The following is a 115,343-nucleotide window of genomic DNA, read 5'->3' on the forward strand; positions in this document are numbered from 1 at the left end:
AGATTAATGGCCTGCGTGTTGCATTTTTTGCCCTTTGGACTACAGGAAAGCTCTCGCAAATGAAAAATGGCAAACAGGCTAATAGTGAGCTAGTGTCATTTGTTCATCTCCAAGGCTTTGATGCAGCCGGAAAGAAAAAATCTCAAAACTTAGGTTAATAGCGCTGCATAAATCGAATGCCCAAAGTATTATAAAGGCTGCGAAGCAAGAGCCAAGGAATTTTTCTGACAACAGAAAGATGCTTGTGATAAACGGCCATATACTCGATGGAATCGTTAGCCTTACGAATTTTTTTATACATAGAAGCCCCTGAGCTTTGATGAAAAAGCGCCTGATGCTCTTTAGCCTCCAGCATCAAAACCGTAGAAAGCATGCGATACAGCCCGATTTGCTTTGGCTTAGCCCGGTCATAGCCAAAAAAAGGAGCCATGGCAAAGCCATTGCGTAGAATATATCCTACCACTCCATCTATTTCCCCATCTTTTTTTAAGACTTTGAAATTCAGCAATTTTTGATCAATAGCCAATTTAACAAATTGTAAATTTAAATTAGGATTAAGCGTTGAATACTTTTTAATATATAAATCTTTGTAGAGGTCGAGCAGCCGTTGCTGTTCTTCTTGGCTTAATTGGCTAGCGCAAGAGACTTCGTATCCGCTTGCTTTTAATAGCCGTAGATCGCTTTTAAATAAACGCGTCTCGAATATAGCAGGCTTAGTTGTATCTGTTAAAAAAATCTGGCGGCAAGCGACCATGGAAAAGCGCGTTTTTTTAAGTGCAGCAAATAATTCGGGATTAGTTTGGTTATCGATCGATTTAAATACAATGGCATGGTCGGGAAAATGCTTGGAGAGGAAGGCCTTAATACAGGAAACGCTCTCGGAATCCAAAGAGGGATAGAGATTTGTTGAGAACAACCAATTATTGACAATGACCACTTTATTGATCTTGCAAAGTTGAAAAACTTTAGCAATCGAGGCTAACACCCCTTTGATAACTTTCCTGCCCAGGGGTATTTTAATGACGCCCAGAGATTGCATGGCATAAGAGATGTAATAGCTATACGGAGAGCAGACATAGGAATTCTCGTATTGCGCATCATTGATTGTAATCGGCAGAATAATATCTCCATATTTGAGAATACGCATATCTGTTTGGATATTATCGATATAGGTATGGACTCCCCTTTTTATTAAAGGCAAGAGAAACCGTTTAGCATAGTCTCCCTCTTCTCCTTGCGGCCAAGATAAATGGTCTATTGTCTTCTCATCATAAAGTTGAATTTCTTTTTGGCCTTTAGGGAGAATGGGTTGTGCAATTATTTCATCGACCGGCCTGATTGCATGAGATAGAAAGCCCATTGGCTGTCTGCTCTTCGCTAAACTTGGCTTGTGAAGGTAAGGTACATTGGGCATACAGATCCTATCTCTAACGAGTCCTAATTATCGCTATTGTAAAAAGGCTATCTTTTTTTTTAAATGAGCTTTAAGCGAGGCACTTGAAATATGAATTTCAAATACCATCCGAAAAAAGACTTTTTACTGTCTTAAGCTCCCTTCAAGCAGATAGGATTTTTTTTAATTAAAGCAAAGATTTTTTTTATCCAATCACCTAAAATAGCAAAGATTTTTTGAAACGAAAGAGCCGATCTTGGTATGGTAGGAATGATGACTCGCTATCATTACATAAAAGGCCTCATTCCATTCTTTTTGCGCAAGCCTGATCCCTTCTCTCAAATAGGTCTTGGCCAGCTTTAAAGGAGAATGACATAAAGGAGGAAATGCCATGCGTTGCTGCCGTCACGACCAACGTTATATGTTGTTGCTCCAATCAAGCCGCTCAAGCTGCGGCGATTGGCAGAGAGAGAAATTTAGTTTCATGATGGGGCAAGCCTATTGGCACCCTGCCGGTGATGTATATGAAACGGATTCCAAAATTTATCTCACTTTAGAACTCGCAGGCATTGATGCGGAGAAGCTAGAAATTTCTCTTTATACAGATGCCTTGGTGATTAAAGGCCAGCGCTCTATTCCCCTTCCCGAGAAAAAAGGAAACTACCATCAGGCAGAAATTAGACAGGGCCCCTTTTGCTTTGAGCTTCCTTTGAATAGTCCTGTAGACTCAGAAACTGTCGATTTATTTTATGAAAAAGGTTTTCTTTCTATTGTGCTGAGAAAGCAGGAGGTTAAATCATGACATTAGACTCGCAAACTACCGTTAATCCTCCTCAACAATTCCCCGAATCCCTGCCCGTTCTTCCGCTAAGAGGAGCTGTAGTTTTCCCTCAAGTTTTGCTGCCCTTAGTTGTCGGACAAACGGCTTCTATTCAACTTGTCGACGAGGCCATGCGCAATAATCGTCTGATCTTTCTTGTCGCACAGCAAAACGAAAAAGCAGATTTGGCCCAACAAAAAGACCTCTACAAAGTAGGCACCATTTCCATCATTCATCGTTTAATGCGCACCTCTGACGGAAGCTTACGCTTGATGGTTCAAGGGCTAGAGCGCGCGCGCTTGGTAGAGATGACAGCAAGCGATCCTTATTTTGTGGGGCGAATCGAGGTGCTTCCGGAAAAGCATTCACCGGCTGAAAATTTGGAAGGATTAAGGATTGCGATCATTAACCTTCTCAAACATTTGATTGGACTCATTGAAGAGCTGTCAGATGAAGTCATTGATACCTTTGAGAATATTTCAGATCCCGTTCAATTGACCTATCTTGTTTCTTTGACCATCCCCTTTTCAATAAATGTACGCCAGGCGATTCTTGAGCTCGATCCAGTCGAGGCTAAATTACAAAGGCTTATCCAGGCCTTGCAGCATGAAGTGGCGGTCCGCGAAATAGGCCGCAAGATTGTTTCTGAAACGCAAGAGCGCATGTCAAAAGCGCAGCGCGATTATTTTTTGCGCGAACAAGTTCGATCTATTCAACAAGAGCTGGGAGAAGGAGGCGAACAAGCAGAAGTCAGCGAACTGAGCAGGCGCCTTGAGGAGGCACAGCTTCCTGAAGAAGCTAAAAAGGAAGCCGATCGCGAACTTTCGCGCTTGTCGACCATGCCGGCGGCATCGGCTGAATATGGCATGATCAGATCCTATTTGGATTGGATAGCCGGCTTGCCTTGGAACAAAATGACGGGAAATATCATCGATGTCCGCCATGCCCACCAAGTGTTGAATGAAGATCACTATGACCTTGAAAAAATTAAGGACCGCATTTTGGAATATCTGGCCGTCAAACGCCTAAGACAGGAGCGCAGCCCTCCATCGGCAGCTTCTCCCCCCCCTACTTCCACGCCCAACGGCAATCCTATCCCCGCCTCTAGCCTAGAAGATGCCCTTATTCGCGAGCCCATCCTTTGCTTTGTCGGACCGCCCGGAGTCGGAAAAACCAGCCTAGGCCAATCCATCGCCCGTGCGCTTGGTCGCAAATTTGTGCGCATTTCCCTAGGAGGCGTGCACGATGAAGCGGAAATACGGGGGCATCGCCGCACATATATCGGCGCCATGCCCGGCCGCATCATCCAAGCCGTCAGGCGTGCAGGAACGCGCGATGCAGTTATCATGCTCGATGAGATCGACAAAGTAGGCTCCGATTGGAGGGGCGATCCTTCTTCAGCTTTATTGGAAGTATTAGATCCCGCCCAAAATCAAGCCTTTGTCGACAATTATTTAGGAGTCGCTTTTGACCTCTCTCAAATCCTCTTTATTACGACTGCCAATACGCTGGATACCATCTCCGGGCCTTTGTTGGATCGCATGGAAGTCCTGCGCTTATCCGGCTATACCGATGAGGAAAAAATTCATATCGCCCAGCAATATTTAATTCCCAAGCAAATTCGAGCGCATGGTTTAAGAAAAGAAGAAATCTCTTTTGACCCCGAAGCCATCCGTTTGATTGCCAGAGGATATACACGGGAAGCCGGCGTGCGCAACCTCGATCGCGAAATAGCCGCCATCTGCCGCAAAGTCGCCCGTGAGCTGGCAGAAGGACGTCAAGGGTCCGTCCACATCACTCCTGAACTTGTTAAAGTCTATCTGCGCCAGCCGATCTTCTTCGACGAAGTCGCCGAGCGTACAAGCCGTCCAGGCGTTGCCACAGGCCTTGCCTGGACTCCCACAGGAGGGGATGTCTTATTTGTAGAAGCTACCATGATGGCCAGCCATCACGAACAGTTGATTCTAACAGGCATGCTGGGTGATGTCATGCGCGAAAGCGCTCAAGCCGCCCTTTCCTTTGTCCGCTCTAATCCTCAGCTGCTCGCTGTCCAGCCTTCTATTTTCGAAGGCAAAACCTTTCACTTGCATGTTCCTGCAGGTGCCGTCCCCAAAGACGGCCCTTCGGCCGGCGTAACAATGGCCACAGCGCTGGCTTCCTTGATCAGTAACCGGCTCATCAAAAATGACGTCGCCATGACAGGCGAAATTACCTTGAGGGGAAAAGTCTTACCAGTCGGAGGGATCAAGGAAAAAGTCTTAGCCGCCCACCGCGCAGGGATTAAAACCATTATTCTTCCCCGCCATAACGAACGCGATCTGGAGGAAGTTCCCAAAGAGCTGCGGCGCTCTCTGCAATTCGTCTTTGCTGATACCATTGAAGACGTATGGACGCATGCCCTAGAGCTTTTGCCTACATTGGATCCCAAAACCATTTTAAAGGCAGATCTCTAAGACCTATCCCAGGAGCAAAGAAAAAACTGATAAATAAGCTAAGAGATAAATAGAAAGAAGGAGCCGAAAAAACCCCTTCTCAAAGAATGAATTATGGGAAAATGAAGTGTGTACGATTTGGAAGACGCAATTGATCAAAAACCGCAACAAATATGGCATGAACAGCAAGCGAGCTAGCCAACAATCTGAGGGCATTGCCATAACCAGCAGCAGCGGCAACTAAGCTTGTTCCAACTAACGCAATCGATGTTCTCAGCATCTCTTCTGTCCAAGTCAACGGACGGTCTTGCCCGAGGCAGCGTTGAAATAAAGGAGACACCGCCCCATGCACAGTCGTTGCAACAAAAGCCAGCGTTCCCTCGATCGCTCCAACACCGGGATTTCCACTGAAAATTGTGCCGACTACAAATCCAACAGTGAAAGCTTTTACCGCTTCTCCTAATGTATTCTCTGGAATTTGATTATAATAGTCTTGAACTTGGTGACGAAAAGAATTAAATGAAACTGAAAGAGTCATAATATATTTCCCTCTATTAATAATTAATTAACAAAACAACAGGTTATCAAACCAACAAATTAATAACAAATTAATTTTACATAAATATTTCTTAACCAAAATCTTAATAAAAATTTAAATTAATAAAACGTTTGATAATGAAATAAAAAAAAGGAAAGCATGAAGATGAGCCCTAAGGTAGGTCGTCAATTAAGCCATGCCCATATGCATTCTTTTCTCTAGCAAAAAACAACTTCATATCCGGGCCATTGATTAATTGAGGATAGGCCTTAAAGATTAGCTTCTTTAACTGAAGAGGGTCCATTAAACAAAAGTTAAATGGTCTAGAACGAATTGCCGAATAGCAAGAAGCCTATCTGCATCAATGCCTGTTTCATATCCCAATCCATGCAAGAAAGGGACGAGCTCTTCTGTGGGAATATTTCCTTGAGCTTGTTTGACAATAGGGCATCCCCCCAAATATCCTAAAGACGAATCAAAGAGACGCACACCGGATTCCAATGCTTCTTCTATATTTTTGAAGACTCGTTCCCCTTTTCCATGCACGTGCAATCCTATGCGTTCGATAGGCACTCCCCTCTCCTTAATCGCGGTCAGCATATCTCTTATCTGCTTAGGAGAGGCTTTGCCCACAGTATCACTTGGAATAATTTCGTCAACGTTCATCTCGAATAAGCGATAGGCAAGATCGGCAATTTTTGCAATAGGCATTTCTCCTTCTTCAGGACAAATGGGACAGCATGAGAGATAAACGCGAAAGCGCATTCCCCCTGTTTCCTTTCTTTGCTGAACCATCAAGCTCATTTGCTGCAAAGATTCCTCGACAGAAGAATGGATGTTTTTCCGATTAAAAGTCTCAGAGACCGAGGTGGGCATGGAGATATGCCGAACTCCCAAATTAAGCGCTATTTCCAATCCCTTGCTATTCGGCGTCAACACCCATTTCTTTATTCCTTCTATGTGTTTAAGCCCTTTAATTACTTCAGGGGTATTCTTCATATTAGGAACTTGTTTTGGATTGACCAAGCTCCCAATTTCTAAGCTGGATACCCCGGCTTCCACTAATTGGCCGATAGCCTTAATCTTAATAGCTGTAGGCATAGAATGAGAGGATTGCAGCCCATCCCGCATCGTTGTATCTAAAACTTCTACTTTCCCCTTGCTTGATTGGAGGAAATTGATTTGCCTATAAATCTGATTCAAAAAGGTCATGCCCGGATAAGCATAACTAGGTTCCATTGACATTAAACGCAGTGAATTCATAGCCGTTCTCCTATAAGAAGGTGTATTTAACTGAAATGGATGTATTTACTCAAATACTAATGGCAGCCCTTTCTTTTGATAAATCTTCTTTGCATAGGTTGATCTATTAAAAGCAATCTTAAACAAATACAAGCAGCAATTAATAAAAACTATTATTTAGTTTATAAATACCAATTCAACTTAGTTTGGATTTTAATTGAAACACAGTTAAAATAAACCGCATTCATAACCCAAAAAAATCAATAAAACAATGTTTTCTTTTATTACACACAACAAATCAATTGATGAAATCTGTTCTTCTTTGTTTTCAGAATCAGAAATAAAAAATCAAAAAGAAGAATTATTTTATGACAAAATGATGGAGATTTTTAGCCACGCTTCTTTAAAACATTTTTCTTCAGAGCAAGAAGTGGTTCTTTCCGGACTTGTTCATGTAGATGGAAAAGGGGACTATTTTCATATTCGCAAATTAGCCAAGGTCGTCAAGCAACTTTTGCCTGCCAATCCTGTCTCTATGGTGGTATTAAGCGACTCAATCCACAAGGATACTTTATTTCCTCCAAAAAACATTTCTCAATCTATTGTTTATGAAGAATATGGATGCCATGGATATGCCTTCGCAGAATTTCCAGAAGACACCTTAGAAAAAATTGAACAGGCAGCCCTTTTTTTGGAAGTCTCTTGGCCCATTAGCCTCTATTCCTTCAATCTAGCGAGAGAAAATGTAAAAAATAAAATTCAAATTCACGAGTACAATCATGTCAATCAATTCCACTCATCTAGCCACCAAGTCAAAATGGGAATAGATCTGGAGGGCTGCCACAAAGGCATCTTTCTCAAAGATTATGCAAGTCGGCAAGTGACGTTGGCTCATTTAAAGAAAACAGCTTTGAAGGCATTTCTTTTCGGAACGGCTTATCCGACTGCAAAAGAAACAGATAACTATACAGATACCCACCATCTTCATTTAGCTTATTTGCATGATCCTGAAACCTTCTATATTAAAGTTTTTATTTATACATTAATTACCGCTCAACAAGATAATAAGTCCATTGACGTCTGCCTGCCCATTGAGAAGTTAGAAGAGCTTGAATTGGACCAAGAATTTTTAAAAAAGCAGGGAATTGGAAAAATTCAATTTATTCTCTTAAAAGACGAGGAGAGTCAAATTGAGGAAATCACCATTCAGGAAGGCAAAACGCTGCGCCTGATCAATCCTTTTCCTCTCAAGCATTCGGATATGATAACTCTCATGCATGCGAGTTCAGTTTTGGTCGGCTGCACCGGTGATCATTCCATTAGTGAAGTCATGGGTTGCAACAAGTGTCCTTTTTATGAAATCGCGTCTCACAAATGGGAATTTTGGAAAAACTTTATGGCGGTTGGCCAAGCCAAACTAGGCCCAGACTCCCCTTTGATAAAATACTTTCAAATTTTATGGAACATAGGGACGGATAGATCCTCTCTGCAAGAGTCGGAAGCATTTGAGCAAATTTGTCAAAGCCAGGCTCTAGAATTGGCCCATTGTATTCAAGATCCCTTATTCGCTAAGCATATGAAGGAATTCTATTCCTGCATCCGAGAGAACCATGTCTTTAATGACAAATTTATTGGAATTGTCAAATTTTATTTACTACAAAGCCAAGATCCCTGCCTGCAAGCTTTATTGGAGCGGTTAAGAATAGAATTTATTGAGGGAAAGCTTGCTTTAGAAGATACCGAGGAAAGCATCAAAGAGTGGCTCAGATCTTTTAGCTACCTACCAGAGAATGGTTTTAACTAATAACCCGAGTTTGGAGTGTTTTTACTCTTTCGACCGCGTCAAAGCCTTGGAGATGAACTAATGGCAAGCGCTTTCATCTCAATCTAAGGGCAAAAAAACTCCTAACTCAAGTTAATAAGAATTTTTTAGACATGCCTTAAACATCTATTGTGAAAATAGAGTCCCGGCATTCTTCATCACATACGATCAGAAGCATTAAGATAGGCAATTTAATAGATAGCTTCGTTCACTCCCTTCAGGCAGGTGATAAACGGCATCCACTAGTTTAAGGTATGCCCCCGCCGCAGTGAAATCATTCAATAATCTAGGAAGTTGCCGTTTTTGTTCCTGATGTAAATCAGCATATACAGCCCATTTCAGCAAGTTTTGAATATCGGTCTCGTCTAATTTATCATAAACGAGAGCCTCTCGAATTAAGGCTGGCCAATGACCTTCTTCCACAATTTTGATAAAGACATCTAAGATCTCTTCATGGGTCTTTTCTATTTTATTCTGATCTATGCAGCATAAAGCCAACAGATGCAAAAGATAAATTCTTTTCTCTCTTTCAGGCGTTTCTTTAATCATATCGAGAATGGGATCGAAGAGACCAGCTGCAAGAAAACCATTGAAGACCTGACGAAGCTTCCATTCGTCATCTAAAACCGGATTGGAATTTGGATTAAAGGATGGCAGCTTGCCTTCTCTAGGACAGCAAAAGTAATGGTCCCTTGCCTCTGTTAGAATTCGCTGCATCTCTTGCTCGCTTGTTTGGTCAATTTGCAGCTCTTGTCCAATTTGTTTGGAAAGCAATCTTTTCATCGGTTCATCGCTTTGGATACATTCCAGAAGCTTCTTAATGTGTTTCTCGCTTATCTTGCTCGTTTGTAAAGCGGATTGAAGATTGACTAACAGATCTTCTGTTCTCAAGCCGTTGACCAATAAATGAAGGCTTTCCAATCGACCCGCTTGATTTAAGGCGAAGCAATAGTGAATAATATAATTGAAAAAGTAAGCTTGATAGGGGCTAGAAGAGCGGCTTAGGATATCAAGTATGGGATTTAAATGGCAGGGACGAAAAAAGATATCTGCGATAGCATCCCAATAAGACTCATGTTTTTCTGTCCAGGTCAATAGCTGTTGAAGCTGCTTTTCGCTTAGCTGCTCAATCTCACCTATTTGCTCTATAAAATCATCTGTTGATTCAAATTGATCGGCGTTTTTATCAAATTCCAAAGCAAAGCCTAGAGCCTCTTCAATTTTGCCTTGCCGCAAACATAAGTTAATCAAGGTACAAATCATGTAGTGTTTGAGATCTTTCTCGTCATATTCAGATTCAAATTCAAGCGCTGCGCGATAAATGCCAAGAGCCTGATCAATCTGCGATAGGCCTAAACAAAGGTAGAATAATCTATAAACAAGCGCTATGTCCTCTTCTTCTAAATATTCCTCAGCACCTACTGCCTGAATTTCCGCAAATTTTTTATCGATCAATCGCTTGACTATCGGCAAATTCCTTTCGGTTTTTAGAGTCTGTTGGCATAAACTTTTTAATGGTTCATCCAATTCTTGAGAAGTTCGAAAACACTGTACAGGCACGCCAGACTCGGGAATCTTTAAACATTCATTCCATAATAAACGTAGGTGCAAAAGCTCCCGCAAAAAAGCACAGGGAAAGCCATCGGTTAACTTTTGAACAACTTCAAGAGGCATATTCGATAAAATCTCAGCTAATTGGGAAAGATAGGCTTCTTTAATCTGCTGATAGGCAGGATGAGGAACGTTTTGAACAACCCTCTTAGAAAAATCAAGGGAAACCCTATCAATTTTTTCTTTTAGCTGCGTTTGCATGGCCTTGAGTTTCCCGCTTACTGAATTTGCATCTTCTGATTCATATTCTGGCCAATAAGACGATAAGCGGGATCGCAAATGGGAAAGAAAAGACCGTAAAGTCTGTGGGGTGCCTAACAGATAAAAGCGCTTATTTACTAACGCAATTTGCGCGGATTGTTGTACGGCAAAATATGATAACGCGTATTTTAATACATCCATTGGAAGAGATTCAAATTTTCCTGCACCGGTAGATTCAGGGATAATTAAGGAATTAAACTTGTTACCTTCTACAGGCTGCATTTTCTTTCTCCCATTAAAATTTATTAAATAAATAATAAATAACAACAACCTAAAATTAAATAAAAAAACTAAATCAATTTAAAAAAAGAAATGTTTTATTAACAATAATTTAAATTTTATTAACAAAAAAAAAGGCGATTTAGGTCGGGTAGAGCTATGAAGCAGATAGCTAATCCCTATCCGAATAAAACGAAAGTAAACGAGATAATAAAACGGAAATTTAAAATTCTTTTATTTGGGTTACTCGATCACCAAACGAATCGCTGCATGGACTGGTTGGTAGCGTTCATCTACATAGCTACAATTGACGAACAGCGTATCGTTTATGCCAATCATTTTGCCTCCCTCTTCATGAATATGGCCAAAAGAATGGATGCGCGGCCGGACTCTTTCCAGAACAACTGCTCTCAGATCCTTGCATCCCACATGCACATGTTCATCGATTTCATCCAAGATGCTGTAAGGAGGACCATGCGTGACAAGCACATCTGTGTCGCTGGGGATCAAATCCCAATGCTTCCGAATGTCTTGCCCCCGATTTTTCATAAAATACCAATGTCCAAACGTTGGTGTGTAAGGCGACCCCCAAATCTTTAAACCTTCAAACTCAAGACCGGAATCGCACAGGTAATGAATATTTCCATTCCCAATCGTCGCTTGCTTTCTCTCAAGCAAGCCATCGTGATTGCCGCCAATGACGACTTTGCATCTATAAGGCAGCTGGCTAAGCCATAACGTGAACTGATCGTATTCAACTCTTTTATTTTCCCTAGTCAAATCCCCGCATACGATCAATAAATCGCCACCTGGCAATTCGGGCTTGAATCCATGAAGGTCCGAGAGGCAATCGATCAACATGTTATTACTTACCGTCCCCTTATCTATTGGCAGGATTTAGTAGCCATTATTTAATTAGATAAAGATTGAAGTTGATCTTCTCTCATCAGCGTACGCCAATAGTTCTGCATGTCCGGTGAGAGATAAGGCAAGATTTTTTCAAAAGGCACGGGTTTTCGATCATATTCTTCCGTATCGACAAAAGCAATTCTGCCGTCATAACTAAAAGGATTATTATCAATATAAACGGAATCGTATAAATGCCCCTCTTTTAAAACGGTATAAAAGGCTTTTAAAAGAGCAGGCGTCATGTCTTCTCGGTATTTCCGGATATTTTCTTGATTATCCACGATATGCATATCCTCTTCGACCAGAATAAAATATTTGGGAAAAGGCCCGGTTGCCTCTGGCTTTAGAGGAAGCGGATAAATCCATTCCTTGGGAACTTTCATGATTGCATTGTAATGGTGGGCATCTAAAATTTTTTGAATGCGCTTTGCCCCTTCAATTCTCAATAGCCAAAGACGCACTTCTGAAATGTAGGGATCGGATAATTTCAGCTTCGCAAAGCGCGGTTGATTGTCATGATCATCCAAGTAAAATTTTATCACATAATTAGGCAAGTCAGGATGAAAGGCTACGTCCAGCTCACTCTCCGCTTCGATAATTCTAAAACCCGCTTGCCGCATTGTGTCCAAAGAATTGAGTAAGCGGGCGTGTCCAAACAAAAGATCTAAACGCTTTTTTATCGGATGGTCTTCCGGCAAAAAATAAGGCTTGGCCTCATTCCACACATTTTCCGGAACATGAGGAGGCTTTTGATAACTTTCCTTTTCTTGCGCAAATCCAAAAAAATTACAGGCAGCGAAAAGAATGACAAGCGGATAGACCAAAATAGGACAGCGGAAAAGCCATCTGAAAATTGCCATATATTTCATAAAGAGTGAATTTATTGTTTTTTGATAGGTCCTAATATAATTTTAAATTATAAGCCGAATAATAAAATTGAACAAGATAAAGCTGAGCCTTTAAATGGCTTGAAAGGGGCTATGAGAGGCTTGCTATGCCTTAGCCAATAGTTTTTCCTTCCCTAGCTTGTTATAGCTAGAGATTTGATTGCAAACGCGATTGTTTAACTTCTATTATACAATAAGCCACATGCGTGACGCATGGACAATAGCCATAAATAGAAGTACGGCTGGACTCCATGGACAAGTACTCTAGAGCATCCTCAAGCCATATAAGTAGCGCTGCCCTTCGTAGCTATCGCATATAATAAATTTTAAAGCCAATAGAAGTTTGTTTTTTTAGACAATCCTGTAATAATTACTCATTTTTTCCATTCAAATAATATCGCATAATTAAAAGGAATGTTGATGAGTAATATAAATTGGAGCTCTTTACCCCAAGACATGTGGACTTCCATTATTGAATTTTTAGAACCAAAAGAGCGACCTAAACTGGAATCTGTCAGCAAAAATTTTCAAGCAGCTCTTATTGATAATTTATGGGAAGCGATTTGTAAGGACTATCTAGAAGATCCTTCTCCTTTTAAATCACGAGCTTCTCTTTCTGAAGGAACTTGGAAAAAACGATTTAAACTTATCGGCAATTGGATGAAACCGGCAGCAGAGGTAATAGAATATCCCCCCTCATGCGGCCATAGATATAGCTTTTACGATTTTACACTTTTAGAAGCCCATACACCTATAGAAATCTGCCATCAGCAAGACTTGATTTATTTGATTCGAGATTGCATGACCAATACCATCAAAACGATTGATCTCAAGGATCATGGGTGCAATTCTATTCTTTGCACTGCAATCGATGAAAAGAAATGGGTCGTTCTGGATAGCAGCGGCAAAATCCTTTGTTTCGATATTCAGACAAGTTCCTGTTTCAAGACGTATGCTCCCTCTCTTCATTTAGGCCTCATCCGCGGAAAGATCTATTGTCGCGGTCAAGAAATTTTGACCGGTTTTGAAGGCGAAGTGAACATGTGGGATCTCGATTCAGACCGGCCTATGCAAAGCATTGATGTATCAACCAGTGGAATAAATATCATAACCGATCTGATTTCGACTCCCCACTTTATCATTTGTACAGGATATCCAGGCATACATGATCTTGTCGATAAGACAATTAAGATTCGCAAGAGCGATCATACTATTACAGAACTCGATCTCAGCCTTAATTTCGGCCTTAATGCTTGTTACGACATGGCCAGTGCAGGTCCTTATCTGGCCATCCAAAAAGCTAACGGTGAAATCCAAATCTTCAAAGATGAGGAAGATGAATTAAAAGAGGGAAAGCTGACTTGCATTCATACCCTATCCATATCCCTAATTGGAAAGAAGTGCATGGGTTTTTATAAAAATTGGTTATTCATTCGCAATAATGAAGAATTGCTGCTAGTAGATATCAAGAAGCGCCGCCTTCTCTCAACGATCAAAATAAACACAAATGCTAATTTTGTGACGAACGGTGCGCAGTTATTTATTCAAACAGAATTCCTCAAGAGGGAAAATTCTCACATTACGCGAAGGAACTTTTATACTCTTTATAATTTCGAACACGCTGTTCAGCCATTAAATGTAACAAAACGCGTTTCTCAGGTGAATTTCGAGCCTTATTGCTGCCAAATTCTTTAAATCAAATTTCCAGAGTGGGTATCCTATCCCACTCTATCCTTCATTTCCAAGGCTTTGCCTTCAAGACTAGGCTTTAGGTTCTTATAGCCTATATTTAAAATCCTAAAAAAGTGTATTAACCTGAATTTGAAGTTTTTTGCTCTTTGTTAAGTTGATTAGAAATAAGATCATCTATCAGAAATAACGTTGCCCCGGGATTTTGGCGCGCTCAAATGCAACATTATTTCTGATAGATGGGATAAGCTGAGATGACTATCCAGGAGAAAGACAATGGCCATGAGAGCAATTAATCCTGCCACAGGCGAGATCATTAAAGACTATCCGGAATTATCATTAGAACAAGCAGAGACAATCATTGAAGAGCTGCATCGGGCTTTTTTGCATTGGAAAGAAACCGATTTTGCCCTGCGTGCGAGGCACTTGAAAAACGCGGCCGCCATTTTGCGAAAAAAAGCCCCCGATTACGGGCGATTAATGTCAGTGGAAATGGGAAAACCGATCAGAGAAGGACAAGCAGAAGCGGAAAAATGCGCCTTGGCCTGCGATTTTTACGCGGATCATGCTGAAAAATTCTTGCAAAAAGAAGCGATAGAAACAGAGGCTAAAAAGAGTTTGATCTGTTACGAGCCTTTAGGCGTGGTGCTGGCCATTATGCCGTGGAATTTTCCATTCTGGCAGGTATTCCGTTTTGCTGCGCCCGCCCTGATGGCAGGAAATGTCGGCGCATTAAAGCATGCATCAAATGTTCCTGGCTGCGCTCTAGCAATTGAAGAGATTTTCCACGAAGCGGGATTTCCGGACAATGTCTTTCGGACCCTATTGATTAAGGGATCCCTTGCAGAACAACTCATTGAAAACCCAACAATCAGGGCAGTGACGCTGACAGGCAGCACAGAAGCAGGCAAAATGATCGCAGCAAGAGCCGGAAAGTGCATCAAAAAAACAGTCCTTGAGCTTGGAGGCAGCGATGCCTATGTAATTTTAGAAGATGCCGACGTAGAGCAAGCAGCTACAATATGTGCCAAAGCAAGATTAATTAACTCAGGCCAAAGTTGCATTGCCGCAAAGCGTTTTATTGTCGTAGAAGCTATCCGCAAGCAATTTGAAGACTTATTTGTGAAAAAAATGCGAGCATTCAAAATGGGAGATCCCTTGTCCGAAGATGTACAGATCGGCCCCTTAGCACGGATAGATTTGCGCGATCAATTACACGGGCAAGTGCAAAAAAGTCTAGCAAAGGGAGCGATCTGTTTATTAGGAGGCCGGATTCCGGAAGGAAAAGGAAATTATTATCCACCGACGGTTTTGACCCATGTCACAAAAGGCATGCCTGCCTATGAAGAAGAACTGTTTGGCCCCGTAGCTGCCATTATTTCTGCTCGCGATGAAACAGAGGCCATTCAAATAGCGAACGACTCGCCCTACGGTTTAGGCGCCGCCGTATTTACAAGAGACCTTAAAAAAGGAGAAGACATCGCCATTAGAAAAATTGAGGCAGGATCTTGCTTTGTGAATGCGCAAGTGTATTCGGATCCCCGTTTGCCTTTTGGCGGAATTAAAGAAAGCGGCTATGGCCGTGAATTGTCTTATGTCGGCATTAAAGAATTCGTCAACATTAAAACAATTGTCATAAATCCATAAAATTATCTCAATAAACTGTTAATGCTTACCAAACTGAGTTTGGAGTTTTGGCTCTTTCGACTGCGTCAAAGCTGCGGAGATGAACAAATGGCAAGACGGTCCCTATTTTTAATATTGATTGCCTTGCCATTTATTCATTTGCAAGAGCTTTCCCGTCAGTCCAAAGGGCAAAAAACTCCAAATTTAGGTTTTAAGCCTTATCTCTTCAAATACCTTCCAAAGAAAAGAATCGAGAAGGCCTGACTGAAGCATTTGATGCCCAAAAGCAAAAACAGTACAAGGCAAACTATGTATTTGACCTTAAAAAGACTTTAGATCAAATTGGAGCACGCGTTGAAAAAGTAGAAACTTTGAAACCTGTTTGAGAAAAGGCATACCCCGTCTTCATGCAGGTTCTAACTTAATTTTTAACCTTGGTTTAGAGTTTTTTTGCCCTTTGGACTGACGTAAAAAGAGCAAAAAAAACTCCACACTCAGGTTTTGAAGCCATCTTAAGGATTATTATGCAAACACGAACAATGGAATGGGAAATCGATCAGGTTCTTTTTTCAATAGACAATCCTCAATTGATCTCTTTTTTGGTTAGCTCAGAAGAATCTTATCTTCCAAAATCCGTTCAGTTAGAGTTAAAAGACGACGATTTAGAATTGAGCAAGCAATTTTGTGACATGCTCCAGAAAAGACTATTGGAGAATCTTAAATAAAAAGTTAGATTTGGATCAAAAAGCATTCAATAACTTTTTCCAGTCATATAAGTTAAATGCTTTTGCAGCTCTTCGTCATTCATTTTTTTCATTTTAACGCATAGAAGGAGCTATTTGAGTAACTCATGAGAAATAACTATAGATAGTTACAAGCTTGATACTCTATTGCAAACCTTTTCCTTGAAGATCTTAGCATGCCTTTTCTGCTCATTGCCTGGCTTCAGAAAGGATTAAAAGATTACCATTGTATCGACTATTTTTCTTAAAGGGATGCGCATGCAGGACAACGGCTATTAAGCATAAGAAACAGCCTTGTGAAGATCTATCACGCCAATCGCTTTCCTATTATTGAAATGGATTAGGTGGATGATTTTAATAATTAAAGAAAAAAGCTGTTGATTGGGATAAGGCCTTGAAAAAAGATGCTCGGAAAAGGACTCGACCCTTCACGCCCATAAAGAGCAAGGGATTGTAAGTCCTGAAAGCATTCCTAACTAACATTCCGCGCCATTTCGAGACAAAATCTACCAATTAGTAATATTTAAGAATATTGATTTGTTGGGAGAAATTATGAGAAATCGCACCGTATAATGGACCACCTGTGGACCAGGAGTTTTGACATCACTCTTAAATTGATCTATGGATAAGAAAACTACATTTAAGAAATTAATGTAGTCTACATGTTTATTTTTAACATTGCATTGAAAGTGAATAACTTACAATCTAATATGTATATTCCAAATATTATACCTTTAAATTATCATACAAAAAAAAGGGAAACCAGATATAATTAGAAGTGAACCCTGATTTGGTTGAAGGCTGACGTTATGCGTCAGAGTTTGTGTAGACCAGTTGGGGTTTTTTACTTTCTCCTTTTCGTAATCCTTCTCGAAAAATGCTATTATAAGGCACAAAACTCCAATGTAGATAAGGCTCTTTCCATCTTGTAGAAGGTATATTTGATGTTGTCATCCCAATATTGAAATTCCTAAGCTCATATTTAATTGATCTTATTTCGTCTAATATTGATTTATAAAGCTTCTCCTTGGCAATCGTTCTTTTTCCTCGGCGTCGCTTTCCTGGTAAAAGTTCTTTATGCTTGTCATTTAAACGAAAATGCATGGCTCCCAAAACTATATCTAAACATTGTAAAAGGACATGTTCATGCGAACGAACTTCTGCTATGTCTTCTTCTTGAAAGTAAATCCCTACCGATCTAATTTTAGCATTTCTGTTCAGACCAAGAAGATAGCCTTTAAATTTAGAAGCAGCTTCTCGATTTTCAGGAAATATGTCGAAATACAACCTTACTTTCGTAGGTTTAATCGCCAATTGAGCATATTCAAGTCCATATGCATGTTTAATGAATTGGTAATAAAGCTTAAAATAAGAATTTTTTTGATCATCCTCTGAAAGAATAGGCTCATTGGCATTATGACGAAACATCAATCTAACTTTTAAATGTCCAACCTTAATAAAAGAGAAAAATACTTTTATTAATTCCTTATATTTTTCTAAATATTGCTCTGTCACCTTAGACCATTTTACTTCACCTAAAAGATTAAGATTTTTCTTGGCATCTTCTAATGATTTCACAATATGCTCATATTGTGATGCTCCTACCATTACTCCGCCATAGAAGTTAGAATAAAAAAGACCTAACTTTTCAGATTCATCACAATAGAGGATATATTCCTTATCCATTTCTACCACTTGTGTAATTACAGATGGCAACTTTATCATTTTGATCACTTTTTCTTCATCTCTTAATGGCTACTTAATTTAATGAAATGAAGCTATTAAAGATACGTAAAATCAATTCGAGAATCGCTATGCTATAAGATTAACTGATAACTCAATAATGTTCATAGACCAATCCAAAGGCAATTTTTAACATTTTTAGAATTTGGAATTGCTTGATACCAACCAAAAAAATAAATTTCAAAATCTTGAGTAGGACATATCTTGGAAAAATCCTGTCTTATGGTAGCTTTTCTAGCTTTCGGTAAGAGAACGTTATCGAAATTTAAACCACCAAATTGGAGATTTATGGATCCTACAGGTCAACTTACCAAGATATTAGTCTCTGAAACTTCAAATCTTTTGTGGCTGGAGCCATATTCCTAACATTTAGTTTATTTATTGCTTATCTAAAAATTTAAAGCTTAATATGAAAAAGAAAGAAATATTATATGAGAGCTAATTGAAGTTAAGAAGATGAAAAAGCTTCTTGGAAATTATTCAAATATTGAAAGAACACTTTCTTATTCCAATTCCTCTACACCCTATGAAAAGGCTACAGCCACATTAGATGCATATTTTTCAGATTGGGAAGATTTTTGGGAACAGACGACTCTTAATTCTGCTATCATAGATGAACTGATATAGCATAAAAAATATTTACCTAAATGCTTCTTCCACCAAGCTAACTGCTGACTTTGCTTTTGATAACTCTTAGGCTTTTTTATTAGTTCTTTTCCGATATAACGATCGACAAGGTCACTAAAGGTCTTTTCCTTATCATCTTGTTTAGGAAAGTCTCTTCCTTCACGGATTGCAGCTTCTTTTCTCTGTGCCCAGATTTTAGCTTCTTTATACGTTGGAAAAGTTCTTGTTAGAAGAGGCATACCTGCCATGAGGATGCGCACGCGATAACCAATAGAATCATCAGAATTTTTTCTTGTTTGAATGTTTGCCACTTTAACCTCCATCTTATCTGCCCTGGACCAATAGTGGACCATGGCATATTTGTTTCAATGGTTTGGAGGCTATGTAGTAACCACTCAGATAATAAAGAGGCTTAAGTTAATTAAAACTTAAGCCCTTTAAAGAGAAGGTAACTAGGTCAAAGACCTACCTTCTAACGGTTTGGCATGCTCGGAAAAGGACTCGAACCTTCACGCCCGTAAAGAGCAAGGGATTTTAAGTCCCTTGTGTCTACCATTCCACCATCCGAGCGAAATTGAATAAGCAATCTAATTGTTATTGTATTAAAGAGTCAAGCATTTTTCAGCAAGGGATATAAAATTTCTGATCCCGGTTTACACTTCCCACCCTAAGCCATTTAAATTAATCAACTTCTGATAATTCAATAGGCTGAATCTTTATCCCACAATGCCTCTTAAATATCTTATAATGGCTTGAATGCGCGTTCTTTGAAAGAAAATAATCTTACATATAGATGCGAATGAATTTTAGGGCAGCTTCTAAGAAATTTTCTTAAACTCAACATTGAATGGCATAGAGAAGAACAGGCCTGCTGACTAAACAAGCCGTGCGAGTGGCGCAACCTAACTCTTCTTTTCAAGACCTACTCTTAAAGTAGGTTAATACACTTTTAAAAAGAAAGTATTAAATTTTTAAAAGTAATCAACAAATTAATTATTAAAAAATAATTTACTCTTATTTAAAAAATATTTTAATATAAATATTAGTTCAAGACAAGGAAAGATATCAACTAAAGTTAAATTAAATAGATTAACATCTCATTTAACACTTTGGCACTTTTATTTATTTTAAACTTTTGAATTTCTGAGCAAAAAACTTTTCTGCTCGACACTCACAAAAAATTAAATTAGTTAGCCTTTATCCTTAATTTTAAATAATACAGATCGCTCGGATTACTCTTCGCCTAGGCGTATATTTTTTAGAGCTTGTTATAGCACTTATGACTATTTAACTGTTTAATAGCAAATACTAATTTATTTTAAATAATCAAAAAAAATAAATAATTTAATAAACAATTTTAAATAAGGTAATATGCAAATACAAAACCTGTCCAATCAGTTTCAATTACAAATGGGATCGACGATTAATCAATTAATCCAAGATTCACGTTTAGATCAAAATCAAGCCGCTCAGATGAATAAAATCGTACAGACGGCTTGCGAGAAGCTCCGACATTTAAATGATATGGCCGCTGCCCGCTATCTCGAAAAAAATCTTCCCAAGAAATTTAGCCGACACGGAATTGATGTTTTAAATTTTCCGGTTCTTAAGAATGTCATTCTTAAGACAGTCAACCAAATAATTCAAGAGCAATTAAAAACAGATCCGCAAAATTTGAACACGCTATCTAGACAAGAAGCAGAAGCCATTCTTCGCGTTGCTCCGGATGGCTCTTGGCTCATCCGCTACAGTGAAAATGTAGAAGCTTATGTGGTGAGCAGGAAAGTAAAGGGACAGTTCGAGCACATTTCCATTTCTAATAAAGAGATGTATGATGCCTGCTGCCTTGTTCCTGGACAATTAACCAAAACCGTTGCCGAAGAGTATAAACGCTTAGGAACGCTATTAGATGCAGATCCCGACAAAATCACAGACTTATCTGTAGAAGAGATTGAACACATTCTTAAAAAGGCTCCAGCAGGCTCCTGGATGCTGCTTGATCAGCAACAATATGGAGAGCACATCATTAGTTTGAACTTGGATAACCGGATTACGCATTTTGCTGTCCGAGAACAAAAGACTTATGATTTACTATGCCAAAATGGAAAGAGAATAAATCAAGCCCAAGCGTTGGCATATAAAAGCAAGTCTCTCCCTCAGCAACCTCAGCCTTTGCATCATAAAGACATTTCACAAGTCAAAACAAGCCAAAATGAGAAAGCGAGGATAAAAAAGGAGAAAACAGAAAAAACAGCTAGAAAAAAGCTGTCTTCTAAGCCGGCAGGTAAAACAAAAGAATTAAAAAAATCTAAGGCGTCTCCTTCGTCCAAAGAGATGCAGTCTAGAAAAGTGTCTAAAGAAAAGCCAAGCCGGAATAACAAGGCAGAAAAAATTTCTAAAAAAGAACTTCAACCTGCGCCACGCGCAAAAGAAAGGGTAAAGGTCTCGTCAAGGCCCGCAGGTCCCTGGTCTCCCGTTCAAAGAGATCCTGTCGAGTTAATGGCTAGAATGACCAAAAATACCATAAAAGCAATGGAAGAGCATATCAGCAAAGCTAAGGACAAATCGTGCTATGCGCCTTTAGCTAAAGTGCCTTTAACCATCCATTCCTCTTTAAATCAAGCTCCCCTTCAGTTATCGGATCTAAGCATTATCTCAGAAAAAGGTCCCAGGCCGACTATGGAAGATGCGCACTTGCATCTGGCACATGAAAAATGGGATGCTTTAGCAGTATTTGACGGGCATGGAGGAGCTGAAGTTTCAAATCATGCCAAATTCATCTTTGAAAGAGATTTCGAGAAAATCTTAAAAGAATCGGATGGCAATGTTCACCTTGCTTTAGAAATGATCTTCCAAAAAATCGAGGAAGAAGTAATAGCCAATAGCAGTTGGGATTATCAAGGATCAACTGCCGTTATCTGCTATATCGATAAGGTAAACAATCTTGTCTACACAGCTACACTAGGGGACAGCGAAGCCAATATTTATAGATTAGTCGATGGAAAGATGAAATCGATTCCTTTATCTTGCGTACGCGATTGGCTAAGCGTGCAAGACAGCCTTCGCAGAAAGGATGCCTTGGGACCTCATTATCATCCGTCTGAAACAACAAATCCTAAGTCCGTTCGATTTTACGGCACAAATGTCAGCCGGGCATTTGGCGACAGTTATATCAAAAAATCCGGAAAATCATCCACTCCGGCTATCACGCATAAGCCCAAAATTAGTTGTCTACCTATTTTTGAGGGAGATTATTTTGTCTTAGCCTGCGATGGCTTGAAGGATTTCTTGCCTGAAGATGCCATTGTGGAAACAATAAGCCAACAAGAGCCCTTATCTCGCATGACTCAACAGCTTAAAGAAAAGGCTTTAAGGAACATGTCTACGCGCAATGGAGATAATCTTACAATTTTAGCGACTCAAATTAAATCTTAAAAAAAAAGCTTGCCATAAGTAAATTATGGCAAGCCTCTGTCCCGACTCATTTGTTCGGAATTCTTAAAAAGCCTCATCTCCATGCTTATGGTTATTTGATGCCTTTTCTTTCTCCGGAGCAATAAACTCATTTTGCTCAAATTTCTCTTCTTTAAATGTTTGCTCAGCTACTTTCTCATCCTCTTCCGCATACAAAGGCAAGCTAGCTTCAGAGTCTTCTTCCGGCTGCTCAAACGGGACATTTTCAGACAGTTCTTTATCTGCTTCCTTTATGTCTTCCTCTGCCTCTTCTCTTTCTATAGGGAACTCCTCTTGACCTGAAAGAAAATGAGCGTCTGTTTGCTCTGAATCAGAAGCTTCCTCTTGGATTGCCGACTGCTCTTGCTCTTGAGACTCTATAGCAGATTTAGAGGGCTCTTCCGATTTAACAGCTTCTTCTGACACATATGTCGGCTCTTGCAAAGAAGGAGCAAAATCTTCATCATCATTTTCATTTAATAGCTCCTGCACCTTGTCATGAGGCTTATAATGCTCTTCTTCAGTCAAGAAAAAGGCATTTTTAAAGAGCGCATTTTCACGATAGCGGTTAATCGTTTCCGAAATCAATGTGGGCGGCGGCTGCAGCAAAGAAGATAATAGACTGGAAGACAAGGCTGACGATCCTTCAGCAGCGGCCTCTGCTCCGGCTTCCGGTGCAGGAATATTGACCTTTTCATCTTCTAAAGGAGGCAGATTGGGAACCGCGGTCTCCTCTTCTTTGGGAGCCTCTTCCCGTTCTTCACGCCCCCCTCTTCGCTTGCGATAATGGCGGCGACGATCGCGCTTCTTATCTAATCGGACTTCAGGACGCGCTTCGGCAGTAGCAGGCTCTGCCACTTGAGGCGACGCTTCTTCCTGCTCAGAGGCGGCTTCCCCCTCTTCTGTTAAGATGGCTTCGCTTTTTTCCACTTCCTTAGTCGCCTTTAAAGTTCCTTCTCGCCCACCTCCTATCTTAATGGAGCGATCAATTCCCACATTTTTCAAGACCATGCGGGCTTCTCTCACTTCTACGACTTCGTAATCGACAACGGGGACAAGAAAAGATTTAGGCCTTTCTAAAGAACGAAAAAAAAGGGCATGGCCAAAAGCGACAATTTCAACGGCATCTACAAAGTATTCTTCTTGACCGATACTTTTGCTGCTTCTAATAACGAGCTTATAACCTTCTTTTGGGGTGATAATGGTTTCTATGATGGGTTCTCGAGTAAAATCCACGGTAATTCATCCATTGTTAAGCGTTTAAGTCTACTTATAGACGACTCTCGTTTATTTCAACTTAACAAGGTGAGTGAATATGCTTGCATGAGGCTTGGACGGATTAACGCTTAAAGGCATAAATTTTGATAGATTTTGCCTATCTTGAGCAAAAAACATGCTTGCCAGCAACCGGCTTTAACATTCACCTAAAGACCTATCTAAATTCAAATCGGACACAATCCATAGTGTAAGGTGTCTTGAAATACACTTTTTCAAACATCTTTAGATAAAAGTTAAGGCGCAATCAACCGCTTTTTCAAACGATTTGCTGGATTTCTAAGCTTTGCCTCGTTCATAAACATTCTAGTCAATGGTTGTCTTTTTGCCGGCAAAATTCGATTTTCCTCTTGATTTCCATAGGAATGCCAAGCGGCTGCCTATGCAAGCAAATTCAACAGCCTAAACTGACTTATGAACGCTGCTCTTCGTTTAAAAGATTTTAGAATCTTATTGTCCTTGATTGAGTTGCCTTTTGCTCTCAAACGGGATGGATTTTAAACCTTTTCCATACGAAGATAGGCCTCTAACAAAATTTACTTTCAAGCATCTGCTTAGATTTTTTCTTTCACATGGGAAGAAATGACTCATTATTCCGTCTAAGCGTGAAGCAAACACCTTATTAAATTGGTTCAACATATATGCTGAGAACATCTCAGCGAAAATATTTACAGTCAAAGCCGAGTGAAGCGGCAATTAATCAATAGATTGGATCGTTCGATTGCTTTTTCTGTAAACTCCTAAAACTCACTATTAGTTTACTAGTCTTTCTATTTGATGGCAAATGTCCTTTCACGAGAAACCATATAAACCAGAAGATCAACAACACGGGCCGCATATCCCATTTCATTGTCATACCAAGCAATGACTTTATAAAAAGTCGAATTAAGGGCAATACCCGCATCCTTATCAAAAATGGCCGAATAGGTACTTCCGATAAAATCTGTCGAAACGACTTGTTCATCGCAATAGGCTAAAATTCCCTTCATCGATCCCTCTGCCGCCTCTTTCATTGCTTGGCATATTTCCTCATAGCTAGCGGGACGGCTTAGACGCACCGTTAAATCCACGGCTGAGACGTCCGCTGTTGGAACGCGAAAAGCCATTCCCGTCAGCTTTCCCTTGATTTGAGGGAGACAAAGAGCGACGGCTTTAGCAGCTCCCGTAGACGCCGGAATAATATTTTGGCTCGCGCTTCTGCCTCCTCTCCAATCTTTCTTGGAAGGGCCATCAACTGTTGGCTGAGAAGCCGTTACGGCATGAATGGTTGTCATTAAGCCTTCTTCTATTCCAAAACGATCCAGCAATACCTTAGTAATAGGCGCCAAGCAATTAGTTGTACAAGAGGCGTTCGATACAATGCGATCTTTTTCAGGATTGTATTGTTCTTCATTCACGCCCATGACAAAGGTTGGCACTTCTCCTTTTGCGGGAGCGGAAATGATTACTCGCTGAGCACCTGCCGTCAGATGTTTGCCTGCCCCTTCGAGCGTGGTAAATAATCCGGTCGATTCAACCACATAATCAATTTTCAGATCCTTCCAAGGTAAATTTTGAGGATCTTTCTCGGAAAAAACCAAAATGCGATGCCCATTGACGACAATTGCCTTGTCTTCTGCATACACGTCTTTCTCATACCGACCATGCGTAGAGTCATATTTCAATAAATAAGCTAAGTTATCAGCAGGGACAATATCATTGATGGCAACAATACGAAGATCTTCCCTCTCACAAGCTAAACGACAGACTAACCTTCCTATTCTTCCAAATCCATTGATAGCTACGTTAATTGTCATAAAGTCTCCCTTTCAAGATTTGATATGAAAATAAAAGATTTAATAGGGATTGTAAAGAAAAACTCCCCATTAGCTAGACTTTTCTTCTAGTCTAAAGGATTCCTTAAAAGATTCGATTAAGTCTTTCAGAAAAACATTTTTATAACAGCCTTATCTAAATAAATTCTGCTTTTTCCCCTCTCTTATTTTAACAAAAAAAACTGATTCTTTAGTAAAAAATTAATTAATTTAAAATTAATTTTATTAATTGTATAATTAAATAGGATAGTATTAATATCATTATTTTACTAATCGTAATACCATGAATGTTTCAAATGATAATTTACCCATTTTTAATCATTCTTCTATTGAAGAATTAGCTCATTCATCTTCCCCTCTTTCTGCCAGCAAAGAAGTCAGTATTGGTCAACAAGCGCTTCAATCTGTCAGTGATTCTTTTCAAAAGGAGGAGCATCAGAAAGGGACCAAAATTCTCAAAAAAATGGCCTTGGAAAATATTGGAAATAATCAAGCTTTATCCAGCCTGGCTGATGCTTATTTAGCGCATATTGAGGATCCTAAGCGAGAAAAACACTTGAAGCAAGCAGCGATTATTTATGCGATTCTTAGCCTTCGTGAGGAGAAAAATACCGCTTATAAAGGCAAGCAAGTGGAAATAGCGGCTTATCGAAATGAGTTCGATGATTTAGAAGCCTATGCAAGAGAACTCCAGGAAATGCCGGAAGGACAGGAAGAATTAAAGCGTCTAGCTGATTCCTTTATTCTATTAGGAGAAAAAGAAGAGGGCCATTTAAAAGCCTATTTTCTCTATAGAATTTTAGGCCAAGATTTTCCCGATTCCTCTATTGTAGAGGAAAATCCTTTCTTAAAGAGCTTGGAAAAGCGCGATACAAGAGAGTTACTCGATGAAATTAAAAATTTTAAAGGAGAACTCTTTGCCGATCTGTCTTCTTCTTCGCTTCACCGTACAAAAGGGAAAATGACAGAGTCCTTAACTGTGCTGCAGCAAGCAGTTGACCTGAAAGACTATCAAATTAAATTAACTGTTAATCCTTTCATTCCGGCGCGAAGCAATGCTCCGAATTCCCTTAAAGCCGAACTATGGATTAAAGAGCATCCCATTGATTGCCAGCCAGCAGCAAAGGAGATAGTGGCGCATACCAACCATGTATCTTTTGAGACTTTTCAGACGCATTTAAGAGAAAGCATTGACGATTTAAATCAACGCATGCAAAACGGAGAAAAGTATGTCGTTGCTGTCCGCGAGAATAAAAGCAATAAATGGATTCTAGAACTTTCTTTGCCGCATTTAAAGCAATTGCCCCATGAGGTCGTTGATATTCAAAACATTCATTCTTATCTGAGCAAGCATTCAGACATTGATAGGGTTGTTTTTATGGATGATGCCTCTTATTCAGGTGAACAGATGAGTCTGTTTATTCAAGATAATGTTCCTCCTTCTTTTAAATCCGAAGTCAGTGTGGTTGTCCCTTATTTGACGCATTTTGCTGAAAATAATATTCTAAAAGCTGCACCAAATGTGCAGATTATGAAGCATGAGACCATGAACACGATTGAGGAGGAAATTAAAGATCCAGGCGTTCTTAAAACGATCTCGGATATGTATTTTAGAGTTCCTCGCCATGAGACGAAAGACCGAGGAGTAGCCAGCCATACGTTGACCATTTTTGATCATAAAGTGGCCGATTACCTCTCTACCCTAGAAGATGTTTATAAATTCGATGCAATCAAAGATAGCGAGGGAAGAAATGTGGCCAGAAGTGACAGAAGATTAATTTTTCCCAATGCCACGCGTTTTGTCAAGCCGACAGAAGAATGCTATAAAAATGCTTAAAAAATGTCTTAAAGCTGCGAATGATCTAGATTCGAGTGCTTTTCTTAGAGAAAAATTTAGCTCAAATATAGGCTATTATGAGTTTTAATCCACCTTCTTAAAAATTTAAGGAAATTTATGAGTTTTAATATTATTCCAGCCAATAACATTGTCACCATTCATTCGGGAGATAGACTCACTTGCTCGCTCCCTAGGAATCAAATAAAAATAGAAATGATACCGGAACAACTAAGCGAAGATCAATGGAAAATTGTATTGAACATTTTTTCTCAAAAAGGCAGTACCCATCAAAAAATGACGCAAGAATTTGAATGTAAAGCGGGAGATTCCAACCGCTACTTTATTGGCTACTATACATCGCCTGAGGAAAAGAAAAGATATCACGTCATAGACCTCTCTTCTCAGCTGACGACTGACCGAATCGATTCCGCTTCTAAAGCAGAACTGCACTTAAATCAAGGGTTGATATGGTTTCAAAGAACGGGAGACCTGCTTGAAATCGGTACAACAATTGAGGGAACCCTTAGACGGAGCAAGAGAGCAGACAGAACCTGAAATGAAATAAAAAAGCTTAAACTGATTCTATATCAGTTTAAGCTTTAAATTCTTAAGCTAGAATTTTATTTAGTCGGCTAAATACTCGATAATGCAAGTTTGAGCATTATCGCCTACGCGGTGGCCTTGCTTAACGATACGTGTATAGCCGCCTTGGCGTTGAGAGAAACGAGTCGCGAGTTCATCGAATAATTTACCAATGACAAGACGATCATCGTTATAAGCTTCTGTATTTCCTTCTTTAGCTGCTCTTTGCTCTTTAGGAGTCAAAGGGTTAAAGCGGATCATTAGCTCTGCAATCGCTTGGCGTCGCGCAGCAAGCGTGTTTTTCTTAGCTAACGTAATCATGCGGTCGGCATAACGGCGCAGCGCTTTAGCTTTAGGCACTGTTGTTTGAATACGCTCATTTGTAATTAGCGACTTCAACATGTTGGCGAACATGCAACGTCTGTGAGACGTGGTTCGATTAAGCTTACATGTTTGATTGAGGTGTCTCATAACTGTCTACCTATTTGGCATCTCTTCGTGTTTTACTAATTCTTTCTTTTTCTTTTTCTCTTCACGGTATTGCTTGATCTTTTCCTTGACATTGTCAGGTGTAATGCCAAACCGGCTTAAGTCCATGCCAAGATGCAATCCCATTTCGTTTAATTTTGCCTTAATTTCATTAAGGGATTTTTTACCAAAGTTCCTAAATTCTAACATTCTACGTTCTGGAATGCAAACCAATTCTGCCAGTGTTTCAATATTTGCACCTGTGAGGCAGTTAGCTGAACGCACGGACAATTCGATTTCGTCAATACCCAACGAAAGCTTGTCCATTAATTCATCTTGATCTCCATCGCGATCCCCACCTTTTTCGTCAAAAGAAAGGGCGTAATTGTTAAATTGGTTAAATACCTCAAAATGCTTGAGGCCAATTTGAACAGCAAAACTTAAGGCTTCGGCGGGAGTAATACGGCCATCTGTCGTGACGTCCATAATCAAGCGATCAAAATCGGTATCTTGACCAACCCGTGTATTCTCGACAAAATAATTGACCAATCGAACAGGAGAAAAAGCTGAATCGATTAAGATCTCATCCGAGGTTTTATCGCGAACGACGTGGCGCTCGGAAGGAACATAGCCGCGACCAAAAGCAATGCGCAGGTCGATTTGACGACGCATTGGCTTTGTAACCGTAAACAAAGGAAGATCTGGATTGACAACTTCAAAGTTGCCTTCCTGTACAACATCACCCAGTGTAACCACATATTGACCATGGTTGCTATCTAGGTCATCTTGCGTAACTTCGACAATCTTCGTCAGAATGCGAGTTTCCCTTGAATTAGGAGTATCGTCCATAGGAAGTTTACGCAATAATGCCCCTTTGAAATTGAGGATAATATTGGTCATATCTTCAACAATTCCCTCAATGGACATATACTCGTGAGGAATTCCTTCGATACGAACGGAAATAATAGCTGGTGCTTCTAAAGACGACAACATCATACGTCGCAGTGCATTTCCAATCGTATGTCCAAATCCTCTTTCAAAAGGCTCAGCAATATAACGGGCAAAGTTAGACTCAGGCGATTCTTGATCGACTGAAATCCTTTGAGGCATTTCAAATTTGCCGTATTTAACTGACATGAAGTGACTCCTAATAGTAATAGTTGAAGATTATGAGTGTTTTGGCAACGAATTGAATGAGGCAATATCGGTTAAATCAAATCCCATAGCTCCTGCTGATTATTCATCAACAGCAATGTAAAGGCAAGCCAAACCACTCACAATAGTTTATCTTTATACTCGACGACGCTTGCGCGGGCGGCATCCGTTGTGCGGAACAGGCGTTGTATCTTTAATGGCTGTAATCATTAAGCCTGCACTTTGTAATCCACGCACAGCCGACTCACGGCCAGCTCCAGGACCTTTTAAGTTCACTTCTACTTCTTTCATGCCTAAAGACATAGCAGTCTTAGCAGCATCTTGGGCTGCAACAGTAGCAGCAAAAGCAGATGATTTTCTAGACCCCGAAAAATTGACTTTCCCTGCAGACGCCCAAGAAATAACTCTTCCTGATGGATCTGTGATAGCAATTATCGTGTTGTTAAAGGTTGCTTTAACGTGTGCAATTCCCGATGGAACATTTTGAATGACTTTCTTTTTCGTCTTAACAGTTTTTTTAGTACTTGCAGGTTGCTTACTCAAAGCTAAGAACTCCTCTTCTTATTTTTTCTTATTAGCGACAGTTTTGCGTCGACCTTTACGTGTTCTTGAATTTGTCTTTGTGCGTTGACCGCGAACAGGCAAACCAAGGCGGTGGCGCATACCGCGATAAGAGTGAATACTAATCAGACGCTTAATGTTGTTTTGAACTTGGCGTCGTAAATCTCCTTCTACAACATATTCAGATTGAAGCAGGCCGTTCAAACGTGCAATGTCATCTTGTGTAAGCTTATTCGCACGCATATTGGGGTCTAAACCCAACTTAGCAATAATTTCATTAGACAAGTGACGACCTATTCCAAAGAGATATGTCAAGCTAATTTCTAATCTTTTGTTATCTGGTATATCGATACCTATTACCCTAGGCATTGAACTCTCCTAATTTTTCCAAAAACGAACTGTAAATTGTATAGAACTTTTCTTTTTATTGCAACTCTAATTAATCTGCAACTAACTCTCTAAAAGCTTGAGAGCCTATTTTTTAAATCATTTTACCTATTAACGCCCTCTCACGCGGCCTTTTTTCATAAATCCATCGTAGCGCTTCATGAGAAGGTGCGATTCAATCTGCTTCATTGTATCCAACACGACACCAACCAAGATAAGCAGGGCGGTTCCACCAAAGAAATAGCTAATCGTCTGGGAAACGCCCAGCAAACGGCTAACCATCGTCGGCAGAATGGCAATAAGCGCGAGGAATACAGCACCCAATAAGGTGATTCGATTCATTGTGCTTTCCAAATAATCTTGTGTAGGCTTGCCTTGCCTAATTCCTGGAATGAATGCCCCATTTTTCTTCATGTCCGATGCAATTTGGTCGGGACGGAATTGCGTAGCGGTCCAAAAGTAGGTAAAGAAGATAATCAAAGCCACAAACAGGATAAGATGCAACGCACTTCCAGGTGACATCCAATTAGCAATCTCTCCAAGCCAATTGCCTCGCCCAATAAATGTTCCTAACGTCGCAGGAAACATGAGAAGAGAAGAGGCAAAAATAACAGGGATAACGCCTGCATAGTTAATCTTTAAAGGAATATACGAACTTCCCCCTTGAACTTCACGTCGCCCTACTACACGCCGGGCATGCTGCAGAGGAATACGACGATGTCCTTGAATAACTAGAATCGTGGCTATCGTGACGAGGACAAAAACGCTTGCCAAGACCAAAATCGAAGAAAAATTCATTTGGCCGGGCTCTTGAGAGTCCAAGTTCAACTGCTGTAAAACCAATCCCATTGCCGTTGGAATCTGCGATAAAATACCTAAACAGATAATCAAGCTGATTCCATTGCCGATTCCTCGTTCAGTAATCTGTTCCCCGACCCACATTAAAAACATGGTTCCAGTCGTCATGGTGAAAATTGTAATAATGTAAAAGAGCCAAGGCACACCGAACATTGTCAAATCTAGTAGCTCTCCTGCCACAATACCCGGGCGAGATAGATTCATCTGCAAGGCATATTTGGCAAATAGCGCTGATTGAAGGAAGGATAAAATAATCGTTAAAAAGCGTGTCCATCGATTGATTTTTCGCTTTCCTACTTCACCATTTTCTCGCAAGTCCCTTTGCAGGCTCGGCACTAAAGCAACCAAGAGCTGCATAATAATGGAGGCAGAAATGTAAGGGGTGACGCCTAAGGCAATCACGGTCATTTGAGAAAAAGCACCGCCAGAAAAAATATCGACCATTTGAAAGAGGTTTTGACTTCCTCCTGTTGCATGGCGAAAAAAGCTAACAGCCACTTCTCCATTGATTCCAGGAACTGGAATAAAGCTCCCTATGCGACAAACAGCCAGCAATAAAAGAGTCAAAAGAATTTTCGACTTTAGCTCAGGTATTTGAAAAACGCGTTTTAATCCGTTCAGCATCTCTATCTTGGGGTTATAGGTTGCTTTCTTTACCTCAAAAGAGAAAACTCTTTTGCGTGATTTGATTATTCTTTCGATGAATGATAACCACAGAAAATACGAAAGCTCAGATTAAATTACCGTTCTGTATTTTTTTGTGGCCTAGGGCGTGTTCCCAAATTTACAATTACCAATCTTTAAGTCCCTACAAATTGGTTATAATGGAAATTCGTGAGCCATAATCCTTATAGCTCACGAATATCCATTGCAACCAAACGAAGGATAAACTTCAATAGGCATTATAAATTTGGGAACACGCCCTAGTCTGTCAGATAAAAACTAATCGAGCGCTATTAAGCTAAATTCTCGCTTATTTTGCAATTTCAAAAGCAATTTTTGCTCTAGTGAGCTTCTCGCGCGCACCGTCAGAAATTGCCTGAACTTGAATCTTAAGCTTCTTCTTGAGTTCCCCGTTGCCTAAGAGCTTCACTCCATGAGATTTACCGCTAATGATTCCACGATCTCTCAACGTTTGCTCATTTACTGTCTCGCCATCTTGAAAAACAGCCTCAATTTGATCTAAATTGATGACATCAAATTCGCGACGGAATTGAACGTTGCTAAAACCACGGATAGGCAATTTCATGAACAGAGGCATGTTACCACCCTCTTTTCCATAACGTCTTTTGTAACCAGCACGAGAACCGGCGCCTTTTTCACCGCGTCCGCATGTCTTACCGTGCTTGGAACCGATACCACGGCCGACGCGCTTTCTAGCTTTGCGCGTACGTGTTGTATCTTTAAGTGTATGTAAACTAATCATAATTCCTATAACCCTCTTCTCTGCTTAATCTCTTCGCGGGTTGACAATTTTTCAATTGCTTGAAAGGTGGCTTTGACTTGGTTGATCGGATTGCTTGAACCTAAGTTCTTCGCCATCACATCTCTAATTCCGGCCAATTCGAGAACTGCTCGGACTTTAGAACCAGCAATTACGCCTGTTCCTGCCGGAGCAGGTTTAAGCAGAATGGTTGCTCCGTCCCAATGCACGATCACTTCGTGAGGAATCGTTGTTCCTTCAACAGGGCAGTTGACCATATTCTTACGGGCAGCTTCTCCACCTTTGCGAATGGCATCTGTCAATTCATTTGCCTTTGCAAAGCCATACCCAACGCGTCCTTTTCCATCTCCGACCAGGATAAGGGCTGAGAAGCTAAATTTACGGCCCCCTTTAACAACTTTAGCGCAGCGGTTAATGTACAAGACTTTTTCGTTTAGCTCGGTCTCTGCTTTTTCCTTTTTTGGAGACTCACTGTGTTTTGCCATGACTCTTCCTTATTCCTTTTTCTTCCTTATCCCTTTAGAACTGTAAGCCTCCAGCACGAGCGCCATCAGCAAGCTCGGCCAAGATCCCATGATACTTAAAGGGTCCTCGGTCAAAGACTACCTCTTTAATATTTTTGCTTTTCGCAATCTCAGCAATCTGTTCGCCAAGTTTCCGAGCAGATGCTTTATTTTTTCTACTGAACTCTGTGTTACGGAACTCTTTAGCAAATGTCGCTGTTCCGCCTAATGTAGTGCCTGTTTCATCGTCAATGAGCTGGGCTTGAATATGATTATTGCTCTTCACTACACACAGGCGTGGCTTTGTGCTTGTTCCACGGAGATGCTTACGTACTCTAACAGCACGCTTGCAGCGTAGTTTTTGATTTTTATTAGCTTGATTGATCATAGTATTCCTTCAGCGATTACTTCTTAGCAGCAGCCTTACCTGCTTTCTTACGTACATATTCACCTACATAGCGAATCCCCTTGCCTTGATATGGCTCAGGTGGACGCTTGCTACGTACTGTTGCGGCAAATTGTCCTACGAGATGCTTATCAAATCCAGAAATAACAATCAGGGTGTTCTTATCGACTTTAACGGTCAACCCTTTTGGAATTTGAAGCTTTGTAGGGTGAGAAAAGCCTAATTGCAAGTCCAAGAGATCTCCTTGAACAGCTGCACGGTATCCGACTCCGATCATTTCAAGCTTTTTCTCGAATCCTTCGGTTGTTCCCTGCACCATATTTTGAATAAGGGTGCGGTAAAGGCCATGGTAATGAGCGATTTCATCATTTTCCAAAGAAACAACGATTTGATCGCCTTCAACTTTAACCTGAACGCCCGGAACAAGCTTTTGCGTCAAAGATCCCTTTGGACCTTTAACGGCTACTTCTGTGTCAGATACCTTAACATCTACTCCTTTAGGAATAGAAACGGGAAGTTTACCTTTACGAGACATTGTCACTTACTCCTTCGTCTTTACCAAATCAAACACAGAAGTTCACCACCAATTCCACGCTGGCTAGCTTCGTTGCCTGCCATCACACCTTGAGAGGTAGAGACAATCGATAAGCCCATATTGCCGTAAAAGCGAGGAATATCTTGGTGTCCAACATATTTGCGCAAACCGGGTTTTGAAATTCTTTTTAAACCTTGAATAACAGGCCGACGACCATTTGTATATTTTAAAAATAAACGGATCGTTCCCCGCTGACCTTCATCAACTTTAACCAGATAATTTTCGATAAATCCTTGATTTTTGAGAATCTCAGCAAGGGTCTGCTTCATTTTGCTCCAATTGACATCTACATACCGATGCTGAGCTTTAGTGGCGTTGCGAATCCTTGTGAGGAAATCGGCTAATGGGTCACTGACTGCCATGATTCCTTCTCCTATTCTTTAAGCTGCTACCGAAATCGGTAAGTTTTTAAATGGAACGCCAAGTAATCTTAATAGCTCAATGCATTCTTCATCTGTTTTGGCGCTTGTCACAAATGTGATATGCATTCCCTGCGTTCTTTTAACTTCGTCTAGATTGATCTCTGGGAAAATTTGTTGATCATCCAAACCCAATGTGTAATTTCCCATTCCGTCGCACTTTGAAGGAAAGCCTCTAAAGTCGCGGATACGAGGACAGACGATATTAACAAAACGGTCAATAAAATCATACATTCTTTCACCACGCAAAGTCACCTTCACACCGATAGGTTGCTTTTCGCGTAGTTTAAAGTTAGAAATGGCTTTCTTGGCTTTTGTGATAACAGGTTTTTGACCGGAAAGCATAGTCATTTCCTTGACGCAATCCTGGATAGAATTTTTGTCTTTAGACGCTTCCGCAATTCCCATGTTAATCACGACTTTCACTAAACCAGGAATTTGCATTGGGTTGTTATAAGCAAACTTATTTTGCAATTCTGGCTTAACTTCAGCTAGATATCTCTTCTTTAACCTAGACATTGTCTTCTTCTACTCACTTAGGTTTTTTTACTGAACGGTAGACAACTTCTTGATCGCCTTTGTTATAAACAAATTGGCGATGTCCTTGCTCATTCGTACGAACTTTTAACTTAGCAGCAGTCTCTCCTTCCACACAAACTTTCAAGTTTGAAACATGGATAGGTCTTTCAATTTCTACAATTCTTCCCTTAGGAGCTTCTTGACTGCGCTTTACGTGCTTTTTGCGAACATTAAGGCCCTGAACAATAACCCTGTCTCCTTGACGTGATTGAACTGTACCTATCATGCCGCGGCTGTTACCAGCAATGGCAACAACTTTATCCCCTTTGCGGATCTTTTTTGATTTACTTGGCGTATTTTCCATTCTTGTCATAGCCTCTTAGTTTAAATCACTTCTGGAGCCAGAGAGCTAATCTTCAAGAAGTCTCTGTCACGCACTTCTCGTGCAACTGGTCCAAAGATACGAGTTCCCCTTGGATTCTTCTTATCATCAATAAGAACACAGCTATTTGTATCAAAACGCAACTTTGTTCCATCTTTACGCTTGATGTAAGATTTCGTCCGGATAATGACGACTTTTACAACATCCCCTTTCTTGACGCTTCCTTCCGGATGAGCATCTTGAACAGAGGCCACGACGATGTCCCCAACATGGGCATAGCGACGCTTTGATCCACCTAATACTTTAAAGCACTTTACACGCTTTGCTCCCGAGTTATCAGCAACTTCGAGCTCGGTCTCTTGTTGAATCATGACTTACAAACTCCAACGATAATTGTCTTTTAAGATATCTGTAAGAGGCGCTAGTGTTGGCTCTCTTGACTATCTCTTCTATGTAACTTGTCGTCTTCACCTGTTACAGGGTAGTAACAGTGCGCAGATGCCAACTAGAGAGACGAGGCCGATACATAGATAGAACTTCTCTCTTCTTTGGCAATCTAGCTAAGATTACTTGTACACCTGTGGATTGACATTCATAGGGATATTCCCCCTACGCAACAACACGCCAACGCTTTAATTTTGATAAAGGACGTGTTTCCATAATTTTAACTTCGTCGCCAATTTGCAAAGGAGCTGATTCATTATGAGCGTAATATTTCTTGCCGCGTGTAACGACTTTGCCATATTTAGGATGGCGAAATGTACGCTCTACTTTTACAACAACAGTCTTTTGCATTTTATTGGATACAACGACGCCTTTTTTAACTTTACGGCTTCCTCTTCCTTCTTGCTCCATGATCATCCTCAACGTGTCTGATTTTGGTTATGGCTACGCTTTTCTGCCATCACCGTTAACAACCGAGCAATGTCTTTGCGCGCGTGCTTAATCTCGTGTGGCTTCTCTCTCTTTTTTTGAGAACGAAATTGGTTGTTGAGCTCAAACAGTTTTCTGCAAGACTCGTGATAGGTCGCTTCAAGTTCTTCTAAACTTTGATCTCTCAAATCTTTTGCTTTATACATATTTCCTCAAACTTGTTCTACGCGTTCAACAAACCGTGTCTTTAGCCCCAGTTTGGCTGCTGCGCGACGTAAAGCGCTTTGAGCCATTTCTTTTGGCACGTTAGCAACTTCGAAAAGGACTCTTCCAGGTCTCACGACAGCGACCCAGTGATCGACTGCGCCTTTTCCTTTACCCATTCGCACTTCAGCAGGCTTCTTTGTAATAGGCTTGTCCGGGAAAACACGGATCCAGACCTTACCGCGCCTTTGGAAGAAACGGTTAATAGCCACGCGGCATGCTTCGATTTGTTGGTTGGTAATCCAGCCTCTTTCTAAGACTTGAATTCCGTATTCGCCGAAGTGAACAAAATTGGCCCCTTTGCTTAATCCAGCAAATTGCCCTTTTTGCATCTTACGATGCTTGGTCCGTTTTGGCATTAAAGGCATGTTTAGGCCTCCTTCTTCACTAAGTTATCTTCACCGCGGTAGATCCAAACTTTTACGCCTATGCTTCCATAGGTCGTTTCAGCGCGGCCTGTCGCATAATCAATATCAGCACGAAGTGTATGAAGAGGCGTGCTTCCTTCTTTATACCATTCGGTACGAGCAATTTCAGCACCGCCAATTCGGCCAGATAATTGCACCTTAATTCCGAATGCGCCAGCATCAAGCGATGATTGCATCGCTTTCTTCATTGCTCTTCGGAAAGGAATACGTCTTTCTAGCTGCTTCGCTATGCTATCTGCTACAATTTTAGCATCGACATCAGGACGCTTGACTTCTTCAACGGCGACCCAGACTTCTTTGCCTGTTAACTTACTTAGTTCAGCTTTTAATACATCGATTTCAGCGCCTTTCTTTCCAATCACAAGACCTGGACGCGCCGTAACAATCGTGACTTCAATTTTACCGCTCATTCGCTTAATCTTAATCGCAGAAACACCGATCATAGCAGGTTTCTTTAGCAAGTAAGCGCGGATCATTTGATCTTCGATGAGCAGATCTCCAAATTCTTTTTTATTCGCAAACCACTTGGAGCGCCAATCACGTGTACGAACAAGGCGGAAACTTATTGGGTTGACTTTCTGTCCCATTCCATGACTCCTTAAAGATTGCTTACAACAACTGTAAAGTGGCTTGTTCTTTTCATAATAGGATGACGGCCACCACGATTTTTAGGCTTTGCCCTTTTTAACGTAGGACCTGCATCTACACGCACTTCAACAACTTTGAGATTTTCACGTCTCATATCTAATTGAGTTTCCGCATTAGCCACAGCGCTATCCAACGTCTTCTTCAGTAAACGTCCAGCTCTTAGATTGCTAAACATCAATTGGACCGAAGCTTCTGGAACGGATAGGCCACGGATTAATCCAGCTGCCAAGCGGGCTTTGCGAGGACTAATGCGTATATATTTGCTTATAGCTTTAGCATAATTCATCTTAGCAACCTTTACTTCTTAATTGGATGTCCTTTAAATGTACGAGTGGGAGAAAATTCACCCAAACGATGGCCAACCATGTTATCTGTGACAAATACAGTGAGATGCTTGCGGCCATTATGCACTTCAAACGTATGTCCGACCATATCAGGAGTAATCATTGAACGTCTTGACCACGTTTTGATCGGCTTCTTTGTTCCGTCCTTATTTTGATTATCTACTTTCTTTTGCAGATGATGATCAACAAAAGGACCTTTTTTCAGTGATCTTGCCATACCTACTTCTTCCTTCGACGTTTCACGATAAGCTTGTTAGACTTCTTATTGGATCTTGTGACAAGTCCTTTTGTATAAAGACCCCAAGGCGTTTGCGGTGTGTTACCCTTGTGCTTACCTTCACCACCACCGTGAGGGTGGTCAACAGGGTTCATCGCTGTACCACGAACAGTAGGACGTACCCCTTTCCAGCGCATACGGCCAGCTTTTCCTTCAACGCGCAAGTTGCGCTCAGGATTAGACACTGCTCCGAATGTGGCACGGCAATTTTCATTGATCATGCGCACTTCGCCGGATGGCATACGAATTGTCGCGTATCCGCCGCTACGAGCCATCAACTGAGCAGATAAGCCAGCTGAGCGAACAAGCTTGCCTCCACGTCCTGGATAAAGCTCGATATTATTGATAACAGAACCGAGCGGCATGAATTTCAGCTTCATGCAGCAGCCAACATGAAAAGGAGGCTCATCGCTTGTCTGCACAACATCTCCTGCCTTTAAACCTTGAGGAGCTAAAATATAGCGCTTCTCGCCATCAGCATAGTTTAACAAGGCAATGTAAGCTGTACGGTTAGGATCGTATTCGATTGAGGCAACTTTCGCTGGAATATTCTCTTTATCGCGTTTGAAGTCGATAATACGATAGTGCTGCTTATGTCCCCCACCTTTATGGCGGCAAGTAATATGGCCATTGTTGTTACGCCCATTAGTACGTCTTTTTGGTAATAAGAGCGATTTCGTAGGCTCAACGGTGGCTCGTGAATTTTCACCGACACGCGTCAATTGCTCATGCGTTGGCAATACGAGCTGACGGGTTCCGGGTGTAATGGGTCGATATTTTTTAAACATCTACTCTCAAGCTCCTATTATACATTATCTAGGCTATCGCCAGCGCGAAGCGTGACAATGGCTTTTTTAAAAGCATTCTTGAAACCAGGTCTGCCACGGACGCGTCTTGCTTTAGCCTTGACATTGATGGTATTGACGGCTACAACCTTGACGTCTTCATTTTTGTAAATTTCTTCTACCGCTTGCGCAATTTCTTCTTTATTGGCCGAACGGTCGACGATAAATACATATTTTGGAGACTCGCATCGCTTAAGTGAGCGGTTGCTTTCAGCTGTCTTTAATCTTTGCAGCATCATAGACTTTTCAGTCACATATTGATGCTTGATGACTTGGTATGGACTTTTTCTTGTCATGAATCTTACTCCCTTAACTCAACCACTGGTTCAATTCATTCAGCGCTGATTCTGTCAATACAATTTCACGGGCAATCATGACATCGTAACCGCTAATATTGCAGGCTAACATGAAATCTGCACGGGGCAAATTGCGCATGCTTTTGATAAAGTTGTCGTGCTTGTCTGAACTGACGCTTACACGCTGCACTTTTCCTTCCGTTTCAATTTCTGCATAAGCACCTTCTCCCAGAAACAGTATACGCCCTCTCATTTCTTGACCTTTCAAGAACTGAGCAATTGTTTGTGTCTTAGGAGCATCCATAGCAGTGTCATCAATAAGCCACACTTTATTTTCTCTTAGCTTTTCAGCTATAAGAAAACGAATGGCAGCTTTACGTTCTTTTTTATTGATGCGAACATGCTGATCAAACTTAGGCTTTGGGCCAAACACACGTCCACCACCTCTAAATTGAGGACCAACAAGCGAACCGTGACGCGCACGTCCTTGACCTTTCTGGGGGTGAGGTTTTTTTGTCGTATGTTTAACTTCAGAGCGAGTTTTTGTATTGGCTGACCATTGTCTAGCATTGGCTCTCAGCGCAATAATATAGTCTTTCACCATCTGGCTGTTAGCTTCAGCATTGATCAGTTCCTCATTAATGGTGACCTGACCAACTTCTTTACCAGCGAGATTGTACTTTTTAAGTGTAGCCACAATTCAACTCCACAAGATCTTGTTACTTATGACTCTTCTTCGGCATTTTCTTCTTGGCTTGAGTAATATAAACTAAGCCATTGCGAGGGCCAGGCACTTGGCCTTTTACCACGATAACATGATTTTCAGGATCAACCTTAACAACGCGAAGATTTTGAACGGTTATCCTTTCATTTCCCATTTGACCAGCTTTTTTCCCACCTGGCAACGCACGACCTGGTGTTGAACGCATCCCTGTTGATCCCGCATGTCTATGTGTTGGACCTGTACCGTGGGAAGCTGGCATCCCTCTGAAGTTATGGCGTTTCATGACCCCTTGGTAGCCCTTTCCTTTTGAAATCGCTGTCGCATCGACAAATTCGATATCATTAAAAAGATCTACGCCAATTTCTTGGCCTAATGCATACCCTTCGGTTGAATCTAGTCTTGATTCCACTAAGAAACGTCGAGACTCTACCCCAGCTTTTTTAAAGTGTCCTAACTGAGGCTTTTTGGTTCTCGCTTCAATTGTCTGCTGCGTTTTACCTGTCACTTTATCAAAACCAAGCTGTAGAGCTACATACCCATCTGTCTCTTCGTTTTTGATCTGAGTGACAACGTTTGGCTCAGCTTGGATCACAGTGCACACGACTACATTGCCTTTTTCATCAAAAAGCTGAATCATGCCACGCTTTTTACCCATCATTGTAAGCGCCATATAATCAATCCTTAATCAAATTAATGATCCGCTATTTTCAACAAACTAAGAGCTTGCTGTTAATTTAAATAAACATAAATTGCGGCTCCGCTGCATGTGGCCAGTTACGCATGCAATACGTTCTCACCAGGGCTAACGAAGCAATTTTGAGTGAATCAGCGATCTTTTGGAAAGCTAAACAGCGAGATTAGCAAAAGATTGTATTTTCTTACAAGCTAAATTCTGATTTATTTTACCGAAGGGCTGTTTTCTGTCTATTTTTCCAACTCTCATTTATTAAATGAGTAAAAAATAGCCCTATTGCAAAAAGGCGGAAGTCGTCTCATTTTCCTCTTCCTTTTTTCCCTGTCATCTCTTTCTAAAATGCAGAATTCCCCTTAACAATTTATTTTATTTAATAAGACTGTATTAAAACCGCTAATGACCTATTCAAGTTATTTTTCTCTCGCTTTCTAGGAAGAAAACAACCTCAAATATCGATTATTATGGGTTTTAATACACCCTCTTAAGGGATAAAACAATCTCAAACATCGATTGTTAATAGATGTTAATCCCCCTTAAATAAAGCTCTTCTAGCATTATATTTTTATTTTACTTAAAAATAAAGGATTGTTTTCAAAAGTTAAGTTATATTGACCGTTTCTAAAAATAAATTTACGCATCCACTAATAACGAGGAGGAAAGTGATGGTTTATTGCTTGAATAATTCCCCTGAATTTCTTTTCAAAGAAGGGGTCAAAGAAGAGGGTGCCGATAAAAAAGAGATTCCTCTTCCGACAGGAGAGATTTCTTCTTCATTTACGCCCAAGTTAAGGGGGCGCCGGATTAGCGGCAAAAAAGGCAAGCGGTTAGATGAGTCGGACCAAAAGATCATTTCTTTCCAGAAACAGTATTCACAAAGAAAAGATGTGATTCCTTATTCTTCCCCTTTTCCCTACCGACAATCTATTCCTCGCTTATTTTTATTTCTTAGGCATCCCTTTATGCGGAATCCCGAGTTGATCCAAACTTTACTCAATCAACAGCTACTAAACGCAGGTAGGGCAACATCTCGAAAAGAAAACATCCGCCATGCGGACAAAGAGCCGGAATTAGATGTCCGCTCTTTAACAAAAGCAGCGGCGGCTAGCAAAAAGAGCTCTTCTAAAGTCATTCGGGCTTTAACCGCTCCTTCGTCCGACGCGCCTGAGCAGCCCACGCAATCTTTATCCTTATTGACTAGCTCCCAGTCAAAGATTAAGGAAATGGCGGCCGCCTCGACGGAGCAAAAAAAGCAGTATTTTGTTTCTCTTATCCTCGATTCATTACTGACTAAATCCAATCTACGCTTTATGGAGAAATTCATTCAGCCATTCCTTCACGTTTATCCTCAGCTCAACTACATCCTCTTCCAATCGCTTCTTGAACGCCTTCAAGATTCAAACTGTCCCAATAAAGAACTTTTACCCTCTTTTGCCATGAGAGCATTAAAAGGTACGCGCTTTGATCAATTATTAGCCTATCAACCGGCATTAGAACAAATCGTCAAGCACGACCGCACCTTTGATCCATTCATTGCCAGCTTAAGGACAAATTCCGATGCGTTGAAACTGTTAGCCCTTATCGAAAACCATCCTAAAGAAAGGCGAAAAGCCACTTTGATCCACCCTACCTTAACGTCCACTTCTGGTTTAATCGAGCTCATTTGCCAAATTTATCGGCAAACAGCTAGCAATCAACAAAAAGAACTTTTACTGCAAATAGCCTCTGATTTATTTGATTTTTCTTTGGATTATCCTTTTTCTTCAGAACAAGCGGAGTCTCTTTACGATTTAGCCATTAAAGAATTGACAGAAGCCCCGGCAGACCTACCCCTCAAGCTTAAACAGGCTTGCCAACAATTGTTAAATCGAAGCCACTTTGCTTTATCAGTTGAGTATAAGCCTTGTCTTATCTTTTCCGAGAAAACAAAACCTTTTCAAGATTTAAAGAAGATAGTAGAGAAAAATGCTTATAAGAAAAGCCATCTTGAAAAGCTCGCCCTAGATTTTAAAAGATATATAGGACAAGCATTTGGACAAATCCGCCTCTTGGAACTAAAAGACGAAGAGTGGAGAAAAAATCCCGATAAAACACCTGGATATCTCTTTTATATACAATGCATGCAGTCCATTACAGATTTGGCAATCTTCCATATTTTGAGCTCGCCAAACGCTAAAAAACGGGCCACATGGTGCAATTTTTATATTAGAGTAGCAAAGTATTCTCTAAAAATAGGCGATTTAACCTCTGCAATGGCCCTTCTGGGCGCATTTAATCACAACAGTATTTTACGCTTATCATTAACCTGGAGCGAGGTTTCCTCGTCAGCCGTTGCCGATAAAGACAAATTGGAATCTCTTTTTGACGCTACAAAGAACAGCACTACCCTGCGAACCTATATGCGAAAATGGCTTGAGAAACATAAATCCAAAAAGCCTGAATCGTGTTTAATTCCCTTTCTTGGACTTTCTCAAAAAGATCTCACTTTTATTGAAGACGGCAATCCTACCTATTTGGCAGACGGCCACTTTAACACAGAAAAGCTGGAACTCCAAGGCACGTGCTATGCCTTCCTTCATCACTGTCTACAAGACGTGCGCAATCAAGCAGCTGGTTTATGGCTCCATCCCTATCATTATAATTTATCCTCTGCTTTTGAAAATTTACCTACAAATAAAAGGGAAGATCTTGAAGAGGCTTTTTATCAACTCTCTTTAAAACGCGAAAACTCCCCGCCTAAAAATTCGTAAACGCCTTTCCTATAGCAAAGACATCGTCTTAGCGGACCCAAAGGCCATCTTTGAATCCCGCTAAGCGGATGGATTAAAATCGCTAATAATCTAGATTCGCTTCCTAAGGGAAAAGAATGCGAATCTAGGTTATTATGGGCTTTAATATACCTTCTAAGAGGGCGTATCAAAATTCAGAGTGTCTTATAAAAATGCCCCGGAGCTGCTTTTAACAAAAGGATGAGGGACGATTTTGAAAAGATAGCCTAATCCAACGCTTTCTTTAAACTACTTTTCATTTGAATAGTTTGCCCGCATATTTCAATGTCTGAATTTTAATATTTTTTATCAAATTTAATTATTGACATGAATTTGAATTCAAATAAGAACAGAAAAGTGTTTATTTTTTATAAAACTCCAGAATATAATTAAAACATTTAACGCAATTGTTAAAACTTAATGAAATTTAAAAAATAAAGTTTACTTTTAATTAATACCTGTTATGTATTGAGCAAAGGACAGTTTATCTTCCTTAATATCCATTCAGGTCTATTCAAATGTATTAATTCAAAATACTAAAATTAATCTCATTTCGATAATTAGTTAATAATAAAGGAGAGAACAAATGAATAATACTAGGTTAGGCGCCCTTTTGCCTTATACCCCAAGGCAGGGAGAAGAGGCGAAATCTTCGAAAGCGGATCGCCAGAATCGAAGATTAAATGGACGCAGCATTGCTCTTATTGGAAGCACGCTAGACGATTCTAAGCAGAAGACGGAATCTATTCAAAAAGAGCGTCTATCTCGGGCTAACCAGCTGATATCTCCCCCTTCTTCTCCAAGACGCCGCTTTATGAATCATCAAGATTCCCTTAAGCTTGTTTCGCGCCCCTCTATCTCTCCACGGACAGCGAAAGAGGTATTTAATCTAGAAACAACTCTGAAAGGCGAAAAAGAAGCGGATTCATTAAAAATCCAGGGCGGACAAAATTCCTCAGGCCCCTCCTCTTACAGATTGTCCCTTTCTACCAATTCCTATGAAGTCGCTCCTTCTCTAAGCCTGGAAGACAGCCTTTCTTTAAGTACGCAAGCTGAGCTCCCCTCTCCCCTTGCCCCCCCTCAGAACCGTGATATTTTGCAACTCCTTGCTTATATCGAAAACCATCCCGAAGAGCGATTAGCGGTCCTTTTTGTCCATCCTTGGCTGACTTCTACCGAAACTTTGGTAGAGACCATTTGCCAGACCTATCAGCAAACAACTAGCAGCCAGCAAAAGTGTCTTTTGCTTCAAATTGCCGCCGATCTATTAGACCACTCCTTTGATTATCCTCTCTCTTCAGAAGCCGAGGATCAGCTTCATGGCTTAGCCTTGATAGAACTAGAAGGAACTCAAGAAACAGATCCCAAGGTATTGGAAGCTTGCGAGACTCTATTAACCAAAACGCGCTCTGATTTACCTCTTGTCCAAGCGCCTTTCTTCCATTTTTCTAGAATAACGAAGCCTTTTGGAAAGTTAGAGAGTAAAGTAGAATCGAATAAGTATAAAAAGCGACACCTTAAAAGATTGGCATGCGACTTTAAAAAGTATACAGGACAAACATTTAGCCAAATTCGCTTATCGGAGCTAGTAGACGGAAAATGGAACAAAAAGCCTAATGAAACGCCAGGTTTTACTTTTTATAAGCAAACGATGGAATCCATTATCTATTTAGCCGTTTCCCATATCGTAAGCGCTAAAAACGCAACCAAACGAGCCAGATGGTGCAGCTTTTATATCCAGTTAGCTAAGGAATCGCTAAAAATAGGAGATCTTACTACTGCTTTGGCTATTGACGCCGCCCTCAATCAAGTCAGCGTTTCCCGTTTGAAAACCACGTGGAATAAAGTCCCCGCTCCGATTAAAAATGAGAAAAAAGAGCTTGATACTTTATTTGACACAAAATTGAATTATGGAGAATTGCGAAAATATATACGGGCATGGCTAGCCAATCACAAGGATAAAACCGCCGAATCTTGTCTAGTTCCCTTTGTCGGCCTTTTCCAAAGAGACATTACTTTTCTTAATGATGGCAATCCCACTCACTTACAAGATGGGCAACTCAATGAAGAAAAGATCGAGCTATTCGAAAGCAACTATCGTCTATTTTATGAAAATCAGCAGGAGATGCGCAAGCAAGCCAATGACTTGTGGCGAAAGCCTTACTACTATAACTTTTGTGCTGCTTTAGAAAGCCTGCCAGACGATCCTGAAGAGATATTCTATCAGCTTTCTGTAAAGAACGAAAAAGTGCGTTCTTAAGCCAAAAAGCTGCGCCTATGCGGCTTTATTATTTGTTGTTTTCATGCCATTGGCAGCGGCAATAACCTCTGCCAATGGCCCTCAGCCCTTTGCTCCCTACCAAGAACTCAAATCCATGCTCGTCAAATAACAAAAAAATTATATTTCTATCGTTTCAATAGTTTTATTCTTTGAGCCTTTCTTTGGCTTTTTTGCCTTGATCGTCGGCACATTAATGGTCTCTTGGTCTTTTAAACGCCTAGCCTTTTTCATCTTTTCCTTATCGGCATCAGGTGAAAAATCTATCTTATCGACGAGATCTTTAAGTTGCGTTCCTTTCTTTACCTGCAAGATCATGTTTTGGTTGACTGCCCCTTCCACATAAATTGTTAACCACTCTTGAAGAGGTATGTGGATGCTTTGCCCATCCCTTAACTTGCCAGTGGGCTTTAATTGACTTAAATCGGCGTCGGAAAGAGGGGCACAAAGCTCAAGCAACTCTTTTAATTTCGCCCCCTTTTTCAATTCATATTCACCCGGACGCGCAACAGCCCCTTTCACGCTTACTTGAATGGTTTGCGAGCTCAGCTCATGAACCGAATGGACAGGAGGCAACTCTGCTTTATTTTTGATCAATGTCAAAAAAGAGAGTAGGATTAAAGCCATAATCAGCAGACAGATGATCAACCATTCATGAAAGGGCAGATGGGGCTTCATGCAGCTAAACTTGGTTTAATGTTGTCTCTTTAGCAATTCATTTATTAAGGCATATCCCTTACAGAATTTGGTCGATCAATCTTGTTCCAATAAGCGTACCTGGGGCCGATAGACAATACTAAAAACACCAATAGACTTGGCTATAAATGTCAATCCGATGATCACGGGAAGCCTAGCTTGGCACAAAATGGCAAAGTTAAAAACAAATTCTGCAGCAGAAACGGCCAAACTCCATTTGGCTCGCATGCGCGTCACTCTTCCAAGATTGGATTCGCACAAGCAACGGGCGGCCTCTAAAAAACCCAATAAAAATCCCAAACATAGTCCGACCCGGATCCAGTCATCAAGCTTTTGATTGGGCACCCAGCTGAAAAGGCGAAACTGCCCTAACCAATTGGCTTGCCGAGATAAATTAATGATATTCCACTCTTGTAAAAATGCCGGAATGCAAAGCGTGTCAACCACCATAAAAGTCGCATTTGTCAAGGTTTCCAACCAGGAGTCTTCTTTTTGGATAATTTGCAAGCCGGCTAAATCAATAAGCGAAACATCCCATGTCACACGTGGCTGTAAGCGAAGTTCTTCAACCAACCAGGTATAGAGAGCTTGTTTGAAAACGGCTGAATCCTGATAGGCCCAGTCATTTTCATGCATTTGATCGAGAAGGCCGCTTAAGCAGTCTTGAGCAAAAACCCGCACCTGTGGATCTTGCCTTCTTCCATCTGCAAGAATGCTGCCTTGATTCCAATTCCTGCATAAGACATCTTCCAAGACATCCAGTGTTCGGCCCTCATCAATTTTATCGGAATCCAAGGTATTGAAAAGGTGATAGGGGATTTTTAAAAATCCATAAAAATCCAAAGCATTAGCCGTATCTAAGACGCGGACAAGATCAGGCAAGTAATGCTTGCCGGTGTAATAGTTGATCCCTTGAAGAATGGAAAGGGCGACTAGGCAAATGCGCTGAAATCCCTCTGGATCACTTCTTACCTTATTCAATGCAGTCACCACTTCTGCTAATGATTGCTTCGCAGATGAATAAAAAGACGATAGGCAAGCTAAAGTGGAATGGCAATCCACCGACATGAGGGCTCCTTTATTTATGCGGTGTAAAAAACAAGCTGGTATTCTGACAAGCATAGGCAATAAAATCAACAGAAAGAGGGTCTAGTATCACTTTTAGATCGCTTGTCAGATGAAATAGCGGTTAAAAATTCCAGATAGAATTGCTAACCGCCTAAATTCAAATTTTTTATAGCCATGCAGCAACGCGAATGAGCGAACTGTATAGGTTTAACATTTCCCGTTCCCTCGCACTGCAATTTGTTTGAGAATAATTTCAGAAAGTTTTAATCAGAAGATAAAGGTCTGCTGGCTCAGCTGGATCGACTGATCTAGTCAGCTACTCTTGGGGCATCAGGTTTGTGAAGTCTTTTCATTCTATCCTCCTGCCGATCTATGAAGAATTTGAACAAGCCGGCATTTTGGCAAGAATCGGCAAATAAATCAACAAAAAGCACTCTAGATGCTTTTTGAGAGGATTTAACAGGTATAGAACATTCAAGATGAGAAAGAAGTGGCCAAACCTGATGGATAAAGGCTTTATCCATCAGGCTAACAAGAAATAAAAAGTCCCGCTTATGCAGCTGGAGCAGCTGACCGGGATGGATGGGCAAACCTTTCCGTTCTTTTCTTATGACGATCGATAAAGAATTTGACCAGGCTAGCGCTTTGCGTTGTGACATCTACAACCGCAAACCACAGCGTCTTGCTACTTGTACGACCGAAAGTAATCAAGATCATTTTACCCGTGCTGCCGGCAAATTTCAGTAAGACTTCTAGTTTTAGTTCACCCCAAAGAGTTTGCAAACGTTTTCCGGATTCAGCCCTAGCGACCTTTCTAATAATTCCATTATCGCCTAAGAGTAGACGGTAATTTTCAATCCCTGAAGCGATAAAAATGAAAAAGTCTTTGGGCGAACTGCATAGATTACCTACAACGGGGATTTCTTCAACGCGTTTGCCTAAGAAAGATACCTGATAAGAGCCAATTTTGGTTGCCAAATTCGAGAAGGTTGAAAAATTAAAGATGTATTTATGAACAAACTTACCTGCATCCAACGTATTGGCGATTGCATACAACACCTTAATGATATCCGGCCTTTGAAAGTAGGTTTCTTTAATAGGCTTACCTTGCGCATCGAGTATGACATTTCCCGTTTCATCGACTTTATTGCGCTGAGCGATAAAATCTGCAGCCGAACCAATAAACTTAGAAGCATAAATCAATTCCTTATGGCCTTCTAAGGCAGCTACAAAATCTTTAAGAAGATTGCCTAGCGAAAAGACTATTGTAGAAAATTTAGCGACAGCAATCGCCTCTTTAGTCCATTTGTCAAAACCATCAAAAGTCAAATCATACACATCATAGGCGCAATTTGCCCCTAACTCTCCTAAATAAAGCACACCTTTCTTCGTTTCTGTAGCGACAAAACCCATTCCTCTATTAAAGGGAGAAGCAATACTATGAATACTGCCAACTAAACTAGTCATTTGAATCCTCATCTCTCGTTAACATTTCTAAATTTAATTTTCTATTAAGCAGCCGCTGCAGCCTCAAAATAATTCGGACGAGGACGGCGGACAATGGCGTAAATGCCTATCGTTTTTGCAACAATGCATGCTACACTAAGGAATCCAACCGAAAAGTTTGTCTTCCCGATATGGTTCAAATAACCGGCTCCTTGGAAAACGATCTCAGCTACAGAATTAATAGCATCCCATTTTGCCTTAGCTTTGAGTTTTGAGGTTAATTTTTCATCTGATAGTTTGCGTACCGCTTCGAACAGTTTAAGCGAGTAAGCCAAGCAGACGCCTGCTCTCACCCAAGTCTCCAAACCTTGATTGCGCACCCATCCAAACACGCGGAATTGTCCAATTTGATTCGCTAATTTTGGCGTATCAATAAGATTCCATCCTTGTGGATTCATGTAGAGAAAGAAACAACCCACATCGACGGCGTCCCACGTCCAATTTGTCAGTCTTTCAGCTAATGGAATAGAGTTAAATTCGACAGGTACGTCCAAAATATCAATCGTACTCAAATCATAAGTCACCTCAATTGGATTTTCCCCTTCCCTTTCGATTAGCACCCTTTCTGTCCCTGCGCGTTGCATCCGTCTTTGTAAAACAACAAGGAGCTCCTGCGTATTGCGATACGCATCGTCATTACTGCCCATGCTCTCCAATTGCGCTTTCAAATGCTTATAAATAACAGAACGCAATCCAAGTGCATTTTCACTGTCCGGAGCAATTCCAAATACGGTTACCAATTTTGCTTCTAACGCATCCAACAGTTTATTTGCATTAATTCTATCTGCCGTAATAGGGAAGAACCAGCCGCGCGGCTTTTTAATGATACTATAAAAATCATGAAGATTCGCAGTTGACAGGATAAAAGAAAAACGGGACAGCACAGCCGTGTTGCGATACCAATTGGCATATTGAATAATCGCAAAAGCCACTTGGCAGACTTTTTGAAAAATTTCTGTATTATTTCTTAAGTCTTTTAATTTTAATACAATAGAATTTAAAGATTGCTGTGTCGTATAGGCGTAATCTAAAAAGGCACTGGAAACTGTTCCCAAGCCATTTCTAATAGTATTCATTTTTTACTCCTGACATATTTTGTGGGAAGTTGAGTCTGTCATATTAATCTAATAACTTTCAAGTAAATAAATTTGTAAAATTGTGATAGCGGAAAACAGTAATTAATGCAAAAGAAACGATATCAAAAAAACAAAATTCTTAATTATAACAAGAAAAGGAGCAAAGAAGAGAACTAGGCGTCAAAAAATATAGTAATAAATTTTTAAATAAGAATATGAATTAGTTTTATTTAAAGAATGGGTTAAAGACTGCTGCCGCATTCATGATAGCCTAGATTCAATTTATGAACCAGGCGGAGAAAGCGGAGGAGGCTTTGGGGCCGATCTAAGAAAGCGTACATAATTGCCGACGGCAATGGCCACATTTAAAGAAGCAATGAAAATAGGGGCTTGGACGCCAGCTACACCTAAGCCAAGGACGGTTAAACGCCCGACATAACAAGAGAAGAGAATGAGTTTATCTGCCGAAATGGCTCTTGCCCGTTGAGCTGGAGTCTTGGCTTGAAAATAAGCCATGGCCATTGTCCCCATGCCAAAGCTGCATTCTAAAATTTCCCATGTATTCATGGGATTATTGGCAATATAGGAAAAAAGCGAAGGACGAAAAGCGCTTTGAGCAGCCGCGCCAGTAGAACCGATGCTTTGGGCCATTTTAGCAAGCGAGCTAAAAGACGGCAAAATTTTGACTGCTTGCAAAAAACTGACTGTCGAGTAAAGAGAAGAAACTAGATCGAATACCTCGGAAATGCTGATTTTTTTGGATTTGATAATGCTGGCAACAGAAGGAATAAAAGAGACGCTTCCACAAAGATCCCGATAGCCGCACAAGCTAGAAAGCGCAGGAGCCACAATTCCCCCATATTGCGGAAAAATGGCCCTGGCTAATCGTAAAATGGCAATATTTAAACGCGTCCATCTTGTGTGTCCGCGTATGCTGGAAGTCGTCTTTCCGCCCCATTCGATGAGCTTTATACTGGCGTAATTGACGCATTCCAACATATTTTCTCTATTCCCAAGAAATTAGGGCTTTAAGAAAATGGCAACTAATCCTGTTCCTTTGGCAACAAGGGACAAACCAATGACAACAGGCGGATTGACAACAACGAGCAAAGGAACTGCCGTCGCTGTCAAATCTAATCCCGTCGTAACCAAATCCCAAATCGCTCGGGTTCTAACAAGACGGGCTTTCTTTAGAGCGTCTTCTGTTCCACCGCGATTAATGTCAAGCTGAGCTTGAACTAAGCGATAAGCCGCATCTCCGAGGCTAAATACTTGTCCTGCGCAAACGACGACGCCAAGCACTTGCTCTACGCCAAATTGAGCAACAAAAGCGAATACGCGTGTTTGCCCCCCTATCTGCGCAGCAATCTTTCCAGCCTCTGCCAGCATGGACTCACTGATGACTCCCCATTTCTTCAATGTCATGATAGCTCCAGCCGTATCGGTAATCGTAAAGCAGACAGCAGACAACACCTGCAGCGTCGGACGTGGCTTCTGTGTTACTTTCAATTGATTGGCAATCTGTTCAGCCTGTCCTGCCGTGCACCAATGATTTCTCAAGCTCTTCTGAAAAGCTTTGCGTACATCGCTTTCATTCAAATAGTTCTCCGACCCTTTTAAAACATCATTAAAAACATTAGTGGCGATCGTTTGCCGGCGATCTTCAGTAACAGTGCTCAAATGAGTTTTCAATGCGGCATTTAATGAAGCTCTTAAACGTTTCTCATCGATATTTGCTTTTGTCAGGGGATTAATCCAATACACAACCGTCTTAAATAAACCATAGAATTCAATAAGCTCAATCCCGCCTTTCATACTTCGGACAAGCTCTGGGCAGTGCGTCTTGTTATAAGCATAATCCAGTAAAGCAATTCCCTTGCTTGCTAATTGCAAAGCTTTTTTTCCAGCAGATGGATTAGAAATTGTCTTACTTGCTATTTGAAAAGCAACATTAGTACTTTGATCTACCATTGAATTAATTGAACTTATTAAGCCCATTATCCCCCCTTTATTATCTCTAAATTAAATTAAGAAATAACATTTTAACTAAAAAATATAATTAGATCAATAATAATTGTTTAAATTTAAATAAATTTAATTTAAAGATTTGTTAAACTCACAAAACAATTTCAAGATTAAATAATTAAACAAAGTAAGTAAATTAAGAATAAAGATTGTTTAAAACATCTTAAAATCGAAGATTTAAGAACTGAGTAAGGAAGAGTCTTTTCACGGATTTTGAGAAGATTTCTTAAAACCCTTCATTGCCTATATTTGAGATTATGTTTAGGTAATTGGATTAGCCACTCATTCAAATGAAATTTGAACGAGTGGGTGCATTCGAAAGAATAAGGATTCCCTTATTCTTTCGAACACAACTAAATTTAGCGTGCAGATCATCCTATTGCAGGTCATGGAAGTTTCTGAGAGGTGTCGTTGAATTGCTAATGGCCTAGATTCAAATGCTAAAAGCTCACGCATTCAATGGCTTAATGCCTCAATTTGCGTTATTTATGGTTTGTGGAAGTCAGCTGGTAAAAACCAGGCATTGCCGGGGAATGCCTCTTGTCAATTCCTCCGATGTCATGACTTTCTTACCTTCCAACTGAACCTCTAAAAGTTCCAAGGCTTGATCACCCGTTGCCACCAGTAGATTGGATTTGGTTTGATTGAGATTAAGAATGGAGCCCGGTTTTTCCTGGCCTGAAAAGGCCACGATTTTAGTGCGATTAATTTTTAATCGCTTCTTCTCTCCGCGAATTTCCACATAACACCAGGCGCCAGGATGGGGATTGACTCCACGGACGAGGTTATGCAAGCGCTGGGCAGGCTGTTCCCAACGAATTTCGCAATCCTCAAGCTCAATTTTGGGTGCAAAAGTTACCTGCGAAGGATCTTGAGGTGTACGCGAAGGCTGGCCGCATTCAAACTCGCGAATGACAGTCAGCAAGGCATGCTTGCCCGCTTCGCAAAGCTGGCTTTCCAGTTCGCCATAAGTCATATCCGGGTCAATGGGAACGTCAACTTTGGCGATCATATCGCCTGCATCCATTTTTTTGACCATATGCATGATGGTGGCGCCAGATACCGTTTCGCCTTCCATAATGGCGCGTTGAATGGGGGCCGCTCCCCTATATTTGGGCAATAAGCTTGCATGCAGGTTGATGCAAGCCAAACGCGGCATATCCAATAAGTGCTGCTTGATGATCTCGCCGTAAGCCACGACGACAAACAAATCTGCCTGATAAGGCTTGAGTACATCGGCAAAATCAGGCGCGGAGACAAGCTCAGGTTGGTAAATAGGCAAAGAAGGATGATGGGCCTGGGCAACAAGCTTAACGGGAGTCGGAACTGGCGATCCGGAGCGACCTTTGGGACGATCGGGTTTAGATACAACAGCAACAATTTCAATTCCTTGTTGCAAGAGAAAATCTAAAACCTGGGCAGCAAAAGGCGGCGTCCCAAAAAAAATCACTTTCATGTCAGGCCTATTTCTTAGCTTTTAAAGCTAATAAAAGATTAAGATCTGGCTCCTCTTCTTCCATTTGAGGCAGCTCTTCTTCTGCTCCTTGCAGTCCCATCAATCCGCGGCGGGTTTGGCGGCAGAATTGAATGAAGTGCTGGATTTCAGGCAAAGGCTTTAATTCTTGCTCGATATAATTTAAAGCTTCATTGATATGAAGCTGGGAACGATAAAGCAGCTTAAAAGCTTTACTAAGCTCCTGGCGGGTCTCTAAAGGAAAGCCATGGCGTTTCAATCCAATAATGTTCAATCCCCCGAATTTGTAGGGAATTCCCGCTCCAATCGTATAAGGAGGAATATCATGAGTGACACGGCTCATTCCCCCGACCATTGCATACCGGCCGATGCGCACGAATTGGTGAATAGGCGTCATGCCTCCGATAACGGCGCAATCCTCTACAATGACATGTCCGGCTAGGGTGGCATTATTGCTCATGATTACCCGATTGCCCACTACACAATTATGAGCGATATGGCAATAGGCCATAATCAGACAATTATCCCCTACCTCAACGACCGATCCTTCTTGGCAAGAAGAATTAATGGTGACAAATTCTCGAATATCGCAATTTTTGCCAATTTTGACGAAAGTCTTTTCGCCTTTATATTTCAAATCTTGTGTTTTCGTCCCAATACTGGCAGACGGATAGATTGTTGTGCCCGCTCCAATGGTGGTATAACCATCGATATAAGCATGCGATTTAATGACCACATTATCTTCAATGACAACGTGGGGGGAATTAATGACAACATAAGGCTCGATAGTGACATTCTCTCCAAGCGTCACTCCTGGAGCGATAATAGCCGTAGGATGGATATGGTAAGACTTTTTCATGAAAGATCACTTGAATAAGGATGGTTCATTCTTTATAGCTTAAATTTGATTTTTATCCACAAAAACAAATCCGATTTCAGCTTCTGCTGCAATCTTGTCATTGACGAGCGCTTCTGCTTTAATGCGTCCTCCTTTACTGCTAAAATGGAGGCCTTGCCCGCGCAGGAGCAATACATCCCCCGGTTTAACCGGATGGCGGAACTTAGCTTGATTCACATTAAGCAAAATGGCAATTTTATCTCCTTGGCCTTTCAGGTGAACTAGGATGCCTCCAGCTTGGGCCAACGCTTCCAGTATCAACACGCCTGGCATAATGGGAGCTTGTGGAAAATGCCCCTGAAAGAATGCTTCATTAAATGTCACATTCTTCTGAGCTAAAATATATCCCTTATCGACATCCATTTCTAGAACACGGTCAACAAGCAAAAAGGGATAGCGATGGGGTAGAATGCTAAGAATTTGCTTAATATCAAATACCGGGGATTTGTCTGGAACTTGATCCATCAATGACTCTCCATCGTGATATGATTTAATAATTTTTTGGCAAAAGCAAAATTAGAGGCATGTCCGGATCGAATCGCAATAATATGGGCATGGAAGTCGAATCCGATAAGCGAGAGGTCGCCAATAAGATCTAGAATCTTATGTCGAGCCATTTCATCCGGGAAGAACAATCCTCCTTTACTGAGAATGACTTCGTCTTTAATGACGACGGCATTGTCCAAACTGCCCCCTTTAATCAATCCTTTATCCATCAGAGCCGAAATTTCCTTATAAAGCGAAAAAGTTCGACAAGGAGCAATCTCGTTTTTAAAATTCTCTGCATTGACTAAAGTCGAGTGAAATTGCCCGCGCAGGAAAGCGGAGCCTGGATAACTTAACGTATAGCTGATGCGATAGCCTTCATAAGGCAAGGCAACGATATGAATATCCCCCTCAGACCAAAAAACCGGTTGCTGGACTTTGACAATGGGAATTGTTTGCTCTTGCTCTCTTATACCCACCTTTTCAATCATTTCAACAAACACATCCGAACTACCATTGCCGACCGGAGGCTCAATGTTCGTAATTTCAATGCATAAATTATCAATTTGGTAGGCTTTAATTGCCGATAAGACATGCTCAACAGTATGGATGCGGATATCTTTAATCCCAATAGTCGTACTGCGCGATGTATCCTGCACATATTCGACGGTTGCTGGGATGATGGGCTGGCTAGGCAAGTCGACGCGTTTGAAAACGATGCCGGTCCCTTCTTTGGCCGGACAAAAACGAAGCCCGACTTCTTTTCCCGTATGAATGCCGATACCAGAAAAAGCGACTGCTTCTTTTAAAGTTCTTTGTCTGCGCACAATAATTTCTAATGCGGGATTAACTGTAACCACATCAGCCTTACGTTAAAGATAAGAGATAAATCTACACACTTAAGGACTATACCCTTGCCACAAAATTCAGAAAGAACATAGACCGAAGCGAGCATCTTAATGAACGATGGGGATTTTAAGCAAGTCTATTAAATTTTATCATCTTCGTTTCCAGTCAATTAATCCCCAAAGAAGCAAACATCCGCATACGCTCAAAATGAAGGCATCTCCCCATTTTGCGTAAAGGGTGGCATAATGATAAGCTGGAACATCCAAGCGAATGGAATCCGCCAAGCTTTGCAATTGAATGCGCTCTTCACCCAATGTCCCGATTGGACGACCCAAGCTATCAAGAGCCCCTGTAATTCCTGTATTGCAAGCACGCACTAAAGGAATGCCATTTTCTACCGTCCTTAGCCGCGCATGATCAAAATGCTGCTGAGGCAGACGTGAATTGGGATACCATCCATCATTGGTCAAATTAACCAGCAGTTCGGCCCCCTTTTGCCGGTTTTCACGCATTAAGTTGCCATACATTTCTTCATAGCAAATCGAAGTGCCAAAAGGAACAGGGCCGGCAAAAACTTTGGCTTCTTTGCCGCAAGTAAAAGAACCCGAAATGCCATACTGAGCGGCCAACTTGCGGCAAAAATCAAAAGGAATGTATTCTCCCATGGGGACCAAAACGCGCTTTTCATAGCGTTTGGCAGGCTGATTGCTGGGAGGAAAATGAAAAGCCGCGCTATAAGACTCATAGTGTTTAGCCTTTTCATCCACATATACGCTATCCTCTAATCCAATAACAATATGCGCTTTAAAAAGATTGGCAACTGCCTGTGCCAAAAAAGCATTGGAGGCCAACCATTGCGGTCCCCTATCTGTCTCTATATACGAAGCGTAAGGCTCTTCCAATGGAGGCAGAAACTGCAACACTTGAGAGCCAAAAAGGCTAGTCAATAATTCTTCGATTTCCTTTAAGGGAAAAACGGGATGATAAGTTCCATAGGGAACAACATATTCAGGGAGAACAATAAGGTCTATGGATTGGCCCAGCTGTTTTTGCGTTGTCGCCAAGATATGCATCCATTCATCCAATACAAACTGCCTAGCCTCTTCGGCGCTTTGAAAAACCATTTTTTCTTCAATAGGCAAAGCCGGTTGGACAAGCATAACCGATACAGTCGAGGGGTGCTGCCTCATGGCCTGTTCGTGAAAATGAAAATGAATGGCTCCTATTAAATAAGGCAGGCATGCCATTGCACTAGCAAATAAGACATCTTGCTTTAGGGAACCGTTTAGCCATATTCGCAAAACGAAGAGATTGGTCAGCATGACCCAAAAAGACAGGAAGTACATTCCCCCAAATGCAGCGAGCTGCAAAGGATATAAGGCGCCAGATAAAGCCAAACCCGTTGGATTAAAGGCTAGGCCGGATAAAATAAATAAGCGGGACCATTCAAGAAAAACCCACAAAGAGGCAATTCCTAGCAAACGGGGAAGCCGTTTAATGGCTGCAGGCTGGATGAACAATGCCAGCAGGCCAAACTGAGCCCCCATCAACCATGCGCAAAAAAAGAGGACGGCATAAATGTATAAGTAAGGATGCGAGGCAAACCAAGAGAGCTGGACCATTTGAACGGCCGCATACCATCCCATAGCCAAGCAAAAACGCTCGCGCTTGCGAGGGATAGCTAATAAGACTCTCCAAAAACAGGCAAAGCCTCCCACAGAAGCGATTAATCCAAGCCACCATACCCAAGCGGGCTGGCCAAAAGCGACTATAAAAAAAGAAGCGAGGAGCAAGGTGTATTTTTGGTAATTGGCTAATGAATAATCCTTCATGATCCTCTATGCTATAAATCTACAGAAAGTTTCAGGCTAAAATTGAGCATTAAACTTCTCATCTCAGACAGAAAAAAGCAAGCCATACTCACCGTAATTTTCTTGCTATATGCCAAATTGACAAATAATTTGTTTAAAAGAGAGCATTCTTAAAAAATTCCTTTCTTAATTTAAACCCTCTTCCCATTGAACATCCGATGCATCCCAGCTTTTTGCTCCAAGTCATTTTTAACGAATTCAAGCCAACTAATTTCTCTTTTTAAAGTTGAGATACGTTCATTGAGAGAGTAGATAACTTTTTGTTTGTGATCCAAATCATCTTTATATCTTTGACAGTGTTGTTTCGCATACAACCGATTTCTTTCCGCTTTATCTAATTGGGGCTGCTCTCCATTCTGACTTTTTCGGTTTAGATTTAAGCGATTGGACAAGAATTTTAATTCGCTCAAGACTAAAAAATTGTCCATATTATGGCTAAAAAGATCTTGAGAAAACTGATTAATTTTTTCGCTTATTTCCAATTGAGGAAAAGCTGGATTGACTACGTTTAACAAGCTTTGGCAATTTCCGACTAAGCAGGATTTTCTTAATTGCAAAGAAAGAAGGTCTTCGCAGGCTTGTTGTACTTCAGATCCCAACTGTTTAATGGTATCCTTTCTCCTTGCTCGCGAATGAGAAGCCGATGCCCTATTTTTCAGTAGCCTTTCTTCTTCTTTTAATGCGAGCGCGCTTTCCGATGAAATTTCACTCATTTTTTTTCTTTTTCTACCGGAAGGCTGCTCCGTCGAAATAGAGCTGTCTTTTTTTTCCTCAGACACTGTTGAATCCATGCCTGCTTCATTGAAAAAAATGGGATCTTGCCGATTCAAGATTAAAAGGGCGTCTTCTTTCTGTTCTTCGCCTCTCTTGGGCTCGCTTTTTACTAACGCCTCTACAGGGGTAGTAGGTTCGATAGATAGAACCGGTAAGCTCATGGAATCCGCATTGGATAAAGAATTAAATACCCCATTCGCAAAAACTCCAATTTCTTGCTGCAAAAATACGCCCTCTCCGGAATTCCCTGAATTGTCAATTTTTAAAAGGTCCTCTTCCGGAAAAGGAAAAGAAGCGGAATGAAGGGGATCTTGAAAAAAATAACAGGGAGCAATTTGTCCAATCGAAAAAGATTTCATAATTACCATCCCTTTAATTCAATTATTAAACAAAAAAAACAAATTAATCATACAAATCAGAAATAACTTCAAAGTAACACACGAATTTAATTCATTCAAACAAATCAAATTAATTTCATTAAACAATTTTTTTTTGCTTTCCTCTTAAATCTCCTTTCTTCAGGGGTAAGCAGGTATATTAACCTGAGAAACGACCGAAGATAGCAGCCATATTCACTCCCTATTGCCTCTTTAGGGAGAAAATCATCTCAAATTTAGGCTATTCTGCCTGTTGAGAAACTCTGTCAGGGGGTGTTGTTTATTCAACTTGGAAAAGATAATTTTTTCTAATAAAGCTAAAGGTGAGAGAGGCGGTTCTTCAGCTAGCCCCTGATGATAAATCACTGTTGAAGGGGTCAGACCGGGCAGGGTATTCGCCTCAATGAGAATGATTTTTTCAGTTAGGCGATTGAAGAAAATATCCAATCGAGCATAATTCTGGATGCCCAAAGCCTGGGCGGCCTTCTCAACCAGCCGTTTAATTTTATCTGTCGCTTCAAAAGAGATAAGCTCTTCGGGAGGCGGTGTCAAATTGACTCCGGTTCCCCCTTGGAATTTTTCTTCCAAGCTCAAAACAGCCCCTTCGGCAAGCGTAATGCTGGGATTGAGGGCATGGTAAAGTCCATTTTGTTCTAATACGCCAACCGTTAGTTCAATCCAGCCCTGTTTTGCCTTGTGTTGCAGGGAGTGTTGAGAAAGGTAAATAGCATCGGTTTCAATGTAGGGCTCTATGATGAAATCGCCATCTAAGGCTGATGGCATTTCAATGACTTCTTTTTGATTGGCAAATGAATGAGCCGGGATAAACGACAGGCCTTGCTGAATAACATGAATATAATAGGCCAAATCTTGGGCCGATTGAAGTAAAACAATGCCAGCCGAGCAGCCATCACAGCGAGGCTTGATAATCAAGGAAGAAGAGCCAAGTTCCTCAACTAATTGTTCCCATTGCCCATCAAGCGTTTCTTTCGAAAGGGAGGAAACAGACAGGCTTTTTTTGGGGATAGAGAGAATATCCGGATCGGCCAGTTGCCTGATGGCTTCCCCTGTTAAATATTTATCCATGCAAAGGGCAGAAGCCTTCGCATCTGAGCCATTGTAGGGAAGATGGTAGCGATCGAATTGGCGCTGCAACGTGCCGTTTTCTCCTTCTCCTCCATGCATAGCGATAAAGGCAAAGGCTTGATTCTCATTTGCGCGGCGCAAAAAAGCCTCCAAAGATAAACGCATGGGCAATGGCAAAGAAGAGGACTCTAGGCCAAGCCTTTGCTGGACCTCTCCTAAAAAGGACGGCATTTTTAAACTTCCCCTTTCGGCCGCCAAGCAATTCGCATAAATTTCTTCTACGGTATGATCCAAGGTATAGGCGTAAGGCAGTTCCCAAACGAACCCTTGTTTATCAAAGAGAAAGGGAGTGGGGGCATAAGCCGAAGAACGCAAAAGTTTAAGCCAAACATTTGTTCCGCTCATCAAGGAGACTTGCCTTTCTGCATTGCGGCTGCCAAATAAAACATAAACAGGTGAAAGATCTGCTTTATTTTCTTCGCCAAGAGGCGGAAGAGGCAGTCCGAACCGCCGGGACGCACAATGGACAATATGATATAAAGCCTGGCGATGCGTCATGCCAAGCATAGAAGCTTGGCGGAAAAAGAAGCTATTCTGTTCCAGCCCGCTGATAGGATTGATATCGGTAAAATAAAGAGAGCCATCAGGCATCACCCACCCATCCAAGCGGGCAAAATCGCGCATTTGAAAAAGTCTGAACAGACTTTCGGCCCGCCGGCGAATTTTTTGGAGAACAGCCTCTTCGAAACGAGCCGGAGTGTGATAAGCCGCTTGGTTAGTGGGAAGATATTTTTTTCGATAATCGAAGATTTGATGGTTGTCATAGCTCACCTCAATTTCTGTGGGAACCAAGGCCACAGGCTGACCGGACAGATCCTCGAATAAGACGACCGTAAATTCCCTTCCTTCACAAAAAGGCTCTAATAACGCCCTTTGAGCCAGCCCTTGATCGAATAGATAGAGAGCTTTTTCTAGCGCTTGCTGGGGATCCGCAACAGAGCAAACGCCAATGGAAGAGCCTCCGATTGCAGGCTTGACAATTGCTCTCTTTAAATTGTGCGCTTGGAAGAACGCTTTAATCTCGCTTAAGCAGATATGATCAGGGGAAAGCAAAAGAGAAGGCAATGTGGCAAATCCTTCCTTCTTCAATCTATTCGCAGCTGAATATTTGCAAAACATTTCTTGGCAGCTTTTACTGTCCGGCCCTATAAATCGCGCGCCTAATCCTTCTAAAATAGCTTGCAGCTGGCCGTCCTCACCAAAAGAGCCATGGATAAGGGGAAAAACCAAGTCAATTTGCTCAAATAATTGTGCCATTTCCTCTTGCCCCAAAGCTTTTGCTGTCTGGGCAAGCTTGAAATCAAAATCGGCAGGCGTATTGGAATAAAGCTGCGCTTGAGAAATGACATAAAAACGCCGCTGGCAATCGACATAAATGGGAACAATTTCAATTTCATCGCTGGATAAGTGATCTAAGACAGAACGGGCAGAATTTAAAGAGATTCCCCTTTCTCGCGAGGGTCCTCCACAGATGACAGCGATTTTAAACATGGCAGATAATTTTAAAGAGGTTGAATTTATACACAGACATACCCAGCTCATAAGCTTATTTAAATGCCGTGTTTTCTTCAAACTCCATCTTCTCTTATCCCGCTGATCGTTTAGCCTGTTTGCTTTTAAAATCGCTTGTTGATAGCTTATCCTGACGTTTGCTGCTCCTTAGAATAGACAAAGGGAGTCACAGACGTGACGCCATTTTCTGTCGTAAAAATGAGCTTGGATCCCTCTTCATGGTATTGTCCACCAACGAATTTCTTATAATCTTCGGGATTTCCTTGCCATCGGCTGACATAATCGGTCCTTGCCAATACTTCAGCATGGATGCCCGCTTTAGCCAAAGCCTGGCTTAGGCGAAAGCCAAAGCTTTTTTGTTCGCCGTTATCTACACCGCCATAGCAAGCAACGATGCTAATTTTGACCTTATTTTGAGGCGTCCCCTTTCTTAATTCGGGTGAATGATCAATAAGCATCTTAACATATTCATCAACGGTGACCCGTTTGCCTTCATCCGATTCAATATAATCAAGACCTGGGCTGCAGTGCCCTATAATATATAGCCTAGAAGAAGGCGTTAATTTAGAAAGTGTCGATAAATCTTCATTGCTTCTCAGATCAATCATCTGAGAGGGAATATGTTGTTTATTTGCCTTCGCATTCAATCCAGCTCCCGAACGACCGCTTCCCAAGTTAAGAATTAATTGTTGATCATATTTGCCCATAGGCGCTTTGAGCTCTTCCAATTCAATTAGCCTTTGTTCTTTAAGCACTGTACTCATCAATTCTTTCTTCACCGTCTCTTCTGTCTTAGGCGATGCAAATTGTTTAATATAAATTCCCTTTTTCTGAAGATCATTAAGTGCCTGGTCTAGCGTTCGCCCTTCTAACAGAACATGCAGGACTTGATTTTGATGCACATAGGAAAGCACAAAATCATTCTGCGTATTGCTTTCCCTTAGCATTCCCGTGCCCGCAGGTTGATGCAGCAATTTTTCTTCCGCAGCCTGCCGGTTGATTTTGCCATGATTATAAGGCGAAGTTTTAAGATCCGGCTGAAGCAACCCCTTTACCTTGTACTCCTTCACAACCTCTTCTAGCGATCTTCCTTCCAGCCGAACATTCAGTATTTCTCCGCTTTCTTTTACAAAAGACAGCGTCATATCAGTACGTGTATTACTGATGCGCAATAGCCCCGTTCCCGGCGGTTGGCCTGCCAATCTCCGATCGCGTTCCTCAAAAGATATTTTCCCATGGTTGAAGGGCGAATGATGAGCAAGCCTGGGAGAAAAAGAAACCGCAGGGTCTGCACTAAAAGCAGGGACAAAAGGAGATCGCAGAAAACCGGGACTGTGAGCTTGAATCGGAGATTGCGCAGGAAAAGGAGAATCAAAGCGATTAGAAGATTGAACGGAAGGCTGAGTCAGATGTCTGCCTATAGGGCCTGAAATAGGAGAAGGAGGATGCTCTCTTGAAGCAGAAATTTTTTTCGAAGATTCAGAGTTAAATAAAGTAGAAAATATAGTGGAAGCAATCGAGCAAATTTTAGCAATACTTGACTTAAAAGCCTGAGAAATGGCTGTGACAACATTCGATAACCAAGATACTTTTTTTCCAGACATGTCTCCTTCCTTCACCTCATCCCCTTTTTTCAAATAAGAATCGGATAAAGGAACTTGAGAATAAACTTGACGGGAATGATCAAAACCTTGAGGAAAAGTCATACAATCCTCTGATTGTTAATAATAATTATTAAATTATAATTATTTATTATAAACCAATTTAAATAATGATTAAAATCAAAACAAATAAAACACTAAATTAATCCAATAATCAAATTTTATTAATAAATTTTGATAAGTTAAAAAAAGTGAAGATAGTGATTTTCTTCAAGTCGCCAATCTTGTATGCTTTTTCGCATGAACAACATTCCTTTTCGTCCTTACCATCTATTTGCTCTTTTAAATGCTTATAATCAGCAAACGCTTCCGCTTGATTTGTTTATTAGCCATTATTTTCGCGCCCATCCGGCACTCGGGTCTAAGGATCGTGCTTTTATAGCCGAAACGATCTATGCCCTCATTCGCTGGCAAGCCTTATTGGATTATTTGTCTCCTGAGGATCATTCATGGGAAAGCCGCTACAGGGTTTATGAACATTTGGATTTAGAACAAATTTTGCAAAGAGAAGACATTCCCCTGCACATTCGGGTTAGCTTTCCCTTGCCTTTATTTCAGTTAATGGAAAATAGCTATGGATCGCAGCGAACAATCGACTTATGCTTGACCAGTAATAAGCCTGCTCCGACGACAGTCCGTGTCAATACGTTAAAGACGACGCGCGAGGAACTTTTAAAGCTTTGGGAAGGACTCTATGAAGTCTCTCCTACCTCTTTGTCTCCTTACGGAATTCAATTTCACAAGAAAATCAACTTTTTCAGTTTACCTGAGTTTAAAGCCGGTTTTTTTGAGGTTCAAGATGAAGGGAGCCAATTGCTGGCCCAACTGGTCAAAGTTCAGCCAGGAGACCAGGTTTTAGACTACTGCGCCGGATCGGGCGGGAAGACGTTAGCCTTTGCTCCTGCTATGCAGCATACAGGCCAGATTTATGTGCATGACATTCGTCCTTATGCTTTGCAAGAAGCGCGTAAACGACTCAAACGCGCCGGTATCCAAAATAGTCAGATTTTGCTGCCCGATAGTCCGCATTTAGCTAAATTAAAGAAGAAAATGAATTGGGTGCTGGTCGATGCTCCTTGTACAGGAACGGGCACTTTGCGGCGCAATCCCGATATGAAATGGAAATTTGACGAGCATACGCTTGCCCGTCTGATTGGTCAGCAACGCATGATTTTTGAGAGGGCCCTAAGTTTTCTTCGCCCTGATGGCCGCATTGTTTACGGGACGTGCAGCATTTTAAAAGAAGAGAACCAACAACAGTTAGAGCATTTTTTGAAAACGTATCAACTGCGTATAGAAGGGGATGTTTTTCAATCGTTTCCTGCTCCTGGTGGAATGGATGGCTTTTTTGGAGTTGTTCTTAAAAGAATATAACTCTATCATATATACCGAAGAGAATTTCGAATTCTCTTCGGTATAGCTTGTAATCAGATCTTAATGTCCCTAATCCCGAATCCACTTATGAAAAATAAACTTTTTACTGCCTGTCTATCTTTTCTTATTGGCTGTTCTTCTCTTTATGCGATTAAAAGCGATCCTTTGCTCTCCGGTACCCAGCGCGAGGAACCCAAAATTTTTGTGAACAACCGCATTCTGGCAAAGATCAATGGCAAACCCATCTCGACATATGATGTCATGAAGAAAATGGACATCACCTTCTATAAGCAATATCCTGAATACATGTCTTCCCCTGTGGCACGCTATCAATATTATCAATACCAGTGGAAGATGGTTTTGGAAGATTTGATCTACAAGGAACTCATTTTGGCCGATGCCAAGGAAAGCAAAGTTGAAGTCAGCAGTGGAGATGTCCGGCAAGAGATGGAAGAGGTTTTCGGGCCTAATATTATCGCTAATCTTGACAAAGTCGGCATGAGCTTTGATGAGGCCGCTAAAATTGTCCAAGGCGACATTTTGATCCGCCGCATGCTCGGCGCCCGTGTCAATGGCAAAGCCTTGCGTCTCGTGACCCCTTCCAAAGTCCGTAAAACTTATGAAGAATTTATCCAAGATCCGCAAAATTCCCGCTCAACTGTTTGGAGCTATCGCGTCGTGACCATTAAGGACCGCAATTTACAAAAGACGGAAGAGACAGCTAAAGCGACTTACCAGCTATTAATGGAAGGTGCCCCCCTAGATGAGTTGATTGCCCGGTTAAAGGAACACAAACTCTTGGGACGCAAGGGAAAGGTCACCGTATCGGACGTCATTACCAATAATGAGAAAGAATTATCTGCCTCTTATAAAGAGGTATTGGAAGGCATGGATACCGGCATGTACAGCCAGCCGTTTGCCCATAAGAGCCGCAAAGAAAATGCAACGGTTTACCGCATTTTTTATGTAAAAGAAAAAGTTCCCGGAGGATTCCCTTCTTTTAAAGAAATGGAAAGCACGCTTAAAGAACGCTTGCTCAACGAAATAGCCGATCAGGAAACAGAAGTGTATTTGCAAAAGCTGCGTCAACACTTCCATGTGCGCGAAAGCGACATCGACGCGCTTCTGCCTGCGGATTATCAACCTTTCATTTTAAAATAGGGCTGCGATGTCGCCAATCTATAAGCCTAGCGAGCTGCGCCTTTTTTTAAACCAGTTAGGCATTTTTCCCAAAAAAGGGCTTTCGCAAAATTTTTTGATTGATGGCAATATTATTCGAAAAATCGTTTCAGCTTCAGGGGTTCAGCCTAATGAGACCGTCTTGGAAATTGGGCCGGGTCCCGGGTCTTTAACCCAAGCCCTTTTAGAAGCCGGCGCTCAAGTCGTAGCTGTCGAAAAAGATGAAGTGCTTGCCCAGGCATTGGAAAGATTGAATACGCCCGCTGAGCAGCTAAGCATTTTTTGCCAAGATATCATGACTTTTCCCTTTAAGGATATCCTGCCTCCTCGATTAAAGGAAGGGCAGCGGGCAAAAGTCATTGCCAATCTTCCCTATCACTTGACTACCCCTATCTTGTCAACGCTTGTTCCGCATACAGCCCTTTTCTCTTCTTTAACCGTGATGGTCCAAGAAGAAGTCGCCAGGCGCATGACCGCTTCACCGGGCTCTTCGGATTATAGCTCGCTGACGGTCTTTTTGCATTTTTACTCGAATCCCCGCTACGCCTTTACCGTCAGCCGCAATTGCTTTTATCCTGCCCCTAAAGTCGATTCAGCCATTGTCGTCTTGGAATTAAAAGAGCCGCCCTTGGCGATTCAAGAGCAAGATTCATTTTTTAAAATGACGCGAACAGCCTTTGAGCACCGCCGCAAAATGCTACGGGCCTCGCTTAAACCTTTATTCGATTCCCAAGCTGTTTCGAAAGCTTTAGAAGCAATTGGGCAAGATCCCTTAGCCCGTCCGGAAATGCTTTCCTTAGAAGATTTTGTCCAGCTTTATCATCAATTGAAAGCGTCTTCATCTAATGCTTTATAACCTGAGTTCATAGTCTCTTGATGTGGCAGTTTGCCGTTGAAATCTCCTGCTTTCCTGATGCAAGCAGGGACGAGTAAATGGCAATTCTCATTGAGGGATGACTTCTCGCTGCATGTTCTTTGAATTTGCTCTGCTTTCTCAGGCTTGCCCCATGCTAACTCATTGTGAGCAACTCCCTGTTGAGAAAGGCTTTTGAGAGAAGTAGGCACCATTCTGTAGAGAAATTTCTTACAACCGCTAATGCCCTATTTCTGCTTGATAATCCAAAGAGAAAAGAAACTAACAATGAGTAATCCCAAGCCCAGAACCGCCAGAATAGGAAAGGTATTAAAAACGTATTCAATTTTGGCCAGCCAGCTGTATGGCCATTTCAGGTGGACGTCTTCTACAGCCAATAAAGGCACTTTGCGCAGCAGCTTTCCTTGCGCATCAACGAGATGCAGTTCTGCAACTTGCTGGTCTTTATGAATCGGTAATTCCACGGGCTGCCAGTATAAAAAGCATTTGGCTTGCGGATTTTCAGCTGGATAGTAGTCCAGACTCAAATTTTCGCTTAGATAGGTCTGAAGCGGGCGATCGGCCCGTGCGATATCTTGTTTAAAAGATTGCTGCCCGGCGCGTAAAAAAATGCGCTGAACCTTGGGTTGATTAAAGGCAGCGTCAAAAAGCTTGATGGCTTCTTGGAAAATCGTGTTGCGGTCTTCATACCCCATTAAAACGGCAATAAGCGTTCTATCGTCCGAGCGGGCCGCAACGACAAAATTTTTCTTCGCCTTCGAGTGATAACCTGTTTTGCCGCCTATTGCCTTGGAATAGTAAAATTTACCAGGCCTGATCAACCGGTTTGTTTGCAATAGCGTTGTGGCAGCCTGTTTATTTGTTTTAGGTCGAACAAACCGCTGTTGGGCAATAAGCTGGCAGAAAAGAGGCTCTTTAAGGGCTTCCCTCATCATGATCGCTAAGTCGTACGCCGTTGTCTGGTGTTGAGGATGATGCAATCCATGCGGATTATAAAATGTTGTCTGCCGGCATCCAATTTCCTTCAAATAGGCATTTAACTGGTCCATGAAACGGGGAATCGATCCCCCAACGGCCTGAGCGACGACATTGGACGCATCATTTCCGGATGAAATGAGTATACCTGCTAATAAATCGCGCATGGTCATTTGCTCCCCTTTTTTCAAACCAATATGGCTGCCATCGGGCTCTAGCCAATAAGCCGGGAGCTGATAATTCGCTTTGCGCTTGGCCTCCTGAGTGATCGTTGCGACTGCGTCTTGCTCAGCGGTAAGGACCTTATCTAAGTCTTCTTTTTTGAATTTAAGGACATAAAGAGCTGTGGCAATTTTCGTCGTACTAGCAGGATAGCGCGGTATATACGCCTCTTTTTCAAATAAAATCACTCCGGAGTCGGCATTCATTAAAATCGCTGCTTCACCTGCAATGTCTAATTGCAAGGGTTCAGCAAAGACAGCAGAGGAAAGCGCTAAAAAAGCGATCATCCAAGATAAAATAGACATGGAAAAGGAAATCTTATTCACCTGACTCATTAATCAAATTAGAAGATGTTATGAACCTGTGTTTGGAGTTTTTTTGCCCTTTCGACTACGTCAAAGCCGCGGAGAGGAACAGATGGACCGTCTTGCCATTTTTCATCTGCAAGAGCTTTCACGTCAGTTCAATGGGCAAAAAAACTTCAAACTTATTATTATATTCGTTCTTATGTAAGTTGGAACGAGTATATACTCTTTCCAGGTTTGAGGGAATGAGTATAAATATTACACGAAAAAAAAGGATTAAGCAAGTCGGTTGTATACTCTTTCCAGCAGAAAAACTGAAATGCTCTTCCTGAAACCGTTCTTCTCTTACATAATCTAGTCCCTCAAATAGGCAAACGCCTCAATCCAGTGGACTACGCTCTACCGTCCGTCTTTTCCACCAATAGTTATGCAAAATTGTTTTATTTAATTTAAATTAATTCAAGTGATACAATAACGGCAATAAAATTTCAAATAACAAATCTTTTTATGAATATAAATAAATTTAAACTACAATTAACTCAAACTGAAAGTAATTTTTTAGAAAATCTTGAGCAATTTAATAAAATCTGCGAACAGAGCATTTCCCCTTTGTCAAACAGACAAAAAACATTATTAGATCGTATTACGGCAGATGCACAAATTTTATATAGATTGGATAAAAATAGTCTTAAAAATAAGGTTATTAAAATTTTAAAAAATCCCTCCTTGGAAGAAGAGAATAGGATTGTTTTATTTAATGGAATTCTTAGAGGAATAGATAAAACTCATCAAAAGGAAAATACGGCTATAGCCGGATTATTAACTTCTTTAAATAAGCACTTCGTTTTATCAACATTTACCGGTCTTCAACATACAACGGATCTTTCTGCCATTTATTTAGAAACGCTTATGGCGGATCCTGATCCCTCTAATGAAAAAAAAATGATAGACCTCTTTCAACAGAATCCTAGATTAATCCATTTTAAAGACAGGGAGGGGCAATCCCCTCTTCTTGTCGCCATCAGACAAAAATTTCCGGTTTTAATAAATTTTTTAATCCAAAAAAAAGTGAATATCAATCAAGCCGATTATTATGGATGGACGCCTCTTTTTTGTGCTGTTTATCAAGAAAACATAGAGCTAACCAAAATGCTGATAACGAATGGGGCTGATATCAATGCGATGACTATGCAAGGATCCACGGCCTTCTTTCAGGCCTCTCTTCAAAAACATAAAGACATGAGCCTCTATTTACAACAGCAATTAAATCACTTTGGACAATTCTGGCTGGATATCAAGCTGTTGGCCCACCGCTTTGGTTTAGAGAGCCAGGTAACAATTAAACAACGGTCATTTTCAGTAGAAGGACTGAGTTCGCCTCTTGCCTATATGGCTTTATGCCAATCTTTAGAGACAAATTTTATAAAACATGATTTTAAAGACAGGGTGTCTTTTTGGTCGCCGGAAGACAGCCAAGTCATTTTAGAAGCGATGAAGAGAGGAGCAGATTATGCGTTTTATAAGGGCAGTCCGGCAGAAATCCAAGACTTAATGGATGCCATACATCAAGAAAAAATAACCGTTTTGCCCACTGGCTGGGAAGAGCACGCGACAAGCATCGTGATCAAAGGAGATGTGCTGATTAAATGCAACCGAGGTGAAAGAAGCGAGAAAGGGAAAGCGGGAATGGAGGTCTTTAAAATAAAAGATCGAAATCAAATAAGAGCAGTTTTACCTGCCCTCTTAGCAGAAAAAGATAAATCTTCCGACTTTTTCGACGAAGGTATCCACAAACTGGTTGAGCTAGAGCCGATCGATTATTTTGCCCATAAAGACCAGCACGCGAGCAACTGCGCCTGGACATCAGCTAAGCTCAGCTTGAGGGCCGCTATTTATCTTCATCTTTTAGCTATGGGACAGGCCACGGAAAACGCCGCACAAGCTTCGTATAAAATTTATAAATATTGGACAGATAAAGATCGCTTATACGCTTTAGACTCTTTTGTCCGAAAGACCCCTCCACAAGACCTGGAATCTGCGATGCTGACAGTCCTTAAGTCCATTCTCAACAAATGTTCAGACAATCGCTATCCGCTAGCGAATATTTCTACTGCTATGGCAACACTTGAAGCCAGGCTTGTTTAGCTAGCAAGCCTTTTCTTCTTTATGTCATTCAAATTAGCGCGCTTTAATCAATTCTAGTAGAAAAATGTCCATCCAGATTATTAAGAATAATCAACCAAAATGTATTCATAAATTAAATAATTTATTGAAATAGTAAAAACTTTTAAGGTAAAATTATATTATGGATCAGCAGAGGATGCTTTTCTTATGCATAATTTCCCTTTAATAGAAGAATGTTATAAAAAATTTATTAAAAGCCTTTTTTACTGGATACCGGAAGGAATTTTTCTAGTAAATTTGGAGCTTTTGCATCACTTTGACTTGTTGCATTTTCAGCCAGCGACAAATCGCAAAGATCCCAATTTAACCCGTTATTTTCACATTATCGAATCCTCCGAAAAGATTACTCTGCTCAATGATGATTTTATTGTGTGGATTATTCCCGATAAGATCAATCATATGTCTGTGACTTATACCTTAATTGCCCTCAATAAACCTGAGCAAGAGCCTCAGCTTGAAGCGGCTTTTATTGCTTCCGGGGTTTATAATTCTTCGAAGCTTGTCTTAAGAATTTTAGAGAAATTTCTCGCCGAGATTCACGATAATGAGAAAATGCTCGCTAAATTTAAGGCCACGGCCTAAACGCGTTCTGCTTATTAAAAATATTTAATCAAAGAAAGAATATTGCCGCCATCCAAGCGTTTGTATTCAACACGGTCCATTATTCCTACAAAAAGATAAATTCCATAGCCGCCTAATCGATTTTCAATTTTATTTGTTTTATCGGCGCCCAAAACAGGGGGAATTAATCCTTTTTGTTTACTTTCGGAGGCTTTTTTAATGGGATTGAAGGGAATGCCTTGATCTTTAATTGAAATGCGAATCCCAGGCTTTCGCCCAGGCTCTTCGCAGGTCAATTCAATGGTACCGTTATTATCCGGATATCCATAAAGAATGACGTTCACTAGAGCTTCTTCCGCAGCTAAAATGATTTTGTCTAAAAGTTTTTTTTGGATATTTTTTGCCTCTCCATAGCATTGAATAAAATTTAACATGCTATGCAGATGATCAAGGCTAGCAGGAAACGTTTTTTTATGCATACATGTCAAAACCTTTTAGCTTAAGAGAAGGTTCTTAAAACTCAAAGTCTATAAATCCATTCGCTTTAACATAAGTCCAATCAGGCTTATATAAATCCAATTTTTTGTGCGTATGGGTAGGCCTTCCCAAAAGTTCTTTCCATTATCCCTTTTTATTGGAGAGACATTAAAGCTCTTTTCTTTTCGCTTATAGCCTGTATAAGTCCCATCCATCCAATTTTTGACTGTCGGCAAGGAATTCTGATTATGTCTATAAACTCCGGCTTTTCTGATGCATTAGCTGTTGTTCCCTGGTGATTTAGCATAAATCCTTGATTATCAGTTCCCCTTGAATCCTTTCTTTCCTTTTGCCGTTCTCAAAACCTTTAACGCTTTTTTCTGTAGTCTTTATAGAGTGGATATCGGCAATGACTGTTGCCCTTCATTCCGCCCTCACCCGCTTTAATTTGAGCTGGCTTTACAAGGTTTCTCTCTTCACCCTTTAAAGATCACTTGAAATAGACCGAATTTAATCTCTGAGTTTGAAGTTTTTGCTCTTTCGATGCGTGAAAGCTGTGGAGATGAATAAATGGCAAGGCGGTCAAAAATAGGGACCGCCTTGCCATTTTTCATCCGCAAGCGCCTTCCCATCAGTCCAAAGGGCAAAAAAACTCCAAACTCAGGTTAATAAAATTAATACGCTTTGAGCCAATATTCTTACAGTTTTTTTTGCCATCACATTTTAAACGCATCTTTAGTCAACATTCAAATTTTAAATAACAGGAAGTGTTGTCAATGGGATCGGCCTAGATTTGCGTTCTTCGTATGAAGCTTTGCCCGTTTTTACCAGCTATTAAGCACATAATCCGCAATTCGTTCGGCTAGATGCCGATTGAGGGGATGCATAGCCGCATCATGCGCCGCATCGATATCATTTAACTGTCCTAAAGAAAAGATATTTAACGCATGGTGGCTAGAATAATAATACTCATGATCGAAATCCACGCTCCCCGTCAGGCGCGTAGGTCCCCGGATGATTTGTCCAGAGCCTGCTTCCTTTACAGACACTTCAACTAAAGCGCTTAAGCGCGTTTCTGTAGGGATAATGCTTCTCTTCAGCTCTCCATGTTTTTTTCGGTCATAGCGGAATCCAATATTTTCATCCCGCATCTCAATGATTTTGACTGACAAGATTAAATCTCCGCCGGAAGAGACATAGCGCAGCCCCCCGGATAAGCTAAGGCGCTTAATGACTTCTGCCGTCAGCTCACCTTCTGTATCCCCCTCTATATATGGGACACAAATAGTTGAATACTGTTCTGCCAATTCCCCTCTGCCAAATCGATATTGGCAGCTATTGAAACCAATTAAGCCCCCTAAAAGAAGGAGGCTTACTAAAACGCGAGCCGATTTACTCATTTCCATTGCATCTCATTTCTCGCTTCTTCAATAAGCTATAATGCAAAAAAGGCGCATGTTGCTCTTCTTCGTCCTCTTCTACTATAGCCGCTTGCCTGGGCATAGAAACGATATCCTCTATAGGGGCAGCTTCTTCCAAAGGCAAAGTGCTTTCATTGAAAAACGATTCTTCCTGTGCAGGAACAGGGACAGGCTCTTCCGAAGCGCCGCAGAGAGCATTTTCTTCCTCTTCTTCATAGAAACCTAGACAACGCAAGCGCGACCGGGAAAAATCGGCAGCATACGTATCAGGAAATTCTTCAATTGCGCTTTGGTAGTAAATCGAAGCAGCAGCAGGCTGATCCATTCTTTCATAAAATCGTCCCGTATTGCACAAGCCTCTTGCATAATTTTCTTTAATGCGAAGGACATAGCCATCGGCAATAGCGACGCGTTCATCGCGGGGAAATTCCTCGCTGAATTTACGCGCATTAAGCTCTGCTAACGCGAGGATATCTGGATTTTGAAATTCGTAAACGCTTTGCTGGCAATAAGCTTCGGCAATTTTTAAATAGCAAGCGGGGGTAATTTCATCTTTGGGAAAACGGCGAATCAAGGTCTGATACGTATCTATGCATTCACGATAATTTTCCATTTTTTGCAAGAGTTCTGCTTTAGAATAGAGGGCACGTACAGTCAGTTCATGATTGGGCAAAGCGACAATGACTTCGTCATAGATGGTCAAAGCCAATTCCTGTCCCGATATCCACTTGGGAAAATAGCGCAATTTAAAAGGGCGTCTTTTTTTACCGATTTTAAAGTGTTCGGCGCAGCAGAATTTATAAGTGACAGCGTCTTCAAAAAACTCTGGTTGATTAGACGCCTTGATGTAATTAGAAAATTCGGCGTTGGCAAAGTCATATTCTTTCATTTCAAAGTAGCAAGTTCCCAAGTAAAAGCTTGCATCAGCAGCGGCATCGGAATCAGGAAAAAAATAAATCACCTTTTCAAATTCATTAGCGGCATTACGCCATTCTTGATGATTATAATAGTGGCAAGCCTGGTTATAAAGGGCCGTCATATACTTTTCGGCATCTTCTTGGCATGCGAAGTTTTTTGTTCTAGCGGCATAAATAGGAGCGGAAGCGCCTAACATAAATGTTAAGACTAAAAGAGATGAAATAAATCGCTTTTTCATGAGATTCTCGCTGATGAAGTAAAAAGAATTAAACTTAGAAGATGTATTCAAACGACTATAGCCTAGCTTCAAGCTCTTTCCTGCTAGGAAAAAATTCTCTCGAATATAGGTTATTATGGATTTTAATACACCCTCTTAAAGGAAGAAACAAAAGTGTAGAGACAGACCAGCTTCCTGTCAATCTTTTCGCGCTTTATTCAACAAACGGGGAATGATTCGGCGCTAGCCAGTAAATCAACAACCGTTTTATTCAACAGCTAATACGCAATCAAGTTCGCAAATCTTTTGTTTGACTTGCTCATTAAAAGCGATTCCCCATTTGCCGTCTATATGCAGGGTTGCTAATAACTTTGCTTGATTATGAAAGAGAATCTGAACAGGTGTTGTGCCGCAGCATTCGTTAAAAATATTTTTAAGCTTTAAAATATGGCTTAACCGTGCGCGGTCAGCATCTAATTTGATGGAAATGGTCTGCATGGCAGGCTCTTCTTTAGTCGTTGCGGGTTTGGCATTTTTCTCTGTTTTGGCTTTGTCACCATTATTTTTTCCGTTTGCGCTTGCATTGTACGCATGCCTGGTGATTTGATGTTTAGCCTTATCATAGGCCTTGTCACAAGCTTCGATCATTTCTTCATTGGCTTTAGTCAAATCATCCAGCCAGCGGCAGGACAGCCGCAGTTCATCCCCTTTCTTATCGACTTGCAAGACGGCGTAAAGGAGCTGGTTTTCTTGCAATAAATGGCTTTTCTCCTCATAGAGGTCGGGCCAAATAGGTAATTCCTGCCTTTCAATGCCATCGCTAATGGTTAAAATAGCAAACTTCTTTTGCGACTTTGCCGAAAGGCGCACTTGGATGGATTCAACAATAAAGGCGGAACGGAAGACCGTATCGTGGTCCATTTGATCAATCCGCCTTAAAGGAATGCAAGACAGCCGCTGCAAAATGCCTTTATATTCATCCATCGGATGTCCGGTCAAGAAAAATCCAAGCAAGGCTTTTTCTTTGCGCAGCACTTCTTGGCTCGGCGTTTTCTGTTTGACTTCAGGAGGATTGGCAAACCGGCTTTCAAGACCGTCTCCCATTAAAGAAAATAGAGAAAGGATGCCCAGCGACTGTTCTTTTTGGTCTTTAGAGACCGCTTCATAGATCGGATCGATACTGAGCAGGAGCGCATCGCGCGACCATCCCGTAAAGTCAAAGGATCCAGCCTCCACCAAGCTTTCAATTGCTTTTTTCCCCACCTTTTTCGTATCAATGCGCTTAAAGAATTCGTAGAAGCTCTTAAAAGCCCCCCTTTTTTGCCGCTCTTGCGTGATGGTCTCGACAACTCCGCCCCCTACTCCCTTGATTCCCGTCATCGCAAAACGGATGCCTTGCGAAGTCGCCTGAAAAGCGGTACCAGCCTCATTGACATCTGGAGGAAGCATGGGAATGCCCATGCTTTGGCATTCCCGGATAAATTTTGCCACTTTTGACAAGTCGTCTCGATCGCACGTCATTAAAGAAGCCATCCACTCTCGCGGGTAATTGGCTTTCATGTAAGCAGTCACATAAGAGAGATAGCCATAAGCTGCCGCGTGGGATTTATTGAATCCGTAAGCCGCAAACTTTTCCATCTTATCGAAGATCAGCATGGATGTTTGTTCATCAATGCCATTTTGCAAAGCGCCTAAACGGAACTTCTCTCTTTGCTTGGCCATTTGATCCATGTCTTTTTTTCCCATGGCGCGGCGCAAAACGTCACCTTCGCCCAATGAGAAATTGGCAAGCTTGCTGGCAATCTGCATGACTTGCTCTTGATAGACCATGATGCCATATGTTTCTGCTAAGATATCCTTCATCCAAGGATGGTCATTTTCGATCGCTTCCCGCCCATGCTTACGATTGATAAAGGAAGGGATCATGTCCATAGGGCCCGGACGGTACAGTGCGCCGACCGCTATAATCTCTTCAAAACGGTCCAAGTGCAGCTGACGGGCCAGATCCTGCATTCCACCGGATTCTAATTGGAATATGCCTAATGTTTTCCCTTGATTTAATAAATCGAAAGTAGGCTTGTCATCTAAAGGAAGATTAATCCAATCAATATCCCGGCCTGTGCTGGCCTTGATGGAGTCGACGCATATCTGAATGGCCGTCAATGTCTTTAATCCCAAGAAGTCGACTTTAAGCATCCCCACCGCTTCTACCGGCTTCATAGAAAACTGGGTGACAGGCATGTCAGAATCTTTAGAATTGCAAATTGGAATGAGATCGGTCAACGGAGCGCCGCTAATAATGATTCCGGCTGCATGAATGCCCGTATTGCGGATAGATCCCTCAAGCTTTTTGGCAAGATTAATCAAGCGGGCCACTTCTTCGTCAGTCTCATATAACGAGCGCAGATCCGGATCTTTTTCCAAAGCCTTGTCTAGGGTAATATTCAAATCTTCGGGGACAAGCTTGGCTATTTCGTTCACCTTGGAAAGCGGTACACTTAGCACCCTGCCTACGTCTTTCAGCGCCATTTTAGCCTTCATGGTGCCAAACGTAATGATCTGGGCAACATTATCCTTGCCATATTTCTGCAAGGTATAAGCAATGACTTCCCCGCGCCTATCCATGCAAATATCCACGTCGATATCGGGATAGGAAATCCGCTCCGGGTTAATAAAGCGCTCAAAGAACAAATGAAAACGCAAAGGTTCGATATCGGTGATTCCGATCAAATAAAGGACAATAGAACCTGCTCCAGAACCGCGTCCCGGCCCCATAGGGATGCCATTGCGCTTCGCCCAGTTGATAAAATCCCAAACAATCAATAAATAATCGCTCATGCCTTTCGGGACAATAATGCTCATCTCATAATTGAGCCTGTCCCTAATGATTTGCATCGGATCCTTGTCAGGATAAATTTCTTGCACCTTGGCCAATCGCTCTGGAGTATAGCGCTTGGGAATTCCCTCTTCGCAAAGCTGCCAGAGGAATTTTTCCACTTCCTTGCCTTGCTCTTCCTTCGTATAAGATTTACTTTCCAAGCTCGGGGGAAGATAGACCGGATAATGCTTGGTTTTAAAATCAATTTCCACATAGCATTGCTCAGCAATAAGGGCTGTATTAGAAAGCGCCTCAGGAACATCTTCGAATAATTCCTGCATCTGCTGATGCGATTTAAAATAATATTCGTGGCTCGGATAAGTCTGCCTTTTCGGATTGGGAACCCGGAACTTTGGGTTGCCATAAGAGTCTTTTTCCCAAATCTCGCAAGGCTCGCCCGACTGGATATTCAATAAAATTTCATGCGCTCGCCAGTCCTCTCTGTCGACATAATGGATATCATTTGTCGCAACCAATTGAATGCCATGCTGCCGGCTTAATTGAACGAGAGCCTCATTCACTTTTTTCTGTCTAGCCGCAAAATCCTGATACTGCTGGATAAGCCAGGCTTCTTGATACAAACCATCTGCTTGAATATCTTCGGACGACATGCTATGGCGCTGCAAGTCCAAATAGCAGTCATTTCCAAAGGTGTCTTGACACCATTTCAGCTGGGATAATACGCTTTCGGGCGTTCCCTGCAAAATTTCGTGCGCCAGCCTTGTCCCCAAACTACCCGTCAAGCAAATCAACCCTTCGCTATATTGTTTCAAAAGATCTTGGTCGACGCGCGGATAGTAGTAGAATCCCTCCAGATAGCCAGCGGATGAAAGCTTGCACAGGTTTTGATAGCCCTGCTTATTTTTTGCCAAAAGGGTGAGGTTATAAGCCGCCCGCATGCCGGGATTTTTGGTCTTATCCAAACGGGAATGAGGAGCCACATAAAGCTCGCATCCGATGACGGGCTTGATTTTCGCTTCCTTGCAAGCTTTATAAAAGTCCACTATCCCAAATAAGTTGCCATGGTCCGTTAGGGCAAGGGATCCCATCCCTTCTTGAGCTGCCCTTTGGACAAGCTCGTAAAGGGAAGCCGAGGCATCTAAGATAGAATATTGAGAATGTGTGCGAAGATGGACAAATGAAGCCATAGCAAGACTTGTGCCTAATAAGGATCAATATTACAGTAAGCTGCCTGGAAATAGATTTAATTGATTTATCTCAATCAATCATAGAAACCAGAAAGCATGGACTCAGTTTGAGAAACCGTCCTTGAATTGCTAATTGCCTATATTCAAGATACCAAAAGCCAAGCAGCCTATTATGCTTATAATAGGCTGCTAAGTATAGCAAAATGAAATAAAAAGCTCAAAGCTTACACAGCTAAACTTTAAGTTCTGGCAGCTCTTGCAGAGGAAGCCAGGCCTGGGTTCGGAGCGGGTTCTTTAGCCTTGGCTCGAATACTTGTCGCCGTTACAGACCAAAGCGGCAATAGAAGCATAGTTGAAACAATACAGCATATCAAAAGAGACCAGAAAAAGCCTTGCCATCCCCATCCCTGCGTAATGGAACCCAAAGGATAACCGGCAAAGGCCGCGCCGACATAAGCAAAGAAGCCGACAAAACCTGTTGACGTCGCAGCCGCTTTTTTATGAGAGAGTTCAGCGGCAGCCAACCCGATCATCATTTGCGGACCAAAGATCATAAAGCCAATAATAAACATAAGAGTCGAATCTAGAAAAGAATACCCCTCCGGCACAAGCCAGAAGATTCCAATAGACGCCAGCATGCCAAGAGTGAATAAGACGTTGATAGGCCCGCGCTTTGCTCCAAATAAACGGTCCGAAGACCAGCCGGCCACTAAGCTGCCAAAAAACCCCCCCACTTCGAAGAGGGAAACGCACCCATTTGCACCAATACTGCTATATCCTTTAGATTCAACCAAGAAAAGAGCTGTCCAATCGTTAATTCCCGTTCGCACGGCATAAACAAAGAAATAGGCTACAGCTAAAAGCCAGAGATAGGGATTCTTTAAAACAAAATCAACAAGAACTTTTTTAGTGGTTAAGTCTTTTTCATTCCCGCCTTCGGCTTCAATTTTATCAATATAGTCATTGCGGTATTTTTCAATAGAGGGCAAGCCCAAGGATTGAGGCGTATCTCTTAAACGATTGATGAGAAAGAAGCCTACTAAAATACAGAGCACGCCTGGGAAATACATGGCATAGCGCCAGCCAAAATATTGAAGCGCCACTCCTGCCACCCAAGGAATTAAAAAGCCTCCCACATTGTGGGAAACATTCCAAGTCGACCACCAAGATCCTCTCTCAGAATGCGAATACCATTGCGTTAAAAAACGCGCACAGGGAGGCCAGCCAAACCCCTGAAACCAACCGTTAAGCCCCCAGAAAAGAGCAAAAAAGAATATAGAAGACGAAAGGCCAAAACAAATATTACACACGCCTGTTAGCATCAATCCAATTGCCATCATATAGCGCGGATTCGTGCGATCACCTATAATCCCACTAGCAAATTTGCTAATCCCATATGTAATAGATAAAATACTGCCTAAAATACCCAATTGACTTTTGTCGAAATCTAAGTCTTGAATTAATCCCGGCATCGCAAAAGTAAAGCTTTTTCTTGTAAAATAATAAAAAGCATAGCCAATAAACATTGAATAGAGAATACGAATACGCCAATATCTGTATTCTATTCTAACGCGCTCTTTATCCTTTATCTCGGGAATGTGAGGAGCTGGTTGCAGCCAAGTGAGCAGTGTATTCACGTGTTCTCCTTAAATTTTATCCTACAACACGATAATTAATTTAAAGGCCTATTAATAAATCGATAAAACAAAAATTAAAAAATCTTATCGACATTCAATTGGTACTTAACAAAACAGAAATAAATCTCCAATAAAGAGCTAGACTTCCTTCCTGCTAAAAAACAGGTACTAGAAAGGAAAAATTAGATTCTGTCAAGACATTTCCTTCTGTTAACTACGCTTGCTTAAATTTCTAATAGCAAAGCAACACAGGCCATCTTCTCGTTATTAAAGGCAGCCTAGATAGCCCAGCCGGTGATTCAAAACTTTATAAGCCTTTTCGATTTTTTTGATAAATATTTCCTGTCAGAAGGAAAGATCTTATTAAGCACTCGCTTCAAAAAAATCCCTTTTTCCTTCTTACAATTCTCTTATAGTGAAGGAATTATCACCTATTATGCAAGACTAAAATTTTTTAAGCTATCCGGGAGAGTGTATTAAAACCGTTAATGACCTAATTCGAGTTCTCCTATTGCTTTCCAGGAAGAAAACAACCTCAAATATTGATTATTAAGGGTTTTAAGACACTCTCTTAGAGCCTGTTAAACAACTTATAATCGTTTGCATTTGAGACCATTTTTGTCCTAGAGAGCAAGAACGCCTCCTACGAAAAAAAGAACTCGAATCCAAGCCATTAGAAGTTTTTTAGTCCCTTCTTACAGCCATTCGTTAAGCCTGGCCTTTTCTTCTTATCCCTTTAAAAATATCTGGTGAGCGATAGGAGTTCACGGGCTTGAGAAAACAAATAGGAAAATGAAAAGAAATTCAAGATCCCATTAAATCGAGGTTATTTTAGACATTTTATCGTGGACAAAAGATGACTATAGCATCAATCAATTATAAATTCTACCCTTATTCAAGATATAATAAATAAAAAAACCAACAATAAAATTAAAAGTATTTTTTAAATCGATTTTTTTATAAATATAAAATTAAAATCGTGACTATTAATAAACTCTTGTCTAGTATAGAAACGATTTTTATTAGGGAGGTATTCCACCTGCTTAGAAGGTTTTTATACACCCTCTTAGAAAAGCGGAAATTTTTGGGAAATTCTGGTTGACGTTAGCTTCCCAATGTGTTAGAAACGTTTGAAATAGAAACATTAAGGTAATGCAAATTTCTCATGATCCGACTTACTGTTAATGTCCAATCAGATCCTGAAATCCATTTATTTAATAAATCCACGATTCTTTTAGGATCGGAATCCGGTCATGTCGATTTAATCCTTCCTGGCGAAAACATTCAACCCGTTCACTTAAAAATTATTGAGCAGAATGGATTTTTGATTCTCATCAATCAGGCAAATGATCCTTTTGTTTCTATTAATGATCATCCTTTTGGAAAAAAATTGTTGCGTTCAGGGGATATCATCCTTGTCCATCAGACTAAAATTCTATTTGAAAATTTGAATCAGGCCAGTGAAGAAAAGGAAAAAGCGCCTTTAACTCCTCTCGACACTTTGATTCCCATCTTGAATGATAAAATTAAGAAGCAAATAGAAGTCCCTCAAGCGCAAGTGACAGCGACTGTCGAATCTGAGGAAAACAAATCCTCTTTCCATTTTTCCCTTCCTTTCGAAAAGGAAGTTGAAGCATTAAAAGAAGAAGAATGGAAATTGAGCGACCTGGACCGCTATTTGAGTTCTTCGGGGCCATCTCAAAAGGAACAAGAAAAGAAGACTGATGCGGCATTGGCAGTTGCCCCTTTTGCTGAAGAAAAGGTTTTTGAAAGAAAAAAACCGCTGAGCTTAAAAGACGATTACTTGCGCGATTTAGATGATGATAATAAAAAGGAAGATCCTTTTCATATCTCTTCGGAACCGAGTCATCTTGTTCAAGCTTGGAAATGGATTATTCTTTTTATCCTATCCATTCTAGCTATCGCTGGAATTCTGGGAACAGTCATTTATTTTACGGTCAGCGATAAGACAGAGATGCAAGAGACAAAGGCGGCTCAAGGCATGGCTGATATTGCAATGGCATTGGCGCATGCGCAGCTCTATCATATTAAGCCCCCTAATCAGAATTGGTCCGACCTCGATTTTTTAAAGAACAATTTACAGGTCATTTTGCCCAATGTTCCTTCCTACGCCTCCCAATTGGATGCGCAGGGTCAATTTAATTGCTGCCCATACAGCTTGCGCATTTATACCAGCAGCGATCTATCGCATTTTCTACTGATTGCCCAGCCTGCTCCCAGCTTATTGCATTGGCTCATTCCAAAGTCCATTATCGTGATCGATTCTCATTCAATGGAATTGCGCACCTTAAAAGACGTACGCAGCTTAAATCGACTATTAACCAATCCCGATCCTTTGGAAAGCATGAACGGCAAAGAAATCTCTTCCCTTATCAAACAAGGCGAATTGATCCGCTTGGCCACGCTGGCAAATGAAACGGGAAATTTGGATTATGCCCCTCCTAAAAATTTGGGTTGGATCAAGCCTGGAGCGGAAAATTTTATCTACAACGCTCCCCGCTATCACCGCTTGGGGCAGCGGTTAATCCAAAAAGCCTTGGCCTTATCGACATCGCGTGGAACAAGTCAAGAAGTGGCCGCTTTAAAGCAGGATGTTGAAAGTTTTTCGAGCTTAAACAATTTGATTTTATACGCAGATCAAGGCAAAAAATCTGCTTTATTGACGAGGCAAGGCGTCATGACATTTGCGCCTTCCGACAAATTTCTGTTTGGTTATCTTCTATTCAATAACCAGGGCAAGATCTATCAAGTCCACTTGCTTAAAGACGAGGAAGAATTAAAAGATCCTATAGCCTCTTTAAACAAGGAAAACGACTTGATCGCTTTCCACGCTGCGACGGAGAAAAACCATAAAGATGAGCAAGGCCATGCTCTTGAAGAGTCCCAGATCGACTTTAATCATCCCATTTATATCAAATTGCAATCTCTTGCCATGGCCAGAGAAAATGAGCTTCAGCCTTTAACGACCGCTTTAACCAATTTATTGAATCATGAGTTGCCGAATCCGCGGACGGGCTTTCAATTTGAATTTCAAAACCTATCGCATGCCTACTTAATGGCTGATGCAAAGCACAAGCAAGCGATTAAAGAAGCATTGGACAGCCTTTATCATCAATATGAAGATATGCCCATTAATCAATTTATGGCCTTTGTCAAGCATTTGCATCTTGAACAGCTCATTCAGCAAGACAACCAAGCTTTCAGCTTGGCTGATGAAAATTGCATACAAAATCTAGAGACCATGCTCGTGCACATTGAAAAAGCCAAATCTTTGTCTGAGTTAGACAATTTGATTCATATTGCGACTACCTGGCTTAACTTTGATTATATTAAAGATCCTCAAGACTTGATGAAATATCAAAATTTATTGAGAAATCAAATTTTAAACCAGCTCGAAAATCAGCTTTTATCTCAAACAAAACATTTAGCCGTAAGAGCGGAAGACAGGGATGTCTTGCAACACATTTTGAATTATGAGCGCTTAATTAAGCCTGAAGAAAAAGATTTCTTCCTAAATGAATTCGATGCCTTATTGGCGATGGAACGCCCCAAAGAAGAAGAGCCGCCTGAAGAAGCGGCTCAATAATCCATAAAAGCTCTGGTAAGAAGAGAATCTTTAGCTTTGTTCTGTCTTTTCCTGTCCATGAACGGCAATGTTGATACCCGCTTGCTTCAATTGATCAACTAACGCAAGGGCTTGGGCATCTAATTGTTTCATATTAATTAAACTTAAAGAGGGTAAAGCGGCCCCTCCCCCTTCTATAGATTGCGAATTCATTAATAAGCTATTAGCAATGACTCTCAATCCTTCCGTTGTCATTGCGTTATCGGATAAGATAATTTGGTTTAAACGTCTTAAGTGCGAAGGCGTCTGAGCAAGCTTGCTAATAAATGAAGCAATAGGAAATGCATGAGCATCTTCTATAGAAAATCTATCTAAAATTAACCCTGTAGACTGATAGTCTACCTTTAAAAAATGAGTCAATAAACAATCTAAGGCGTAAGGAGTAATTGAAGAATCTGTAAAGACATCCGGTTTTTTCTCCATCTTTTTTCTATAAGGGTTTAAAATGGATGAAGCAAAATCCCAGCGATGATTGCGAGCCTCGTCTAGAAAATAAACGAAAGGAGAAAGATCCCTTTGAAAAATTGAATTTCCCATTTTAGGCCCGTTCTCAAAGAAATCCTCATCGCTTTTTGCACGAATTCTCCTTCTAGGCCCATTTTCAGCATGATCCATCCCTTTAAAACAGCTTATAACAAGCTTTTTAAAAACAAGAGGAGAAATGCCATTTTCCTTCAATTGATTCTCATTTTGAGAAAATACGATTTTTAACAAGTCACACGCTTCGTCCCTTTTCTTCTTTTGCTCAGTAAAAAGGCGCGCTCTCTCTTCCGGTGAGACATCCGAGCCATAAGCTCTCTCTAAATCTTTTGGAAAAAATTTTTCAATGATTGCTTTCTGAATCAACTCATCCATTTTTGCAAAAGCTAAATGGCGGTTACCTATTTTTAACGCCTTGTCTATTTCTTGGAATAATTGCTCATCGTTAAAAATATTTTCGCACAAATACCGACTAGCGTCTTTTAGCTCTTGAATTTCCCACAGCTCATTTTTTAACTGTAATAAAACAGGATTGCTTTCAGCCAGCCTTTCAGGATTGCTTTCATTCCCTCTTCGCTCAAGTATGTTGTGCACGACTTGTCTCATACGCGCACTGCCATCAAAGACTTTCCATCTCGATAATCCTAATAATTTAAAACTTCTATCAATTTGATGGATAATCCAGCCTTGAACGGTCGTTTTTTTAATTAATTCCCCTTGATAATTAGCAACATATTTATTCTTAATTTGATGCAATACTGAATGATAACTATTTGCTCTATATTCATTTAAATTTAAATTCACAATCACACCTTAGTTATATATATAATATAAATATAGCATTTTATTAAATTAAAATACACATACAATTTATTTAATTCATCAAATGATGATGCATTAATACGCATAAAATAGCCAATGAAAACGAGCGGTCTGCAGAAGGCAGAAACAGCCCAATAATATTCTTTAAGGATAAATTTTATGTAATAAATCCGTCTGGATAGGAAAAATTGAAATGTAATGATCCGAAGAATAAGTGAATTTAAAGACTCCCTTGTCGGAGATATCGATAGTAAAATCTTGATTAGACTTCCACTCGCCTTCTCTCTCATTTTCTTCTAATGCTCTCTCTATATTTTCCTGTTGCTCATCCAAAAAGATATTCTTTTTGACATCGCTAAATTGTCTTTCTTCAAAATATTTATGAAAAATGGCGTTTCTTTCATCAACACCAAAGTAAATAACGCCATTATGATAATTTTGATTAAAATATAATTGGGCAATTAAGCCATATCCCCGATCGGTGGGAAACCCATAGATCTTGCAAATCTGAGGATCTTTTAATAATCGTTCTATTCCTGGAAGGAAATGCCTAGCCCGCTGCTCTAAGATTTGTTCATCCGTTAAATCGCGATAGCGTAAAATTTGCTTTCCCTCTGCATCATGATCGATAAAAAACCGAATTTCCCCTGGATTTTTCGTCTTCCATCTTCTAACACGCGAATATTCCGGACAATCCAAACTAGGATGACACAATCTAATCGCCAGATTTGAATATTTAGCGACCTGGGCGGAAGAGGAAGGTTTATCTTCTCGATCAAGCAAAACAACAGCCTTAGAATGAATTTGAGAAGGCGCTGGCGCCGAAGGCTTTTGCATTGTCTGTTGCTTGTTAGTTTTAGCTTGCTTTTTCTTAGCCTCTTTTTGCTGTCCTTTTTTATGGACGGCTTGCTCCTCTTTAATCAGCTTTTCCATCATTTGATCAGCCTTTTGAGCTTGGCTCATCTTAAAGGCTTCTTCTGTAATATCTTTAGGATGACAGCGACGCTCTTCTGCAGTAGAAAGCGTAGCTAAAAGATTTTTAATCCCTAGATTTAAATCTTGATCTAATTCTGCTTTTATCAAATTTGCGCTCTTTTTACTGTAAAACCGCTTATGAATATTCCCCTTGGATTTTTCCTGCTGCCAAAATTTCTCAAACTGACGGGCTTCTTTCGCCGATAGATTTTCCGTTATTGACTCTTTAAATCCATTCAAGATTTGGCCTATGCAATTGCCGATTTCTTTTTCCCTAACTGCCTCAGGAGATAGAATAGAGTGAACGAGATTGGTGATAATTTTTTCATCCACTTGACCTAAAATAGGATTCTGTTTAGCTAACTCCCGGCCTTCCTTTTCTAAAAAAGGCATAAAAGTTTTTAAAAATGAATCCTTATCATTATAAACGGTCATAATTTTCCCCTTAAAAGCAATATTACAAAATCAAAACAAATATTAAATTAAATTACAAATTAACACACCAAAAATAAATACAAACATTCATTAAAAAACCACAAAACAATAACATATTGTATTTATAAACAATTTTCAATTGTATAAAAAAGAGATAAAGAAATTAAAAATTTTAAGTGAATAGTGAATTAAGAGCGTCTAAAAGGGTATATTAAAAATGGGGCTTGAATGGCAGGAAGCTTTATCTCCTATTCATTCTTTACTCTTTATACCTGAGAAATTATAATTCTTTTCTTATTCCATTAAAAAAACAATTCTCGCCCTAATGATGAAGGAGCAGTATGAAATATCCCATTCCTCCCGGCGTTTTTGACATTCTCCCCCAAGACAGCCACGAGCCCTGGAAAAGCATGTATTTATGGTCATATGTCGAGCAGATCATTCGCGATACGGCCCGCGATTATGGCTATCAAGAAATTCGCACCCCTCTTTTTGAGCGTACAGAGCTTTTTCAGCGCAGTGTGGGAGAAACAACCGATATTGTCTCCAAGGAAATGTATACCTTTGAGGACAAAGGTGGACGCTCCATGTCTTTACGTCCGGAGGGCACAGCGCCGGCCATGCGGGCCTTTATCGAGCATCAGCTCTATACGACAGCACCTATTCACAAGCTGTTTTATATTGCTCCCATGTTTCGCTATGAGCGAACGCAGGCAGGCAGGTACCGCCAGCATCATCAATTCGGAACAGAGGCGATTGGAAATGACTCACCCGAGCAGGATGCCGAGATTATTGATTTGCTTTATACTCTTTATCAGCGCCTGGGATTAAAAAATTTAAGCTTAAATATTAATTCAATCGGCGATCCTGCCAGCCGCCAAGCGTTCAGGCAAGCCTTGAAAGATTATTTGCAGCCTCATTTATCCGCCCTGTCCCCCGACAGCCAAAACCGATTTGAGGTCAATCCTTTGCGCATTTTGGACTCCAAAGATCCGCGCGATCGGGAGATTGTCGCCCACGCGCCTTCGATCTTAGATTTTTTAAGCGAAGAAGCCCGCGGACATTTTGAAGACCTAAAGAAATTGCTGGCTCAATTAAAGATCCCTTTTCAGGTCAATCCTCTGCTTGTGCGCGGCTTGGACTATTATAATAAGACCGTATTTGAAGTCGTCGCGGGCGAGCTAGGCGCGCAAAATAGCATTGGAGGAGGCGGACGTTACGATGGGCTTATTCAAACGCTTGGAGGCCCCGATCTCCCCTCAATTGGATTCGGAACGGGAATCGAGCGCATTATTCAAACGATGATCAACCAAAAAGCGCCCCTTCCCAAACCCGAACATCCCATTCTCTTTTTGGTCGCTTTGGGGGATGAAGCCAAAAAGGTGTGTTTTAATTTGCTGCATCAATTGCGCCAGCAAGGCATTCCTTCTCAGTTAGACTTCAGTAGTAAAAAAGTCGGAAAAGCTCTGCAATACGCCGATCAAGTGGGAGCCACCTATGTTGCCGTGGTTGGGGATCAAGAAATCGAGCGTCAAGAACTTGACCTCAAAGAAATGGCAACAGGAAAAAAGACCAAAATAGCCTTTGAAGAGCTCATTCCAACGCTAAAATTGGAAAAACAAGGCCAAGCGTTTGTTCAACTATGGGAAGACTTATCGGCTCCGTTGGCAACAGAGCGTCAGAGCCAATTTTTCGCTGAAAAATTAAAAGTTTCTTTGGAACAGGCGAAGAATCTGATCGCTCCCCATTCCTGACAGCAACGAGAAATGAATAAATATTTGGAAAAAATGCATATGTTTGATTATCGCAGAACCCACGACTGTGGGACTTTACGCAAAGAAGATATTGACTCCTCTGTTATCTTGTCTGGATGGGTCAATCGCAGGCGCGATCATGGAGGGCTGATTTTTATTGACTTGCGCGACCGCTTTGGCCTTACCCAGCTCGTATTTGATCCGATCAAAAGTCCCTCTGCACACTTGGCAGCGGAAAAACTACGATCGGAATGGGTGATTTCCATTAAAGGCACAGTGATTCCTCGTCAAGAAGGAATGACAAACCCTAAATTGGCGACCGGAGAAATTGAAGTTCTCGTCAATGAAATTGAGATTTTATCTAAAGCTAAGACGCCTCCCTTTTCGATCAGCGATGACCTAATAGACGTCAACGAAGAATTAAGGCTCAAATACCGCTACCTGGATATCCGACGGGGGGATGTAGCGAAAAAGCTTATCGTCCGCCATCGGGCTATGCTTACAACTAGGCAATATTTGGATCAAAAAGGCTTTTTGGAAATTACCACCCCAATTTTAGGGAAGTCCACGCCAGAGGGAGCCCGCGATTACCTGGTCCCTTCACGCATTTATCCAGGGACCTTCTATGCCCTTCCCCAATCCCCTCAAATCTTTAAGCAATTGTTAATGGTAGCCGGCATGGACCGCTATTTTCAAATTGCCCCTTGCTTTAGGGATGAGGATTTAAGGGCAGATCGCCAGCCGGAGTTCACTCAGATTGACATGGAAATGAGTTTTGGAGTGCCTGAAGATTTGATGGCCATTATTGAAGGATTGATCAAAACCATTTTTAAAGCCTGTATCGGCCTGGACATTTCAACGCCTTTCCGACGCCTTCCTCATCAAATTTGTATGGAAAAATATGGAAGCGACCGCCCAGATCTCCGTTTTGGCATGGAACTGCATCGTTTGGATGAAATTGCAAGCCAATCGACGTTCTCTGTTTTTCTCGATCAGCTGCGCGAAGGCGGGATTGTCAAAGGCTTTTGCATCAAAGGGGGAGCCGACTTATCCCGCAAAGCCATTGATGAATATACAGAATTTGTCGGACGCCTTGGAATTAAAGGCTTGGCTTGGATGAAGCGGGCAGAAAGCGGGCTGAACTCAAGCATTGTAAAATTTTTTCCAGAACCCATCCAAGAGCGTCTCATTAAGGAAATGCAAATGGACGTTGGAGATCTTATCTTTATGATTGCCGACGCTCCTTCCCGAACCAACCAAGCGCTAGATCATCTGCGCCGTAAAGTCGCCCGCGACCGCAACCTAATCGATCCCAACCGCTATGAATTTTTATGGGTGACAGATTTTCCTTTATTCAGTTGGGATGAAGAGGCAAGACGCCTGCAAAGCGAACATCACCCGTTTACTTCTCCCAATCCGGAAGATATCCACTTGCTGGACAGCGAGCCTTTAAAAATGCGTTCATCCGGCTATGATATTGTTCTCAATGGCTATGAAATTGGCGGAGGATCCCAGCGTATCCACAACAGCGAGCTGCAGCAAAAGATTTTCGAATGCCTCAAACTCACTCCAGAAGAGTTGGAGAGTAAATTCGGCTTCTTTTTAGAAGCGTTAAGCTATGGTACGCCGCCTCACTTAGGGATTGCCCTTGGATTGGATCGTTTGGTCATGATTCTGACGCAGACGGAAAACATACGCGACGTCATAGCCTTTCCTAAGACACAGAAAGCGAGCGATCTCATGCTGGAATGCCCATCGAAAGTGTCTAGCGAGCAGCTTAAAGAGTTAGAAATCCGCGTTCCTGACTCTCAATTTTCTTGGACTTAATTATCGCGATTGCCTACAGTAATGTTTCGTTTTCAAATGGAGGTCAACCCTATGTTAAAAAAGACGCGATTAGTGACTTTAACAAGTCTTGGAATCCTGCTAGGATGTTGTTCACTGCAAGCACAAGACAGTGGCAATGCAACAGACAAATCCGAGAAGCGTGCGCAAGCGACAACAGAAAAAGCCGATAAATACGATCAAATCGATATGAAAAAGTTATCCGAGGCTTTCGGACATTTTATTGGCCGTAACTTGCAATCCCCGGGCTTAAAATTCGATTTAGAAAGCATCATTAAAGGGATTCGTGAAGGCGCAGCTGGAGAGCCAGCCCCGCTTTCTGAAAAAGAATACGAAGAAATGATGACGGCAGTTCAAGAAAGAGCGTTTAAAGAAATGTCGGCTTCCAATCTGAAAGCGGCAAATGAATTCATGTCCAAAAACGCTCATGAGCAAGGTGTTAATGAGATTATTTCAGGCAAGCTTCAGTATAAAACTTTAAAAGAAGGATCTGGAGCAACTGTAGAGCCTCATTCTTCTCCAAAGATTCATTATACGGGCAAATACCAAGATGGCACTGTTTTTGGAACATCAGAAGAAATGGGTGGTCCAATCACAATTCCTCTTGACCAGACCATTCCAGGCTTCAGCAAAGGGATTGTGGGAATGAAAGAAGGCGAAAAACGCCGTCTTTTTGTTCATCCTGACCTAGGCTATGGAACAACCGGCCAATTGCCTCCTAATGAACTTCTCATTTTTGATATTGAAGTCGTCAAAGCCAATTCTGATGATGCTAAGGCAAAATCTAAAAATGCCGCATCTTTGAAAGGGCAAGAAGACCAAAATAGCAATAGCGATGAAGACGAAGAAGATGAACTCTATTTAGATGATGAAGATTTTGAGGATGAGCCTAAAGAGGCTGTAAAAAAAGACACCTCTGCCTCTACGACTCCTGCCCGCTCTTCTAATACAACTCGCTAATTCATCTCTTTCCGCACTAAGACGCCCAAGACTATCTTGGGCTCTTTTTTTATTAACCGCCCCTACTTTTATCGCCCACAAATGCATTAAAGCTGCAAAATTGAGTTTTTTATGAAAATTATCTTGTACCAACCTCAAATTCCGCAAAATGCCGGCAATATTGTGAGAACATGCGCAGTGACAGGATCTGACCTGATCATGGTCCGTCCGCTTGGTTTCAGCACACAAGACCGCTGGCTAAAACGCGCAGGCTTGGACTATTGGGAAGGCGTTAAGGTGTCTTTCATTGATGACCTGCCCGCCTATTTATCTCAACAGAACGCCCCCTTTTACTTTTTTTCAAGTAAAGCCACCAAGCTCTATAATTCCGTCTCTTATTCTCCCGATGCCCTCTTGATTTTCGGCTCGGAGACAACCGGTCTTCCAGCCTCTTTTTTTGAGACATGGCCCGATCGATTTGTTAAATTGCCCATGGTTCCCCATGCGCGCTGTTTAAACTTGGCCACTTCAGCCGGTATTGCCTTATATGAAGCCTGGCGCCAGCAAAACTTTCAGTTTGAAAGCGAATCTTAAAGGTAATGGACACGGGGAGAGGATGCGGTTTTCCTAGCGTGAGAACAGATAGAAAAGAAGGGAAAGGATCAGGCTTAAAATAAGGCAACTGACCAGGGGAAAATAAAATTGAACATGCTCGCCCTTAATGACAATATCTCCGGGCATTTTACCAAAAAAGGGAATGGAAATTTTAAAGGTTATTAGCAATCCCGCTATAACGAAAATCAAACCGACGATGATCAACAACTTTCCCATACATCCTTCCCAAAAGGCCGATTAGTCGAGAGTCTCTAATAACCTAAGTGTGGAGTTTTTTTGTCCTTTCGACGCAGTCCAAAAGGCAAAAAACCTCCACGCTTAGCTTAATAAGCGGCAGTCCTTAGATGAAAATAGATTAAATTCTCTTTGTGCACTGTGCCTCTTTCGTCATTTCCTTAAAGGAAATGACTTTCAAGAGACACAACACACTAGAGGGAAAATCAGGCGGGCGCGTGCTTAGCTAAACGATTGCACGAGGTTCAAAAGATAATCTAAATCTTTTACTCCTACGACTCTTTTGACTTCCTTGCCGTCTTTAAACAAAATTAAAGTGGGAACAGAAGTAATTTGCAAAGAGGCTGTTGTTTGCTGGGCCTGATCGATATCAAGCTTGGCAATGCAGGCTTTTCCTTGAACCATTCCAGCCAATTGCTCGACAATGGGAGCGATCATGCGGCAAGGACCGCACCAAGTTGCATAAAAATCAACTAGGGTGACTCCCTTTTCGATCGTTTGCTGAAAATTGTCATCTGTCAAATGAGCTAACTTGTCTGCCATAAAAACTCCAGTAATGAATTAAAGAAGAAAATAAGGCTTAATTATTGCCTTTCAATGGTTTTTTGGCTAGTAAATATCTTTAACCAATATAGAAAGGCAAAACGAATAAATTTCAATGAATCGAAGCTTGAAACAAACAATTAAATCTTTTATACTTATTGCTTTTATAAGCTTTTATGAGTTAAAAAATGCCTGAAAAACCTATTTTCTTTGTTCTAGCCTATTATTATTTTACTCGAATTCCCGATCCTCATCAAGAAGTCTTAGCACATAAAGAATTTTTCAATAACCGCCAACTCACTTCGCGCATTTATATTTCAGAGCAAGGAATCAACGGGCAAATGAGCGGCATTCGCGAAGATGCGGAAGCCTATATGCGCTGGATGCATGCCAATCCGCTCTTTGAGAAGGTCGTTTTTAAAATTCACACTCATCATGAGAACGTTTTTCCCAGACAAACAATCAAATACCGTCCGCAATTAGTTGCTTTAGACGAGGAAGTCGACTTGGAAGAAACGGGAGAGCATGTATCTCCTGAAAAATGGAAAGAAATGCTTGAAAACGAGAAAAAGCCTCTTGTATTGGACGTTCGCAATGAATACGAATGGCAAGTCGGCCGCTTTGAAGGAGCCGAATGCCCGCCTTGCGAGACCTTCCGCGAATTCAAGCAATATGCAGAAGAACTCAAGGAAAAAGTAGATCCACAGTCCACTCCTGTCATGATGTATTGTACAGGAGGAATCCGCTGCGAACTTTATTCTTCTTTGCTTAGAAAGCAAGGCTTCAAAGATGTGTATCAGCTCGATGGCGGAATTATCAACTATGGGCTCAAACAAGGCAGCGATCATTGGCTTGGCAAACTCTTCGTCTTTGATGACCGCTTAACCGTGCCAATTAGCGCAGATTCCACTCCTGTTATAGGCAAATGCCATCATTGCCAAACGCCTATCGAGGCCTACTACAACTGTGCCAATATGGATTGCAATCATTTGTTCCTTTGCTGTCCCACCTGCTTGCAACACTATTCAGGATGCTGCCAGTCCTCCTGCCAAACAGCTCCTCGCGTTCGCCCCTATCATCAACAAGATGCCCATAAGCCATTCCGCAAATGGTATCATTACTTCAAAGAAACGCCGGCCAAGTAGAGAACCTGTTTAGTTCGGAAGGATGGAAAAGTGAATTAAACTTAAAATTTTACTTTTCTTTCCTTCCCATCATTGAAGCCTTAAAAAAGCCCTAGCATAGGCTCGTATCCTCAGCTTTCTATTCGAAAGGGGAATTCACTCATCCCTTGCCTGCAAATGCCCCTATTTTATCCAGGCCGCTAATCCCCATTCAATGGCAGTCTTTATTGCCTTCACAAGCCTTCTTTCATCTTGAACTCCCTAAGTCATTAAAAAAAATTTAAAATTTTCCGGTCAATAGATGGCAATCGCCAAAAAACCATTTATACGTGGCTATGGGTTCATTTTCATCTTTTGCAAAAATTTAAAAAATTGTTTAAAAAAATCTCTTTATTTTATAGAAGACTTGACAAATATCTCTCACTTATGTCAAAAATTTTTTTTAACATTAACCAATCCGCTTATGCCGATTGGCAAGCAAAAGCTAAAGACCCATCAAATTCGAAAGGAACCTGAAGAGGAAAGATCAAAAGGCGACTTGAAATCTACAAGATAAGAAAATGAAGGGGCTTTATGGCAATTTTTATTTTCCCAAGATAGCAGGATTCCCTTTTATTTCCCTCTCATAGATCCAAATTCAAACAAGAGGAATATCTTTTTCTACAATTTTCAAAATAACAATTTTGAAAACAGGATTAGAATGAATAGATTGCCCGATTACTTCTACTATCAAACTAGTAGAATAGTCTGTAATTAAATTTTAACCAAAAAAAACAATTACCAATCTAAAGCTCAATATTACAAACATTGCTTTGCAGTAAATTATTTTCAAATCAATCGATTAATCATTAAAGCGATAACGACAGAATTATAAGCTTTCGTAGTTCAAGGAAAATTTAGAATTCAACAAGGGAGTAAGACATGATGAATTCACCTGCTATCTCGCCATTTAACCCCATAGCCGGAATGCCTCCTGTAGAGGGAAAGGGGGATCCACAGATATCCGATAAGGAATCAAGAAACGTTGATTTACGCATCCTGGCTCTACGGCAGGATAAGTCAACTACCCATTCTCCGCCTTCTTCTCCCGTTATATCGAGGACACGTTTAAAAAAACTCACAATAACAACGGAAAAAGCGAAGAAGAATCTAGAAAAATTTTTAGAATCTAGCGAAAAGCAGTCAAAAATCCTGCACCAAGCAGATTTACAATTAATTAGAGCCAGGTATCAAGAAATTCAAGCAGAAAAAACTAGTATAGATGGCTCGGATGAACTGGAATGCGCGCTTTCTTGGATAAATAAACAAGAAAAGCAGCTAGATAGCATAGAGAAGCTTGTCCAGGCTTGCGAAGAGACCCTCTCATTTGGAATTACATACTTTGATGCCTTGGATGAGTATTTAACGCTTCTATGGAATGGCAAACCGCCTATCAATCTTTATTTGACAAGTATGCAACCCCTTTATCAATTTGGCCTCAAGTATAGAATGGAGCTGATTGAAAAAGGAATGGAAACCGGCGATAAAAAGGTAAAATTGCCCCCTTCCATCTCCGAGACCTCTCCCGAAGACGCTGGTGATCAAGCTATTCTGCCTCTTTCCTCCTTTCCCGTCCCTTTCGATTATTGGGTTAATTCGCTGTGTTCTTTGGTCGTCATAAAAGAGGATCTGACCATTTTGGACTATGCGATTACGAATAAAATAATCAGTCATCCCGATTTAATTGCCGCCTTAACGAAAAGGTTTGAACAAAGGCATCAAAAAACATTTTATGAGCTCAGCAAACAAGCTTGGGATAGCGAATTGTCTAAAGTGGATGAGAGCCTGTCTTATAAAGCCCAGCCAATTATTAATCAAATCAAATGGAGGGTACAAGAAGTAGAGCGTCTCTTCAACAATTTGCATATTCTCTTAGATGATCCTTATGATCCCGTTCGCGATGAAGAAAATGAAAGTTCCGTCACACCTTTTACAATCGAACAGGGCTTGCAGGAATTAGAAAGCGAGCGCCAAATTAATGGGCCGTTAAAAGATATTGTAGAGTATTTTCACAAAATCGTTTGCATGAAAGAACGGTTATGGGCCCAAGGAATCTTAAAAATTAATATAGCAGACGGCGATCAAGAACATATTGCAATGTTGAGAGATGCTTTCTCCAAATATCAATTAAAAACAAACACGCTAAAGCAGACGCTGCTCGATCAAATAAAAAAAGATAAAGAGTGTCTCAAGCAACTTAAAGATCCGCATCAAAGAATCTTAGAGGTCTGGAAAAGCATTTTTGAAAAAATAAATCCCCCCCCTATCTCTGTACCAGCATCCAGCTCATCCTCTTGGTTCTCCTTTTTCTAAAATTAACAAAACGATTATTAATTTAACGCAAAGGCAGTTATGACTATATATATCTCAGGAATTAGCAATCAAATTGCTCATATCATTACGCATACGGAAAATTTAGGAAAAAATTGGCTCAATCGCGCCGTCGCTTTTATCCAGCCTATTCCTACATTTATCAGTAATCATCCAGGTGCAACCGGCATTTTAGTTGTGAGCCAATTAGTGGCTCTAGTTGCAACTGAGAAGCTATTTTCATTAATAGAAAATGCTTTAAAAAACCAAGAAAACATTGACCTTAAGCAAAGAGTCCTTACAGATCGGATTGTCCATCTTTTATTTACAGGTGGATTAATGGCCGGCATCAATGTTTCTTTAAACTTTATTCTAAAATTAAATTTGAGTGTATATGCCTTAACAGCCATTACAACTATCAATATAGCCGCCTCTATTTTATATAGAGAAATCAAGAGAGCCCAATTAGCTAGGCAGGCCCATGCGATGCAATTTCAATTAACCTCCGCTGGCAATCCAGCAACGCCAATAAATGGAAAATCTCTTGAAGAGCTTCAACAAGCTTCCCTTTTGCCTTCCTTTTCCCCTCGCTCGACCAATTCTAATCAACAAGCAGCGGAAAAAGGAACAACGGAGGAGGAAGCTTCAGAACAAAATCCTTCAGCGAAGGAAGAAAGACCTTTTATTCCTCCTTTAGATTTATCCTCTATAAGTGGAATAAAGCCTTCTCCTTTATCCTCAAAAACACCTAAAAAGACCCCTCTCTCTTCAAGTCATTCGAACTCTCTCAAACCCAATAGCCCAATCATCAAGAGAAATGCGGAAACAGAATCCCCCTCCCCTCACCACTCTCCCAAACCGATAGATTCAAACATCAATCAATCCCCTTCCCCTTCTGAATCCCCCTCACCAGAAAAACGGATGCCCAATTCAAGTCCCGTTCCGGTACACAAAGAAGAACCAGAGGGAGAGACAGGAAAAAATGCATTAAAAACGCCTTCTCCCGTACCGACGCCTCGTGAAGCCTCTCCTTCCACTCCAGATGCCTCAGGCTCCAAGGAGAGCCATCAAGTAGGCGAAAAAGAGCAGCCGGTAGAAGAAGAAGGCCTTCCAGTAACTCCAAAACGGGATGAAGAAGCCACGCAAACGCCTGGAATTGACCAACCAGTCCCGTCTTCCACGGATAATATATGGAGTCCGCGATCGGATAATTTCACAGTCTCATCAGAATGGGATATCGATCGAGAAGTGGAAGAAGAGGCAGAAAGCCTAGCTACAGACGATACAGGGGAGCAGCATGACATATCAGACACAGAGGAAGTGGCAGATAAGTCAGATTCAACGCCGCCAATAGATATCGCGCAAAACCAGCCAGCCAGCCAGATAAACTCGATTTCTTCTTCCCCTACCAACGGAGATAATCCGATGGGAGATTCTTTTATCAGCTTTGATGACATATGGCAGAATTTCTTAGATCCTGCTTCACCCAAAGAGGCATCGGATAAAAAAAATCTCTAAAAGACGCTCATCTAAAGCAAATAAAATTTGAGATCCTCCTCTCTTGCCGCCTTGAGCGCCAAGAGAGGGGGCATCATCCAATGGCTTGTCTTATCTGTATGGTTTAACTGTGAGAGCTCGCTTGGGCGCCATCTTCCCTCATCGCCTGATTGCGATGACGGATCAAGCCCATGATTCTTTTTTGCGTCTCGTCCAGCACGACGGTCAGGCCGGGCTTTATGCCTTGCTCAGATAGCTCAAAGGCTTTCATTGTATTGCAGATGCGTCCATCCAAGCGGACACCCAGCCCCTTAATATTGACCATATTTCCCCAATCGCCAAACATCTCTAAGGTCATTTCGCATGCCGTAATGATAAAAAGAATGTCCTTGCCAGGATTTTGATGCACAATATCGAAGACCTTTCCTCCAATATAATGAATGGTAGGAATGAAGAGCGGAATAGTCTGTTTAGAAGCAGCAGCATGGACAGCCTTGCCGATAAAGCATTGCCGGCAAACCGCATGATTGCCATCATGCATGCAATCAGGCGTAAAGCGTCCGGAAGGACACTCAAAAGGCTTATGGCAATAAGAAAATCCTAAAATCAAAATGGCTTCGCGATTCTCTAAAAGAGATTGAAACTGTTCAACCGAATCGACGCCATATAAGAAAAAATCGCCTTGCCGCCGATAAGGCTTCGTCTGCCAAGCCGATTTGAGAAAAGCCCATAGATATTTAAAAGGATGCTTTAAAAAGCCCTTGCGAATCTCGCCTTGATGATCTTTTGTCAGCATCCATTTCAGGCTTTTCCATTTCAAGTTTTTAGCCGTCTCCTCTGTCATTCCCGGCATATCAGGCAAGACTGCCAGCCTTTTAATGGGCGCCTTCTGCGCGGCTTCTCTGGCTTTATGCTCCCATTCCCGTTCTGCCGCGTCCCAGTCCTTTTGCCACATTGGTAAATTGCTCATCTTTAGCCTTTTTGCATCCTTGATCTATTTGCTCAAATGCGATTTAATAATAACCTGAATTTGAGTTTATCTGCCCGGCATTTAGAGTGTGTGTTAAAACTCATCATACCCTAGCAGATCATCCCGCACTCAAGTCTATCCGATTTTAACAGACAAAGGCTTTATTCATGAGCGAAATTGCGTATGCAATTGATCAGCAAGAAATTAAAAAAACAAATATGCTTGTCATCCGCTTGGCTGAGCGCCACCAAAAAGCCTCTTCCTTTGAATGGCATTTTCCTTCTGTCGGACAGCCTCTGGCCCGCTGGCGCTCCTTAGCCGCTTCAGAAAAAGACCGGCAAGCGCTGACAGCCTTGCTCAAAGAAGAGCTCGCTTTTCAGCAAAGGACATCCGGCCGCACACCGCATGCCGATTCCATGCCTCTTTTGCTCATCCATATCTCGCCTTCTCAAGCCGTTCCCTTACTCAAAGAGCTGGCTTTAACCCAAAAGCTTTATTTCAACAATAAACAGCTGGTCACAGATTTTTTTGGACATGTCGATTTCTATTATGAAATCACGCCTTTAGAAGACCATAAAATCCAAGTAAGCGGCCGTCTTAAATGGCGCGAGACGGATATTAGCCTGACAGAGTGCGATTGCATAGGGCCCGGCAAACCCAATTGGTTTATCCGCGGGCTCCTTTTGAAAGGCATTCAGACAGATGTGAGCTGGAAAGCGCTTCAGCACGCCAATCAGAGTCCCTCATTTGTATTGGAAGGGGCTCAAAAAGCAGCTTTCTTAGAAGGCATAGACGCCGACGATCCCGATAGTCCTCAAATTATTGTGAAACAAGGATCTATTGAAGAAGTCCATCAACTGGCCTCTCCCCATCCCCTATTGATTTTAAAAGATCGCACTGGCGCTTTTGCTGATCTATGGATGGATTACGGATCTGAGTTGCGCGTCGCCATGCATGATCCTCATTCCGCCATCCAGGACGGCCCAGGCCATCTGGCGGGAAAAAGGAATAGGGAAGCAGAAAGAAATTGGGAAAAAGATCTTTTAGAAACGGATTTTATAAAAAAGGTTGTTGGCCAGTCCCATTATTATTGCCCCTTGGACAAAGTCGGCAAAAGCTTAACTTTCCTGCTAGAGATTGGCTGGCACATTCAGGATTGGAAGGGATGCCGCCTTATCAAACAAGATACCCTCGATTTAGCGCTCAATGAAATGAAAGAGGCATTGGTCATCAAAGGCAACGTCCACTATGACACCTATGAAGCCGATATCGGTTCCGTCATCGGAGCCTTCAATCGGCGTGAACGCTTTATTCAATTAGATGACAAAACAGTCGGCCTGCTTCCAGAAATGACCGCCCATTCCCCTTTGCAGGAATTAGCCGAAGAGGGAGAAGTCATCGGAAAAGAGATCAGGATCAAAAAGCAACGCTTCGGCGCCCTTTCGTCTTTAATGGAAAAAGCCCATGCGCCATCTTCTTTATCCGCCCTGCAAAAGGCCTTGAAGTCTTTCTCTGGAATACAAGAATCTTTGCCTTCCCCCAGCTTTAAAGGCCAGCTCAGACCCTATCAACAACAAGGAGTCAACTGGCTGTCTTTCCTCTACGATTATCACTTTCATGGTATTCTAGCAGATGAAATGGGACTGGGAAAAACCGTACAAGTGCTCGCTTTCCTTTCGCGCCTGTCAAGCGATCTGCCCCATTTAATCGTTGTCCCTACCTCTCTTCTCTTTAATTGGAAAAATGAGATCAATCGCTTTCTGCCTCACTTATCCTGCTATGTGCATCAAGGGCCCCAGCGCACCAAGATGCCGGAAGAGCTGGAAAAACATGCCATCATTCTCACCTCTTATGCGACAGCGCGGATCGATCTTTTCCTCTTCGAAAAGCTTGCTTACAATTGTTTAATTTTGGATGAGGCGCAGATAATAAAAAATGCCCATACTCAAACAGCTCAAGCCGTCTGCCGCCTGCATGCTCAATTCCGCCTTAGCTTGACTGGAACTCCTATAGAGAATCATCTCAACGAGTTATGGTCGCATTTCCATTTTCTGATTCCCGATCTCTTTGGATCGGAAGACAGCTTTGCAGCAGATCTGCAAGCTGCAAACGCTGATAAGCGCTATCTGGAGCGCATCAAGCGCAAGATTGCGCCTTTTATCCTGCGGCGCAACAAGCAAGAAGTGGCCAAAGACCTTCCTCCTCGCATTGATCAGACCATGTGGATTGAAATGAACGAAGAGCAAAGACAGCTTTATGATCAATTTTTGGCCGGATTTAAAGGCAACTTACTTAAGAAAGTCGAATTGGAAGGAATAAATAAACACCGTCTAGAGATTTTAGAAGCAATTTTGCGCCTTCGACAAATTTGCTGCCACCCTTTACTTGTCTCTTCCCTCCTCGATGAGAGCGAAAGCCTGGCGACCAGCGCCAAATTCGATGCTTTAATGCAAGACTTGGAAACAATCGTAGAAGAAGGGCGCAAGGTTCTCGTTTATAGCCAATTTACCTCTATGCTAAAACTAATGGCAGGTTTTGCAAAAAAACAAGGATGGTCTTACGCCTACTTGGATGGGAGCACGCAGGACCGGGAAAAGGTCATTACCCATTTTCAGCAAGATCCTGCTCAGTATTTATTTTTCATTAGTTTAAAAGCTGGCGGAGTGGGATTAAATTTAACAGCGGCCGACTACGTTTTTCTCTATGATCCGTGGTGGAATGAAGCTGTTGAAGAGCAAGCAATCAACCGCGCCCATCGCATCGGCAGGCAAGATCAAGTCATTGCCAAACGCTTTGTCATGGCCGAAAGCATTGAAGAAAAAATGATGAAGCTTAAAGCCAATAAACGCTTGGTCGTCGAAGAAATATTTAATTCAGATGCGGATCCCATCAACCTAACCATCGATGATCTCTACATGCTTTTAAGTTAAAGCCATGTCCCTAAATTCATAATCGCCTGTACTTGAGATTATTTTCTCCTATCTTGCGTTCTAGGAGAAAGAACTCGAATCTAAACGATTAGTAATTTAGGACACATCCTAGCTATTATTAAAGTCCGAATGATCTTTTTCGGATTCGTATAATTCACGGGCTGTCAATTTAACAGTCTCCAATCCACCTGCAAATCCTACCAAACGCATTAAATGATCCACATATCCTAACTCAGTTAACAAGTGATCATTCAAAGACTCTAAATAGGCGACTTTTTTGAGAAGTTCTGCTTTTTTCATACTCACCTCCACGGTGTACGGATGATTGAGTTTATGCATTTATCATGCCATCCTTTCCTAGGAAAAACCAAACCCTGGACTTATTTTTTATTTATTATTAAATCCAGGGCGATTATTAGCTATTATAGGCTTATTAGACTATGATGGCATTGATGAAAAACTCTATTACACCTGGTGTGTATTAATTCTTGATAAAGGTTAAATAAAACTTAAATTAATATCTTAAGCTTTAAAAGTTTATTAAAGACCCTGGTCTCAGATTATTACTATTACTTTATGAGCTAATGGCTGATCCAGGGCTACGTATTAAACTTTATCCTTTCATGCATTGATTAAAGGCTCTATGAAAACTTACTTGTGTTAACACTTAATAAAGATCTAATCAAAATTTGATAAAAGTCATTCCCTCCTCTTGCTAGACCGTGTCTTCTTACTCTATCCCTCAAAAGCTTCTAGCCTTTTAAAATTAGCTTTAGAGAGGCCTTTAAGAGAATGTATCAAACCCATCACAATCGATATTTGAAGTGATTTTCTCCCTAGGAAAGGGCCGATTAAAGAAGAAAAATCACCCGCAAAAGAAACCCTGGGCTAGATTATTATTTATTTTAGACCGCCCAGGGGGATTATTTTTGAATTTTAGGAAACAGCTATCGCATTCACAAGATTTCATCAAAATTGATAAATTCTTAGTCGCTATCCTTCTCGCTCTCATTTTCTAAAGGCTTGGATTCCGCATCCTGTAAAAGCTCCAATGCAACTTCTTTAGCTGAAGCTAAACCTTGAGGAAACCCGACAGACTTTAGCAATGTATCTACATATGTTAATTCTGTCTCCAGCTGATCGTGAACAAACTCTAGGTAAGCAATCTTTTTTTGTAATTGAGCTTTATTCATAGTCTTCCTCCCTGCTTGAGACACTTTCTCTTATGCGAAAGATGTGCCAATCAAGCCTTCGTCCGTCGAACAGAAAGAACAAGCTAAAATTTCACTTTATAATCACACAATAACAAAAATTATAAACATTATTTACAATAATTAAAAAATAGTTTATATTATTTACAAATTTATTAACAAACCCATACGTTTTATAATGTTTATAAGAAAATTATTTTTTATTTCTTTAAGTCTCTTTATCTTTTTAGGAATAGGCGAATTCTCCTTGCAAGCCGCTAATTTACACGTCGTGTTAGTAGGAGATTCTTTAAATGCAAGCGATCGAAACGGCTTTGAAGCCAGCATGGATTTATGGCGGCGAGAAGTGAAAAGGATTGCGGCTTATACGGGACTAGAGCTGCATGGAGTCATTTTTGAGAGCTTCCGTTGCCGATTGGACGAGGTTGTCCAGCACATTGAAGCGCTTTCTATCCAAGCGGACGACGTCGTCATTCTTTATTTTGCCATTCATGGCTCAAGGCCTTCTGATAAGGACTCCCCTTGGCCCCACTTACGCTTTTCTCTCGATCAACAGGCTATTGATTTTAATTATTTCAATGAAGTCATTAAGAGCAAAGGCCCTCGCCTCTTGCTGTCCATTGCCGATTCCTGTAATGAAATTGATGATCAGTATGGAGATCGGGAAAAAATCTTTGAGAAGATCCTTGAAATTGAAGAATTAGAAGATCAAGTGGCCATTATTAAAAATTCGGATTCTTATACGTCCTTAATGGCTAACCATACCCCTTCAGAGATTGTGCAAGCTTATCAGCATTTATTCTTAAATCACTCCGGAACCATTATTGCTTCCGGTTCCATTCCTGGACAGCCTGCCGTCAAGCATCTCATCACAGGCGGGGTATATACGGTGAATTTTTTGGAATCTTTAAAGTACTATACAAGCCAGCCTGGGAAAGACAGGAACTGGGAGAGTATTTTGGAGCGCGCGGCTGGCGAAACGCGCGTAACCTTAAAAAGAATTTTTGATCCAAACTTTACCTTTTATTCTCAATATGAATTGAATGTTTCCAATAAGGGGATCTAACGGATTGAGAAGCTAAGAGATGCCTTCAAAATCAAGCAGGCATCTTTTAAGCTTTAATCCCTCCCCGGCTGAATAGCCTCTTAATTGCTGTTGGGAATCCAATACACGATGGCACGGAATGATCAGCGGAAAAGGGTTGCGCCTGCATGCGCTGCCGATGGCCCGCGCCGCTTGAGGGTGGGAAATAATCTGAGCGACTTGTCCATAAGAGAGCGTCGTTCCAAAGGGAATAGCTCGAATTGCTTCCAATGCCCTATAGGTAAAAACCGGCATTTTCGCCATATCCAGTGGAATAGCCACATCCGGCTGCTTTCCCCTTCCATACTGGCTCAGCCAGGCTTCAATGCGCTCTTCCAGTCTTTTATTGGATTGATTCCCCCAAACTCGCCATGTCATTCCTTGTTTTCCAAGAGATAACGCGATCGATGTAATGGATCCTTCTCCTACATGAAAGTCTATGTCAATAGGTGGCCCAAAGGACCATTTGTTTTCAATTAACATCTCTTCATTTGACATAATGCGCCCCCTTTGTTGAAATGGGCATTAATCCATTTTATAGGATTTAAGCGATACTTAGAGGATTTCTTAAAACCCGGACCATTGTCTATGCGCTAGGGCATTAGCAATTTAGGAATAGGTCCTAGAATGGATTTGCTGTTTTTTATTCATAGAGAATAGCATTTTAGAATAAAAAAAGTACAGGGTCCCTCAATGAGCTTAATCTTTAAAGAAAGATTACAATTGCAAGCTGATAGGCAAGAAATGATTAATTTTTTTCGTGACTACTTTTGGAAAAAAGGCAAGCCTTATGGGCGAGGACTAGCCGAACCCGGTAATGGAATAGCTTACAAGGTTGTGACGGATGCCTATGGTAAGCGCTATTCAATTGAGAAATATCAAAATGGGAAGTTTGACAATGTCATTTATGATTCGCTCTTCCTAGATTTCCGCCATTTAACTCCGGTTGATCAAATGGCTTGGCGAAAAGAGGTGCTTTTTGAAGACGAGAAAATTGTCAAGTGCCTGTTGCGCAATCAAGAAGACCGCGCTATTCTCCTCGAAACGCATTGCTTTGATAATCAGCGTTGCCGCTCTTGTCAACTTAGTTCGATCCATGGCTTGCCGCTTTCTATGCATCGCATGTATTATCAAGCTCTGCATGACCCTTTTGACGGAGTTGTTCTCTATGATTTAGAAAACCGGCCCGTCATGCTTAAAACCTACCAAACAGATCTTCAGACGGGAGAATTCAGTTTGCTTCTTTCGGAAGAATGGGATATGCAAGACCTTCCTTTACTTCTTAAAAAGGTCCTATAAGCCATGGCAACGATTACGTGTATAAAGCAAAAAAAAGTCTATCAAGTCCGTTCAGGCCTTGAGCTGCTCCGCGCGTATCAGATCAATCCGCAGCTTCCCTTTCGCTTTGGCTGCTGCCAAGGGCAATGCGGCACCTGCGCCATTCGCATTACAGAGGGCAAATGCCATCTATCCCGGAAAACAAAACAAGAAGAGCAGACGCTTCGCTCCAAAGGACTGGATTCGGATTATCGGCTAGCTTGTCAATGCAGCATTGAAGGCAATATTAGCATTGATATCTGACGGGCCGGGGCATGTCCCTATTTTTTAGGTGCCCCCTCTTCCTGATGAATTAATCCCTTGGTCCATAATATTCGATTATCTCTCGTCGGCTCCCAAACTAATAAGACGGCTAACGCACCATATAAGGGCAAATAATCCATCAGCTCCGCCCAGCTTGTAATGGTTAGGGAAGCATTGAGGGCAAGCAAAGCCAAAATAATAGTCAGTCGAAAGAAAATGCCAAAAGCAATCAATAGGCCTACTAAGACCTCAAAGCTCCCCGCAAACAAAACGAAAATTTCATTAGGTAGATTGATAAAGTTAAGAAAACGATGCGCTTCTATTAGAGAAAGAGCAAAAGGTATATTGGCCAGCTTCTGTGTAAATCCAAAAACAATAAAATTTAATCCAATGCTTATCCTTAAGAAAAAGAGCGCATACTTCATATAAGTGGGAGTTGGCTCTAAAACAGGAAATAACAGACGATCAATTGCATAAGGTCCTCGGCCTGCAAGATAAAAGAAGCATGCAAAGCCAAAATATTGAATCCCTTCAAGCATAGGCTTTAAACCGATTAAGTCGAATCCCAATAACCAAATACAAGCCAATAGGCTAGCTCCAAAGCGCGCCAAGCCCCCATAAAACAGCGATAAAGCAATTCCGATCTCTGCTAATCCAATCCAATTAGACCAAGGCTCTTGAAGAAGATTGTTAAAAGCAAGCAATCGCCCATTGATACCATTGAACAGCAAAGCCAATCCAACATGCGTACCTAAAATGGCAGGTACCAAGGCATAAAATTCCTTTAAAGTTTTGGACGAAGCGCCTAAAGCTTTGGGCCCAGGAATAAGAGGACGCTGGCCTCCTTTATTCCAAATAAACCAAATAAATGCCGTTAATCCCAAAGTCGCTACTAAAAAGAAAATTGGCAGTGGTTGAAAAAATAAATCCCAACGCAAGGCTTCACTCTCGCTCAACGCTTCGCTCTTGCTAAGGAAAGAAATAAATAAAAGAGACATCACTAGCTATCCCTCCTAAGGGAAAAGAAATCGAGTTCAAGCCATTAGAAGAATTTTTAACAGACTCTACATTCATAATCCACATTTGCGATTTTTTGCCTGGAGAAAGACCTCTCAAACATAGGCTATTATCCGCTTTACCCTTCCTTATCCACTCTCTTAAAGACATTCGTTGCATTCAAAATTGCGCACTGACCTCAAAATATAAAGAAAATTCTTTATTTAAAATAAAATCTTTTTTCTGGCAATTCTATAATCAATCAAGCATTTATTTTTTAAATACTTATTAACAAAATATCCAAATTGGAATAAACATGTATTACAATTCTATTTTACGCTATTATATCACGAAGATTGGATTGAAATTAATATTCAATTATCAGCCTAGATCTTAAATACATTCTTACAAAAATAATTTTAACTAAAAGTAAATAACCTGAACACTTGTCTTGATTTACAAACTTTTATTCATTTTTATGAAGATCCCACTCTTTATATTCTTAATCATTTAGATGCAGCTGATTTAAAGCAGCTGAGTTTAACGCATTCCCAGCTGAATCAAGCTGTCCAACGCTTTCTAAACCTCTATCATATTGTTGAACTTGATAAAGCGGCAAATCAATTGATTACCATTACAGATCGTTTAGCCTATGGAGAGCTAATTGAAAAAATAAGAGAAGTTATGCCAAAGGAAAAAAAGCAGCAGATCGAAGAATTGTTTGTTGGCGTTCAAACATTCCCTGCGCTTTTTCGATTGATTAATCAGTATGAATCTCATGCCAGGAAGACGAGAAGCGTAGCTCTCACCAAGTTCACCAATTCCTCTAGATGGAAAAAATTCAGGCAGCTCTCCCCCTCACTTTCGACTGTGAAGGCACTTTGTACAATTTTAACGTCCATGCCTCAGCGAGATCTGATCTCCTACGAAGTTTATCCTAATCATTTAATGAAGCTGATCGTTAAAAAAATTCTTTCGGCACCTGTTGGCGCAAAGTCGCTAATTGAATTGACTAGCTTATGCTATCAAAAGCTTGGCCATCAGGTATTCGAGGAAGCCTTAGAAGATCACTTTTCAGCTAACTTCTCTAGAGATTTGAGTACTCCCTTTAGTCATCCGGCCACAACTTTTGCAAGCTTATTTCAAGAAAGTCTGACTCATATGCCTTTATCTGACCGAGAGAGGTATCTGCATATGGTTGTGGAAAGAACGCTTGAACGATCGCATTCTATCATCACATTAAAGCTAAACGCTCAGGATTTTTTGGGGTCAAAAAAATGGGCTACGCATCTTTCTCCGAATATGCAAGCGAACCTTGCCTGCATTCATCCCCTGTTTGCAAAAGCCATCAGCCGCTATCTCGTTTCTTATTCCAATACTTTTATCAACATCAAAAGCCTTGTTATTAGAGGCAATAAGCAGATTTCCTCTAGCCAATTGATGCCTATTTTGCGCCATTTGTCAACGGATTGCCAGATTAGGCATATTGAGATTGAAGAAACTAAAGCAGGCTTTACTAAAAAAGACATTCCTGAAATAGCCGAATTTTTCTCTTCCCATCCATCCATTCAATTATCGGCTCCTTTTAAAGGAGAGGCAAAACAGAAGCTCTTCCTAAAAGGCATTTCAAAGAAGCAACTAAGAGAGGAGTAACCACAGGGTAATGTCGAAAAGAAAGAAAGTGTAAGAAAGCTTTTGCCCGGATTGAGGGCTCTTGCAATCTTTTGAGATTGCAAGAGCCCTAAGAACCTGAGTTTGGAATGTATTTAAACCCGCTAATGACCTAGATTCGCATTCTTTTTCCCGCTCTTTCCTATCGCCTTCTAGGGAAAAAAATAACCTCAAATATCGATTATTATGGGTTTAATCTTCTTCTCTCTAACAGGATTTATTGATTGCTTAAAGCGTCAAAGGTTGCCTTATTGACTTTGCGATCTTGGAAAAACCAATCTGTTTGAGTCGTGTTGCCTATGTAAGAATAGCAAGGTCCATGCCTTTTTCCTTGCACCCATGTCACTTCTTGTACAAGCGTTTGGCCATTATCACGATAGCGTCGCTCCATTCCTTGCCGGCGGCCTTTGACATAAGAAATATCAGCGCATTTTTCACCGTTCTCAAAAACAACCGTATTGCCGTGCTGGCAGTTATTTGTCCATTCTTCAACTGTCGCTGGCTCTCCGCCTAAATAATAGGTGCGGCGCTGGCCTTCAATCACATTATTGGCATAAGGCGTCATGGTCGCTGGGGCGCCGTTGGGATGGTAAGTCGTGCGCAAGACCATCTTTCCATTACGGATTTCATCAACCGATTGAAGCTGCCCATAGGCATCGCGTCGAGTCCTTAAGCCATTTTGATCTTCTACCCGAGACTCCTCGAGATTAGAAGGATTATAATATTCTCCACGCACTAGATAGCTATTTTCATACTCCTCTTTGCACTGAGGCGCTCCCCCCTCGTACCAAACGACTAAGGTTTGCTTCCCCGGAGCTTCATAAATGATCTGCTGCTGAGGCATTCCATTGGGATAGTAAAACCATTCCTGCGTCAAGGTCCCTTGTTCATACATTTGCTTATGCTGAGTGACATCTCGATGGGGAAAAGAATAGGTTGTTTCACCATGCAGAATTCCCGCCTCATAGGTTTTTGAGACGACAACACCGTCGCGTCTAGTCGACACAACTTGACCATGTTGGCCGCGGTCTTCCCATTCATCGGGCGGCAAAGGCACTCCATAGCGATGGGTATAAGTTTCGCAAACAATCTCTTCTCGTTCAGGGCAGCGGGATTGGCAAGCTGTGGCAGCCATCAGTAAAAATGCTAAAGCGTAAGGAAAATGACGGGCTTTCATATATACTCCGGATTGAATCATGCCATTTAGAATGGTTACTTTAGAGCGCAGTTGATTTTTCACTCATTCTAGCCGACTAGCTATAAGATAAATCTTCTGCAATTTTATTATTGAATAGGAACATTAGGCACTTCTAACTCTTTCTTAAAGGGTTTCTTAAACTCATAATTGCCTATATTTGAGATTGTTTTCCCTAGGAAGCGATAGGAGATAGCGGGCAATAGTGAGTGAATATTGCCTGCTATCTCCTATCGCTTCCTAGGGAAAAGAACGCGAATCTAGGTCATTTAATACACCCTCTTAGCTTTTCAGGGCTTCCCCAAGTCTATTTACCACTTCAGCCAGCAAGCGTTGATGCTCTGCCTCTACAACATCTTGGGCAATCGTCTTAGAAGGATCGCGATAGGTAAAACGCAAGGTCATGTTCTGATAGCCTGGGCTGAGCTTATCGCTGCGATAAATATCAAGGAGAGACACTCTTTCTAAAAGCTGCGATTGCTGGCTTTTAATCGCGTCAAGGATGACATCAAAAGAAACCTTATCTGTAATTGTAAAAGTCCAATCCCGTTCCGATCCAGGATAAATCGCCAATGGCTCTGTCTTCTCCCGGCGCTTGGCCATTTGCATGAGATCATGCAAATTAAATTCCCCAAATAAAATACGCTGCGAGACGTCTAAGCGCCGCTGAATGGCCGGATGAATTTCTCCTATAGATCCGATTTCCAAAGAATTGACAAAAACGGATGCCTGTCGGCCCGAGTGGAAAGTCTCAATGCCTAAATTTTTAAAAACCGGCTGCGGAATGCCCAATTCATTAAAGATATTTTCTACAATGCCTTTCAAATCATAGAAGTCATAATCATGCGACTTAATATCCCAATGATGCGGACTGGATTTGCCTGTTAAGATAATTCCTGCAACTGATTGCTCTTTATATTGATTGCCATCTTTAAAGTGAATTCTACCAATTTCAAATCCGCCAATATGGTGGTTTTGATGATCGATATTATATTTGACAACTTGCAATAGGCCAGGTAAAAGGGACGTGCGCAGAATAGATTGTTCGATGGATGTGGGATTCACCACACTGACAACCGATTCTGGAGGCATAGAATAATCTTGCACGATATTAATTAAGGAAGGCCCGATCAAATCGCAAGTGAGAAATTCTTGCAGCCCTTCGGCAATCAAACGCGCTTGTACTTCCTTTTCAAATACGTAAATAGGGGCCGGCGGAAGGGATGAAGAATGATAAGCTCCTCCTTGTCTAGGAATATTGTCATAGCCATATAAGCGGGCGACTTCTTCCACTAGATCAATTTCTTCTTTCAAATCCACTCGGTAGGTCGGCACGCGAACGGCACAGCGGTCTTGTCCATCCCAATGGGTGCCAAAGCCCAGCCTTTTAAAAATATCCTCCACTTCACCGCGGCTAAGAAACGTTCCGAGCATTCGATTGATGCGGGCTAGTCGGCAATGAATAACAGCTTCCGGAAAATCTTTTGCCTTTATATCGATCTCGCCAGCTTGAATATGCCCGCCAGCCAGCTCTCGGATCAACATAGCAGCTCGATTCAAAGACGTGGTTAACTGATTGGGATCCGTTCCTCTTTCAAAGCGCTTGGAGGCGTCCGTCTGCAAGCCGAGCTGTTTGCTTGTCTTGCGAATGCTGACAGGATCAAAATAGGCCGATTCCAGAGCAATATGGTGCGTTTGTTCACTCACTTCACTATTCATGCCTCCCATTACCCCAGCAATGGCAATTGGCTTCTTGGCATCGCAAATCATCAAATGCGAAGATTGCAGAGCACGCACCTTTCCATCCAAAGTTTCAAATGCCTCGCCTTCTTGAGCTTTTTTGATGAGTAAACGTTGGCCTTCTATTTGGTCATAGTCAAACGCATGCAACGGATGCCCCATTTCCAATAGAACATAATTGGTCACATCCACAACATTATTGACGCTGCGAATTCCGCACTTTTCCAATCTTTGTTTGAGCCAATCAGGAGAAGGCCCCACCTTGACATCTTTAATGACGCAGCAGGTATAGCGCGGACACGCATCCTTATCCACAACTTCTACTTGGACGCTTTCTTCGACGGATTGCGCAGCTTCTTTCAGGGAAATAGCAGGATAGCGCAAGGCCGATCCTATAGCTGCTGCAAGCTCGCGAGCGACTCCAATGACGCTTGCGCAATGCCCTAAATTAGGCGTCAGGGAAATTTCAAAAATAGTGTCCGCATAAATATCGCTTAAAGACATTCCTTCCGGCAACTCCTCCGGCAATTCCATGATTCCATCCTGCTCATCGGATAGGCCTAATTCCGCCCCTGAGCAGAGCATGCCGCTGGATTCGACGCCTCGAATTTTGGTCTTCTTTATCTTGAATTCCTTTCCCTCGTCTTGCAAGGTCGCTCCAAGTAAAGCAAACGCCGTCTTTAAACCCTTGCGGCAATTGGGCGCTCCGCAAACGACCTGATAAGTTTGGCTGCCATCAGTTACAGTTGCTACAGTTAGCTTATCTGCATTGGGATGCTTTTCCGCTTCCAAAACGCGACCGACAACTATACCTGAAAAGGAAGCTCCTATTGTTTCATAGCCATCCACTTCTAATCCAGCCATCGTTAAGATTTTAGCTATCTCGCCGGGTGAAAGGGTTAAATCAATGTACTCTTTAAGCCAAGATAAAGGAATCCGCATAAATACCAACAATTAATCGCATGAAGTTTTTTGAAAATCCGGAGCTTATCCCATTAATCATCAAATTCGATGGGAAGGCGTTTATTTAATACACCTTTTAAACAAAAGGTTTGCTTTTTGCTCCAAAAGAACTCTATTTATAGCACACTGTCTGTATTGAAAAAAGAAAAAAGCAAGCAAGATTCTTTTGTACGAAAGTAAAGAAATAAAGAAAGGCTTTCAATGCATGAGCATGAAAGCCTTAAGCGAGAGTATTTAAGTGACTGTTGGAGGAGTTTCACTTGTTGAAGGCTCTATTGTCGTTCCTGTTGAAGGCTCTATTACCTTTCCTTCTGTGCTAGGAAGAGGTGGAGTAATCACAACGGGCTGCAGCGTAGTAGGTGTTGTCAAACGACGGTAAATATAGCCCCAAGCCACATAAATAGGAGGCATCGCAATCAAAATCCCTAAAAAGACAACAGCGATTCCCGCCAAAAAGATAAGAAAGCTGGTAAGATAAAAAGCAAATAAATCCCACTTTGCTCCCTTAGAAGCCGAAGAACTTAATTCTAAAGACTCGATCGGACCGGATCCTTTATCAGCAATAAATAAGGGAAATAAGCCAAAGCGGGTTCCCCATATTGCAGCCGGGAAAACGAGCAGAATCAGACCGGCTAGGACAATAAGAGAGAAAACAATCTTGGCAATCAAATAATGAAAGACATAATGGAAGCGAGCAAATAAATGACCAAGATGGACAGGCAGATTATCCGCTGCTCGAATGCCCATATAGATCAATCCCAATGTCAATCCCAAATCGATCAAGATGTAAATGATTGAAAGAAGGATCACTATTCCCGGATGAGGATAATTTTCATTTTCCCCTCCCGTAATCAAATTTTGAACAAAAGGCTGACTGGCATACACAATAAAGAGAATGATAAGCGCACCGATCCAGGTCGCAGGCTGCTCTCTGAATTTCTTCCATCCGGCTTTAAGCACTTCTCCAACTGAAAAAGCATGAGTGGGCATTTCCGCTCCTTTTTAAAAATTCATTCCCCCTACCCATATCAATAAATTGTTTGAAAGTCAAACACCTCTTGATGAACCCATTCACTATTCTATTCTTTGCTCTTTTGCCTTTTTTATTTTCTTTTCAGGCTTGTTAAATATCCCCTAAAAGCTTGTCTTCAATGACTGGAAAGAACGCAAATCTAGGCCATTAGCGGTTTTAAGATAACTTCTTTAAAAGAAGTAATTTATTAACAAATCGATTTTAATAAATGAATTTAATTTAAAATTATTAACACCTTTATTTTTTATTTAAATTATTTTACTATATTCATCTATCTTAATTTTTTAAAGTGATCATCCTTTTATGACAAATATTCAACAGACTCAATTAGCTAAAATGAAATTAGCTGAAAATTTTCTTATCAGTCCGTTGTATCATCCTCTATTTGCACAGACCACAGAGAAATATGAAAAGCACCTCAAGAACAGCGAGCCGATTTTATCGGATGTTTTGACGCCTTATGAAGCTTTTAAAGAAGGATTTGAAAGAGCGATAGCCAGTTTTATCAAGCTTGGCCAGGAAGGGCAGGTCAAAAAGAAAATTGTTTCAGAGGCACAAACAAAGAACTTGGAGACGGAGCTGTTAGAAAACCTGATTAAAGGATTGTTGAAAGACTTTGACTCTGTCAAATTTATTAAAAAAGACCAGCGCTATTTAGCGCTTTATCAAGGAAAAATCTATCAATTTTCGACTCTTTTAGAACGCGTCAACTTCAATCAGATTTCTCTTAGCGAGGAAGATTTGCAAGCGTATCATAAGCTTCTAGATGAAGGCGCTCTTTACAATAAGCCTTATCTTTCTATTCGCGGCGGCCGTCCACTGGAAGAGGATTTCGACCAACTAGATCCGGGAGAGCTTTGCCGGCATTTATCTTTTGCCGAAAAAGAAGCCATTAACATCTACACCGGCAATTTTTATCGCACAATGAATGCCTTGATGCGCGGGGACATAGATGGGGCAATTGAGTCTAATTATTTTTTGCCCGATGTATTCACGGTAAAAGCTAAAGCGAATCAAACGATTAAAGAAGCCTTGCTGCATATTGCCGTTGCAGTCTCCGGACTCAATAAACTCCCGGACTACGTTCCTCCCCCCGGTCCGGACGGCAAGCCGCAAAAATATCTTTACCGAGGAGAGAGGGACCTTCCAGAAAGCGTATTGGCCAAGCGCAAATGGGCTGTCTTGCAAGGAGGGGAAATCACCAATGAAATGGGCTTCTTAAGCACGGCTTATGGGAAACCGGCAGACGCTTTCTTCAATGAATTTACGGAAGTCGGCGTCATGATTAAAAGCTTAAAAGGGAAAAAAATTACTCCTTTATCGCAATTTGGAAATAGCGAAAGAGAAATTTTGCTTCCTCCTACTCAGATGCAATGGCTGTATCAAAAAGACATTATTACCGACATCTATAAAAGGCAAATGACGCTCTTTATCGCTAAGCCCGTGTCTGTTCCCATTCCTTCTGCCGGCATATCTGTGGATGATTTTATTCAGACGATTAATCCGGAAGAAAATGTCTTCTTCGGCATCGATACGGCCATTGCTTAGAAGTGAGAAGGCCTCTTCAGTTTGCCAATTAACTAAACTCAAGCAAATTGAGAATAATTTTATCTATAAGGAATCAGACCGCAGTCCCTAAGAATTTATTTAGCCGTGATTTTTTTGCGTTATTTTGTTATAGTCATGCGCAATTTAAACCATGCTAATTAAGGAGCTTAACATCATGGCTTTAGAACGCACCCTTTCTATTATTAAACCAGACGCCGTAGGAAGAAACCATATCGGCGATATTATTTCTCGCTTTGAAAAAGCAGGACTGCGCCTTGTCGCTGCCAAAATGAAGCACTTGAGCACAAAAGAAGCCGAAGGCTTTTATGCTGTGCATCAAGGCCGTCCTTTCTTTAATGACCTCGTTTCTTTTATGACGACAGGCCCTGTTCTTGTTCTCGTTTTAGAAGGCGAAAATGCCATTAGCAAAAACCGTGACATCATGGGCGCGACAGATCCTAAAAAGGCTGCGCCAGGAACGATTCGCGCAGATTTTGCTAAGACAATTGACGAAAACGCCGTTCATGGCTCAGACTCGCCTGAAACAGCCAAAACAGAAATCGCCTATTTCTTCACTGCAGAAGAAGTGCACGATAGAACTCGCTAACGCATCGGGTTCGCTTGTTGCTGTTTATTGATAACTTCGATTCCTTTACTTACAACCTCGTTCAGTCTTTTTGCATGCTGGGCGCTGATGTTCGAGTAGTGAGGAATCAGGCTTTATCTATTCAAGAGTGCCTGGATTTAAATCCAAGACATCTTGTCATTGGGCCAGGCCCAGGCACTCCCTCTCAAGCTGGCATTTCAAAAGCTTTAATCAACGCCTTTGCCGGCACTATCCCCATTTTAGGAGTCTGTTTGGGCCATCAAGCCATTGGCGAGGTCTATGCAGGCGAAGTTGTACGGGCAGCTTATCCCATGCATGGCAAGACAAGCGCCATTTTGCATGACGGCTGCGGAGTCTTCCATCATCTTTCCCAAGGCTTTTTGGCCACCCGCTACCATTCCCTTCTTGTAAAGAGGGATTCCCTTCCTTCTTGCCTCCATATTTCGGCTCAAACTTCTGGCGGAGAAATTATGGGGTTGCGGCATTGCCTTTATGATATAGAAGGCGTTCAATTTCATCCCGAATCCATTATGACAGAACAAGGGATGCCTCTTTTAAGGAATTTTCTTGACAAAACACCGCTGTCTTTATAATTTGACGGCAATGCAGAGGCTGTTTCGATAAGCCCTATTGTGCCCGCACGCTATTCCTTTGATTCGTCACGTCAAGATCTGTTTGAGAAATTTCCAACGAATTATCGCTCTATAGAAGGTTTTCTTAAAACTGCTAATGGCCTAGATTTGAGTTCTTTCCCGCTAAAGAGATGCGGATGATTGTCTTATCTTTGTTAGGCAAGCCAGACTAAATACTTGAGTTAAATGTTTTCCGCAGCTTTGCAACTCGTTGAAAAGCGTGTTAAAAAACTTATGATGATTTATAAGATAAGTTTTAAATTCATAACTTTAACAAGGATGGTACAATGAAGCTAAATACCTTAACACTTCTATCCGTCTCTTTTCTGTTACAAATGGGTTTGAGCGCACAACCGCCTCGTCCAGCCCTCGAAGTTCAAGTTCAAAGAGTACCAGATAGCGGCGCCTATTACTATGATAACAGTGGTTATAATGGTGGTGGCTATAACAATGGCTATTATAATGATTACTATAATGGC

Annotated in this window: 98 protein-coding genes and 1 tRNA gene (1 of these 99 only partly in view); 33 read left to right on the forward strand and 66 right to left on the reverse strand. The window is 41.3% G+C overall.

The annotated features are described in order from the left end of the window. Window positions 1–2, forward strand: partial view of a hypothetical protein gene (locus BN3769_RS01705; protein WP_068466917.1) — a 2-nt sliver only. 1,168 nt of this gene lie to the left of the window's left edge; a 2-nt sliver of its 1,170-nt coding sequence is all that appears in the window; the start codon falls outside the window, past its left edge; the stop codon is cut by the window's left edge — 2 of its three bases fall inside, at window positions 1–2. A gap of 152 nt (window positions 3–154) precedes the next feature. On the opposite strand, the gene BN3769_RS01710 is transcribed toward BN3769_RS01705, so the two are convergent. Further along, a complete protein-coding gene (locus tag BN3769_RS01710) occupies window positions 155–1,414 on the reverse strand; it encodes a hypothetical protein (protein ID WP_228840591.1) in 1,260 nt (419 codons plus the stop codon). Window positions 1,415–1,784: 370 nt separating this feature from the next. Here BN3769_RS01710 and BN3769_RS01720 point away from each other — a divergent pair, with 370 nt between their 5' ends. Together BN3769_RS01720 and lon are read left to right on the forward strand one after the other, a co-directional pair. Next, window positions 1,785–2,195 (forward strand): Hsp20/alpha crystallin family protein, encoded by a 411-nt coding sequence (locus BN3769_RS01720; protein WP_068466921.1) that lies wholly within the window; start codon window positions 1,785–1,787, stop codon window positions 2,193–2,195. Continuing rightward, the gene (gene lon, locus BN3769_RS01725; RefSeq protein WP_068466923.1) at window positions 2,192–4,666 is read left to right on the forward strand and encodes an endopeptidase La; all 2,475 of its coding nucleotides are present in this window, start codon (window positions 2,192–2,194) and stop codon (window positions 4,664–4,666) included. Before BN3769_RS01720 ends, lon begins: the two co-directional genes overlap by 4 nt. Window positions 4,667–4,757: 91 nt before the next feature. Here the strand turns inward: lon and BN3769_RS01730 are convergent, their stop codons facing one another. Both BN3769_RS01730 and BN3769_RS01735 read right to left on the reverse strand, forming a co-directional pair. Further along, a complete protein-coding gene (locus BN3769_RS01730; protein WP_068466925.1) occupies window positions 4,758–5,183 on the reverse strand; it encodes a hypothetical protein in 426 nt (141 codons plus the stop codon). Between the two features lie 303 nt (window positions 5,184–5,486). After that, window positions 5,487–6,446 carry a hydroxymethylglutaryl-CoA lyase gene (locus BN3769_RS01735; protein ID WP_079989366.1) on the reverse strand — a complete coding sequence of 320 codons (960 nt, stop codon included), beginning with the start codon at window positions 6,444–6,446 and terminating at the stop codon, window positions 5,487–5,489. Window positions 6,447–6,801: 355 nt separating this feature from the next. Here BN3769_RS01735 and BN3769_RS01740 point away from each other — a divergent pair, with 355 nt between their 5' ends. Beyond that, the gene (locus BN3769_RS01740; RefSeq protein WP_154017776.1) at window positions 6,802–8,229 is read left to right on the forward strand and encodes a hypothetical protein; all 1,428 of its coding nucleotides are present in this window, start codon (window positions 6,802–6,804) and stop codon (window positions 8,227–8,229) included. A 195-nt stretch (window positions 8,230–8,424) separates the two neighbouring features. Here the strand turns inward: BN3769_RS01740 and BN3769_RS01745 are convergent, their stop codons facing one another. The 3 genes from BN3769_RS01745 to BN3769_RS01755 all read right to left on the reverse strand — a co-directional run bounded on the left by BN3769_RS01745 (window position 8,425) and on the right by BN3769_RS01755 (window position 12,107). Further along, complete coding sequence (locus BN3769_RS01745; protein WP_068466931.1) at window positions 8,425–10,341, reverse strand: hypothetical protein; 1,917 nt, start codon at window positions 10,339–10,341, stop codon at window positions 8,425–8,427. Between the two features lie 240 nt (window positions 10,342–10,581). Next, entirely contained in the window at window positions 10,582–11,199 is a 618-nt protein-coding gene (locus tag BN3769_RS01750; protein WP_068466933.1) for a metallophosphatase domain-containing protein, read from the reverse strand. 50 nt (window positions 11,200–11,249) lie between these two features. Further along, complete coding sequence (locus BN3769_RS01755; protein ID WP_154017777.1) at window positions 11,250–12,107, reverse strand: hypothetical protein; 858 nt, start codon at window positions 12,105–12,107, stop codon at window positions 11,250–11,252. A gap of 447 nt (window positions 12,108–12,554) precedes the next feature. Here BN3769_RS01755 and BN3769_RS01760 point away from each other — a divergent pair, with 447 nt between their 5' ends. From BN3769_RS01760 to BN3769_RS01775, 3 genes are all read left to right on the forward strand, one after another. Beyond that, on the forward strand, window positions 12,555–13,829 hold the full coding sequence (locus BN3769_RS01760) for an F-box/WD repeat-containing protein (protein ID WP_068466938.1): 1,275 nt from the start codon (window positions 12,555–12,557) through the stop codon (window positions 13,827–13,829). Window positions 13,830–14,099: 270 nt separating this feature from the next. Further along, window positions 14,100–15,470, forward strand: coding sequence for an NAD-dependent succinate-semialdehyde dehydrogenase (locus tag BN3769_RS01765; RefSeq protein ID WP_068466940.1), 1,371 nt, complete (start codon window positions 14,100–14,102; stop codon window positions 15,468–15,470). Window positions 15,471–15,973: 503 nt separating this feature from the next. Next, window positions 15,974–16,174: a hypothetical protein gene (locus BN3769_RS01775; RefSeq protein ID WP_068466944.1), complete on the forward strand. Its 201-nt coding sequence runs from the start codon at window positions 15,974–15,976 to the stop codon at window positions 16,172–16,174. 825 nt (window positions 16,175–16,999) lie between these two features. On the opposite strand, the gene BN3769_RS01780 is transcribed toward BN3769_RS01775, so the two are convergent. The 3 genes from BN3769_RS01780 to BN3769_RS01790 form a co-directional block, all read right to left on the reverse strand. After that, window positions 17,000–17,917, reverse strand: a complete 918-nt coding sequence (locus BN3769_RS01780) for a DUF3800 domain-containing protein (RefSeq protein ID WP_228840592.1) — start codon at window positions 17,915–17,917, stop codon at window positions 17,000–17,002. Between the two features lie 542 nt (window positions 17,918–18,459). Continuing rightward, window positions 18,460–18,873, reverse strand: coding sequence for a hypothetical protein (locus BN3769_RS01785; protein WP_154017779.1), 414 nt, complete (start codon window positions 18,871–18,873; stop codon window positions 18,460–18,462). A gap of 175 nt (window positions 18,874–19,048) precedes the next feature. Then, window positions 19,049–19,132: transfer RNA gene (locus BN3769_RS01790), tRNA-Leu, on the reverse strand. Between the two features lie 801 nt (window positions 19,133–19,933). On the opposite strand from BN3769_RS01790, the gene BN3769_RS01795 reads away from it, so the two are divergent. Further along, complete coding sequence (locus BN3769_RS01795; protein WP_068466948.1) at window positions 19,934–21,997, forward strand: SH2 domain-containing protein; 2,064 nt, start codon at window positions 19,934–19,936, stop codon at window positions 21,995–21,997. A 63-nt stretch (window positions 21,998–22,060) separates the two neighbouring features. On the opposite strand, the gene BN3769_RS01800 is transcribed toward BN3769_RS01795, so the two are convergent. Together BN3769_RS01800 and gap are read right to left on the reverse strand one after the other, a co-directional pair. Continuing rightward, window positions 22,061–23,251 (reverse strand): hypothetical protein, encoded by a 1,191-nt coding sequence (locus BN3769_RS01800; protein ID WP_068466950.1) that lies wholly within the window; start codon window positions 23,249–23,251, stop codon window positions 22,061–22,063. 809 nt (window positions 23,252–24,060) lie between these two features. Beyond that, a complete protein-coding gene (gene gap, locus BN3769_RS01805) occupies window positions 24,061–25,086 on the reverse strand; it encodes a type I glyceraldehyde-3-phosphate dehydrogenase (RefSeq protein WP_068466952.1) in 1,026 nt (341 codons plus the stop codon). Window positions 25,087–25,387: 301 nt separating this feature from the next. Here gap and BN3769_RS01810 point away from each other — a divergent pair, with 301 nt between their 5' ends. Then, a complete protein-coding gene (locus BN3769_RS01810; RefSeq protein ID WP_068466954.1) occupies window positions 25,388–26,941 on the forward strand; it encodes a tetratricopeptide repeat protein in 1,554 nt (517 codons plus the stop codon). Window positions 26,942–27,058: 117 nt separating this feature from the next. Then, window positions 27,059–27,496 carry a hypothetical protein gene (locus tag BN3769_RS01815; RefSeq protein ID WP_068466955.1) on the forward strand — a complete coding sequence of 146 codons (438 nt, stop codon included), beginning with the start codon at window positions 27,059–27,061 and terminating at the stop codon, window positions 27,494–27,496. A gap of 69 nt (window positions 27,497–27,565) precedes the next feature. On the opposite strand, the gene rplQ is transcribed toward BN3769_RS01815, so the two are convergent. From rplQ to rplC, 23 genes are all read right to left on the reverse strand, one after another. Beyond that, entirely contained in the window at window positions 27,566–27,994 is a 429-nt protein-coding gene (gene rplQ, locus BN3769_RS01820; protein ID WP_068466957.1) for a 50S ribosomal protein L17, read from the reverse strand. Between the two features lie 6 nt (window positions 27,995–28,000). Continuing rightward, on the reverse strand, window positions 28,001–29,128 hold the full coding sequence (locus BN3769_RS01825) for a DNA-directed RNA polymerase subunit alpha (protein ID WP_068466960.1): 1,128 nt from the start codon (window positions 29,126–29,128) through the stop codon (window positions 28,001–28,003). 153 nt (window positions 29,129–29,281) lie between these two features. Continuing rightward, window positions 29,282–29,635, reverse strand: a complete 354-nt coding sequence (gene rpsK / locus BN3769_RS01830) for a 30S ribosomal protein S11 (RefSeq protein ID WP_420885313.1) — start codon at window positions 29,633–29,635, stop codon at window positions 29,282–29,284. 72 nt (window positions 29,636–29,707) lie between these two features. Then, window positions 29,708–30,076 carry a 30S ribosomal protein S13 gene (gene rpsM, locus BN3769_RS01835; RefSeq protein WP_068466963.1) on the reverse strand — a complete coding sequence of 123 codons (369 nt, stop codon included), beginning with the start codon at window positions 30,074–30,076 and terminating at the stop codon, window positions 29,708–29,710. A 129-nt stretch (window positions 30,077–30,205) separates the two neighbouring features. Then, window positions 30,206–31,573 (reverse strand): preprotein translocase subunit SecY, encoded by a 1,368-nt coding sequence (gene secY, locus BN3769_RS01840; RefSeq protein WP_420885314.1) that lies wholly within the window; start codon window positions 31,571–31,573, stop codon window positions 30,206–30,208. A 352-nt stretch (window positions 31,574–31,925) separates the two neighbouring features. Continuing rightward, the gene (rplO, locus tag BN3769_RS01845) at window positions 31,926–32,378 is read right to left on the reverse strand and encodes a 50S ribosomal protein L15 (RefSeq protein WP_068466968.1); all 453 of its coding nucleotides are present in this window, start codon (window positions 32,376–32,378) and stop codon (window positions 31,926–31,928) included. A 5-nt stretch (window positions 32,379–32,383) separates the two neighbouring features. Continuing rightward, entirely contained in the window at window positions 32,384–32,881 is a 498-nt protein-coding gene (gene rpsE / locus BN3769_RS01850) for a 30S ribosomal protein S5 (RefSeq protein ID WP_068466970.1), read from the reverse strand. 34 nt (window positions 32,882–32,915) lie between these two features. Further along, window positions 32,916–33,287 carry a 50S ribosomal protein L18 gene (rplR, locus tag BN3769_RS01855; RefSeq protein ID WP_068466973.1) on the reverse strand — a complete coding sequence of 124 codons (372 nt, stop codon included), beginning with the start codon at window positions 33,285–33,287 and terminating at the stop codon, window positions 32,916–32,918. Between the two features lie 16 nt (window positions 33,288–33,303). Beyond that, complete coding sequence (gene rplF, locus BN3769_RS01860) at window positions 33,304–33,840, reverse strand: 50S ribosomal protein L6 (RefSeq protein ID WP_068466974.1); 537 nt, start codon at window positions 33,838–33,840, stop codon at window positions 33,304–33,306. Between the two features lie 20 nt (window positions 33,841–33,860). Beyond that, entirely contained in the window at window positions 33,861–34,262 is a 402-nt protein-coding gene (rpsH, locus tag BN3769_RS01865) for a 30S ribosomal protein S8 (protein WP_068466976.1), read from the reverse strand. Window positions 34,263–34,280: 18 nt separating this feature from the next. Beyond that, window positions 34,281–34,838: a 50S ribosomal protein L5 gene (gene rplE, locus BN3769_RS01870; RefSeq protein WP_068466978.1), complete on the reverse strand. Its 558-nt coding sequence runs from the start codon at window positions 34,836–34,838 to the stop codon at window positions 34,281–34,283. A gap of 13 nt (window positions 34,839–34,851) precedes the next feature. Continuing rightward, complete coding sequence (gene rplX, locus BN3769_RS01875) at window positions 34,852–35,202, reverse strand: 50S ribosomal protein L24 (protein ID WP_068467478.1); 351 nt, start codon at window positions 35,200–35,202, stop codon at window positions 34,852–34,854. Between the two features lie 20 nt (window positions 35,203–35,222). Further along, a complete protein-coding gene (gene rplN, locus BN3769_RS01880) occupies window positions 35,223–35,591 on the reverse strand; it encodes a 50S ribosomal protein L14 (protein WP_068466980.1) in 369 nt (122 codons plus the stop codon). 238 nt (window positions 35,592–35,829) lie between these two features. Further along, window positions 35,830–36,075: a 30S ribosomal protein S17 gene (gene rpsQ, locus BN3769_RS01885; protein WP_068466982.1), complete on the reverse strand. Its 246-nt coding sequence runs from the start codon at window positions 36,073–36,075 to the stop codon at window positions 35,830–35,832. Between the two features lie 8 nt (window positions 36,076–36,083). After that, window positions 36,084–36,299 carry a 50S ribosomal protein L29 gene (gene rpmC / locus BN3769_RS01890; RefSeq protein ID WP_068466983.1) on the reverse strand — a complete coding sequence of 72 codons (216 nt, stop codon included), beginning with the start codon at window positions 36,297–36,299 and terminating at the stop codon, window positions 36,084–36,086. A 6-nt stretch (window positions 36,300–36,305) separates the two neighbouring features. Beyond that, the gene (gene rplP / locus BN3769_RS01895) at window positions 36,306–36,725 is read right to left on the reverse strand and encodes a 50S ribosomal protein L16 (protein WP_068466985.1); all 420 of its coding nucleotides are present in this window, start codon (window positions 36,723–36,725) and stop codon (window positions 36,306–36,308) included. 2 nt (window positions 36,726–36,727) lie between these two features. Further along, complete coding sequence (gene rpsC / locus BN3769_RS01900; RefSeq protein ID WP_068466987.1) at window positions 36,728–37,372, reverse strand: 30S ribosomal protein S3; 645 nt, start codon at window positions 37,370–37,372, stop codon at window positions 36,728–36,730. A gap of 11 nt (window positions 37,373–37,383) precedes the next feature. Next, on the reverse strand, window positions 37,384–37,719 hold the full coding sequence (rplV, locus tag BN3769_RS01905) for a 50S ribosomal protein L22 (protein ID WP_068466989.1): 336 nt from the start codon (window positions 37,717–37,719) through the stop codon (window positions 37,384–37,386). Window positions 37,720–37,730: 11 nt separating this feature from the next. Beyond that, window positions 37,731–37,994 carry a 30S ribosomal protein S19 gene (gene rpsS, locus BN3769_RS01910; protein WP_068466991.1) on the reverse strand — a complete coding sequence of 88 codons (264 nt, stop codon included), beginning with the start codon at window positions 37,992–37,994 and terminating at the stop codon, window positions 37,731–37,733. A gap of 2 nt (window positions 37,995–37,996) precedes the next feature. Next, the gene (rplB, locus tag BN3769_RS01915) at window positions 37,997–38,842 is read right to left on the reverse strand and encodes a 50S ribosomal protein L2 (RefSeq protein WP_068466993.1); all 846 of its coding nucleotides are present in this window, start codon (window positions 38,840–38,842) and stop codon (window positions 37,997–37,999) included. A gap of 17 nt (window positions 38,843–38,859) precedes the next feature. Then, window positions 38,860–39,195, reverse strand: coding sequence for a 50S ribosomal protein L23 (rplW, locus tag BN3769_RS01920; protein WP_068466995.1), 336 nt, complete (start codon window positions 39,193–39,195; stop codon window positions 38,860–38,862). Between the two features lie 13 nt (window positions 39,196–39,208). Continuing rightward, window positions 39,209–39,892: a 50S ribosomal protein L4 gene (rplD, locus tag BN3769_RS01925; protein WP_068466997.1), complete on the reverse strand. Its 684-nt coding sequence runs from the start codon at window positions 39,890–39,892 to the stop codon at window positions 39,209–39,211. A gap of 22 nt (window positions 39,893–39,914) precedes the next feature. Continuing rightward, window positions 39,915–40,589 (reverse strand): 50S ribosomal protein L3, encoded by a 675-nt coding sequence (gene rplC, locus BN3769_RS01930; protein ID WP_068466999.1) that lies wholly within the window; start codon window positions 40,587–40,589, stop codon window positions 39,915–39,917. 686 nt (window positions 40,590–41,275) lie between these two features. Here rplC and BN3769_RS01935 point away from each other — a divergent pair. Both BN3769_RS01935 and BN3769_RS01940 read left to right on the forward strand, forming a co-directional pair. After that, entirely contained in the window at window positions 41,276–43,360 is a 2,085-nt protein-coding gene (locus tag BN3769_RS01935) for a RasGEF domain-containing protein (RefSeq protein WP_068467001.1), read from the forward strand. Between the two features lie 604 nt (window positions 43,361–43,964). Next, window positions 43,965–45,638, forward strand: a complete 1,674-nt coding sequence (locus BN3769_RS01940; RefSeq protein WP_068467003.1) for a RasGEF domain-containing protein — start codon at window positions 43,965–43,967, stop codon at window positions 45,636–45,638. 138 nt (window positions 45,639–45,776) lie between these two features. On the opposite strand, the gene BN3769_RS01945 is transcribed toward BN3769_RS01940, so the two are convergent. The 14 genes from BN3769_RS01945 to BN3769_RS02015 all read right to left on the reverse strand — a co-directional run bounded on the left by BN3769_RS01945 (window position 45,777) and on the right by BN3769_RS02015 (window position 63,120). After that, window positions 45,777–46,334, reverse strand: a complete 558-nt coding sequence (locus tag BN3769_RS01945; RefSeq protein ID WP_068467006.1) for an SLBB domain-containing protein — start codon at window positions 46,332–46,334, stop codon at window positions 45,777–45,779. A 75-nt stretch (window positions 46,335–46,409) separates the two neighbouring features. Then, a complete protein-coding gene (locus BN3769_RS01950) occupies window positions 46,410–47,420 on the reverse strand; it encodes a hypothetical protein (protein ID WP_068467008.1) in 1,011 nt (336 codons plus the stop codon). A 552-nt stretch (window positions 47,421–47,972) separates the two neighbouring features. Then, on the reverse strand, window positions 47,973–48,887 hold the full coding sequence (locus tag BN3769_RS01960) for a hypothetical protein (protein WP_068467011.1): 915 nt from the start codon (window positions 48,885–48,887) through the stop codon (window positions 47,973–47,975). A gap of 44 nt (window positions 48,888–48,931) precedes the next feature. Then, the gene (locus BN3769_RS01965; protein WP_068467014.1) at window positions 48,932–50,002 is read right to left on the reverse strand and encodes a hypothetical protein; all 1,071 of its coding nucleotides are present in this window, start codon (window positions 50,000–50,002) and stop codon (window positions 48,932–48,934) included. A 282-nt stretch (window positions 50,003–50,284) separates the two neighbouring features. Beyond that, window positions 50,285–51,001, reverse strand: coding sequence for a hypothetical protein (locus tag BN3769_RS01970; protein ID WP_068467017.1), 717 nt, complete (start codon window positions 50,999–51,001; stop codon window positions 50,285–50,287). 21 nt (window positions 51,002–51,022) lie between these two features. Continuing rightward, complete coding sequence (locus BN3769_RS01975) at window positions 51,023–52,000, reverse strand: hypothetical protein (protein ID WP_068467019.1); 978 nt, start codon at window positions 51,998–52,000, stop codon at window positions 51,023–51,025. Between the two features lie 529 nt (window positions 52,001–52,529). Continuing rightward, entirely contained in the window at window positions 52,530–53,483 is a 954-nt protein-coding gene (gene fmt, locus BN3769_RS01980) for a methionyl-tRNA formyltransferase (RefSeq protein WP_068467020.1), read from the reverse strand. A gap of 7 nt (window positions 53,484–53,490) precedes the next feature. After that, window positions 53,491–54,360, reverse strand: coding sequence for an acyl-ACP--UDP-N-acetylglucosamine O-acyltransferase (lpxA, locus tag BN3769_RS01985; protein ID WP_068467022.1), 870 nt, complete (start codon window positions 54,358–54,360; stop codon window positions 53,491–53,493). A 39-nt stretch (window positions 54,361–54,399) separates the two neighbouring features. Continuing rightward, window positions 54,400–54,864, reverse strand: a complete 465-nt coding sequence (gene fabZ / locus BN3769_RS01990) for a 3-hydroxyacyl-ACP dehydratase FabZ (protein WP_068467024.1) — start codon at window positions 54,862–54,864, stop codon at window positions 54,400–54,402. Further along, window positions 54,864–55,718, reverse strand: coding sequence for a UDP-3-O-acyl-N-acetylglucosamine deacetylase (lpxC, locus tag BN3769_RS01995; protein WP_195155535.1), 855 nt, complete (start codon window positions 55,716–55,718; stop codon window positions 54,864–54,866). The genes fabZ and lpxC overlap by 1 nt, the downstream gene beginning before the upstream one ends. A 165-nt stretch (window positions 55,719–55,883) precedes the next feature. Next, entirely contained in the window at window positions 55,884–57,566 is a 1,683-nt protein-coding gene (gene lnt, locus BN3769_RS02000; protein ID WP_068467028.1) for an apolipoprotein N-acyltransferase, read from the reverse strand. A 170-nt stretch (window positions 57,567–57,736) separates the two neighbouring features. Then, the gene (locus tag BN3769_RS02005; RefSeq protein ID WP_068467030.1) at window positions 57,737–58,738 is read right to left on the reverse strand and encodes a hypothetical protein; all 1,002 of its coding nucleotides are present in this window, start codon (window positions 58,736–58,738) and stop codon (window positions 57,737–57,739) included. Between the two features lie 243 nt (window positions 58,739–58,981). Continuing rightward, window positions 58,982–61,393 (reverse strand): D-alanine--D-alanine ligase family protein, encoded by a 2,412-nt coding sequence (locus BN3769_RS02010; RefSeq protein ID WP_068467031.1) that lies wholly within the window; start codon window positions 61,391–61,393, stop codon window positions 58,982–58,984. Window positions 61,394–61,539: 146 nt separating this feature from the next. Beyond that, on the reverse strand, window positions 61,540–63,120 hold the full coding sequence (locus tag BN3769_RS02015; protein ID WP_068467033.1) for an SH2 domain-containing protein: 1,581 nt from the start codon (window positions 63,118–63,120) through the stop codon (window positions 61,540–61,542). Window positions 63,121–63,315: 195 nt separating this feature from the next. Here BN3769_RS02015 and BN3769_RS02020 point away from each other — a divergent pair, with 195 nt between their 5' ends. The 3 genes from BN3769_RS02020 to rsmA all read left to right on the forward strand — a co-directional run bounded on the left by BN3769_RS02020 (window position 63,316) and on the right by rsmA (window position 66,484). Next, window positions 63,316–64,449 (forward strand): RsmB/NOP family class I SAM-dependent RNA methyltransferase, encoded by a 1,134-nt coding sequence (locus tag BN3769_RS02020; protein WP_079989384.1) that lies wholly within the window; start codon window positions 63,316–63,318, stop codon window positions 64,447–64,449. Window positions 64,450–64,536: 87 nt separating this feature from the next. Then, window positions 64,537–65,610, forward strand: coding sequence for a peptidylprolyl isomerase (locus BN3769_RS02025; RefSeq protein WP_154017783.1), 1,074 nt, complete (start codon window positions 64,537–64,539; stop codon window positions 65,608–65,610). A gap of 7 nt (window positions 65,611–65,617) precedes the next feature. Next, window positions 65,618–66,484 (forward strand): 16S rRNA (adenine(1518)-N(6)/adenine(1519)-N(6))-dimethyltransferase RsmA, encoded by an 867-nt coding sequence (gene rsmA / locus BN3769_RS02030; protein ID WP_068467038.1) that lies wholly within the window; start codon window positions 65,618–65,620, stop codon window positions 66,482–66,484. A 245-nt stretch (window positions 66,485–66,729) separates the two neighbouring features. On the opposite strand, the gene BN3769_RS02040 is transcribed toward rsmA, so the two are convergent. Continuing rightward, on the reverse strand, window positions 66,730–68,004 hold the full coding sequence (locus BN3769_RS02040; RefSeq protein ID WP_068467043.1) for a D-alanyl-D-alanine carboxypeptidase family protein: 1,275 nt from the start codon (window positions 68,002–68,004) through the stop codon (window positions 66,730–66,732). A gap of 609 nt (window positions 68,005–68,613) precedes the next feature. Here BN3769_RS02040 and BN3769_RS02045 point away from each other — a divergent pair. Beyond that, complete coding sequence (locus tag BN3769_RS02045) at window positions 68,614–70,149, forward strand: ankyrin repeat domain-containing protein (protein ID WP_195155527.1); 1,536 nt, start codon at window positions 68,614–68,616, stop codon at window positions 70,147–70,149. 186 nt (window positions 70,150–70,335) lie between these two features. After that, window positions 70,336–70,770, forward strand: a complete 435-nt coding sequence (locus tag BN3769_RS02050; protein ID WP_068467046.1) for a hypothetical protein — start codon at window positions 70,336–70,338, stop codon at window positions 70,768–70,770. Between the two features lie 14 nt (window positions 70,771–70,784). On the opposite strand, the gene BN3769_RS02055 is transcribed toward BN3769_RS02050, so the two are convergent. The 5 genes from BN3769_RS02055 to uhpC all read right to left on the reverse strand — a co-directional run bounded on the left by BN3769_RS02055 (window position 70,785) and on the right by uhpC (window position 79,445). Beyond that, on the reverse strand, window positions 70,785–71,228 hold the full coding sequence (locus BN3769_RS02055) for an ATP-binding protein (protein WP_068467048.1): 444 nt from the start codon (window positions 71,226–71,228) through the stop codon (window positions 70,785–70,787). 822 nt (window positions 71,229–72,050) lie between these two features. Then, a complete protein-coding gene (gene lptE / locus BN3769_RS02060; RefSeq protein WP_195155528.1) occupies window positions 72,051–72,626 on the reverse strand; it encodes an LPS assembly lipoprotein LptE in 576 nt (191 codons plus the stop codon). Next, on the reverse strand, window positions 72,619–73,803 hold the full coding sequence (locus BN3769_RS02065) for a tetratricopeptide repeat protein (RefSeq protein ID WP_154017784.1): 1,185 nt from the start codon (window positions 73,801–73,803) through the stop codon (window positions 72,619–72,621). The genes lptE and BN3769_RS02065 overlap by 8 nt, the downstream gene beginning before the upstream one ends. Before the next feature lie 246 nt (window positions 73,804–74,049). Continuing rightward, a complete protein-coding gene (dnaE, locus tag BN3769_RS02070; protein ID WP_068467055.1) occupies window positions 74,050–77,808 on the reverse strand; it encodes a DNA polymerase III subunit alpha in 3,759 nt (1,252 codons plus the stop codon). A 239-nt stretch (window positions 77,809–78,047) separates the two neighbouring features. After that, window positions 78,048–79,445, reverse strand: a complete 1,398-nt coding sequence (gene uhpC, locus BN3769_RS02075) for an MFS transporter (RefSeq protein WP_068467057.1) — start codon at window positions 79,443–79,445, stop codon at window positions 78,048–78,050. Between the two features lie 1,165 nt (window positions 79,446–80,610). Between uhpC and BN3769_RS02080 the strand changes: the two genes are divergently transcribed. Further along, window positions 80,611–83,052 carry an FHA domain-containing protein gene (locus tag BN3769_RS02080; RefSeq protein WP_068467059.1) on the forward strand — a complete coding sequence of 814 codons (2,442 nt, stop codon included), beginning with the start codon at window positions 80,611–80,613 and terminating at the stop codon, window positions 83,050–83,052. A gap of 30 nt (window positions 83,053–83,082) precedes the next feature. Here BN3769_RS02080 and BN3769_RS02085 read toward each other — a convergent pair whose 3' ends face one another. Continuing rightward, window positions 83,083–84,375 (reverse strand): hypothetical protein, encoded by a 1,293-nt coding sequence (locus BN3769_RS02085; RefSeq protein WP_068467061.1) that lies wholly within the window; start codon window positions 84,373–84,375, stop codon window positions 83,083–83,085. 162 nt (window positions 84,376–84,537) lie between these two features. Next, window positions 84,538–85,803 (reverse strand): hypothetical protein, encoded by a 1,266-nt coding sequence (locus BN3769_RS02090; RefSeq protein WP_068467062.1) that lies wholly within the window; start codon window positions 85,801–85,803, stop codon window positions 84,538–84,540. A 341-nt stretch (window positions 85,804–86,144) separates the two neighbouring features. Here BN3769_RS02090 and hisS point away from each other — a divergent pair, with 341 nt between their 5' ends. From hisS to BN3769_RS02110, 4 genes are all read left to right on the forward strand, one after another. Beyond that, the gene (gene hisS / locus BN3769_RS02095; protein WP_068467064.1) at window positions 86,145–87,557 is read left to right on the forward strand and encodes a histidine--tRNA ligase; all 1,413 of its coding nucleotides are present in this window, start codon (window positions 86,145–86,147) and stop codon (window positions 87,555–87,557) included. Between the two features lie 39 nt (window positions 87,558–87,596). Then, entirely contained in the window at window positions 87,597–89,384 is a 1,788-nt protein-coding gene (gene aspS / locus BN3769_RS02100) for an aspartate--tRNA ligase (RefSeq protein WP_068467479.1), read from the forward strand. Window positions 89,385–89,435: 51 nt separating this feature from the next. Continuing rightward, window positions 89,436–90,362: an FKBP-type peptidyl-prolyl cis-trans isomerase gene (locus BN3769_RS02105; protein ID WP_068467066.1), complete on the forward strand. Its 927-nt coding sequence runs from the start codon at window positions 89,436–89,438 to the stop codon at window positions 90,360–90,362. A 111-nt stretch (window positions 90,363–90,473) separates the two neighbouring features. After that, complete coding sequence (locus tag BN3769_RS02110; RefSeq protein WP_068467068.1) at window positions 90,474–90,935, forward strand: tRNA (cytidine(34)-2'-O)-methyltransferase; 462 nt, start codon at window positions 90,474–90,476, stop codon at window positions 90,933–90,935. Between the two features lie 33 nt (window positions 90,936–90,968). Here the strand turns inward: BN3769_RS02110 and BN3769_RS02115 are convergent, their stop codons facing one another. Further along, window positions 90,969–91,172 carry a DUF2905 domain-containing protein gene (locus BN3769_RS02115; RefSeq protein ID WP_068467070.1) on the reverse strand — a complete coding sequence of 68 codons (204 nt, stop codon included), beginning with the start codon at window positions 91,170–91,172 and terminating at the stop codon, window positions 90,969–90,971. Between the two features lie 240 nt (window positions 91,173–91,412). Next, on the reverse strand, window positions 91,413–91,733 hold the full coding sequence (gene trxA / locus BN3769_RS02120; protein WP_068467073.1) for a thioredoxin: 321 nt from the start codon (window positions 91,731–91,733) through the stop codon (window positions 91,413–91,415). A gap of 188 nt (window positions 91,734–91,921) precedes the next feature. Here trxA and trhO point away from each other — a divergent pair, with 188 nt between their 5' ends. The 3 genes from trhO to BN3769_RS02140 all read left to right on the forward strand — a co-directional run bounded on the left by trhO (window position 91,922) and on the right by BN3769_RS02140 (window position 96,724). Further along, the gene (trhO, locus tag BN3769_RS02125) at window positions 91,922–92,878 is read left to right on the forward strand and encodes an oxygen-dependent tRNA uridine(34) hydroxylase TrhO (protein WP_068467075.1); all 957 of its coding nucleotides are present in this window, start codon (window positions 91,922–91,924) and stop codon (window positions 92,876–92,878) included. Between the two features lie 900 nt (window positions 92,879–93,778). Then, a complete protein-coding gene (locus BN3769_RS02135; RefSeq protein WP_154017785.1) occupies window positions 93,779–95,209 on the forward strand; it encodes a hypothetical protein in 1,431 nt (476 codons plus the stop codon). Between the two features lie 39 nt (window positions 95,210–95,248). After that, on the forward strand, window positions 95,249–96,724 hold the full coding sequence (locus BN3769_RS02140; RefSeq protein WP_068467082.1) for a hypothetical protein: 1,476 nt from the start codon (window positions 95,249–95,251) through the stop codon (window positions 96,722–96,724). A gap of 103 nt (window positions 96,725–96,827) precedes the next feature. On the opposite strand, the gene BN3769_RS02145 is transcribed toward BN3769_RS02140, so the two are convergent. Next, window positions 96,828–97,673: a hypothetical protein gene (locus BN3769_RS02145; RefSeq protein ID WP_068467084.1), complete on the reverse strand. Its 846-nt coding sequence runs from the start codon at window positions 97,671–97,673 to the stop codon at window positions 96,828–96,830. Between the two features lie 167 nt (window positions 97,674–97,840). Here BN3769_RS02145 and BN3769_RS02150 point away from each other — a divergent pair, with 167 nt between their 5' ends. Next, on the forward strand, window positions 97,841–100,603 hold the full coding sequence (locus BN3769_RS02150; RefSeq protein ID WP_228840593.1) for a DEAD/DEAH box helicase: 2,763 nt from the start codon (window positions 97,841–97,843) through the stop codon (window positions 100,601–100,603). A gap of 108 nt (window positions 100,604–100,711) precedes the next feature. Here the strand turns inward: BN3769_RS02150 and BN3769_RS02155 are convergent, their stop codons facing one another. Both BN3769_RS02155 and BN3769_RS02160 read right to left on the reverse strand, forming a co-directional pair. Next, window positions 100,712–100,903, reverse strand: a complete 192-nt coding sequence (locus tag BN3769_RS02155) for a hypothetical protein (RefSeq protein ID WP_068467086.1) — start codon at window positions 100,901–100,903, stop codon at window positions 100,712–100,714. A 686-nt stretch (window positions 100,904–101,589) separates the two neighbouring features. Next, window positions 101,590–101,796: a hypothetical protein gene (locus BN3769_RS02160; protein ID WP_068467088.1), complete on the reverse strand. Its 207-nt coding sequence runs from the start codon at window positions 101,794–101,796 to the stop codon at window positions 101,590–101,592. Between the two features lie 265 nt (window positions 101,797–102,061). Here BN3769_RS02160 and BN3769_RS02165 point away from each other — a divergent pair, with 265 nt between their 5' ends. Beyond that, complete coding sequence (locus BN3769_RS02165; RefSeq protein ID WP_195155529.1) at window positions 102,062–102,880, forward strand: caspase family protein; 819 nt, start codon at window positions 102,062–102,064, stop codon at window positions 102,878–102,880. A 12-nt stretch (window positions 102,881–102,892) separates the two neighbouring features. On the opposite strand, the gene BN3769_RS02170 is transcribed toward BN3769_RS02165, so the two are convergent. Next, the gene (locus BN3769_RS02170) at window positions 102,893–103,396 is read right to left on the reverse strand and encodes a methylated-DNA--[protein]-cysteine S-methyltransferase (protein ID WP_068467091.1); all 504 of its coding nucleotides are present in this window, start codon (window positions 103,394–103,396) and stop codon (window positions 102,893–102,895) included. A 195-nt stretch (window positions 103,397–103,591) separates the two neighbouring features. On the opposite strand from BN3769_RS02170, the gene BN3769_RS02175 reads away from it, so the two are divergent. Then, window positions 103,592–104,197 (forward strand): hypothetical protein, encoded by a 606-nt coding sequence (locus tag BN3769_RS02175; protein ID WP_068467093.1) that lies wholly within the window; start codon window positions 103,592–103,594, stop codon window positions 104,195–104,197. 3 nt (window positions 104,198–104,200) lie between these two features. Then, complete coding sequence (locus BN3769_RS02180) at window positions 104,201–104,479, forward strand: 2Fe-2S iron-sulfur cluster-binding protein (RefSeq protein WP_068467095.1); 279 nt, start codon at window positions 104,201–104,203, stop codon at window positions 104,477–104,479. Window positions 104,480–104,496: 17 nt separating this feature from the next. Here BN3769_RS02180 and BN3769_RS02185 read toward each other — a convergent pair whose 3' ends face one another. After that, window positions 104,497–105,480: a DoxX family membrane protein gene (locus BN3769_RS02185; protein WP_154017786.1), complete on the reverse strand. Its 984-nt coding sequence runs from the start codon at window positions 105,478–105,480 to the stop codon at window positions 104,497–104,499. Window positions 105,481–106,159: 679 nt separating this feature from the next. Here BN3769_RS02185 and BN3769_RS02190 point away from each other — a divergent pair. Further along, on the forward strand, window positions 106,160–107,128 hold the full coding sequence (locus BN3769_RS02190; protein WP_154017787.1) for a hypothetical protein: 969 nt from the start codon (window positions 106,160–106,162) through the stop codon (window positions 107,126–107,128). Between the two features lie 235 nt (window positions 107,129–107,363). Here the strand turns inward: BN3769_RS02190 and BN3769_RS02195 are convergent, their stop codons facing one another. From BN3769_RS02195 to BN3769_RS02205, 3 genes are all read right to left on the reverse strand, one after another. Continuing rightward, window positions 107,364–108,323, reverse strand: coding sequence for a toxin-antitoxin system YwqK family antitoxin (locus BN3769_RS02195; protein ID WP_068467102.1), 960 nt, complete (start codon window positions 108,321–108,323; stop codon window positions 107,364–107,366). Between the two features lie 300 nt (window positions 108,324–108,623). Beyond that, the gene (gene pheT / locus BN3769_RS02200; protein WP_068467104.1) at window positions 108,624–111,023 is read right to left on the reverse strand and encodes a phenylalanine--tRNA ligase subunit beta; all 2,400 of its coding nucleotides are present in this window, start codon (window positions 111,021–111,023) and stop codon (window positions 108,624–108,626) included. A 255-nt stretch (window positions 111,024–111,278) separates the two neighbouring features. Further along, window positions 111,279–112,034, reverse strand: coding sequence for a hypothetical protein (locus BN3769_RS02205; protein ID WP_068467106.1), 756 nt, complete (start codon window positions 112,032–112,034; stop codon window positions 111,279–111,281). Window positions 112,035–112,380: 346 nt separating this feature from the next. On the opposite strand from BN3769_RS02205, the gene BN3769_RS02210 reads away from it, so the two are divergent. The 3 genes from BN3769_RS02210 to BN3769_RS02220 all read left to right on the forward strand — a co-directional run bounded on the left by BN3769_RS02210 (window position 112,381) and on the right by BN3769_RS02220 (window position 114,825). Next, on the forward strand, window positions 112,381–113,625 hold the full coding sequence (locus tag BN3769_RS02210) for a hypothetical protein (protein WP_068467108.1): 1,245 nt from the start codon (window positions 112,381–112,383) through the stop codon (window positions 113,623–113,625). Window positions 113,626–113,800: 175 nt separating this feature from the next. Then, window positions 113,801–114,232 carry a nucleoside-diphosphate kinase gene (gene ndk, locus BN3769_RS02215; RefSeq protein WP_068467110.1) on the forward strand — a complete coding sequence of 144 codons (432 nt, stop codon included), beginning with the start codon at window positions 113,801–113,803 and terminating at the stop codon, window positions 114,230–114,232. 14 nt (window positions 114,233–114,246) lie between these two features. Then, window positions 114,247–114,825: an anthranilate synthase component II gene (locus BN3769_RS02220; protein WP_068467112.1), complete on the forward strand. Its 579-nt coding sequence runs from the start codon at window positions 114,247–114,249 to the stop codon at window positions 114,823–114,825. Window positions 114,826–115,343 lie beyond the last annotated feature (518 nt).

This window comes from Candidatus Protochlamydia phocaeensis (genome assembly GCF_001545115.1).
Taxonomy (GTDB): Bacteria; Chlamydiota; Chlamydiia; order Chlamydiales; family Parachlamydiaceae; genus Protochlamydia_A; species Protochlamydia_A phocaeensis.

What these genes read in the sequence shown, in the direction of transcription:
- BN3769_RS01710 (WP_228840591.1), bottom strand. Translation starts at nt 1,414, where the DNA reads ATGCCCAATGTACCTTACCTTCACAAGCCAAGTTTAGCGAAGAGCAGA.
- BN3769_RS01720 (WP_068466921.1), top strand. Translation starts at nt 1,785, where the DNA reads ATGCGTTGCTGCCGTCACGACCAACGTTATATGTTGTTGCTCCAATCA.
- lon (WP_068466923.1), top strand. Translation starts at nt 2,192, where the DNA reads ATGACATTAGACTCGCAAACTACCGTTAATCCTCCTCAACAATTCCCC.
- BN3769_RS01730 (WP_068466925.1), bottom strand. Translation starts at nt 5,183, where the DNA reads ATGACTCTTTCAGTTTCATTTAATTCTTTTCGTCACCAAGTTCAAGAC.
- BN3769_RS01735 (WP_079989366.1), bottom strand. Translation starts at nt 6,446, where the DNA reads ATGAATTCACTGCGTTTAATGTCAATGGAACCTAGTTATGCTTATCCG.
- BN3769_RS01740 (WP_154017776.1), top strand. Translation starts at nt 6,802, where the DNA reads ATGATGGAGATTTTTAGCCACGCTTCTTTAAAACATTTTTCTTCAGAG.
- BN3769_RS01745 (WP_068466931.1), bottom strand. Translation starts at nt 10,341, where the DNA reads ATGCAGCCTGTAGAAGGTAACAAGTTTAATTCCTTAATTATCCCTGAA.
- BN3769_RS01750 (WP_068466933.1), bottom strand. Translation starts at nt 11,199, where the DNA reads ATGTTGATCGATTGCCTCTCGGACCTTCATGGATTCAAGCCCGAATTG.
- BN3769_RS01755 (WP_154017777.1), bottom strand. Translation starts at nt 12,107, where the DNA reads ATGGCAATTTTCAGATGGCTTTTCCGCTGTCCTATTTTGGTCTATCCG.
- BN3769_RS01760 (WP_068466938.1), top strand. Translation starts at nt 12,555, where the DNA reads ATGAGTAATATAAATTGGAGCTCTTTACCCCAAGACATGTGGACTTCC.
- BN3769_RS01765 (WP_068466940.1), top strand. Translation starts at nt 14,100, where the DNA reads ATGGCCATGAGAGCAATTAATCCTGCCACAGGCGAGATCATTAAAGAC.
- BN3769_RS01775 (WP_068466944.1), top strand. Translation starts at nt 15,974, where the DNA reads ATGCAAACACGAACAATGGAATGGGAAATCGATCAGGTTCTTTTTTCA.
- BN3769_RS01780 (WP_228840592.1), bottom strand. Translation starts at nt 17,917, where the DNA reads ATGATAAAGTTGCCATCTGTAATTACACAAGTGGTAGAAATGGATAAG.
- BN3769_RS01795 (WP_068466948.1), top strand. Translation starts at nt 19,934, where the DNA reads ATGCAAATACAAAACCTGTCCAATCAGTTTCAATTACAAATGGGATCG.
- gap (WP_068466952.1), bottom strand. Translation starts at nt 25,086, where the DNA reads ATGACAATTAACGTAGCTATCAATGGATTTGGAAGAATAGGAAGGTTA.
- BN3769_RS01810 (WP_068466954.1), top strand. Translation starts at nt 25,388, where the DNA reads ATGAATGTTTCAAATGATAATTTACCCATTTTTAATCATTCTTCTATT.
- BN3769_RS01815 (WP_068466955.1), top strand. Translation starts at nt 27,059, where the DNA reads ATGAGTTTTAATATTATTCCAGCCAATAACATTGTCACCATTCATTCG.
- rplQ (WP_068466957.1), bottom strand. Translation starts at nt 27,994, where the DNA reads ATGAGACACCTCAATCAAACATGTAAGCTTAATCGAACCACGTCTCAC.
- BN3769_RS01825 (WP_068466960.1), bottom strand. Translation starts at nt 29,128, where the DNA reads ATGTCAGTTAAATACGGCAAATTTGAAATGCCTCAAAGGATTTCAGTC.
- rpsM (WP_068466963.1), bottom strand. Translation starts at nt 30,076, where the DNA reads ATGCCTAGGGTAATAGGTATCGATATACCAGATAACAAAAGATTAGAA.
- rplO (WP_068466968.1), bottom strand. Translation starts at nt 32,378, where the DNA reads ATGATTAGTTTACATACACTTAAAGATACAACACGTACGCGCAAAGCT.
- rpsE (WP_068466970.1), bottom strand. Translation starts at nt 32,881, where the DNA reads ATGGCAAAACACAGTGAGTCTCCAAAAAAGGAAAAAGCAGAGACCGAG.
- rplR (WP_068466973.1), bottom strand. Translation starts at nt 33,287, where the DNA reads ATGATCAATCAAGCTAATAAAAATCAAAAACTACGCTGCAAGCGTGCT.
- rplF (WP_068466974.1), bottom strand. Translation starts at nt 33,840, where the DNA reads ATGTCTCGTAAAGGTAAACTTCCCGTTTCTATTCCTAAAGGAGTAGAT.
- rpsH (WP_068466976.1), bottom strand. Translation starts at nt 34,262, where the DNA reads ATGGCAGTCAGTGACCCATTAGCCGATTTCCTCACAAGGATTCGCAAC.
- rplE (WP_068466978.1), bottom strand. Translation starts at nt 34,838, where the DNA reads ATGTCTAGGTTAAAGAAGAGATATCTAGCTGAAGTTAAGCCAGAATTG.
- rplX (WP_068467478.1), bottom strand. Translation starts at nt 35,202, where the DNA reads ATGGAAAATACGCCAAGTAAATCAAAAAAGATCCGCAAAGGGGATAAA.
- rplN (WP_068466980.1), bottom strand. Translation starts at nt 35,591, where the DNA reads ATGATTCAACAAGAGACCGAGCTCGAAGTTGCTGATAACTCGGGAGCA.
- rpsQ (WP_068466982.1), bottom strand. Translation starts at nt 36,075, where the DNA reads ATGGAGCAAGAAGGAAGAGGAAGCCGTAAAGTTAAAAAAGGCGTCGTT.
- rpmC (WP_068466983.1), bottom strand. Translation starts at nt 36,299, where the DNA reads ATGTATAAAGCAAAAGATTTGAGAGATCAAAGTTTAGAAGAACTTGAA.
- rplP (WP_068466985.1), bottom strand. Translation starts at nt 36,725, where the DNA reads ATGCCTTTAATGCCAAAACGGACCAAGCATCGTAAGATGCAAAAAGGG.
- rpsC (WP_068466987.1), bottom strand. Translation starts at nt 37,372, where the DNA reads ATGGGACAGAAAGTCAACCCAATAAGTTTCCGCCTTGTTCGTACACGT.
- rplV (WP_068466989.1), bottom strand. Translation starts at nt 37,719, where the DNA reads ATGAATTATGCTAAAGCTATAAGCAAATATATACGCATTAGTCCTCGC.
- rpsS (WP_068466991.1), bottom strand. Translation starts at nt 37,994, where the DNA reads ATGGCAAGATCACTGAAAAAAGGTCCTTTTGTTGATCATCATCTGCAA.
- rplB (WP_068466993.1), bottom strand. Translation starts at nt 38,842, where the DNA reads ATGTTTAAAAAATATCGACCCATTACACCCGGAACCCGTCAGCTCGTA.
- rplW (WP_068466995.1), bottom strand. Translation starts at nt 39,195, where the DNA reads ATGACAAGAAAAAGTCCATACCAAGTCATCAAGCATCAATATGTGACT.
- rplC (WP_068466999.1), bottom strand. Translation starts at nt 40,589, where the DNA reads ATGGCGCTTACAATGATGGGTAAAAAGCGTGGCATGATTCAGCTTTTT.
- BN3769_RS01935 (WP_068467001.1), top strand. Translation starts at nt 41,276, where the DNA reads ATGGTTTATTGCTTGAATAATTCCCCTGAATTTCTTTTCAAAGAAGGG.
- BN3769_RS01940 (WP_068467003.1), top strand. Translation starts at nt 43,965, where the DNA reads ATGAATAATACTAGGTTAGGCGCCCTTTTGCCTTATACCCCAAGGCAG.
- BN3769_RS01945 (WP_068467006.1), bottom strand. Translation starts at nt 46,334, where the DNA reads ATGAAGCCCCATCTGCCCTTTCATGAATGGTTGATCATCTGTCTGCTG.
- BN3769_RS01950 (WP_068467008.1), bottom strand. Translation starts at nt 47,420, where the DNA reads ATGTCGGTGGATTGCCATTCCACTTTAGCTTGCCTATCGTCTTTTTAT.
- BN3769_RS01960 (WP_068467011.1), bottom strand. Translation starts at nt 48,887, where the DNA reads ATGACTAGTTTAGTTGGCAGTATTCATAGTATTGCTTCTCCCTTTAAT.
- BN3769_RS01965 (WP_068467014.1), bottom strand. Translation starts at nt 50,002, where the DNA reads ATGAATACTATTAGAAATGGCTTGGGAACAGTTTCCAGTGCCTTTTTA.
- BN3769_RS01970 (WP_068467017.1), bottom strand. Translation starts at nt 51,001, where the DNA reads ATGTTGGAATGCGTCAATTACGCCAGTATAAAGCTCATCGAATGGGGC.
- BN3769_RS01975 (WP_068467019.1), bottom strand. Translation starts at nt 52,000, where the DNA reads ATGGGCTTAATAAGTTCAATTAATTCAATGGTAGATCAAAGTACTAAT.
- fmt (WP_068467020.1), bottom strand. Translation starts at nt 53,483, where the DNA reads ATGAAAGTGATTTTTTTTGGGACGCCGCCTTTTGCTGCCCAGGTTTTA.
- lpxA (WP_068467022.1), bottom strand. Translation starts at nt 54,360, where the DNA reads ATGAAAAAGTCTTACCATATCCATCCTACGGCTATTATCGCTCCAGGA.
- fabZ (WP_068467024.1), bottom strand. Translation starts at nt 54,864, where the DNA reads ATGGATCAAGTTCCAGACAAATCCCCGGTATTTGATATTAAGCAAATT.
- lnt (WP_068467028.1), bottom strand. Translation starts at nt 57,566, where the DNA reads ATGAAGGATTATTCATTAGCCAATTACCAAAAATACACCTTGCTCCTC.
- BN3769_RS02005 (WP_068467030.1), bottom strand. Translation starts at nt 58,738, where the DNA reads ATGAAATCTTTTTCGATTGGACAAATTGCTCCCTGTTATTTTTTTCAA.
- BN3769_RS02010 (WP_068467031.1), bottom strand. Translation starts at nt 61,393, where the DNA reads ATGTTTAAAATCGCTGTCATCTGTGGAGGACCCTCGCGAGAAAGGGGA.
- BN3769_RS02015 (WP_068467033.1), bottom strand. Translation starts at nt 63,120, where the DNA reads ATGACTTTTCCTCAAGGTTTTGATCATTCCCGTCAAGTTTATTCTCAA.
- BN3769_RS02020 (WP_079989384.1), top strand. Translation starts at nt 63,316, where the DNA reads ATGAACAACATTCCTTTTCGTCCTTACCATCTATTTGCTCTTTTAAAT.
- BN3769_RS02025 (WP_154017783.1), top strand. Translation starts at nt 64,537, where the DNA reads ATGAAAAATAAACTTTTTACTGCCTGTCTATCTTTTCTTATTGGCTGT.
- rsmA (WP_068467038.1), top strand. Translation starts at nt 65,618, where the DNA reads ATGTCGCCAATCTATAAGCCTAGCGAGCTGCGCCTTTTTTTAAACCAG.
- BN3769_RS02040 (WP_068467043.1), bottom strand. Translation starts at nt 68,004, where the DNA reads ATGTCTATTTTATCTTGGATGATCGCTTTTTTAGCGCTTTCCTCTGCT.
- BN3769_RS02050 (WP_068467046.1), top strand. Translation starts at nt 70,336, where the DNA reads ATGCATAATTTCCCTTTAATAGAAGAATGTTATAAAAAATTTATTAAA.
- BN3769_RS02055 (WP_068467048.1), bottom strand. Translation starts at nt 71,228, where the DNA reads ATGCATAAAAAAACGTTTCCTGCTAGCCTTGATCATCTGCATAGCATG.
- lptE (WP_195155528.1), bottom strand. Translation starts at nt 72,626, where the DNA reads ATGAGTAAATCGGCTCGCGTTTTAGTAAGCCTCCTTCTTTTAGGGGGC.
- BN3769_RS02065 (WP_154017784.1), bottom strand. Translation starts at nt 73,803, where the DNA reads ATGAAAAAGCGATTTATTTCATCTCTTTTAGTCTTAACATTTATGTTA.
- dnaE (WP_068467055.1), bottom strand. Translation starts at nt 77,808, where the DNA reads ATGGCTTCATTTGTCCATCTTCGCACACATTCTCAATATTCTATCTTA.
- BN3769_RS02080 (WP_068467059.1), top strand. Translation starts at nt 80,611, where the DNA reads ATGATCCGACTTACTGTTAATGTCCAATCAGATCCTGAAATCCATTTA.
- BN3769_RS02090 (WP_068467062.1), bottom strand. Translation starts at nt 85,803, where the DNA reads ATGACCGTTTATAATGATAAGGATTCATTTTTAAAAACTTTTATGCCT.
- hisS (WP_068467064.1), top strand. Translation starts at nt 86,145, where the DNA reads ATGAAATATCCCATTCCTCCCGGCGTTTTTGACATTCTCCCCCAAGAC.
- aspS (WP_068467479.1), top strand. Translation starts at nt 87,597, where the DNA reads ATGTTTGATTATCGCAGAACCCACGACTGTGGGACTTTACGCAAAGAA.
- BN3769_RS02105 (WP_068467066.1), top strand. Translation starts at nt 89,436, where the DNA reads ATGTTAAAAAAGACGCGATTAGTGACTTTAACAAGTCTTGGAATCCTG.
- BN3769_RS02110 (WP_068467068.1), top strand. Translation starts at nt 90,474, where the DNA reads ATGAAAATTATCTTGTACCAACCTCAAATTCCGCAAAATGCCGGCAAT.
- BN3769_RS02115 (WP_068467070.1), bottom strand. Translation starts at nt 91,172, where the DNA reads ATGGGAAAGTTGTTGATCATCGTCGGTTTGATTTTCGTTATAGCGGGA.
- trxA (WP_068467073.1), bottom strand. Translation starts at nt 91,733, where the DNA reads ATGGCAGACAAGTTAGCTCATTTGACAGATGACAATTTTCAGCAAACG.
- trhO (WP_068467075.1), top strand. Translation starts at nt 91,922, where the DNA reads ATGCCTGAAAAACCTATTTTCTTTGTTCTAGCCTATTATTATTTTACT.
- BN3769_RS02135 (WP_154017785.1), top strand. Translation starts at nt 93,779, where the DNA reads ATGATGAATTCACCTGCTATCTCGCCATTTAACCCCATAGCCGGAATG.
- BN3769_RS02140 (WP_068467082.1), top strand. Translation starts at nt 95,249, where the DNA reads ATGACTATATATATCTCAGGAATTAGCAATCAAATTGCTCATATCATT.
- BN3769_RS02145 (WP_068467084.1), bottom strand. Translation starts at nt 97,673, where the DNA reads ATGAGCAATTTACCAATGTGGCAAAAGGACTGGGACGCGGCAGAACGG.
- BN3769_RS02150 (WP_228840593.1), top strand. Translation starts at nt 97,841, where the DNA reads ATGAGCGAAATTGCGTATGCAATTGATCAGCAAGAAATTAAAAAAACA.
- BN3769_RS02155 (WP_068467086.1), bottom strand. Translation starts at nt 100,903, where the DNA reads ATGAAAAAAGCAGAACTTCTCAAAAAAGTCGCCTATTTAGAGTCTTTG.
- BN3769_RS02160 (WP_068467088.1), bottom strand. Translation starts at nt 101,796, where the DNA reads ATGAATAAAGCTCAATTACAAAAAAAGATTGCTTACCTAGAGTTTGTT.
- BN3769_RS02170 (WP_068467091.1), bottom strand. Translation starts at nt 103,396, where the DNA reads ATGTCAAATGAAGAGATGTTAATTGAAAACAAATGGTCCTTTGGGCCA.
- BN3769_RS02175 (WP_068467093.1), top strand. Translation starts at nt 103,592, where the DNA reads ATGAGCTTAATCTTTAAAGAAAGATTACAATTGCAAGCTGATAGGCAA.
- BN3769_RS02180 (WP_068467095.1), top strand. Translation starts at nt 104,201, where the DNA reads ATGGCAACGATTACGTGTATAAAGCAAAAAAAAGTCTATCAAGTCCGT.
- BN3769_RS02190 (WP_154017787.1), top strand. Translation starts at nt 106,160, where the DNA reads ATGCCAAAGGAAAAAAAGCAGCAGATCGAAGAATTGTTTGTTGGCGTT.
- BN3769_RS02195 (WP_068467102.1), bottom strand. Translation starts at nt 108,323, where the DNA reads ATGAAAGCCCGTCATTTTCCTTACGCTTTAGCATTTTTACTGATGGCT.
- pheT (WP_068467104.1), bottom strand. Translation starts at nt 111,023, where the DNA reads ATGCGGATTCCTTTATCTTGGCTTAAAGAGTACATTGATTTAACCCTT.
- BN3769_RS02205 (WP_068467106.1), bottom strand. Translation starts at nt 112,034, where the DNA reads ATGCCCACTCATGCTTTTTCAGTTGGAGAAGTGCTTAAAGCCGGATGG.
- BN3769_RS02210 (WP_068467108.1), top strand. Translation starts at nt 112,381, where the DNA reads ATGACAAATATTCAACAGACTCAATTAGCTAAAATGAAATTAGCTGAA.
- ndk (WP_068467110.1), top strand. Translation starts at nt 113,801, where the DNA reads ATGGCTTTAGAACGCACCCTTTCTATTATTAAACCAGACGCCGTAGGA.